Raw genomic sequence first — 95,097 nt, forward strand, 5'->3', positions numbered from 1 at the left:
TGGACGGTGGTTCGGGCAGACAAATATGTAAAAGTCCATTCCATTGGGAATATATGAAATGATAATCCTCAATCATATCACAAAATGTTTATTTATAGAACGGGATGACGGATAGAACACGGACTTTTTTACTTTACCTGTCATTGGGTTTGCAAGTACAAATTTAAATTTTAAGTCCGTGTTTGTCCGCCGACCGGATATAATAATGGGAATATTACATTCCCCAATCATATAACGACCTATTTACTTACAATTCAAAACTATCTTCCCTTGTTTTGATGTAATTTGAAAGATAAAACAAATATTTCGGTTTCTATTTGTTATTAGAATGAAAATAAATAAGAAAATAGAAACGATTATATCTTATAAAATATCAAAAAGATATATATTTGCACAGAATTAAAAGCAAAAGGAAACTACAATAAATAAGTATTAATCAAAATGGCAACAACTATCAAGTTTACCAAGATGCAAGGAACCGGCAATGATTATATCTATGTAAATACCTTGTCTTCTCCGCTGCAAGATCCGATAAAAGCCGCCAGAAAATGGAGCGCTTATCATACCGGTATCGGTGCAGACGGTCTGGTACTGATTGGAGCATCCGAGAAAGCGGATTTCAGTATGCGTATATTCAATGCAGACGGCTCCGAAGCCATGATGTGTGGAAACGCCTCGCGCTGCATAGGCAAATATGTATACGAGAAAGGATTGACGGATAAGGAGGTGATCACACTGGAAACCCTTTCGGGAATCAAAATCCTGAAACTTCATACAGGCAACGGGGTGGTGAAGGATGTAACCGTAGATATGGGTACACCCCTGCTATCAAACCCCGGACAGATAGCTATGAAAACCGGTGGAATGCTGGCAGAAACTATCCTGGCCGATGGAAAAGAATACAAAGGAACATTCGTCTGCATGGGAAATCCGCATGTTGTCATTTTCGTAGATGATATAAAAGAGGTGGATTTGCCGGCGGTTGGTCCGAAACTGGAAAATCATCCGCTTTTTCCTGAGCGGACCAATGTGGAATTTGTAGAAATATTGCCGGACCAATCCCTACGGATGAGAGTGTGGGAAAGAGGTTCGGGCATCACAATGGCTTGCGGAACAGGAGCCTGCGCCACCGCCGTGGCAGCCGTACTGAACCATAAAGCCGGACGAAAATCGTGGGTAAGGATGGACGGAGGCGATCTCCACATCCATTGGAACGAGAAAGACGGACATGTATACATGACCGGTCCGGCCGGAAAGGTTTTCGAAGGCGAAATAGAGATGTGATACTGATTTTGAAAAACTTAAAACAACGATAAAAACAATAACAACGATGGCACTAGTAAACGAACATTTTTTAAAACTACCAAACAATTACTTGTTTTCGGACATTGCCAAAAAGGTAAATGCATTCAAAGTCTCTCATCCCAAAACGGACCTTATCCGTCTGGGTATCGGAGATGTAACCCGCCCGCTGCCTCAAACTTCCATCGAAGCCATGCATAAGGCAGTAGACGAGCTGGCAAACAAAGAGACATTCCACGGTTACGGTCCCGAACAAGGTTATGATTTCCTGATAGATGCCGTCATCAGGAACGATTACGCTCCGCGCGGCGTCTATCTGGAACCCGGCGAAGTCTTTATCAGTGACGGCGCCAAGAGCGATACGGGAAATATCGGAGACATCCTTCGCCACGACAACAGCATCGGCGTGACAGACCCCATCTACCCTGTATACATTGACTCGAACGTAATGTGCGGCCGCGCCGGGATACTGGAAGACGGGCGATGGAGCAACGTGGTATACTTGCCTTGCCTGAGCGAGAATAATTTCGTACCCGAAATCCCCGACCGCAGGATAGATATCCTATACCTCTGCTATCCCAATAACCCTACGGGGACGGTCATTAGCAAGGCCGAACTGAAAAAATGGGTGAACTATGCATTGGAAAATGATACCCTCATCCTTTACGATGCTGCCTACGAGGCCTACATACAAGACCCGGACATTCCTCACTCCATTTATGAGATAAAAGGAGCGAAGAAAGTAGCGATAGAATTTCGCAGTTTCTCGAAGACGGCCGGATTCACCGGGGTGCGTTGCGGATACACCGTCGTACCGAAAGAACTCACAGCCGCCACGCTGGAAGGAGAGCGCATTCCGCTGAACCGGATGTGGAACCGCCGCCAGTGCACCAAGTTCAACGGGACATCCTATATCACCCAGCGTGGTGCCGAAGCGATCTATACCCCCGAGGGCAAAAAGCAAGTGAAAGCCATCATACAGTATTATATGGCTAACGCCCGCATAATGAAAGAAGCTTTGGAAAGTACAGGACTCAAAGTTTTCGGCGGAGAGAACGCCCCCTACCTGTGGGTGAAGGCGCCGGGAGAGGTAAGCTCGTGGAAATTCTTTGAACAGATGCTGTATGAAGCCAATGTAGTGGGCACGCCGGGAGTAGGCTTCGGCCCCAGTGGTGAAGGGTATATCCGCTTGACCGCTTTCGGAGAGCGGGCGGATTGCGAAGAAGCCATGAAAAGGATCAGAAAATGGTTGCTCTGAGCACAGTACATGACAACACCTTGAAGCACTTTGTGCTTGCATCGGACTTACATCAATCAAGCCAATAGTTATATAAAATATGACATACTCACTATTATTAATTAAAAGGTAAAAAGCTATGAAGATGAATTTTGAGGAAACGGTATTGCTATTAGGCATGTCCATGACAGTGCCGGCAACGAGCATCGCTCAAGACAAGGTGGAAGCCAGCGTAGGAGCTGACTTGGTAAGCGGCTATATTTGGCGCGGACAGGATTTGGGAGGCGTAAGCATACAGCCGTCATTGTCCGTAGCCTACAAAGGGTTTTCGCTCGGTGCATGGGGATCCGCAGGCATTGAGTTCGCTGATACGAAAGAACTGGACCTGACGCTGGGCTACTGCACCGGCGGTTTCAGCATTTCGGTGACAGACTACTGGTTCAATGGCGGTCCCGGTTATTTCCACTATGGCACGCACCATACCAGCCATGTATTCGAAGCGCAGATAGGCTACGATTTCGGTTCGCTGGCAGTGAACTGGTACACCAACTTTGCAGGTGCCGACGGGGTGAACAAGGACGGCGACCGGGCTTACTCCTCTTACATATCACTCGCCGCCCCCTTCAAACTGGCAGGCCTGGACTGGACGGCAGAAATAGGAGCCACGCCATGGGCCAATGACTTCTATAACGTCTCCGCAGATCCGGAATGCAGCGGTTCGGACGGATTCGCCGTATGCGACATCAGCCTTGGGGCATCCAAGGAAATCAAGATTACAGACTCATTCTCAGTCCCCGCCTTCGCCAAGGTGACGGTGAATCCGCGCACCGAAGGGGCCTATTTCGTATTCGGACTGAGTTTCTGACAGGAAGTGCAGAAAATGCAGATACAATAACAAATTCAGACATAACGACACAATAGAGAGAGGTATCAGTTTTTAAAAAGGTAAAAAGATTGGAACATATAAATTACAAGTACAACAATGAAGAAAATTGAGGCTATTATCCGTAAGACCAAGTTCGAGGACGTAAAGGACGCGTTGCTCGAAGCCGACATCGAATGGTTTTCCTACTACGATGTAAGAGGCATTGGCAAAGCACGCCAGGGACGTATCTACCGTGGCGTGGTGTATGATACCAGTTCGATTGAAAGAATTCTGGTTTCCATCGTGGTGCGCGAAAAGAATGTGGAGAAAACAGTGCAAGCCATCATCAAGGCGGCGCACACCGGCGAGATAGGCGACGGACGTATTTTCGTCATCCCCATTGAAGATGCCGTCCGCATACGCACGGGCGAGCGGGGTGACATAGCCCTGTATAATGCAGAACAGGAAAAATAAGCGCAAGCTACTTCCCTTTACCGGCAAAGGTAAAGTCGAGAATAAAACAATACTACAACGTAAACGAGAAAAATTATGGATACAACGAAAAGAAAAGGCATAGACAGACTATGCCCGAAGGGACTTCTTATACTCTTATTTATGCTCCCCGCCGGCCTTTGGGCGCAAGATGCAGGCGTGGCAGCCACCACCGCGGCGCCCGATGCAACCGCCGGGGCCTTGGGCGAACTTGCTACCGGACTCAACACCGTATGGATGCTACTTGCCGCCATGCTGGTATTCTTCATGCAACCGGGATTTGCCTTGGTAGAAGCCGGGTTCATCCGTACCAAGAACACGGCCAACGTGCTGATGAAAAATCTGGTAGACTTCATGTTCGGCTCCATCCTGTTCTGGTTCATCGGCTTCGGGCTGATGTTCGGCATAGGCGGTTTTGTGGGCGCCCCCCATTTTTTCAACTTGGAGGCGATGGACAAAATCATCGACAACGGATTGCCCATCGAAGGCTTCCTGATTTTCCAGACTGTATTCTGCGCCACGGCGGCCACCATCGTGTCCGGTGCCATGGCAGAACGTACCAAGTTCTCCATGTATCTGGTCTATACTGTCTTTATCAGCGTACTCATTTATCCGGTTTCCGGCCACTGGACCTGGGGCGGCGGATGGCTGATGAACGGAGACGAAAACTCCTTTATGATGAGGACGTTCGGCACTACTTTCCATGACTTTGCCGGCTCTACGGTGGTTCACTCCGTAGGCGGATGGATTGCCCTGGTGGGCGCCGCCATTCTGGGACCGCGTATTGGCAAATACGGGAAAGACGGTAAATCAAGGGCCATCCCCGGTCATAGTTTGACGCTTGCCTGCCTGGGCGTGTTTATCCTTTGGTTCGGCTGGTTCGGGTTCAACCCCGGTTCGCAGTTGGCAGCGGCAACAAGTGGAGACCAGACAGCCATTTCGCATGTGTTCCTCACCACCAACCTGGCAGCTTGTGCAGGAGGTTTCTTCGCACTGGTGGCGAGTTGGATGAAGTATGGCAAACCTTCCTTGTCGCTCACGCTGAACGGTGTGCTGGCAGGACTGGTGGGCATCACGGCGGGATGTGACCTGGTATCGCCTTTCGGGTCTGTACTTATCGGTGCCATTTGCGGCGTGGTAATGATATTTGCAGTCGACTTTATCGACCATGTGCTGAAAATTGACGACCCCGTAGGCGCATCGTCCGTACACGGTGTTTGCGGTTGCCTGGGAACGATCCTTACAGGACTCTTCGCCACAGAAGAGGGGCTGTTCTATGGCGGCGGCAGCAGCTTCCTGCTGGCACAGCTCTTCGGCGCGGCCGTGGTAGGAGCGTGGGCGGCAGGCATGGGCTTCATTGTCTTTAAAGTGCTGGACAAGATACATGGCTTGCGTGTTCCGAAACGCATTGAAGAGGAAGGACTCGATATCTACGAGCATGGCGAGTCGGCATACAATTAATCACAAAAGTTTTTTCCATTCATTCTACTAATCAACAACTAAACAAATTTAGGTATTATGTCAAAATTAAGATTCAGAGTAGTCGAAACGGCTTTCAAGAAGAAAGCAGCAACGGTGGAGACACCAGCCGAAAGGCCCAGTGAATATTTCGCCAAATACGTTTTCAACCGCGAGAAAATGTTCAAGTATCTGCCCGGCGCCGTCTATGCCAAACTGACGGACGCCATGGACAACGGCGCCCCCCTGGAGCGTGCCATAGCCGACGAAGTGGCGGCAGGCATGAAACGCTGGGCAACCGAGCTAGGTGTAACCCACTACACCCACTGGTTCCAACCCCTGACGGAAGGCACAGCCGAAAAGCACGACGCCTTTGTGGAACACGACGGCAAGGGTGGAATGATGGAAGAATTCTCCGGCAAGCTCCTCGTACAGCAGGAGCCCGATGCTTCCAGCTTCCCCAACGGCGGCATCCGAAACACCTTCGAGGCACGCGGCTACAGTGCATGGGACCCCTCATCGCCTGTCTTCGTGGTGGACGACACCCTGTGCATCCCTACCGTTTTCATTGCTTACACCGGCGAGTCGCTGGACTACAAAACGCCACTGCTGAAAGCCTTGAGTGCTGTGGGCAAAGCCGCCGTGGACGTGTGCCGTTACTTCAACCCGGAAGTGAAGAAAGTGGTGGCCTACTTGGGCTGGGAACAGGAATACTTCCTGGTAGACGAAGGACTGTATGCCGCCCGTCCCGACCTGCTGCTGACCGGGCGCACCCTGATGGGACACGAAGCCAGCAAGAACCAGCAATTGGAAGACCATTACTTCGGAGCCATCCCCACCCGTGTGGCTGCCTTTATGAAAGACCTTGAAATACAGGCGCTGGAACTGGGCATACCCGTCAAGACCCGCCATAACGAAGTGGCTCCCAACCAATTTGAGCTGGCTCCCATTTTCGAAGAATGCAACCTGGCGGTAGACCATAACATGCTTCTCATGTCGCTCATGCGCAAGGTGGCGCGGAGCCACGGCTTCCGCCTGTTGCTGCACGAAAAACCCTTCAAAGGCGTCAACGGCTCGGGGAAGCATAACAACTGGTCACTGGGTACAGACACCGGCGTCCTGCTGATGGCTCCGGGCAAGACCGCCGAAGACAATCTGCGCTTCATCACCTTCATAGTCAACACCCTGATGGCGGTATACCACCACAACGGTTTGCTGAAAGCCTCTATCATGAGTGCCACCAACGCCCATCGCCTGGGAGCCAACGAAGCGCCGCCCGCCATCATTTCTTCTTTCCTGGGCAAACAGCTCACGCAAGTGCTGGACCATATAGAAGAAAGCGGCAACGATGACCTTGTCTCACTGGCAGGCAAACAGGGAATGAAGCTGGACATCCCGCAAATTCCCGAACTGCTGATTGACAATACCGACCGCAACCGCACTTCGCCGTTCGCCTTCACCGGCAATCGCTTCGAATTCCGCGCCGTAGGCTCGGAGGCAAACTGTGCCAGTGCCATGATTGCGCTCAACGCGGCCGTTGCCGAACAACTTGCCCGGTTCAAGCAGGACGTGGACGCGCTCATCGAAAAGGGTGAACCGAAAATCTCCGCCATCATCGAAATTATCCGCCGCTACATCAAGGAGTGCAAGCCTGTCCGTTTTGACGGCAACGGCTACTCGGACGAATGGAAGGCGGAGGCCGCCCACCGGGGTCTGGACTGCGAAACGAGCTGCCCGCTCATTTTCGACAACTACTTGAAGCCCGCGAGCATCGCCATGTTCGAATCCACCGGCGTGATGACCCGCAAGGAGCTGGAGGCGCGCAATGAAGTGAAATGGGAAACTTACACAAAGAAAATCCAGATCGAGGCGCGCGTGCTGGGCGACCTGGCGATGAACCACATCATCCCCGTAGCCACCGAATACCAAAGCAAGCTGATAAACAATGTGTATAAAATGAAAGAGCTCTTCCCGGCGGAAAAAGCATCCCAACTGTCGGCCGAGAACATGAAACTTATCGAAGAGATTGCCCGGCGAACCATTTTCATCACCGAGCATGTAAATGCCATGGTGGAGGCGCGAAAAGTGGCGAACAAAATAGAGAGCGAGCGCGAAAAGGCCATTGCCTATCACGATACCATCGCCCCGATGCTGGAAGAGATACGTTATCATATTGACAAGCTGGAGCTGATCGTAGACAACCAGATGTGGACATTACCTAAATATCGTGAATTGCTTTTTATTAGATAATCACTGCATAAAGGTTATCTATTTCTTTTGTTGGTTGTTTTAAGTTTGCGGAGAGGGGCGTCGGGATGACGGTCCTCTTTACACATTACCCTTCTTGCTTGCTTACTGTCTTTCAAATCGTAACTAAAACCACAACAGACAATATCATACTGTAAGTTTTCATATTTATTAAAAAAACGAATAAAATATTTCTTTTCGATTTTTATTCTTACTTTTTTATCGCTTTCGTCAATTATTTATGGTTTTTTATTGCATTTATGTTAATTGATATTTGTATCTTTGCAGTCGAATCAGAACATATACTTAGTAGATTATGTGTGGAATAGTAGGCTATATTGGAAAACGAGATGCTTACCCTGTTCTCATAAAAGGCCTGAAGCGGTTGGAATACCGGGGCTATGATAGCGCAGGAGTCGCATTGATAGACAAAAAAAGGAGGTTGAACGTTTATAAAACGAAAGGAAAGGTTTCAGACCTAGAGGCTTTTGTTTCCCCAAAAGACGTTTCCGGTACAATTGGTATTGCCCACACCCGATGGGCCACCCACGGAGAGCCTTGTCAGGCTAACGCTCATCCTCATTTTTCTTCTTCAAAGAATCTAGCTCTTATCCACAATGGTATTATTGAAAACTACGCTACCCTGAAAGAAAAGCTACAAAAAAAAGGGTTCATCTTTAAAAGTAGTACAGATACCGAAGTTCTCGTACAGTTAATTGAATTTTTCCAACTTTCCAACCATTTAGATTTACTTACTGCCGTTCAGTTGGCTCTGCATGAGGTGATTGGCGCATACGCTATAGCGGTGCTCGACAAGAATAATCCCGATGAGATTATTGCAGCACGCAAAAGCAGTCCGCTGGTGGTAGGGATAGGGAAGGATGAATTCTTTCTGGCTTCGGATGCTACTCCGATTGTAGAGTATACGGATAAAGTGGTGTATCTGCAAGATGGGGAGATAGCGGTGATTCGCAGAGACAAGGCATTGGAAGTCGTCAATCTGGACAACGTGCTTCAAAATCCCGAAGTACGTACGGTGGAAATGAATCTGGGACAACTGGAGAAAGGGGGATACCCGCATTTCATGTTGAAGGAGATATTCGAACAACCCGATTGTATTAACGACTGTATGCGTGGACGCATCAATGCGGACGGTGATAAAGTAGTACTGTCGGCGGTTATTGATCATAAGGAACGTTTGCTCAAGGCTCGTCGCTTTGTAATTGTGGCTTGCGGAACTTCGTGGCATGCCGGATTGATAGGGAAACAACTGATAGAAAGTTTCTGCCGTATTCCGGTAGAAGTGGAATATGCCTCCGAGTTCCGCTATCGTGATCCGGTGATTCATGAAGACGATGTGGTAATAGCTATCTCGCAATCGGGTGAAACGGCCGATACATTGGCTGCCATAGAACTGGCGAAAGAGAAAGGAGCTTTTATCTATGGTATATGCAATGCGGTAGGTTCATCCATTCCGCGCATTACAGATACCGGTTCTTATATTCATGTAGGACCGGAAATAGGAGTGGCGTCCACCAAGGCATTTACCGGACAGGTAACCGTGCTTACCATGCTGGCGCTGACACTGGCAAAAGAGAAAGGGAGTATGGCAGATGAGAAATACCTGGAAGTGATCCGGGAATTGACTGTGATTCCGGCTAAAATAAAAAAGATATTGATCAGTAATCCTAAAATAGCGGAACTGTCGCGTATTTTCACCTATGCACATAATTTCCTCTATTTGGGGCGGGGGTACAGTTTCCCGGTAGCTTTGGAAGGCGCGTTAAAGTTGAAGGAGATATCTTATATTCACGCTGAAGGCTATCCCGCCGCTGAGATGAAACATGGACCTATCGCATTGATTGATGCCGAAATGCCTGTTGTGGTGGTAGCTACGCATAATGCGATGTATGAAAAGATAATGAGTAACATACAGGAAATCAAGGCGCGCAAGGGAAAAGTAATCGCTTTGGTCACAGAAGGAGATACGGTAATCAGTAAGTTGGCCGATGATTGCATTGAGTTGCCCGAAACATTAGAGTGCCTCGAACCGTTGATAGCTACGGTCCCCTTACAGTTATTGGCCTACCATGTAGCCATTTGCAAAGGGAAGAATGTGGATCAGCCACGAAATCTGGCGAAGTCGGTAACAGTAGAATAGAAGGCAATGCTGCCGGAGATTATGCAGGAAGTTTCCGGCATAATTCTTGAAAGATGTACCGTAAGTTTGGAAAAATGACAGAAGGTCTTGTCATACCTTTGGGATGTTTTTATAAGAATCTGAAAATGAACTATTAATTTAAGTAGTAAAGAGAGAGCATGGAACCGTTAAAGCATGAATGTGGAGTCGCTATGATACGACTGCTGAAACCGCTGGAATATTATCAGGAAAAGTATGGAACCTGGATGTATGGCTTGAACAAGCTGTATCTGCTGATGGAAAAACAACACAACCGCGGACAGGAAGGCGCCGGGTTGGCCTGTGTCAAACTGGAGGCCAATCCCGGTGAAGAATATATGTTCCGTGAAAGAGCTTTAGGTTCAGGGGCGATAACAGAGATATTCGGTACGGTGCAAAATCATTTCAAGGATTTGGCGCCTGAACAATTGCATGATGCCGGATACGCCAAGAAATGCCTTCCCTTTGCCGGAGAGGTATATATGGGGCATTTGCGTTATTCCACTACCGGAAAAAGCGGTATCTCCTACGTGCATCCGTTCTTGCGCCGTAACAACTGGCGTGCCAAGAATTTGGCGTTGTGCGGCAATTTCAACATGACCAATGTGGATGAGATTTTCGCACGTATCACTGCCGACGGCCAGCATCCGCGTAAATATGCCGACACATATATTATGCTGGAACAAGTGGGGCACCGTTTGGATCGCGAGGTGGAGCGCCTCTATGTGGAATGTGAGAAGGAAGGTCTGAAAGGCATGGATATCACTCACGCTATAGAAGACCGCATTGATCTGGGCAATGTCCTCAAAACTTCGAGCAAGGAGTGGGATGGAGGCTATGTGATCTGCGGTATGACCGGTAGCGGTGAGTCTTTTGCGGTGCGCGATCCGTGGGGCATTCGTCCGGCTTTCTGGTACATGGACGATGAAATCATGGTATTGGCATCCGAGCGCCCTGTCATTCAGACTGCCTTGAATGTATCTGCCGGAAGCATCAATGAATTGCAACCGGGACAGGCTATCCTTATAAGCAAGACTGGAAAGATGCGTCTGGCACAGATCAACCGGGCGAAAGAGAAGAAAGCCTGTTCCTTCGAACGTATCTATTTCAGCCGGGGAAGTGACATGGATATTTATAAAGAAAGAAAACAGCTGGGCGAAAAACTGGTGAATCCTATTTTGAAAGCGGTAGACTATGATGTGGAGCATACCGTATTCTCTTTTATACCCAATACGGCGGAAGTGGCTTTCTATGGACTGCTGGAAGGATTCGACAATTATCTGAATGAACTGAAAGTAAAGAAGATAGAGGCTTTGGGGCATCATCCCAATCACGAGGAACTGGAAAAAATCCTGTCCTGGCGTATCCGTAGCGAGAAAGTAGCCATCAAGGATATCAAGCTGCGTACCTTTATCGCCGAAGGCAACAGTCGGAATGATTTGGCTGCCCATGTGTATGATATCACTTATGGAAGCCTTGTGCCTCATGTGGATAATCTGGTGATTATTGATGACAGCATCGTCCGGGGAACTACGTTAAGACAGAGCATTATCGGCATCCTCGACCGCCTGCATCCGAAGAAAATCGTCATTGTTTCTTCTTCGCCACAGGTGCGTTATCCTGATTATTATGGTATTGATATGGCCAGTATGGATCAGTTTATCGCTTTCAAGGCTGCTATCGATTTATTGAAAGAACGGGATATGAAAGATGTGATAGCCCGTGCTTACAACAAATCGAAAGACCAGGTGGGGTTACCCAAAGAGCAGATGGTGAATTATGTGAAAGAAATTTATGCCCCTTTCACTAATGAGGAGATTGCGGCAAAAATGGTGGAACTTCTCACTCCGAAGGGTACGCAGGCGAAAGTGGAAATCGTTTATCAGACACTGGAAGGATTGCATGAAGCGTGTCCCAACCATACGGGCGACTGGTATTTCAGTGGGGATTATCCTACTCCGGGTGGAGTGAAGCTGGTGAACCAGGCGTTTATAGACTATATAGAAAAAGTTTATCAATTCTAAAGAACAACCATTCAAGATAGATTAGATGAGAAATGTAACATTGATCCTCGACGACGGGAGCCGTTTCCCGGGCAAGTCGTTCGGTTATGAGAAACCGGTAGCCGGCGAAGTGGTGTTTAATACCGCTATGACCGGTTATCCTGAGAGTTTGACAGACCCTTCATATGCGGGGCAGCTGATGACCTTAACTTATCCGTTGGTCGGTAACTACGGGGTACCTCCCTTTACTATCGAACCCAATGGCTTGGCTACTTTTATGGAAAGTGAACGTATCCATGCCGAAGCGATTATTGTAAGTGATTACAGTGAAGAATACAGTCACTGGAATGCGAAAGAAAGTCTGGCCGACTGGCTGAAGCGTGAGCAAGTGCCGGGCATTACAGGCATCGATACCCGTGAACTGACCAAAGTTCTTCGCGAACATGGGGTAATGATGGGGAAAATCGTATTTGATGATGAACCCGGCAATGTGCCCGAAGCAATGTATGCAGGTATCAATTATGTAGATAAAGTATCGTGTAAGGAAGTGATTCGTTACAATGAAGGTGCCGGTAAGAAAAAAGTGGTGTTGGTGGATTGTGGTGTAAAGACAAATATTATCCGTTGCTTACTGAAACGGGATGTGGAAGTGATCCGTGTCCCTTGGAACCATGACTTTACAGGGATGGAGTATGACGGATTGTTTATTTCGAACGGTCCGGGTGATCCGGATACTTGCGATGAGGCGGTACAGCATATCCGCAAGGCGATGAGCCTGAGCGACAAGCCTATCTTCGGCATTTGTATGGGGAATCAGTTGCTTTCCAAAGCAGGAGGTGCCACCATCTATAAATTGAAATACGGTCATCGCAGCCATAACCAACCGGTGCGCATGATAGGAACGGAACGTTGTTTCATTACCAGTCAGAACCACGGTTATGCGGTAGATAATAATACATTGGGAACCGATTGGGAACCGCTGTTCATCAATATGAATGACGGTTCCAACGAGGGTATCAGGCATAAAACCAAACCTTGGTTCTCGGCACAGTTCCATCCGGAAGCTGCATCGGGACCTACGGATACCGAGTTCCTGTTTGATGAGTTTGTGAAGTTGTTATAAACCGTGTATTAAAAAGAACAAGTATGAAAGACGAAATAAAGAAAGTATTGTTATTAGGTTCCGGTGCCTTGAAGATTGGCGAGGCCGGAGAATTTGACTATTCGGGTTCGCAAGCATTGAAAGCCTTGAAGGAGGAAGGGATTGAAACGGTTCTGATCAACCCGAACATCGCTACCGTGCAGACCAGCGAAGGGGTGGCAGACCAGATTTATTTCCTGCCCGTTACTCCTTATTTTGTAGAGAAGGTGATAGAAAAGGAACGTCCGGACGGCGTGCTCCTGTCTTTCGGCGGACAGACTGCCTTGAACTGTGGGGTGGCACTGTACAAAGCAGGTATCTTCGAAAAATACAATGTCCGTGTGTTGGGTACTCCTGTGCAGGCCATCATGGATACTGAAGACCGTGAATTGTTTGTAGAAAAACTGAATGAAATCAATGTCAAGACCATCAAGAGCGAAGCGGTGGAAAATCTGGAAGATGCCCGTCGCGCCGCTAAAGAATTAGGTTATCCGGTCATTATCCGTGCCGCCTATGCATTGGGTGGTTTGGGCTCAGGTTTCTGTGACAATGAAGAGGAACTGAATGTTCTGGCTGAAAAGGCCTTCTCTTTCTCGCCGCAGGTATTGGTGGAAAAGAGTTTGAAAGGCTGGAAGGAGGTGGAGTATGAAGTGGTCCGTGACCGTTATGATAACTGCATCACTGTATGTAACATGGAGAACTTCGACCCGCTGGGTATCCATACCGGCGAGTCTATCGTGATCGCCCCTTCGCAGACACTGACCAATGCCGAGTATCATAAACTTCGTGAACTGGCTATCCGTATCATCCGCCATATCGGCATTGTGGGCGAATGCAATGTACAGTATGCCTTCGATCCCGAATCGGAAGATTACCGTGTCATTGAGGTCAACGCCCGTCTTTCGCGTTCGTCTGCATTGGCTTCCAAGGCTACCGGCTATCCGTTGGCTTTCGTTGCCGCCAAATTAGGCTTGGGATATGGGTTGTTCGACTTGAAAAACTCGGTGACAAAGACCACCAGTGCCTTCTTCGAGCCTGCACTGGACTATGTGGTGTGCAAGATTCCCCGTTGGGACTTGGGCAAGTTCCACGGTGTGGACCGTGAACTGGGCTCGTCCATGAAATCGGTGGGCGAGGTGATGGCTATCGGACGTACTTTCGAAGAAGCCATTCAGAAAGGTTTGCGCATGATTGGTCAGGGAATGCATGGTTTCGTAGAGAATAAGGAATTGGTTATAGAAGACGTGGACAAAGCCCTTCGTGAGCCGACGGACAAACGTATTTTCGTGATCAGCAAAGCCATGCGTGCAGGTTACACGGTAGACCAGATTCATGAGCTGACCAAGATTGACAAATGGTTCTTGCAGAAATTGCAGCACATCATGGACACTTCTAAAGAGATGCACGAATGGGGCAATAACCACAAGCAGATTACCGATATGCCGGACGAATTGCTCCGCAAGGCGAAAGTGCAGGGATTCTCCGATTTCCAGATAGCCCGTGCCATTGGCTACGAAGGAGATATGGAAGACGGCATTCTGTATGTGCGTAATCATCGTAAGCAGGTGGGAATCCTTCCGGTGGTGAAACAAATCGATACTTTGGCGGCCGAGTACCCTGCACAGACCAACTATCTGTACTTGACGTATAGCGGTGTGGCCAATGATGTGAAGTACTTAGGCGACCATAAATCCATCGTGGTACTGGGTTCGGGTGCTTACCGCATCGGTTCGTCGGTGGAATTTGACTGGTGTGGCGTGCAGGCTTTGCAGACTATCCGTAAGGAGGGTTACCGCAGTGTCATGATTAATTATAATCCCGAAACGGTTTCTACCGACTATGATATGTGCGACCGTCTGTACTTTGACGAGCTGACTTTCGAGCGTGTGATGGATATTCTCGAACTGGAGAATCCTCACGGAGTCATTGTATCTACCGGTGGCCAGATTCCCAATAATCTGGCTCTCCGTCTGGATGCGCAAAATGTAAATATCCTCGGTACCAGTGCCAAGAGCATTGACAATGCCGAAGACCGGGATAAATTTTCGGCCATGCTGGACCGCATCGGAGTGGACCAGCCCGAATGGAGCGCATTGACTTCTATGGAAGACATCCATGCCTTTATTGACAAGGTAGGCTTCCCTGTTTTGGTACGTCCCTCGTATGTGCTGAGTGGTGCGGCCATGAATGTCTGCTCCAATCAAGAAGAGTTGGAACGCTTCCTGAAACTGGCTGCCAATGTATCGAAAAAGCATCCGGTAGTGGTGAGCCAGTTCATCGAGCACGCCAAGGAAGTGGAAATGGACGCTGTGGCTCAGAATGGTGAGATTGTGGCATATGCTATCAGTGAGCACATTGAGTATGCCGGAGTGCATTCGGGCGATGCCACTATCCAGTTCCCGCCGCAAAAGCTGTATGTGGAAACGGTGCGCCGCATCAAGCGCATCTCCCGTCAGATAGCCAAGGAATTGAATATCTCCGGTCCGTTCAATATCCAATATCTGGCAAAGGATAACGATATCAAGGTGATTGAATGTAACCTTCGTGCTTCACGCAGCTTCCCCTTTGTCAGCAAGGTGCTGAAAATTAATTTTATTGAACTGGCTACCAAAGTGATGCTCGGACTGCCGGTTGAGAAACCGAACAAGAATCTTTTCGAGTTGGATTATGTGGGTATTAAGGCCAGCCAGTTCTCTTTCAACCGTTTGCAGAAAGCCGATCCGGTATTGGGGGTAGACATGGCCTCTACCGGTGAAGTAGGCTGCATCGGTACGGATACTTCGTGTGCCGTATTGAAGGCGATGCTGTCTGTGGGGTATCGTATTCCGGAAAAGAGCGTGTTGCTTTCTACAGGTAATGCCAAGCAGAAAGCGGATACTTTGGAAGCGGCCCGTATGTTGCAGAAGAAAGGTTATAAACTTTATGCCACCGGAGGCTCATCCCACTTCCTGACCGAGAACGGGGTGGAAAATACCCGCGTGTATTGGCCCAGTGAGGAAGGGAAACCTCAGGCACTGGATATGTTGCATCGGAAAGAGATAGACATGGTAGTCAATATCCCGAAGAATCTGACAGCCGGGGAGTTGGACAATGGATATAAGATACGTCGTGCCGCTATCGACCTGAATGTGCCCTTGATAACCAATGCTCGTCTGGCAAGTGCGTTTATCAATGCTTTCTGTACCATGACGATAAACGATATCGCTATCAAGAGCTGGGCGGAATATAAATGATTTTAATGGCTGATGATATGTGGTTAATGGGGTGTGGCAACAGTGCACTCCATTAACTATTAATCAGTGACTTCTCTTTTATCGGAAAATAAATCACTATTCTTTCTGTGTTTACAAAAAGTTTTCTACTTTTGTCCAATTAGGAATCCTAAAGATATTCAAAACAAATGGATTGTGAACACAAGCTTAAAGTATTAGAGCAGGAAATTGAATCGTTGAAAGAGGAGAACAGGCTGCTGAAAGAAAAATTATCTTCTTCTGAAAAAAACTTTGATGGCGTTAGTTTCAAGGAGAAATATGCGGTAAGAATATTAGATTCCTTGCCGGATATGTTGACCGTTTTCAATCATGAGGAAATGGGGATAGAGGTGGTGTCTAATGAGGAAACAAATCATGTGGGTGTATCCAACAACGATTTTAAGGGGATGCGTATGCAGGATATGGTTCCTAAAGAGGCTTATCACAATATACATAATAATCTTCAGAAGGTTATTTCGACAGGTAGGGGTTCTACAGCCCATCATGAATTGGATGTGGACGGGACGCTTCATTATTATGAAAATCGTATTTTCCCCTTAGATGAAGAATATGTGTTGATAATGTGCCGTGATATTAGTGAAAGAGTTGCCACACAGCAGAATTTGGAAATATTTAAACGGATATTGGATAGGGTCAGTGATAGTATTCTGGCTGTATCGGCTGACGGAACCTTAGTCTACGCCAACCGGCAGTTTATTGAGGAATATGGAGTGAAAGGGGAATTAGGAACACAGAAAATCTATGATTTGCCTGTTTCCTTGAATACTAAAGAACAGTTTGATAAACGTGTTCAGGAGATTCGCGATAACGGAGGTAATTTTGCTTATCGTGCCAAATATACCCGTGTGGGAGAAACAAAACTTCGTGTTCATCAGGTTTCGGCCTTTATGATTCAAAATCAGGGCGAGGAAATGATTTGGTTCTTTACACAGGATATAACAGATGTTATCAAGAATCGTGATGAATTGCGTGAATTGAATTATCTGATGGATGCTATACTGAATAATATTCCTGTTTATTTGTTTGTGAAGGACCCTGAAGATGATTTCCGATATCTTTATTGGAATAAGGCGTTTGCCAGTCACTCTAAAATTCCTGCTTCCAAAGCGTTGGGGCGTACTGATTTTGAAGTATTTCCCGAATATGAGAATGCGGAGAAGTTTCATCGGGATGATTTGGAATTGATTCGTACCCGCGAACGTATGGAAATGCAGGAAACGTATGTGACGGCTACAGGAGAGCCCCGTATTGTGCAGACCTTGAAAACGTTGGTTCCTCTGGAAGGGAGGACACCGCTCATTATCGGTATTTCATGGGATATTACCAATATACAGAATATAGAGCAGGAATTGATATTCGCCCGTATCAAAGCCGAACAGTCCGACAGGTTGAAAACCGCTTTCCTTGCCAATATGAGCCATGAAATCCGTACTCCGCTGAATGCAATTGTGGGATTTTCGCATTTGATGACTATAGCGGATAACGCAGAGGATGAAAAACTTTATTCGGACATCATCAACCAGAATTCGGAAATATTGTTGCAATTAATCAATGACATACTTGATTTGGCAAAAATAGAGGCGGGTACATTGGAATACATCAGATATCCAATGGATTTGGGAGAATTGTGCCGTAATGTGTATGAGATGCATAAGGATCGGGTGCAGACTGGGGTTGTTTTGATATTAGACAATAAAGACACCAGCTTGATAATCAATGAAGATCAGAACCGAATTATGCAAGTTGTTACAAATTTGATAACCAATGCTATAAAATTTACTTTCAAAGGGGAAATCCGTTTTGGTTTTGAAGTGAGGGAGGAGTATATTGATTTTTATGTAAAAGATACGGGAATGGGTATCTCCGAGGAGAAGATTAAAATGATTTTTGAGCGTTTCGTGAAACTGAATACTTTTGTTCAGGGAACAGGTTTGGGGCTTGCGATTTGTAGGGTGATTGTAGAAAAACTAGGTGGAGAGATTACTGCGGAATCCAAACTGAATGAAGGTTCTACTTTTCGTTTTACGATTCCTTATAAGGCGGGTAAAAAAATTCCGGAATCCGGAAAGGCTATGAAGTGTCCGGAATCAGGGAGTACGGGACCGAGAAAAGTGTTGCAAAGAAGAACAGTACTGGTGGCGGAAGATGTAGACAGCAACTTTTTGCTGTTAAAGACATTGTTAGGGAAAAGATGTAATCTGCTATGGGCTAAGAATGGAGAGGATGCGGTGAATCAATTTAAAGAACATCAGCCCGACTTGATTTTGATGGATATCAAGATGCCCCATATGGATGGGCTGGAGGCTACGCGCCTGATTCGTTCTTATTCAAAAGAAGTGCCTATTGTCGCTTTGACTGCCTTTGCTTTTGAGTCCGACAAAGACAGGGCTATAGAAGCCGGATGCGATGATTTCCTGACTAAGCCGGTTTCACAAAATGCCTTGGAAAAAGTGTTGGATAAATATGTTAAGTAGACATTGGCGAGGTATAGTGCGTAAAGACAACAGGCAATATGGAACAGAACAGGGAAGGGAGGATGCAATGCGAAGATTATAGATCTTACCCCCGGAAGATTATAGATCTTACAGGTGAAAGATTTATATCTTTGGGTTGTAAGATTACGATGGACTCATAGGGAATAGAAACGGACTTTTATAAAAACAAAAGAGGAACTGCCTCTGCGGCAATCCCTCTTTTCTGAATTTGAGAGCATGTTATTTAACTTCGATAACCTTGGCTGCTTTTTCTTTGTCTTCCGGTGTACGTTTCGGCAGCTCGATAGTTAATACACCATCGTTTACTTTTGCATCAATTTTATCTTTATCTACATCATCAGGCAGAATCAATGTCTGTTGGAATTTAGAATAAGAGAATTCGCGACGCAAGTAACGGCTTTCTTTCTTGCCTTCTTTATCACCTTCGGTACTTTCTGTTTTCTTTTCCATAGAGATAACCAAGTCGTTGTCTTCGTTGATATGAATCTTGAAGTCTTCTTTGGTCATTCCCGGAGCGGCGACTTCTACTTTGTAGTCTTTGTCACTTTCAATAACATTGATGGCGGGAGCTGTTGCATTGGCTTTTACCATCCAGTCGTTATCAAAGAAATCATTAAAAATACTTGGTAACCATGTTTGGTTTGATCTTCTTACTGGCATCATAATCTTAATCTCCTATAGGTTTTGGTTAAACATTTTGTTTATTTCTGAATTCCTTCACCTTTCGGCTTTGTCATTCACTATCCATAATGCAAACCGCATACCATTAGTTCGATGATATGCGGTTTATATTGCACTCTTTTAAACCTATAAAGGTTTTCTTAAAGATTAAAACCTTTGCATTAAAAGTTGGTAAGCCTCTTTAAACATTTGATTGTCAAGGCTACTGCCAATTTGTAATTTTAGGGGGACAGATTGACAGTTGTTCTATATCAGCTTGAACCGCATACGGAAGATTCCGTCTTTATAGTCGTGGCTTATAATTTTAAATGTACCTATTTCGGACGTATTTTTCACGTGTTGACCTATACAGAGGCATTCGTCGTAATCGCCGACTTTTACAATCCGTACGGTTTCGGAAGCTTTTTCCGGTAAACGTTTCATGTCAAAGCGCCCTATAGCTTCCTCTTGAGAGATAAATTCCATTGTAACGGGCAAATTTCTTCGCAATACTTCGTTTACGGTGTTTTCTATTCTTATAATATCCGCTTCTTCCGGACAGGTTTGCAGCGCAAAATCCAGCTTGCTTTTTTTGCGTTCTATATGGGCGGATATTGCCCGTCCGCATCCGAAAAGATTGACCATTGTCCTGTTTATGACATGCTCTGTAGTATGCATGGGAGGGTATTCCTGTTTATTATGGTCGTTGAGTGATGGTTGTTCCATAGTTATTTTATTTTTGTTCTGATTTTGATGGGATATTAAAATCCGTTCAAAGATAAATTATTCTTTTGTAATAAGGAAGCAGAGAGGAAATGATTGCTTTTGTATTATTATAAAACAACGAATTTTAAAAGATACTCAATGCCGGAGGGGAGTACTTTTGCAGAAAAGTATGACGTTCACGAGGCTCTTAACCGATTTTAATGAGGCATGAACGTCATATTGATTTTTACTGTTTTACATCACAGGGGTTTGGAATAAGAATACAAATGAGTCGCTGTCTTTTAAATCTTTTACAGCATCTCCTGCATAAATCTTTCCGTTGGTGAGGGGCAGTTTCTTGATTCCGGCTTTGGGACTGAAGTCGATTTTCTTCAAATCCAACCAAAACAGATTAGGAGTCATGACCGATTCAAAATAATATATTTTATTCTTCTGATCGGATACAGAACGCCAGCGGGTGGAAGATATATGAGGTTTGTCCGGTGTGGTAATTCCGAAAGGGACAGATACATTACGCATCACACTGAGTACACTGGGTACAGCTATTTTAGCGTCCGGAGTCTGAGGGATTGCATGTATATAAAAAGAGGCACGCACAAAGCGGTCGCTGGAACGGTTCGTGCCCGGCAGCATTTGCAATCCTCCTACTTCTTTCCAGTAATCATTGATAGCCAACTGATAATCATATCGTGGAGAATTGGTCATCACTTGGAATTCTTTTCCTTCGTGTATGCTTAAATTCCCGTCCAGATATTCCAAAACCGCTGTATTTCCTGTTTCATCTGTAATAGCTAGGTGAAGAGTGGAAGCTGAACCGTTGGGCATGTGGGGAGCATCAATGCGGAATGATTCTTTTTTCAGCTCCTCGACAGCTTCATGTACGGTGGCAAAATTGTCCAGTACATATTGTGTCCATATGCTGACTCCCATGACAGGACGTGTATCTCCCGGACGGTCAAATACGGATTCTGGCAAAAATAACAGACTGGCAACCAATCCTTTTTCATTCATTCCGTCACACGTACCTATATCATATCCTGTTGCAATGACGCTGCCGTATTTTGAAGTCCATTTCACGGCATTTTCTTTATTATATCCTGCACGTTGTATTCCTCTGGGGAAAACATAGATATTACTCATAATATCTTCTTTCCAGTCCATTGTACGTCCGGTTACTACCATATGGTCCGGTCCGATATAGACGGCACGCGTGCATGCATCCGCTTTTTGTACGCTCATATAGAACATACCTGCCAATGTTAGTAATGCAATACTTCCTTTTTTTAATTTCATGATTCTATCATTTATAAAGATTGTCTTTGCCATTTAGAACAAACCGGATAAGGAACAGGTTTATGGAAATGCAGTGATTTGTGATACATTTGTTGATAAATGCTAATTCATCGGTTCGATTGGAACGTAAATCACATCCGCATTCCCTTCATAAATTTCTACCTGATTATCCTGTCGGAGGGATTCTGTTGAGAACGATTGAAGATAGGTTGAGGTTTCTGGATTAAAAGAAATACTTGTTTTATCGTAAAAGTAAGGGGGATAAAATAAAAAAGGAGCAACGCCTTGCTCCAACCTTTGTTAACCTTAAATCTAATACTATGAAAAACACATTGCAAAGGTACGGACTTTTTGGAAAATAGCAAATAATCAGACTTAAAAAGTATGCTATATAACATTGTTTAATATTTGCGTTTCTCGAAAACCTGTTTTTTAAGACTTCTTTTGCGTATCTTTGCAGCCGTTAAAAAATAGCAGACGATAGTAAAAAGAGAAAATATATGGCATTTGAAGCGACAAAGAGAGAGTGGGGCGAGCTTTACGCCTTTTTCCGCTTGTTAGCGGACGGATATGTGTATGCAGGTACGCCTGATGTGAAAAGGAATGAAGTGCAAAAGCTTCCTGTGGCGATGGTACAGCGTGAGGAACATGACGGGACACGCCGTTATATTCTGGAGGATGAGGCGACCGTACGTATTTGTGGGGAAAAGATAGATAAGCAGATACCTCGTGAGGATTTTGCGGCTGTGACAGAGTTGGTTTTTGCTGCTGTCAAAGAGAGCCGAGAGAATGATGTGATGTCTCCCGACGGTGTAGAAGAATTTTTAGATGAAGTCGCCATTTATGACTTGGAAGCAAAGACGGATGACCGTACTGATTTCTATGTTGCTTTTTACAGTATAGAGGCTCCGTTGGTAGGTTTTTGCGTTCGTTCCCGTTTGGGAACTATGTTCCCGTTGTTGGATGGAGGGCGTACCGCCAATTTGAAGTTCGAGCAGACAGGTGTTAAATTCGCTACTCCTACCGTAAACAAAATTAATGCTTTTGGTGAAGAAGATGATGTGGCAGGACGTATGTTGATGATAGAACGCTTGGGAGGAATCTTAAAATATAATGATGTGGCCGATAAGGTATTCCGTAGTAATCTTTGCATGATAGATCTTCATTTTCCCCGTATGTTGGGCGAGATGTTGCGTGTCATGCATTTGGATGGCATATCCAAAGTTAGTGACCTGACAGAAGCAATCAAACAAATCAATCCGTTGAAAATAAAGGATGAATTGATCCATAAGCATAGTTATTATGAATATAAGATGAAGCAGTTTCTTATGGCTTTGGCTTTAGGAATGCGTCCTGCCAAGATATTTAATGGGATAGATTCTGCCATATCCGGTTTTCTGTTTGTAAATGGTAATGGAGAGGTACTTTGTTATCAGAAGGCTGACCGTCAGGTATTTGCCGATTTCCTGTTTGTTAATTCCCGGTTTGAGAAAAGTTCTACTGAAAAAGATAAATACGGATATCTGGAACGTGAGAACGGAGTCTATTATTTTAAGCTGAACTTGAAAATCGGTCTGTTGAAGAGATAGGACAATGAAGGAATTTGTATTTTCCTAGAGTTAAAATGTTTTTTACCACAGATTACACAGATTGAAATACGATTTATTGCTTATTTCAATCTGTATCTGTGTTAATCTGAGTAATCTGTGGTGGGAAACTATAGCTTGAATTTCAGAATTTTTCCATTCATTCCATCTAGTAATACGGGAGTTGTTTTGTCCGGCATAAGAGTCAGCTTCTCTGTGTTTCCGGTCAGCAATTCGGTTGCCTCATATTCTCCATAACGATGGATGCCTAAATAATCAAACGCATGTTGCGGAATATTGACGGCTGAACGTGCCGGTATGGAGTCAAAGTTAACCATAATTAATATCAGTTCATCATCCTGTTTTCGTAAAAAGGCGTATTGCTTATGTTCGTTAAATACCCATCCGGCCAGATTGGCATAGGTTAAGTCAAAGAACACACCTTCCCGTATGGCTTTTTCACTGTTGCATATATTCAGCAGACGGGTATAGAATTGTTTCAATTGCTTTTCATCCTCATTCAGGAATTTATTGTCAAACTTGCCTCCATTGCGCCAGCGGCGTATGCTGTCCACACTCCAGTAATCAAAGATGGTAGTTCTTCCGTCACGCCCGCTGAAACCTTCCGTATCCATGCCATGTTCTCCCAATTCCTGCCCGAAGTAAATCATGACCGGATTGGTATTCATGCAAGCCGATACAATCATTGCGGGGATGGCTTTTGAGCCGTTTCCGGCAAAATAATCGGAAGCTATGCGCTGCTCGTCATGATTTTCCAGGAAATTGAGCATTCGTTTTTCAATACCTCCCAAGCTTTGCCAGCGTTGTGGAATAGCAGTTGCCGATTCCCATCCGCAGGTAATGGCACGTAGCGTATCATACAGACCTACTTTGTCATATAAATAGTCGAATTTGCCATTGAACAGATAATTTCTGTATTCTCCCGGATTATAGACCTCGGCGATAAAGATCAGTTTCGGATGTTCAGCTTTGATTTGCGGAATCACCCATCCCCAGAATTCTACAGGAACCATTTCTGCCATATCACAGCGGAATCCGTCAATGCCTTTGGCAGACCAGAACAGTAGGATGTCACGCATCTTCACCCATGTGTCCGGAATCGGTTCGAAGTGGCGGCTATGACCGTTCAAGTAGTCTATACCATAATTCAGTTTCACAGTTTCATACCAGTCATTGGAGTTGGGCCATGCGTCAAAACGGTCATTACCGGTTGCTTTTGCCGGAAACTCTATGTAAGGTTCCGCTGCGCCACGGTGCAGGTCAATATTGCCTTCCAGCTTTGTATCGGGAATATAATAGAAATTATTGTTGGGGCTGAAAGCTTTTGTCACATCATCTTTCTCACCCAAATCGGTTACTCCTTCAGGCTTGGCGTCTGAACCATATTGGCGGGCTACATGGTTGGGGACAAAATCAATAATGACCTTCAATCCGGCTTTGTGGCTTCGTGTTACCAGATTCTCGAACTCTTTCATACGGTCCGGGATACTGGTTGCCAAATCAGGGTCTACATCATAATAATCCTTGATGGCATACGGTGATCCGGCCTTTCCTTTTACTACTGCGGGATGATCGGGTTTGATGCCATAGCGGGTATAATTGGTTTGGGTAGCATGTTCAATGATACCTGTATACCAAATATGTGTGGCACCCAGTGTTCTGATCTCGTTTAAAGCCTTTGTCGTGAAATCGGCCATTTTTCCGCAACCGTTTTCCTCCAAAGAACCATTAGGCTTACAACGCAGGCTGTTGTTCCCGAATAAACGGGTGAATACCTGATAGATAATAATTTTTTCTTGTGTATCCATTTTATTCTTTTTTTGTTTATCTCCAAATTGTTCCATTCTCCAGGAGTAGTCTGTCCAGGAGTTCCGTTGCCGTATTGTATCCTTTTTCGAATATCTCTTCGGCTCTTTCCAGTTCTCTGTTGCTGTATTCTTCCAGTCCGTATGATTCGATCAGCAAATCTGCAATCCCTTTTTGAGGCAGTGTATTGGCTTGGAAAATAAAATGATAGGCTCTGAGTGCGATGCTTACCACATTCTTGCTATATTCATCTGCTACCAGCGGATCTACATTGAGTGCTATCACTTTCTCGCATTCTTTGCGAATGGGGCTGACCGGCAGGTTCATCAAGATTCCTCCATCTACATAATATGTATTGTTGATGCGTATGGGGGCAAACAAGATAGGCATACAGCAGGAAGCAGCCAGTCTTTCGGCTATTTTCCCTTTTTTAAAAGAAACGATGCGTCCGTGATCCAAATCGGTGGCGGTAATAATAGTGGGAATTTTTAGTTCTTCTATCGTTTTCGACTCCAAGTTGCTGTTTAAGAAATCGATAAAACTATCCAGTTTCAGCAGACCTTGTTTGTTGATAGAAAAAGTGGTCAGTTCTTTGAATGAATGGTGCTCAAAAAGTTCAACAATATGATAAGGTTCTTTGCCGTCGGCATAGAAGACAGCGGCAAGAGCACCTGCACTTACTCCGGAAAGTATTTCCGGCCTGATGCCATGTTCATGCAAAGCCTGCATAATCCCCAAATGGGCAAATCCTTTTATAAATCCTCCGCTCAGGGCATAACCAATGTTATATTTAAATTCATTCATAGTCTGATCTCGTTTAGATACCGACAAACTTACGAATATTTTTGTGAAATGCCATAAAAAAAATACGGATTACTCAGCATATTCCGGTAATCCGTATAAAATTTATAATAACTGAATTTTGTTTATCAAGCAATACCGTGTGCGTTGACCGATCCATCAATTTTCTTGATCAGTCCTTGCAGTACAGCACCCGGTCCGCATTCGGTAAAGTCATCGGCACCATCGGCAACCATATTCTTCACTGTCTGGGTCCAGCGTACGGAAGCGGTGAGCTGAGCTACCAGGTTTGCCTTGATTTCAGCGGGATCTGTGTGAGGCAAAGCGTCCACGTTCTGATATACAGGGCATTTCGGAGTATGAATTTCAGTAGCGTTGATAGCAGCTTCCAGTTCCACTTTGGCGGGGTTCATCAGCGGAGAGTGGAAGGCGCCTCCCACTTTCAGCGGCAGGGCACGTTTAGCACCGGCAGCTTTCATTTGCTCGCAAGCCTTGTTGATTCCTTCGATAGAACCTGAGATGACAATTTGTCCCGGGCAGTTATAATTGGCAGCCACTACCACTTCTCCTTCTTTAGAAATCGCTTCACAGATTTCCTCTACTTTTTCGTCAGGCAATGCAATGATGGCAGCCATCGTAGAGGGTTGTGCCTCACAAGCTTTCTGCATAGCCATAGCACGTGCATAAACCAGTTTCAGACCATCTTCGAAAGACAATGCTCCGGCTGCAACCAATGCGGAAAATTCGCCCAGCGAGTGTCCGGCAGTCATTTCAGGTTTGAAATCATCACCCATGCAAAGAGCGGAAATTACCGAGTGCAGAAAAACGGCAGGCTGAGTTACTTTAGTCTGGCGCAAGTCTTCGTCAGTACCTTCAAACATGATGTCTGTGATACGGTATCCTAAAATGTCGTTTGCTTTTTCAAAAAGTTCTTTGGCTAAAGCCGAGTTTTCGTACAGGTCTTTACCCATACCTACAAACTGTGCTCCCTGTCCGGGGAATACAAATGCTTTCATATTTTTCCTATTTTGGTTTAAAAACGTTGCAAAGTTAATTATTTCTTTCGGAACTACGGAATAATAATGAGGCAATTTGCTAATATGCTGCATTATGTACCGCATGGTAATTAGCACATTGACAAATTATTTCATTGTTTTCATTGGAACAGGTGCGTAAAAGTGATTCAGCGGACCGTGTCCTTCGCCTATGTGCACGTCTTTCCCGGCGTGGATTCCTTTGGTGACATATGCTTTTGCATGTTCTACGGCCTGCGGCATATCATATCCCAGTGCCAGAAAAGTAGCAATGGCGGAAGAAAGAGTACATCCTGTTCCGTGTGTGTTTTTGCTTTCTATCTTATCTGAGATAAAGAGATGAGGCTTGTCTTCTCCAGCTGTTTGTAATACATCGCACATCTTGTCGCCCTCCAAATGTCCTCCTTTCAGTAAAACGGATCCGCAACCGAATTTTAATAATTCCGATGCGGCAGCTTTCATTGTGTCCACATTGCTTATGCAGTGTTCCGTCAATACTTCCGCCTCACTCAGATTGGGCGTAATCAGACTGGCCAGAGGCATCAGTTCCCGGGTCAGTGCACTGATGGCGTCCTCTTCTATCAGCCGGTGTCCGCTAGTCGATACCATGACCGGATCGAACACAACGAAACGGGGTCGGTATGTACGAAGGCAGGAGGCTATGGCCTCGACTATTTCCACATCATTAATCATACCTATTTTAACAGCATCCGGACGGATATCTTCCATTACGGCTTCTATCTGCCCACGTACATATACCGGTGGTACGGGATGTATGGCACGTACTCCCAAAGTGTTCTGTACGGTGATTGCAGTAATGGCTGTCGCAGCATAACCACCCAAGGCGGAGATGGTCTTCAGGTCAGCCTGTATGCCGGCTCCTCCGCTGCAATCGGATCCTGCTATACTTAATACACAAGGATATTTCTTCATATAAATCTCATTTTGACAAAGTATTTGCAAAGATAACGAATAATCTTGTTTTAAATGTTTGCACAAGTGAAGGGAATCAATTATTTTTGCTAAACATAAAATAAAGTAAAAATAAGGGGAATGAAAAGAATCCTAGTAACGGGAGGCGCAGGATTTATAGGGTCACATCTATGCACTCGTCTGATAGAGGAAGGTAATATTGTTATATGTTTAGACAACTTTTTCACGGGGAGTAAAGAGAATATAAGTTACCTGATCGGGCATCCGCGCTTTGAACTGATAGAACACGATATAATTAATCCGTTTTGGACGGATGTGGACGAGATATACAATCTGGCATGTCCCGCTTCTCCTATACATTATCAGCATGATGCTATCAAAACGGCGAAGACGGCTGTCTTCGGCACGTTTAATATGTTGGGACTGGCGAAGCGTAACAAAGCAAAAATACTTCAGGCTTCTACCAGTGAGGTGTATGGTGATCCGTTGTCGCATCCCCAAAGGGAGGGAGATTGGGGAAATGTGAATCCCATAGGCTACCGGTCTTGTTATGATGAAGGAAAACGTTGTGCCGAGACTTTGTGCATGGATTATTACCGTCAACATGGCGTTTTGGTAAAAATAATCCGCATATTTAATACGTATGGTCCTAATATGCTGACCGATGACGGACGTGTAATTTCCAATTTTGTGGTACAGGCATTGCTAGATAAAGATATAACCATTTATGGAGACGGAAAACAGACACGTAGTTTTCAGTACATAGATGATCTGGTGGAAGGGATGATACGTATGATGGCTACGGAAGATCACTTCACAGGACCGGTGAATATCGGTAACCCTTGCGAATTTTCCATATTCGAACTGGCTCAGAAGATATTGGAACTGACCTGTTCTCATTCTAACATTATTTTCGAACCTTTACCTCATGATGACCCTCGTCAGCGCAGGCCGGATATTACTCTGGCAAAAGAAAAGCTGGATTGGGAGCCTCACATTCATCTGGAAGAGGGGCTGATGAAAGTGATTGATTATTTTAAAAGTGTTCTGGCTAAATAATATATACCTATGACACCGGATGTAAATGTTGTAATAAGTCATTCTGAGTACACTGTTTTGGTTGTGGATGATGTGGTTTCTAATGTCTTGTTGTTAAAAGTGTTGTTAACAAACGAGAAGTTTAAGGTGATAACTGCCGGTAATGGAAAGGAGGCATTATCCCAGGCGGTCAATGCCCGTCCCGATTTGATTTTGTTGGATGTCATGATGCCCGAGATGAATGGTTTTGAAGTTGCCGAACGATTGAAAGCCGATCCGGAAACACAACATATTCCTATTATATTTCTGACAGCCTTGAATACCACTGCCGATATAGTGAAGGGTTTCAAGGTAGGTGCGAATGATTTTATATCCAAACCTTTTAATAAGGAAGAGCTTGTGATCCGTGTTACCCATCAGATATCCCTGATTGCCGCCAAACGGATCATCATGAAGCAAACGGAAGAATTGCGTAAGATTATTATGGGGCGCGACAAGTTATATTCTGTTATCGCACATGACCTGCGTTCACCCATGGGATCCATTAAAATGGTGCTCAATATGTTGATACTCAGTCTTCCGTCCGAACAGATCGGTAAGGAAATGTTTGATATGCTGAGCATGGCCAATCAAAGTACGGAGGATGTTTTCTCTTTGCTGGATAATTTATTGAAATGGACTAAAAGCCAGATAGGCAAGCTGAATGTAGTTTATCAGGACTTTGATATTGTGGGGAATATTGCTTCGGTTATCGAAATTTTCAATCTGGTAGCCGGTATGAAGAATATAAAGGTGAACTTCCCGGTGCATGGAAAGATTGAGGTACATGCCGATATGGATATGATGAAAACCATCTTGCGTAATCTTCTCAGCAATGCAATTAAGTTCAGTTATAATGATTCCGAAATTCTGGTTAATGCCGAAATAGAGGGTGATAAAGTCATAGTCAGTGTAAAAGACACCGGAAAAGGCATGAGTGAGGAAGACCAAAAGAAATTGTTGAACACGGAAACTCATTTCAGCAAATACGGAACGAATAATGAGGAAGGTTCCGGATTAGGCTTGTTATTATGTCAGGATTTTGCTGTTAAGAATGGTGGGCATTTATGGTTTGAGTCTGAAGAGGGAAAAGGTTCCACTTTCTTCTTTTCGGTAGCTTTGAAGAAGTGATTTATCAAAGCCCCACCTCCAGATATACCGGGTTATGGTCACTCATATCATAAGGAATCACCTTATATTTTATACCTTCCAATAAGGTGGAATGGAACAAGTAGTCTATCCGTAGTAAATGGTGAAACCCCCGATAAGTGGCTCCGTACCCTTCTCCAGCGGTTTGAAATCCGTCTTTCAAGCCGTTTTTCAGAGTTTCATAAGTAAAAGTTCCCGGAGGGTCATTGAAGTCACCGCATACAATCAAGGGATATTCCGTGGCATTGATCAGCGAACTGATTTGTTCAGCCTGTCCGGCACGTCTGACAGTATTTTCCCGGAAGTTGTCAGAATAGCCCAGATAAATGCCTCTTTCCTGTTCCTCATCTTGTTCTCCCCGAGCCTGTGCTGCTTTGGAACGCATTCTGTCAAAGCTGGTAGTCTGCATGTGCACGTTGATGATGCGTATCGTCATACCTTTTACATCCAGGTCGGCCCAGATGGCTCCGTTGTTGGTATTCGGAAATTCTATTGTTTGTGACTGTCTGATGGGGTAGCGGCTGTAAATGGCCTGACTCAATCCTTCGGGGATAAACGAGTAAGGGAATATTTTAGCATACGTATTCTGTAAGTCTTGTTCCGTAAAGTCGCCATTGCCTCTATATTCCTGAAAACAAAGTACATCCGTTTCCTCCTTGTTCATCATCTCGGCAAACTCCTTGGCGGAGAATCCCGTAATTTCATTTCCAAATGAGTGGACATTGTAAGTCACTACTTTCAATCTGTTCTCGTTAGCATATTTGGTAGGGTTATAAATTTGGTACATGGAAGTGATGTATTCGTAATTTACTATCAGACCCGTCAATGGAATCCATAACCAATACCGTAGTCTGATGAGCCAGTAAATAAATAATATCGTATTGACAACCACCAGTATAGGTTTGCTTAAGGCAACGTATGCGGCAAACATATTCTCCACCGGATTTATTTTACCTGAGAAGTAAGCGAAGATGGAAAGTCCCAGAATGAAGATTGTGAACAGGATAGATAAAAAATAGGCAAATTTGTATACGGCTAATCTTCCCATAAATTACTTTTGTTTTAGATACTTGTTTATAGTCATTTTCAATAAGTCGGCAGATACCGGTTTGGTTAAAAACTCATTGCATCCGCTTTCTATGGCAGCTGTTTTGTCTTTTTCATATGCGTATGCGCTTACAGCGATGACAGGTACGCTGGCAGACATTTCCCGGATGGCTTTGGTGGCGTCCAGACCATTGATGTTAGGCATTTTTATATCCATCAAAATCAAGTCGGGTTTGTATTGTTCATAGAATATGATAGCCTCCATACCGTCATGAGCATGCACCAGTTTGTACATTTTTCCGAGCATAGCCTCTATCAAGTCATAATTGCTTTGATAGTCTTCCGCCACTAGGATGGTCATTTCCTGGTGGGAAGTTCTATTGTTGTCTTTAATGGAAGCCGGTGTAAGTTTTTCCTCCCATTTCATATCTCCGTTTGCCGAAATGTAAGGCAATGTAAAAGTGAATGTGGTTCCGGTTTCCATTTTGGATTGTACAGCTATTTTTCCTCCTAACTTTTCTACAATGATTTTGCTGATGGAAAGCCCCAGTCCTGTGCCTTGCACTTGGTTGTTGGCCATGATGAAACGATCGAATATCTTGTCTATCTTGTCATCGGAAATACCGCTTCCGGTATCGGCTACATGAAAAACAATCTCTTTTTCCTTCAATTTATACCCGAAGCTGATAGAACCTTTGGCGGTGAATTTCGTAGCATTACCTATCAGATTGGAGAAAACCTGAAACAAGCGGTTCCTGTCTGTCGAGATAACCAGTGACGGATCGGACTCTTCGAAAACAAGCTCCACTCCGGGTTGACACCGGAAACTATACGTGTTTTTTACATCCTCACATAAAATATAAAGGGATACAGGCGCATAGTTGAACTCCATCATGCCCGATTCAATCTTCGACAGGTCCAAAATCTCGTTGATAAGTTCCTGCAGGCGCATGTTGTTTTTTTCTACAATATCGTAATACTGCAATCTTTCCTCGGCGTTTTCCGTTTCGGCTATAATGCGTGAGAATCCCAGAATGGCATTCAACGGCGTACGGATTTCATGGCTCATATTGGCAAGGAAGGCAGATTTCAGCTGGTTGGAGCGTTCTGCTTTCCAAACAATTTCGGATGTGTTCTGTATATATCCTTCCAATACGGTCCTTTGCATATATACCTCTTTGTGGTATGTTTTTATTCTCATATTGACGGTCTTTCCGTCAATAAGGAGTCTATAGTTTACGGTATTGGAAGCATCTTTCTCCTTCAGGTTTTCTTCCAGCCATTGACTGAAACGGTCCTTGTCATCAAGGTGCATATAGTTCATGTATTCATCTATGGAAATCTGTTTCTGTTCCTCATCGTTACAGAATATCCGGGTGTATCCCGAGTAAGTGAAGAGCCGTGTGGACGAATCGTATGCCCATAATCCTATTCTTGCGGCTTTTTCTACTTCGCACAAATCTTTTTGCTTTTTTTCCAGTTTCAGCCTGACGACACTCCGGCCTGTGATGTCCCTGTATTGAAAAAGAAAATGCTCCTCATCATACTTGCTGATAATACATTTGTAGTATTTCACGTCATCTTCCAATATTAATTTGTAATTCCGTGCGGAAGGTTTGTCTCCTGCCCGTACTTTGATGAATTCCGCATACATCTCCCGTGCCGTTTCTACGGGGAAATAAGAGAATATATTTCTCCCTATAATATCTTGTTCTTTTATAAAGAAGTCCGTCGTATTAGCCTTGAAGTCTAAACAGGTACCGTCTTTATATACGAAAAACATAGTATCAGCCGTAATTTCCAGAATTTTGTCTGCATACTGCTTATCGTGCAATATATTACTCGGAATTTTCATATTAATAGTATGATTCTCAATATACTGTTTCTCTTAGCGAATTTAGATGCGTGATATTTGTTACTGACAGCAAATATACAAAAAAAATATTGTTTATATCATTTTATATCGTAATTTTGCAAGGTAATCAATGAAAAGAAGAAATGAAAAAGATTTTGGTAGCTGAAGATACGGAAAGTAATTATCTCTTATTATCTATAATTTTAAGAAAGGAGTATGAAGTTCACCGTGCCCATGATGGGCAGGAGGCTATTGAGAAATTTGAGAGTTGCCAGCCCGATATGATTTTGATGGATATAAAGATGCCTGTTATGGACGGTTTGGAAGCTACCAGAAGAATTCGTCTGAAGGGAGGGACACTTCCCATCATAGCTCTTACCGCCAATGCATACGACAGTGACCGTGACAAGGCTTTTGAAGCCGGATGTGACGATTATATGGCCAAGCCGATCATGGCTCCCGCTTTGCGTGAGATGATAAAAAAGTATTTTGGTGAGTAAATATTATGCCCTGCGGGACTTTTCCCATGTTCCGCCGGCATGTCTCTTCAAATAGAAGAAACCTTTTATCACATTGATGTTCATGAACAGGAAATAGTAGGGAATATAAAGGAATTTGTTCTTTACGGACTTGGCAGACAAGAGGCTGCCATAAACTCCCCCGAGGTAGAATGCGGATTGCAGCAGAAGAAAAAGAAAATAAACCGGGAGGCTTTCACTACAGACAACCAGCAGGATATTCAAGGGAAAGAGCAGAAACAAGGCGACCGGGGTTACCGACCATCTCAGTACGCGATGGGAAACATATTGAAAACTGAGGATTCCATAACGTAGCGGATTCAGCAGTTCTTTCAAACGATAGACAGACTGCAATCCTCCTGCCGCGATACGTACTTTTCTTTTTTCCTCTTCTTTCATATCGGCCGATCCGCTTTCCAAGGCATATGCCGTATCACAATATGCTATCGTATACTGCTTCATGGCGATACGCAGGGACAACATAAAATCATCCAGTAGGGTATCTTCAGGCATTTCCTCATATAACGGGGTGCGGATGGCGAATAATTCTCCGGCAGCACCTATGGCGGAATAGAGCTGATAATCCATTTTTTTCAGCCATGATTCATATTTCCAGTACAATCCTTCTCCTCCGGAAACCGCTCCTTCGGTACTGTACATGTCCACCCGTTTTTCTCCTGCCACACATCCCACCTGCGGATGGTTAAAACATTTTACTATCTCGCGAACGGCCTGCGGATTAATAAATGTATTGGCGTCTGTGAATATGACCAAAGGTGTGGTGACAAATCCCATGCCCCGGTTCATAGCGGCTGTTTTTCCTTTTCTTTCGGGGATGAACAATAGGGTGACATCGGGATACGCTTTTAATTTTTCATTGGTTCGGTCATTGCTGCCGTCCGTTACCCATACGGTATGCAGTTTCTCTTTGGGATAATCCAGTTCGTGGCAGTTTTTCATCTTTCTGTCTACTACCTGTTCCTCATTATAGGCGGTGATGAACAGGGTGATTTCGGGTAGGTCGGTGTTATTGCCGTTCCGGCAGGTTTCTTGCTCCGGTTCGTCCGTATCGTAGAAGGAAATAAAACTTTGTTTTATTTTTACCAATATCCACAACAGGATTCCGTATCCCACATAGGTGTAGAATACAATGAACAGGAGAACGAAGAAGAGGATTTCAAGAGTGTTCATGCTAGTATTTCTTTATATATATTCAATATTTCTCTGGCTGTGTTCTCCCATGAGAACCGACGGACTCTTTCTAGTCCATATGCAGTTTGTGACTGATAGAATTCTGCATTTTCTTCTAAATGAAGGAGGGCGGAAGCAATTTCCTCCGGTTCGAACGGATTGACCAGAATACCCTCCGGTCCTGCGATTTCGGGCATGGCGGAAGTGGTTGAGGTGATGACGGGAGTTCCACAGGCCATCGCCTCCAGAATGGGGATGCCGAAACTTTCGCGTAAAGACGTGTATATAAAGACGGATGCTCCACTATAAACAGCGGGTAGTTCTGTGTTTGGAATGTATCCGGGATGATACAGCATTTTTTTTATTTCTTGTAATCCTTCCCGGTTCAGATATTCGTCTATGATCTCTTCTTTCAGGTCGGCGATAAGCAAGGGAAGGGGCTGACTGGATTTTTTTAAATAAATGCCGTATGCCTGCAATACCCTTGCCGTATTCTTCTTGGGATCGGTATTTCCTAAAAAGAACAGGTAAGGATGGTTCTTTATGTATCGGGCAGTGATGGCTTGTGCGTTCCGTATGGGTATGAAATGTTGTGAATAGCCGTTGTATACGGCGACAAGCAGTTGTTTGTCAATGTGCAGGAAATGACTGATGCGGTTGCATTCAAAATGAGAAACGGTAATGATTCTTTTGCATTTGGTAAGGATTTGGGGAACAATGATTTTTCGGTAGAAACGTCCCAGTCTTTGGTACATGGACTGGTTCTTGCCTTGTTTTTTTTCTAGAAAGATAATGTCGTGCAGTGTAAGCATCAGTGGAATGTTTCCATACACAGGGGCAGTGTTGCTTGTGCAGTGCAGCAGGTCGGGTTTGATTTTTTTTAAAGCCAACGGTAGTCCTATCTGTTCCCAAAGTGGATAGGATGGCCAATTAACGGTCACGATATGCATGTTGGCGGATTCCTGCAAACAAACATCATCTCCCGGGCTGACCAGTATGAAGTATTCGTTCTGTTGGTCTATCTTTTGCAGTTCCCGGATGGTTTCCAGAGCTACATAGTCCATGCCATGTTTCTCTTTTCTGAAGATGCGCTGGGCTTCTATTGCTATTTTCATCTGTCGTTACTTTATCAAGTTAGAATCTTCGTCCTCGTAATTGTTTTTGCTATAGAAAAGAGTCGTGAAGCTTCTTAAACCTTTTATGGCTCGTTTTTTGAAACTGCTGAACAGGGATCCGTCGGCCGAAATAGTGCCATAGCCGGTAAGGACACGGGCTTTGCGGGCGGTGACGAATCTTAATTTTCCGTATTTTTTCAATGCCAGTGCCAGGGAGCCGTCTTCTCCGCGGAGTATGTCTGTCCGGAATCCTTCTTTCCGGGCTGTTTCCGTGTGGAAGGCAAAAGCCATTCCACGTACATTGAGCTCCGGTCTGTTCAGATTTTGTATTTTCAAATAGAGATCACGTAGTGTCTCATAGAAGAAAAGTCCTAAATGATGTTCATTAGGAAGAAAACTCCACAGGGCGTATGCACCTGCCACTTCTTTGTCCTGTAAGACCTTTATCATGGTACTGATGTACTGGGGCGGATAAAGTGTATCGGCGTCTATGCAGAGATGATACTTCCCCCGGGCATGGTTCAGTCCGCATTGCCGGGCAAAACCGGGACCTTTCTGGTATTCATTGAAGTAGGTGACTCCTAATTCTTTTAGTACCTCTTCGGTGTGGTCGGTAGAATGATTATTGATGACTAGTATTTCTACAGGATAGTTATGTTGGTTTTCACATAAAGACCACAGGCAGCTCAATATCCTCTTTTCTTCATTATGGGCGATGGCGACCACCGAAACCAGCGGAGCATGAGTTGCAAGCTGCCGGATCTTGTCTTTCACTTGGTTGATAACCGCTTGTGGGGCTTGGGTGAAAGGCTTGTCATAGATGGATAAATAGTCAGCGTACCACTTCATGCGTTTTTATATATTCGGACAGTGTGACCGGATTCCGGTGATTACTGAATCGTGATTTGAATTTGTTTTTGAGGATATAGAACAGGGCTTGAATCATCTTCTTCATTTCCGTCAGGGCGGAACGGCGGGGATATAGTTTCTCCACCATTTCCCGGTTCCATTTGTTGAGGAAGAAAGAGGAGTAGTATTCATCTTCGGGATTGACTAGTATCTCCACTTCATCTTTCCACTCATAACGGTTCAAGATTATATCTCCTTCCGTCAGCCACAGCAGTTTGTAGGGGAGGGATTGGAAAGGCAGATAATTCAGGAATAATTCTCCATAGTCGTTTTCATAGTTTCCCGGCATCTTGTTCTTTTCATAGAAGACCAGTTTGTTGTCTATATCCAATATAACCCATTTATGTGATTTTTTGGGAAACAAGTATTCGCCCAGCAGACTGGGAGTTTCTATGTATCCCCGTCGGGCTACCCTGCATAATTCCTTGACAAAAGCTTCGGGATGTTCCACGTGTTCCAATACCTGATTGCATATTACGTAGTCAAACTCCTTGTCTTTGAATGGCAGTTTTTCTCCATCGGCATGTACAAAGGTCTGATGCGGGTATATTTTCACGTCACCGCAGCGGTGGTAATTGGTGTCAATAAATTTTTCGACTATCACGTTGGAGCGATATGTCGGATTATGGCCCGGACCTATCTCCAGCACTTTGTCATTTTTATTTATATGGATGTCTCCTCTGTCGTAGGGGGAATCTGTTTTCATTGTTTTGTTCCGTTTAATAAGTTGTTGAATAGCTGAATCCACTGTTGCATTATTACATCTTCAGCAAAACGTTGTACATTGATGCGGGCTTTTTTCCCCATTTCTTTTCTTATTTGTTCGTTCTCAATCAGATAATTTATTTTTTCGGCCAGTTCTTCTGTTTTTCCATTTTCGACCAATAGTCCGTCTTCCCCGTCCCGGATGATGTCTTTAGGTCCGCACGGACAGGCGAATGACACGGCAGGTACTCCGCACGCCATTGCTTCCGCTATGACCATTCCGAATCCCTCAAATCTGGAACTTGATACAAAGATAGAACTTTCATGGTATTTACAGAGCATATCCGGGGTTGCATTTTCAAGAAAAAGGTTCTTTAATTTCCATTTTCCGGCCAGTACTTGATATGTAGTCTTGTCTCCTTTGCCATATATATGTAATTCCCAGTCCGGATGCCGGTTACAGACTTTGCTCCATGCTTCCAGTAACAAATCGAATCCTTTTTGATAAGTATATCTTCCGGCTGCGGTTATCCGTTTATTGTTCAAGTCGCTGAATGTTCCGGATTGAAAGGGTAGAGGGTTGCTGATAACTTTTACATTTTGCAGTTCGGGCCAGTTTGCTCTGTCTTCCTCACTCAGTACAACGAACTTGTCCAGCTTTTTTAAATGCCTCACCAGACTTTTCATCCATAATTTGGCAAAAAGTTCCTTGATGAAGTTGCTTTCGTTCTTTTCAAAGTTACGATAGTTTTTCCGGTTTACATGTAGCTCCCCTATCTTTTTGCTTCCATCTTTGAGGGAAGTGATAAAGTTTATTTCCCGTCGTAACAAAGAAACTGTGATGTCCGGTTTGAGGTGAGACAAGGCGGCAGAGAGCTTGCGTCGGTATATTCTTTGTTTTTTCAGATAAACCGGCACTTTTTTCCAAAGAGGGAGTTCCCATAATTCTTCAAAATCTATATCCAGTTGGATGATTTTTACTTTGGGCGATAAAGTATAGCAGGGAGGCTTGCCTTTTCCGTCAGTCAGCAAAATATATATGTCATAATTACCATTCTCCGCCAGATAATTGGCTTTGGTGGTCAGTACCCTTTCCACTCCTCCGGGGATATGGAGAGAGGGGGTACAATAGGCGATTCGGATCATAGGCGGGAGTATTACAGGTTGTTTATTACTTTCATCATCTGTTCTTTCCATGACAGGTTTTTAATGGAATCCCTTATTTTACGAGGAGACAGATCCAGTTCCATATAGAACCGGATAAGCCGGTGGATATCTATGGGGCTTTCGTCGGCCGGAACTTTCAGTATATAAGGCATCTTGTCAAAGTCTTCATCTGTTTCTGAATATGCAAAAGGTATTCCCCGTGCTGCATATTCTCTGTTTTTTAATGTTTTGATTTTGTCGATGCCGCTGCGGTGGCGTGCCAGACTGCCGATGGCAAAGTCTGCTTCGTTGAATAATTCGTCTAGTTCCTCGTTCATTTTTTGTCCGTGGAAGATGACATATTTTTCTATATGATATTTGTTGATAAGTTCATAAAATCCGGGAGCGTGTTGTGAATCATGCATTTCGGATTTCCATATACCTCCTGCGATGTGGAAAAATACGGTTGTGTTTGCCGGGTCTTGGTAATATTTGCCCAAACCCTCTATCAGACGGTCGTAACCGTGCCAATAATGTACTTCGGCCACTCCTAGTAGATGAATGACGGAGGTATTTTTAGAAACCGTCTTTTTCAGCGGAATGGAATCAAAGTCAACTCCATTGGATATCTGAATGGTACGTTGGCCGAATATACAGTGATAGTCTGAGAAAGTGACGATGGCGTTCACGTGTTTTGCCAATGTCTTTCGGAATACTTTATCCACTTGTATCCCCAGGCGTGTGACCAGTGGAAAACCGGCGTATTCGCTGTCGTAAGGATAGGTAGGTATTTCCATCGCTATTTTAATTCCGGCTTTCCTCAGTTTGCTGAACAGCCGGATAGTGAACGGATTTGCATTATGGAAAGAGCGTACATAGATTAATTCCACTTGATGTGTTACAGCATAGCGGTATATGCATTGGTAGGAAACTCTTCTTTTCGCCGCAGCCGGTTTGCCTGTTCCGTAGTCTTCTATTATTTCATTGTTTATCATCCTTACCCGGTGGCCGTTATCTGCTATGCTGTATGTGCATAAACTTACCCGGTGTCCACATGCTTCAAAGCCTTTAACCTGATGCAAGATCTTTTTACTAATGCCGCTGTAAGGGGATAGTCCGTGGAAAAGGAGGTAGATGATATTCATGGTCGGGCAGTTGTTAAGGTGTTGAATAGTTCATCCCACAGTTTCATCACTTCTTCGCGTGAATAACGTTGGATATTCTTTTGGGCCTGCTTTCCCATCCGTATGCGTTTGTCCGTATCCTCTATCAGCCGGCATATCGCGTCAGCCAGTTCGTCCGTGTTTCCGTTCTTCACCAGTATTCCGTCTTCTTCCGGAGTGATAATCTCGGCAGGTCCGTACGGGCAGTCGAATGAAATGCAGGGAACACCACATGCCATCGCTTCCAGAAGTGCCATCGGTAATCCTTCAAATCGTGAACTCATGACGTATATGGAACTTTCCAGATATTTTTCTTGAATGCTTTTTGTCGGAGGGCATAGTGAAAAACTGTTTTCTATATGATGCTTTTCAATAAGCTCTTGCAGGCTGTTCCTATCCTGTCCTTCTCCGTAAATGCGGATATGCCAGTCGGGATGCTTCCGATTGACTTTGATCCAGGCTTCAATCAGGCGGTCATACCCCTTCTGTTCGCTGTATCTTCCTATGCTGATGATTCTTTTCTCCAGGCAGGAACTCCCTTTTTCGGGTGAGAAAGGTAAGAAGTTCGGTATGACACAAGCCTTCTTCACTTCTTTCCAATTATCCGCATCATGTTGTGTCAGAACAACCAGCGCATCCAGTTTTTTTACAGCCTCCTCCTGTTTCTTTCTCCAATGCCGTGCGATTTGCTTGTATGGGAATCCCCGTTGTTCCATCAGATGCAGGTTACGAGTGTATGGTTTGGCTATATGGGATTCTCCTATTTTTACGCTTCCATCATCCAGTTGTGTCAGAAAATCCAATTCTCGGCCCAATGTGCTGATGACAATATCCGGTTTCAAGGTTTTCAGCCAATACTCCAGCTTCTTTCTGTACAGGTGCATCAGGGTAAAATAATAATATCCTCTTACTAACAGGTTGTGATGATATTGTCTGTCAAAATCAATTCCTATGTCAATGTGCCTGATTCTGGGAGATATCGGGAAAACGGGCGGGCGTTCTTTTTGTGAATCTGTGATAATAAATACATCCTGATGCATTTCGTCAGCCAGATAGTTCGCTTTTTGGATGATGCTCCGGTCTGCGCCTCCCACGGTGCATAGTGCTGTGTATAGATAAACGATGGTCATTTTTCAGTCAGTTTATGAAACAACATTTCCCATTGCGGCATGATGTTTCGGAGTGAGTAGCGTGTTATATTTTGTTTAGCTCTTTTGCCAAAAGCTTTTCTTTCTGCTTCATGTTCTATCAAGTGGCAAAGAGCGTTGGCAAATCCTTGTATATCTCCGTTTTTGACGAGGAGTCCGTCTTCCTGGTTTCTGATGATTTCCGATGGACCGAAAGGACAGTCGAAAGAAACACAAGGAACACCCAGACTCATGGCTTCGATCAAGACCAGTCCAAAACCTTCGTAATTGGAGCTTAGGGCCAGAATGGAACTGTTCAGGTATTCTTGCGTTATGTTTTGTGTAAAAGGATAAATTGTGATGGAGTATTCCAGCTTTCTGTCTTTAATCTGCCGGGTTAAGCTATCCTTATAAAATCCTTCACCAAATATATCCAGTATCCAGTCGGGGTGGTGTTTCTGCACGATATTCCATGCGTCAACCAGTCTGTCGAATCCTTTTTGCCAGGTCAGTCTGCCTGCCGCTATTACACGGGGAGCCTCACAGGAGCTGATTGTTTGTATATCAATAGAGGTGGTGTTCGGAATGATATGTATATTCGGATGTTGTCCCCACATGGCGGCATCTCCTTGTGTCAGTGTGACTATAGCATCGCTGTATCGTTTTACATCACGGAAACATTGGTAGCTGACGTATCTGTCTTTTATATCTTTAAAAAAACTCTTTTTGCGGTTTGCAGGTATCCGGGTGTATATTTTGGCGCAATGCGATTCAATGATTTTCTTTGCCTTGCAGTCTAATTTACAGATCAAATCCGCTTTGAAACTGGTATTTCCTGATATGATATCGGGATTGATGAGCTTGATCTCTTTTTTTAATTTTTGTTCGAATTTATGGTTCAAAGTCCATCCCACTCTCAATTGTTCGAGAAGCGGATGCTGGTATTGCAAATGAAACTTTGTATCCAGATCGATATGTTCCACTTTGTGGGATAACGGGAAAGAAAAAGGATGATTGCCTTGGGAAGAAGTGATAAGATAGACCTCGTGCCCATAAATTTCGACCAAGTAATTCATCTTATCCGTTAAAATCCGTTCCATGCCTCCTATACGGGCTATGGAGTCGTATACATATACTATTTTCATTCCCCTGGTTTGTTTTTCCGTAAAAATAGTGTATTCTTTTTATATATCCAATAAGAAGTTGTTGAAATTCCTGTCCATATCCGTTTTTTTATGGAATGTCGGCTGTATTCGGAGTAAAAAGTGGGTTTCAATGGATGAAGATGGGGCTATTTAGTAATTAAAGTCTTTGGAATGTTGTGAGTATCATTTGTTTTTGCGAATATTGCATTTTATAATGATTAGCAGATAATGATGAAAGAGATAACGGTGGTGATGCCGGTTTACAAGGTGGAAAAATACGTATCAGAATGTCTTGATTCCATAATCAACCAAACTTTTGATTGTTTTGAGTGTATCATCATTGATGATTGCTCTCCGGATAACAGTATGCGCCTGATAGAGGAAAAGCTGGCCGGATATAAAGGGAACATCAGTTTTAGGATCGTGAGAAATGAGAGGAATGAAGGAGTCTCTGCGGCAAGGAACAAGGGAATAGAACTATCCCGGGGTGGTTATCTTTTTTTTATAGATTCGGATGATATGCTTTATGAGAATTGTCTGGAGAAATTATGGGAGGAAACGAAAAGACATCCGGGGATTGACTTGGTGCAGGGGGATTCTTATTCAGAAGGGATGGAAAACAAAAACAGTGATTTGCAAAGATATACGGAAGGACGGATACGTATCAACAAGTTGTTTCTGGATTCGAAAATAATATCCACTCCGGTCAACAGATTGATTAGAAAGGAGGTGCTGACAGAGAATGCCATTTATTTCAGGTCGGGCATTTTGTTTGAGGACTTTTTGTGGTGCTATTTTCTGTATAAAAAGGTGGAAACGTTTGCTTCCGTCAATTCTTTTACTTATTTCTACAGGCGTTCAAATCCTTTCTCAACCATGAATAAGGCGAAAACGGACTTTGACAAGCCGGCAAAGGATTTTATTTTTATCTTGACTGTTTTTAATGAGCACATGGAACAGGAATTGTATGCTGAAAATATCTGTTTCATTTTGAACAAGTTGATGCCGGTGGTGTATAATGCTGCTGTAATAGGGGTTACAAGGGAAAGTAATGATGCGATAGATAAGTTTAAAAGAAATCTGATAAGGAAGCATTGCAGAGAGTTCCGGCCTATGGAGGTTTTGTACGAATTGAATTTGTTCTATCCTTTTTCTCTGCTTTTGAATTGGGGGATTTACAGACATCACATATTGTATAAATACGCTAATCTGATCAAATTGTATTATAAGATATGGGGAAGGTTGTACCGCTGAATCTTCTTGTGTAATGAATATTATTCCCTTAGGTTGGTAGTCTTTTTGTTACATTGGTTGTCGGTTTCTTTTGTGGCCGGCTCATTCATATGTGACAGGATAGCGGAAAAAGCATAATATAATTCTTTGAATGCTTGCAGGCGGAAGAAAAACAGGTATTCAAAAAAGTATTTGGCGGGGAGCCATTCTTTTATTTTTGCCGAAGGGATACACCACGGAAGTGGTGACAGGTAATAGTGGATTTTTTCTTGTCGCAACAGTCTGTTGCATTTCATGCTTGCGTTAAACCGTATGATTAAACTCTCGCGGTCTTGTTTGGACATAGCAAGGGACTGGCCGGATTCGGTACAATAATAAATGATTCTTCTGTCTGTGGTTGCTTTGGGGGCATATATACCGACAAGGCATGAAAAATACACATCGTTGGCTATTCTTGTTTCATCGAATTGAATGTGGAATGTTGACAGGAAGCTGCGCCTTATCATTTTGCCCCAAGGAACTTGAGATTGGTATCGCAGTTTGTTTTCCGGGTTTACATCATTGAAGAAGTTGGTATAGTAAGTTCCGCGTCGGCTTTCTTGGGACGGATTGTCGGACATGACAAAACGTACATTGAAATAGATGACTTCATGGGGGCTGTCCATGTATTCGTTTAAGATAGTAAAACAATCGGCTGTAAAGAAATCGTCTGCATCTGCAAAGATAATCCATTTGCCACGGGCGTGGGAGAGTCCTATGTTCCGTGCGTATCCTGCCCCTTTTCCCTCCTTAGTGAACAGGACTTCCGTATTTTTTCTGCCGTTTCCCGGAAAATGAGAAAAATCGACAGATTCGGAATTGCTGTTGTCATCAATGATAATGATTTGAATTTCATCCCAAGTGGGAATTGAGTACAGACAGCGTTCCAGAAGACGGGGGGTATTCTTGTGCGGAATAATGATGCTGTAATGGTAACTTGTGTTCTTTGTCATTCTTCTTCTTTTTGCAAAGATATTGATTTATATTCAGCATCATGCATTATCTTGATAATATCTCGATGAGTATGAGAAGCTTTCACTGGAAGTTCGGGGTGATAATGCCCTCATGCTCTCACTGTGTGCACAACTGGTTGTTTATGAACTATTTGTATAGTGATGGTAAAAATTGTAGCTCTCACTTATGCTCTCATGCCCTCACTGTTTTTTGGAGCAGAATTTCATATAATCTATTTGTTATCAGTAATATATCCTTTTTTATAAGTTGTTCCGATTTAATATGAAGTAGGATGTTCTCAGGCTTTTTCTTTGCAAAAAGTGTGTCTGAAGGGGGGATACCTCTATGGAATATGGCAAATTTCCGATGGCAGTAAAAAGATCAGGAGGTTTTTAAAAAAGCTCGCCATCTTTTTAAAAAAGAACAAGGTCTTTTTTTTATTTGACCTGTTGTTTTTGGGGGAGCAGGATTTCACATATGTACGTGCCGCTCTATACGTATGTACGTGCCGCAGATACCTGCTTTGTATTATATGATATTCTTTCTTCATTCCGCATTTATTTTCATTTCTTTATTGTATCTTTGCGAAGAAAGAGTGTAATCTAAATTCCATGAGAATATTATTTTATTGTGATACTGTCTTCAGTTTCGGTGGAGTACAGCGTGTGTTGGCTGAAATAGCCAAGGCCTTGTCTGGGAAACATGAAGTCACGATACTGACTACGGATACTTGTACGGACTTGTCGATGTACGGATATGCCGAAAGTACCGTGCTGTTTGATTATTTCTCTTATTCCGCTTCTTCTTTTATTGAACGTTTGTTATGTAAAGGCTATAGTTTCTTATATAAACATGGACTGCCTCATACCCGGCAGACTTCAGCATGGTATGCTGCCAGTTTTTTCCCTTCTTCTTATAAACGGACATTGGCAAGGAAAATAAATGCCCGGCAATGTGATGTAGTCATCGGGGTACATGCTTTTATGGCTCTGCACCTCTCTGCTGTAAAGAGCCGGATCCGGACAAAGACTGTTGGGTGGCTGCATAATTCTTATGAAGCATTCTTTGAGAAAGAAACTCCCTATTTGCCGGGATTGGATTGCTTTTTTCAAGTCCAGATGGGGAAATTGGACGAGAGGGTGGTTTTAAGTCATGCAGATGCCGGTTGTTTCTTTCGGAAAATGAACCTGTGCTGCGAGGTGATATACAATCCTCTGACTGTACTGCCTAAAGGTCGGGGAAAGAAGGAATATAGAAGGATTTTGGCGGTCGGTCGTTTTTCATTCGGACATAAAGGATTTGATATTTTAATAAAAGCTTTTTCTGTTTTTGTGAAAACTCATCCGGACTGGACACTGGAAATTGTGGGGGAGGGTCCTGAGGAAGCGCTTTACCGTTCATTGATCAATGAATATGAATTGGAAAAGAGCATCGCGCTGCATCCTTTCACGAAAGAGGTGCAGGAGTATTATGCACATTCCAGTATGTATGTGCTGAGTTCCCGTTGGGAGGGATTCGGCCTGGTGATGATAGAGGCTATGGCGCACGGGTTACCTGTTATTGCATCTGATTTACCGATAACGCGCGAGTTGTTGAAAGACAAAGATATGGCCGTTCTTTTTGAAACAGGGAATATAGCTCAGCTGGCCGGTTGTATGTCGTATATGGCTGATCGGACGGATTGGGAATGGATGGGAAATAAGGCGGTGGAGTATGCTGATACATTTCATATAGAGAAGGTATGTGACAGTTGGAATAATTTACTAAAAAAAGTAGTGTATGGTACAAGATGAACAGGAAAAATGGGATATTGTGATCAAGCCTCGGTCCGGTTTGTTCCGGTTGGATCTGGAAGAGGTATGGCTCTATAGGGATTTGCTGGTAATGTATATCAGACGGGATATCGTCACTTTTTATAAACAGACTGTTTTAGGACCGTTATGGTTTGTTATCCAGCCACTGCTTACTACCGTCATGTTCATGTTTGTTTTTGGCGGTATTGCCGGTATTCCTACCGACGGACTTCCCCAACCGCTGTTTTATATGGCGGGCTTACTTTGCTGGAATTATTTCTCGGAGTGTTTAAGCCGCTGTTCGGATACGTTCAACGCCAATCAGAATGTATTTGGAAAAGTATATTTCCCTCGTCTGGTGGTACCCTTGTCCATCGTTATATCTTGCATGATAAAGATGGGCATTCAGTTCGGATTGTTCGTTTTAATTTATATTTACTATTTGTGCAACGGATATTCGTTGATGGTCAACGGATATGCTTGGTTGGCTCCCTTGCTGCTGCTCATGTTGGCAGGACTTGGTTTGGGGTTCGGATTATTGATATCCTCCTTGACGACCAAGTACCGTGACTTGCGTTTCTTGATTACTTTCGGGGTACAGTTGTGGATGTATGCCACTCCGGTTATTTACCCTTTGTCCGTGATGAGGCAGAGTCATGAGCAGTATATGTGGATCATTGTGGCGAACCCGCTGACTTCCCTTATCGAAACATTTAAATTCGGATTCTTGGGGGTGGGGACTTTCAGTTGGTTCCACTTAGGCTACACGTTGGTGTTTACAGTGGTGATAATGCTTTGGGGGATGGTGACTTTTAATAGAGTGCAACGTAGTTTCATGGATGTGATTTAAAAGAAGGGACAGAATGGGAAAAATAGCGATAGAGTTTCAGAATATCAGCAAGCAATATGCATTGGGAAGCATCGGAACCGGCACGCTGAGCCGTGATTTGAATCGTTGGTGGGCGCGGATCCGTGGAAAGGAGGACCCGTATCTCAGAATCGGGGAAGAGAATGACCGTTCCAAGAAAGCGACGGGAGATTTTGTATGGGCGTTGAAAGATATTAATTTCCATGTGGAGGAAGGTGAAGTGCTGGGTATTATAGGTAAGAACGGTGCGGGAAAGTCCACTTTGTTGAAAATCCTTTCGCGGGTGACTTCTCCTACTGCCGGTTGTATCCGTGCACGGGGGCGTATTGCCTCTTTGCTGGAAGTGGGTACAGGCTTTCATCCCGAAATGACAGGACGGGAGAATATTTATATGAATGGTTCCATCATGGGGATGACCAAGGCGGAGATTACCCGCAAGTTGGATGAGATTGTGGCTTTCGCCGGTGTGGAGAAATATATCGATACTCCAGTGAAACGTTATTCTTCGGGTATGACCGTGCGGTTGGGATTTGCTATCGCCGCCCATCTGGAGCCGGAAATTCTGGTGGTGGACGAGGTGTTGGCAGTGGGAGATGCGGAATTCCAAAAGAAGGCTATTGGCAAGATGCAGGATGTGTCGAAAGGAGAGGGACGGACAGTCTTGTTTGTCAGTCATAACATGGCAGCGGTAAGAAGTTTGTGTACAAAAGGAATATGCTTGGAAAATGGTACCGCGGTTTATCAAGGGACGGTTCATTCTGCCATCGATTATTACTTGAAAGAGAAAGGGACGGTCCGGAAAAGTAAAATTATAGATTATGTGGGTTGGACGAAAAATACGCTTCATATAGATTGCATTGAGATAAACGGAACGGAATGTGCCTCTTCCACTATTCATGGAGGTCAGAATTTTCTGACTGTGAAAATACAGGGATATTCTGAAGAGGATATGATGTATGATGTAATGCTGGTTTTGAAGAGCAGGACGGAAGTGCCTTATGCTACTTATGCTCCGGGACATTATTACGGGAGTATCAGTCATTTACCTAAAGGGGATTTTTGCATCGAGAGGCGTATAGAGCTTCCGCCTGTGCTGAGTAAAGGTGTCCTGCAGGCAGATTTGTTTATACATCATCCTATGGTGGAATATTATTTGAAAGCAGTTCGTTGCTGTTTGCTGGAATGTGAGGGGTTTCAAAGTGGATTCGGGCATGCACTGACACAAACGTCCAACGGCTTTATCGGATTGGAGGATATAAAAGTTTGATCATTATGTTCTATTATGGAGATGGAGAAAAAAAGAATCGTATATAGTTTGACTGGAAGAGGGTTGTTCTCAGAGTTGTCTAACCTTGCTTTGGCATTGGTCTATGCGGACTATAATCAGGAAGAGCTGACTGTCAATACAAGGAACTGGAATGCAAGGGTAGAGAAAGGCTGGAGTGATTATTTCGAATCGGTCTTGCCAAACTGTAACGGGGTGATGTGTTCGCAATATATTGTTTATAAAAAGGGGAAACCTTGGTGGGGAAATATCTATTATAATCCGTCCGCTTTTTTCCGGTATTATATTTTCTATATAATGAATAGGATATATCTGTTATTTCATCCGGAAACGGAACTAGGGAATGAGGTCTTTCTAAAAATGAGATCGGAGGATTTTCTGGAGAAACTGGAAGATATCAGAAATGATTATGGTTCTGCCTTGCGGAAAATATTAAAATTTAATGAAAAGACAACCGGCTATATAGAAAAAAGGAAAAGCGAGATGAATTTGCCGGTAGATTACATAGCGGTACATATAAGGCGGGGAGATAAGATAGTTTCCCGTGAGATGAAGGAACTTGGTTTGTCTCTTTATATTGATGCTGTTAAAGGGAAGAAGCATATCAGCCGTAATGTGTTTATAGCTACGGATGATGGTTCTGTGACGGATAAGTTGAAATCCGTACTGGTTGCCGAAGGATTTAATGTTTACTGGAACACAGCTGTGACACAAACAGGATTTGACGAGTCTTTGTTTAATACAAAGGATAAAAAAAGTAGATATATAGATACGTTGAATATGCTGTTGGATATGGATATTCTGATCCATTCTTCATTTTTTATCGGTACTTATACTTCGAATGTCAGCCGGATTGTGCCTCTGTATGTCGGATTTGAGAAATCGCTCAGTCTGGATGACGAATGGAAACTTTAGATTGTAAAAAGCGGAAAATTATGTCACAAAGAAAATTTTCGATTATAACCATTAATTATAATAATAAAGAAGGGTTGAGGAAAACCATAGAAAGTGTGGTCGGCCAGTCTTTTAGGGATTTTGAGTATATTATTATTGACGGAGGGTCTACGGATGGAAGTATTGAAGTGATAAAAGAGTATGCCGGTAAAGTGGACTATTGGGTATCGGAGCCGGACAAGGGTATTTATCATGCCATGAATAAAGGAGTTTTACAGGCGCATGGAGAGTATTTGAACTTTATGAATTCCGGTGATGAATTTTATAACAATGGTGTGTTGCAGGAGGTGGCACCTTCATTGGACAGCGATATTGTTGTTGGAAAAATAGTGCATGGCACAGAGGTGTGGGGATTTCATAAGGAGGATATAACGCTGATGGATTTGATTCGGGGAACTGTATTGCATCAGGCTTCATTCTTCCGTAAAGAACTTTTTGATGAAAACAGGTATGACGAGAGTTATAAGATTGTATCCGATTGGAAATTTTATATTCAGACCTTGATATTCAACAATGCGACGTTCCGCAATATTCGTTCCATCGTTTGTAGGTTTGTACCCGGAGGGGTCAGTGAAACGGATACCGGAACAAGAGATATGGAAAGAAAGCGGGTGTATAAGGAACTGTTTCCGGATAGAATGATGAAGGATTATATAAGACTGGAAAAGGTGGAATCTCCTTTATTGGAACTGATTCCCGAACTGAATAAAACTGCGGGCCTTCATCAGATGGCATACAAATTGGTCTGTGCCTTGTTGTGGGTGCATGGAAAGATAAAACGGGTGCGTGTTAAGTAAGCAGTAAATTGGTCTTTTCACTTGAGCCATGCCCGCAGGATAAGTCTGATGCCATATAGCGCATACTTTATTTTTAGAGAAAGTGGAAGATGTATATAATTGTTTTTTCTGATTCTTAGCATTCTGTCCCATAATTCATTGAAGGGGATTTCCCGTGAGTGTTGGGTATAGAACAAGAACGAACTTTTTATGTAATCGGCCGACAAAGCACGTAGAATATAGGTGGGGAATGTGGCCGAAAGTGAAGTCATCAGGTCGAATGCATCCATGAAAGTGCACAGTTTGGGGGTGTAGTTTTTTTGCGACAGGTTCATGGCGCTTGATTTTCTTGTGACATAGTGATAATAGGGGGAAGTGGTGTATGCGGCTGATTGGCAGTGGCTCAGGTATTGAAAAATAAAGAGCCTGTCTTCATTATAATAAATATGTTCATTGAATTTTAGGTGATGTTTGTCAATGATTTCTTTATGATATAATTTATCCCATAAGTTTCCTTTGTATTTGTAATGCCTGTCGTTAAACAGGGAGTGAATGGCCTCCCACTGGGTTAATTTGCCGGATTTCACTTCGTTGATGTGGTAAATCGGACGACCATCTTCATTTTCAATGATATATCCGCAAGTAGCCAGACCGGCTTCGTTTGTCCGGATAAGTTGATAAAGAGTGGCTATCATATCCGTTTCTATCCAGTCGTCGCTATCCATGAAAGCTATATATTCTCCTTTTGCGGTTTCCAGTCCTTGGTTTCGTGCATGGCTGACTCCTTGGTTCAGAGTGTGTATTACCTGTATTCGTTGGTCCTTGCAGGCGTATTCGTCACATATTTTCCCGCTTCCGTCCGTACTTCCGTCATTAACCAGCAGTACTTCAATGTCTGTCAGTGTCTGGTTTAAGACGCTGTTGATACACAAAGGCAGGAATTTTTCTGTATTGTATATAGGGATGATGACAGAAACCAACGGCATAACTTATAATTCTGTGAGTTTATAAATAAGATCATTCTTTAGTCGGCGAAGCGTATAAAGCAGGTTGCTCGGATTCTGAAACGTTTCTTCCAAGGGCATGATGACGGGAACATACTTTATCTTTAACCGGTGCCTTATGCAATAGACATTGATCAATCTTTCTGATAAATAGCCGAACAGACGTGCCTGATCCGGATAGGCGGACAGTTTTACCCGTTTTTCTAATTCAAACAATACGCTGAATAGCCACTGGGAGTATTCGTCAAAATGTTTCCGTCCGGTGATGAACATATTATATCCGGAATAGGCATTGCAGTGATACATGAATGTATGAAAAGCTTCAGCATATTCGGGTGTGAGGTGTTGAATGACTTCTTTCAGCAAATTGAGGTCATTGACTAGATGGAATATGGCGTATTGTGTAGCGACGTTATAGGGATAATGACGCTTGGGAGAGAGGATGATGTCATAATCATTTAATAAGGTTTCTAAATCAGGAAATCGGTAAGTTTCTTTTAGAAATGAATCTATGTTGATGAAACTCCTGTCTGGTGAAAAAGCCGGAAACGGGCGATGAAAATCAAAGAAGCGCCTGTAATGATTGAGCCCTATAATGTCACACTTTAGATTTTTCCAAGCCCAATAATGGGCGGTTAGTTCACAAAAGTGAGGATTCCTATCGGATATATTATCTCCTGTGTTATCTAGTACAGGGAAGAATCGGGCACTGGTTAGGGAGGCCCCCACCTGTATGGGACAGAAGTACTCATGCTGTGGTAGCCGGCTGTCCTTATGGGCACATACTAATATTTTTATATTTTTTCCCATGTTTGTGATTGAGGGTTATAGCGTTTGATAATGCGTGCGGGATTTCCTACCGTGACACAAAAGTCGGGTATGTTTTGGGTAACCACACACCCGGCACCGATAAAACAATGTTTGCCGATGGTGATTCCGGGCAGTACAATCACGTTGGCTCCTATGATGGTATGTTCTCCGATGTGGATAGGAGAAGTGGTGATACCTTGTTCGATGATGCCTTGAGTGATATCCTGGTAATTGTGATCTAATCCTATCAGGACTACGTTTTGTGAAATATTGACCCCGTTGTCTATCCGGATGGGACCGATGACCGTATTGCCGAGTCCTATCCGGCAATAATCGCCGATTACGATGTCGCCTACGGCATTGTTCAAGCAGGAGAAATCTTCCACTACCGAATATTTTCCCATCTGGAACAGGTGGAACGGTGGAAGGTCTTTCCGTACACTGGAATAAATGACTGAGCCCCGGCCTTTTTTTATGTAGAAAGGCTGCCATACGCGTATCCACCAATAGGGGCGTGTCTTTACCGGATGCATGATGAAACCGTGTATCCGTTTTTTCCATTGCGGGTGTTGCTGTAAGTACTCTTTTATATTCATAATTCTATCCATGCTGTGTATGGTTGAACTTCTGTGCCATTCCTTTCAAGTGAAACAAGTTGAGAAGCATAATGATTACAAAATAAGGTGTCTGCCTGAGGATTCTGCTCATGTATTTATATCTCATATTGGACGGAATGGCCAGGTATAACGCACCGTTCAGCAAGATAAGCAAAATCCACCACTTTATGGAAGAAGCCGGAGAGAAAATGCAGAGAACACATGAAAAGAATCCGATGAGCGCCAACAGAATGCTGCGGGGGGCGATAAAGGCTTGGAGGGTTTTCAGCAGATAATCTCCGTTTCCGTTCAGTAAGGCTGTGGGGAGGTTACGTCCCATTTTTAATGCAAGGAAAAGCTGGGTGGCTATCCAGCGGCGGCGCTGGTTACGCAAGGCATCCGGTTGCCGGACTTTTTCGTCCAATGTTTCTAGGGTGTCTATATATTCAATGTGAATGCCTTGACGGAGCAGGAGTTCTTCCAGTTCTTTGTCTTCGCCCGTACTATGGGTATGGATGATGTTCCGGACAAACCATCGGAAATCGAAAGCCATTCCGGAGCCGGTAAGGGCAGATGAAAATCCCAGCCGGATGTGTCCCTTGCGGAAGATGGAATTGTTCATCTCTTCGATGGCGGCATCCAATAGGGCTATGTCTGTATTCATATTTTTGGCTTTGCGGTGTGTCTGTATGGCTTTTATACCCTGTGAAACTGCCTTATTCAGTTCTTGAAGATAACAGGGTGAGATCAGATTATCGGCATCCAGTATGAGGACATAATCGTATGGCTGGTCTGTGATGGTCTCTGCTGCAATGCGCAGGGCTTTTGCCTTGGAACTTTCCTTTTCATGCAGTTCTATCAAGCCGATGCGTTCTTTGCGCAGTGAGGCATTGGTTTCGGGACGCATGTGGTCGGATATGACTATCAGGTCGTAAAGCTCTGCCGGATAAGTTTGGCGCAGAACGGAAGTGACGCAGGCGTGAATGACCGCATCCTCTTTATAGGCGGGAACAAGGATGATAAAACGTTGCCGGACAGTAGTCGCGGGATATTTCTTTTGTTTGAAGAAATGAGAGGCGGCAGAAAACAGGACTATATACCCCACACTGACGGAAAGGTAGATATATAGCGTATATTCCATGATATGTATAATTTCCGATAGCATGGGGCTTTTATTTTTTCTTTCTTAAAAGCATATTGAATATCATGCCTGCCGCCAGAAAGGGGATAGCTTTCATGGCTTTGTTGAATTTGCTGTCCACCAAGTAGTTTGGAGTGGCTATTGCCATAGTCAATAAGAAAGTGAGTAATAATCCCCACCATTTTAGGCAGGCGCTCCAGTGGAAGTATACGGACAGGAAACTGAACAGGAGGAGGATACCTAGCAGGATGGTGCGAGGGAAAATGAACCATTGCAGAATACGGTCGGCATAATCAAATTTTCCACTTAAAATGGCGCTGGGCAGATTACCGATATTGGTGAACAGGGAATAATATTGGGTTTTAATCCAAGTGCTATGTTGGGTATAGAATTTTTTCTTTCCACTATTCTTCAAGGCATATACATGGGTATTATTTAAATATTCCACATATATCCGTTCGCGGAGCAGCAGGGATTCGATGACTTTTTCATCGTCATCGTCTTTTAAATGACGGATGTTTTCTTTGAACCAAGTGAAGTCTATTGCGGTTCCGGAGCCGTTCAGCGAAGCTGAAAGTCCCAAATTGACATGCCCCGCACGAAGAATGGAATTGTTTATCTCGTCGGTGATGGCATTCAATATGCTGACATTGCTGGGTCTTTCCTGATAGATGCGATGGGTTTGGATGGCATTGGAGCCGCTGGCATACGTATTGTTGACAACTTCAAGAAAGTTGGTGTCCACTACATTGTCCGCATTCATGATTAAAACGATATCGTATTGTCCTTCTTGTAATTGTGACATGGCAGCTTTGACAGATTTCATTTTTGAACTTTTCTTGAATCTGGCTTGCAACAGGGTGATGGGATATTGTGCCAGCTGTCTGTTTGTTTCCGGCTTCAGGTGGTCTGAAATGACGATAATGTCATAGCAGTCTATAGGATATTCTTGTTGCAGAAATGATTTGACGGTATAGGGTATGTAGTCATCGTCCTGATAGGCCGGTATCAGAATGGCGAAACGGTGTTTTACTCTTGATTCGGAATATTTGTCGGTGCGGTTGCCTGTTGCCGCTATGGCGTACACCAGCAGGTAAAAAACAGTAAAGGCACATATCGCGAAAAGTAGTAGTTCTATGTATGCTAGAAATATCATGGCTGTTTGTCTTTGTTTCTAAGTTTGAAAAATGCTTTTGTTCCCTCCCAATGTGCTTTGGCTATGGCTTTCTTTCCTTTTCCCAAGGCGGTCAGTATGTTTTTGGGACATACAATCATTGTCTGGTATAAGATGGAAACCGGAAGTTTCCAGTCAAAGAGATTGCGGTAGGCATATAGTAATCTGTTTCTGCTCAGGTAATAGTATTTCAACGGACTTTCTTTTCCGGTGGAGCTGCTGTCCTTGTGCCATATTTCGCAAGCGGGATCGTACCATAGTTCGTAGCCTTCCCTATTGATATAGGTGCACCAGTCCAGTTCCTCATAATATAGAAAATATTCTTCGGGCATCAGGCTAAGCTTGTCTATTATTGTTTTTTTCAGTAACATGGCGGCACCATGCAGATAAGGCGTTTTTTGGGCGGGGTAGTGGTCTTTATTTATTTTCCCTTTGCCTATGGCTCTGTTTCTTAAGGTAATGGGCGAAAGTTGGGTGTATCCTGCAAATTGTATGGCGTGCGGTTCTGCATAATCACGGATTAACGGGGAGACACCTGCTATCTTGTCGGAGGACAGAAGGCGTTTTATCAACAAGGGTATGGCATCTTTGACCATACAAACATCATTGTTCAGCAAGAACAGGTATTTTCCTTTTGCAAGGTTTATACCCAGATTGTTACCTCCGGCGAATCCTAAGTTCCGCTCACTGCGTACGGCTTGGATAAAAGGATATGTTTTTTGTAGCAAGGCGGCTTCATTGGCAGTGGAACCATTGTCAATGACTATCATTTCATAACTGACAGAGAATACAGTGGCTGCCCACGAGTCAATGAATTCGCAGGTGTCGTGAAAACCGTTATAGTTCACGGTGATGACGGATAGGTCAGGCTGTCGGTAGTCCATGTATTTCTGAGTATTGTTTATCTAAATAAGGTCCTAAAAAAACAAAGGTGAAACAAGAATAAATCAAGATTCCGTTAGGAAACTGGAAATAAACCATATTGGCGTAAGAAGCTACCAGTATGCCTGCACAACCGCATAACATACCTGTCAGCGGTCCCCGGATTTCCGGATTTCGGATTTTGAATAAAAGGATGTAGGAGCCCGATAGAAATAGAATGGCATGCATACCCAAAAACACACACAGTCCCACTATTCCCATCTGTTTCCATACATCTACCAGACTGGAGTCTGAAGGACAGATGGAAACGAAATAATATTTGTTATGGGGAGGAACTACCCCGTCTATGGCTCCCATGCCTATGCCGAAGGGCATTTCATCCATGTAGGCATTCAGTGCTTTCTGGTTCTCGAAACGAGCCATCATCGATTGATCCTCTGTGTCAAAGACAGTACGCATACGACGGATCAATTTATTGTTCTCTCCGATCTTGGTATATTTCAGCATTCCTATCCCTCCGGCAAGCAGGATAAAGGAGATGATGCCTATTTTCCAACTTTTAGACAGGAACAGAAAGAGCCCCAGCCCTGCAATGGGTACAGCTATGGCCGATCGGGTTCCCGATATTAACAGACCATAAAATCCTGCCATACCCACTATTAAATAGAAGAGTCTGAGAAATAGGTTCTTTGTATAGAAAAAAGTAAGCGTGAAAACAGTGCAGGATAATCCCATGCTGGCACCGAAAAGACCCGCGTCAGTGAAAAATGAGAAATAGCGGATGCCGGAATGGATAAAATGGGTACGTGCTCCGTAGGCCCACAACCAGCTTAGCTCGGTACTGTCAAAACCTTTGTTCTTTTGCCAATATCCTTTTGCGGCAGCCAGTAGGGTCATGATACCCCATAGTATTAAAAAGTAATGGATAAAAGTGTAGCGATTGCAGTGTATGGATAGAATAATACAGGTCAGAATAGGGTATAAGGCCCAGGGTCTTAAAATACGAAGCCATGCTTCCATGTAAAATTCACCGGTTATACCATTACCTATGTTGATGATACAATATAGCAGCCAGACCAATGTGATGCAGGTATAGACGTTTAGTATTTTCCTGAAATGATGATTGCTTTGCAACTGTTTCAGAAGAATAAGGGCCAACATGATGCCGTAGAGCAAATCAAAGATATTGGTAATGGCAATAGGGATGGAATGATATCTGTTAATTCCCATTATCAGGTAATTCAGCATAAAGGTGATGGCCAGCAGAATGACGGGTCTGTTTATGCATATGAAGATAAAAAGCGTGGCAAAAGGTATGAACCCTATTGCAACTCCTATGGAGGGCTTCATGTTGAGGGCTGTCCATAGGCATAAGCACAGTCCGATAATGAAGCTGGCCAGAATTTGACCTGTATGGGTTATATTTATTTCTTTTGCTATCATTATCTATTTTCCTTTGTATTCAATGGCGGTCAGTCCGAGTTGGAACAGCCTGTATTCCATATTCTTAAAGTTCGTGTAAGGAGGTAATTGTCCTGTAAAGTCTTCCACTGTATTTCTGTCTGCTTGTGTCAGATAGAAAAGGAGGGGTACTTCTTTTTGTTTAACTTGTAACAAATGCTCATACAGTGCCTGATCCGTATTTTTCCAAGTACGGTTGGCACGGACAACCAGCAGATTGATGGATGCTTCATTTAACAAAGCCGGAGGCAGAGGATTGCTTTTCAGGACCGGGTGTTCGATTAGAAGTATTTCATCCTTTTCCAGATCGGGACATAGTTCTTTCAAATTGTTTGCCTGTACATATTGGCTGTCTTCGCTTAGAAAATCTTCATCGTATGTAATGCGGCGGACGTTTAGGCCGATGCTGCTCCAATATTCCTCTATCAGGCGGGCGACATGGGTCTTTCCGTCTTTCTCTTCTGTACTTAACAGATTGATGACCCGCTGTTCCTGTGTATTTAGATGAGGCAGTAAAGCGGTGCTGAGTTGCCTGACGGCCATCTTGTTTATGGCTTTATTATAACGTCTGTATCTTAACTTGCTTTCTCTAGGATATGCGCCGATAACTGTTCCTCCGGTAATTCGTTCTGCACGTATTTTGTCTCTGAGGGTACGGTCCAGTATTTCTATAATCAGAAAATAGCCAATGATGAAAAGTAAAGTCCCCAGTATGGATGCAAGTATAATCATGCGTGCATTGGTGGGGGAGGAGGTCAGTGGAAACAGGGGCGGATTCATGATTTTTAATGAAGCCGAGGTCATTTCCAGGTTCTTTTGTCGCAAGATGGCTGCATTCAAGGCTCCCATGGTAGACATATAGTTGCTTTCCACAAAGCCGATATGCCTTTCTTTCCGGCCCAGGGTAGCGCCGATGGGGGAGAAATAAAGGAAATCTTTATTTAAATTCTCTCTCATTATATCTCGTGCTTCCATTTGGGCTTTAGTCTTTTCGGCAAGAACTACTTGGTCAAGCCATTGGCTGATGAGTGTCTCATAAGATACATTGTTTGTACTTGCGGCTTCGGCACTTAGTTTCAGGGCAAGATTGTTGATGTTTTGTTCGGCACTACTTAACATGTTTTTTTGTTCTTCCAGCTTTTTCCGGTTCTTTTCGTCCGGAGTGATTTCCATGGTCGAGATCTGGGTGTTCAATTGGGACATTTGATGAAGTTTGTCCATAAACTCATTGTTGGTACGGATCAATTTGGCTACATCACCTAATTTATATTCATAGAAATCGATCAACGCCTTACTGGTGGAATAATTGACAAGCAAATCATTGTCCATCATCCGGTAAGTAGCGTCCATGCTTGCCACCTGTTTGGTTTGTTCTCCGTAGTTGATGATGCGGTTTTCTATATTGTACTCGATTAAAGAATCCTCGGCGGCAGTCAGCATTTTGCCCAATCTGGCCAGTTCTTCTTGAAAGAACTTGATCACATTGTTTGTTTCTCCATAGCGTAGTTCATGGTATTGTTTGACAAACTCTTCATTCAGAATCTCAAGTGTGTTATAAGCTATTCCCGGATCGTTGGCACTATAAGCAATCTCGATCATATCACTGTTTCCCAACCTGGCTACTTTTATATGTTGTGAGAGTAGAGGTACGCTGAAATAAGGGTGGGTATAATTGAGTAGTTGGTAGATGAAATTATTGACGGACGGGCGTTCAAAAGCTACCAGATTATGATAGGTCTTCTCTTCGTTTTGCTTGTCTATCAATGCCTGTAACTCTCGTGGAATACCGGAAACCAGCTGCTGGTAATGTATGGCTGAAATATAACTGGTGTTTCTTTCGGCATCTCCATAGACCAGACAGCGGGCAAGCAGTTTCAGAGATACTATTTTCAGTGTGCGTTCCGTTGTAATGATATTCATTAAATTACTCATGTGCACGGTGGCGTTTCGGGTATCGGTGGCATCTACGTTGTATCCGGAGATGATTCCTGTAAAGATGGTGGTTTTCACATCATACGTTTTTTCCAGATTTCTGGTAAGAAACCATGCTATGATACCGGCTATACATGGAAATATAACCATCCACCAACGGATACGGTAGATAAACTTGACTATGTATTTAAATAATTCCATGCTTCTTATTCCTTTTTGTCTTTTTTCTTACTTTGCCTCTTGTTTTCTTCCTGTTCCTGTATCGTTGTTTCTTGAACGTCCTTTTCTCCTTGTATGGTCAGGATGGGGGTGTGGGAGATTATTTCAAGGGTCAGCAGCTGGTCGTTAATAGTAGAGCGTAGTAAGGCAAAGTCTTGATTAGCGGCAAATTCCTGTTCTTTAGTCTTGGCCACATCATGAATAGAGGTACGTCTGTTTCTATATTCCTGTTCTGCAACAGCCGATGCACCTTTATATAAAGCTATATTTTCAGCTGATCTTTGCAATGTTTCTATATTGGATAAAATCTGGACATATAAATGAGCTATTTGTATTTTAAGGGTTTCGTATGCTTCCTGTTTTCTTAACTCGGCAATATCCACCTGGATTCGCTGGCGCTTGATTCCTCCCCGGAGGTCGAACAGCTTTTCAAAAGGAATACTGATGCCGCCTCCCACATTCCACGAAGTCTGTTCTGTACCTACATACCTGTAAATAAGTGGGGTGTTGACATCCGTATTGCTGGCCACATTGTCTGCTATACCGTAAGAAGCACTTCCGCCGGCATGGATAAACCCCAGCCAGTTCCTTTTCTCTTTCGATAGTAACTTTTTCTGTAACTGTTTCTCCTTCTCTAAAATCTGTAAGCTTGGGGTGCTGCGTGCATTCTCATAAAGGACACTTAACGGAGGCAGCTTTATCTTTGCATAATCCACATTCATATTCCCCAATATATCATCCTGTGTCACAAGAGGTTGTTGTACCGGTTGTGTTTGCTGCTCTTCCTGTTGTGCGCTTAAATGGTGGATAGAACAATACATACAGATGACAAAAAGACATACTTTACCCATATAATAAATCCCCTTTTTATTCCTAAAACAAATTATTTAAACATCTCCTTTTTGGACAAAAGCTGTCAAAGTCTTGAACAGGATTTTCATATCCAGGAAAAAGGAGAATTCTCTACCGTATTTCAAATCTAATTCTTTGCGTTCTTTAGCGGATAATTTTCCGGCATCCCCCCGTTTTTCCACCTGCCACAAGCCGGTCAGCCCGGCAGGCGCCATGAAGCGTTCGATACTTTCATCGTTTGTCAGGCGTTCGGCTTCATAGAGTGGAAGAGGACGGTTCCCCACCACAGACATGTCGCCTTTCAAGATGTTGACCAGTTGAGGTAACTCATCCAGGCTGTATTTTCGTAAAACGCGTCCTACCTTGGTAACCCGCGGGTCTTTTTCTATTTTTATGAAAGGACTTTCATCCAGTGCGTTTTGTCTGGAAATAAACTCTTCTTCCGGAATGATGAAGTCATCGGAAACCAGCATTCCGCCATTATCTATAACACCGTCATCTCCAAACATCAGTCCTCCTAATTCTTCCATCGAGAAATCTTTGGCAATCTCCGGAGTGCCTTCCGGCTGGTACTGGTTCTGACCGGCAAGGTCTTTCAGCTTTTTATCGGCGTCCGTATACATGGAACGGAATTTCAGGAAATTAAAAATGGTATAATTCGTTCCTACCCGTTTGGATTTGTAAATAACAGGTCCTTTGCTTTCCATACGTATGGCTATGGCAATCAGCAGAAAGACTGGGGACAGGAAGATTAACGCTGCACCGGAGAAAAGAATATCGAAGCAGCGCTTCCATTGGGGAAGGATAAAATGCCTCACGTCTTTTTTCTTCCGGTTATGTGCATATAGCAGTTCCTGCCGTTTATTGATGATGTCTATTTTCTGCCTTAACCGGGCGGTGGTGATGTTCAAACTGACGGTATCGTTTATTCCGCTGTTCAGATAGACTTTGCTGGCTTCGGGAGTCAGCCTGTCCGTAATGAGTACGACATATGCCTGATAGAACTTTTTCCTGAAAGCACCGATCTGTTCAATATCTCCGTTCATCTCCCCTTGTTCGTGAAGGACAATGATGTTCTCACGTACTTTCAGTCTGATACAAATTGTAATGGCATCCTGGTAGTTTTGGGCATAAATCATCTGGACATTTTCGAGCTTGCTGAATTTGCGCAAAAAATCCTTGTTCTTTCCTATATAAAGCAGAAAGGTCATGCTGATTTACTCAATGATTTTCTTAATTCTTACTTTTAACTCCATGGGATTGAAAGGTTTGACAATATAGTCTTCCGCGCCTTCTTGTAACAGGCGGATGCGTTCTGTGGTACTGTCTTCGCTGCTTAGCATAACCACCGGAATGTGTTTGAATAACTGATTGGATTTTATCCATTCCAGAAACTCGTCTCCACGCATTTCGGGCATACGGATATCTGATATAATCAAATCTGGTATGTTACCTTCCTGAAGCCATTTTACCCCTTCGATGCCATTCGGTAACCAAATACAATCATAATCACTGGCCAGATAGATTGAAAGGACTTTTGCAATTGCTATTTTGTCGTCCAAGACCAAAATTTTCTTTCTCATAGAGTAATCTTTAGATTTTAATGGGCAAAAGTAAAGAAAATTATTGTGAATAAACAACTTTATTCTATTAATTTTTTGGCGTAAAGATTGCTTTTCCTTAACCAAGTGTCTGAAATAGGGGGTTGAATGGAATAAAAGCCCTTTGGAAAAAGGGAAAAAAGAAGACGGGACAACTCCTGTACATTATATATTGTAGTGTATATGATAAGATTAAGATGTGATATTGTATGATGGATGATATTTATTATATTGAAAAATAGTGTTTTGGAACATAATAAAAATAAATATATTGTTTTGTGTAATTCGAAAAATAGTATTTATCTTTGCTGCCGGAAATGATAAAAGCCATATTACTATGTCGGAAATAAACCAGACGATTAATTTACATGTATCTGTGGACTGTGTGCTGATTGGGTTTGATGGAGAGCAGTTCCGTGTCCTGTTGGTAAGGCAGGTGGGGAAACAGTCCGAGGACGGATATAATAACATGAAGTTGCCGGGCAGCCTTATCTATGACGATGAGGATCTGGATGAGGCGGCCAAGCGGGTGTTGAATGAGTTGACGGGCCTGAAGAATGTTAAGCTTACCCAGTTTAAGGCGTATGGATCGAAAGACCGTACCCGTAACCCTAAGGATGTGCTGTGGCTGGAACGTTTTCATCGTTTGGACGAGAAGAAAATAGACCGCATTGTGACTATCGCTTACCTGACACTGGTGAAGATTGACAGACGGTTCGAACAGCTGTCTGATAAATACGATGCTTGCTGGACACCTGTGACGGAGGTGAAAAGCCTGGCGTTCGACCATTTCCAGATTTTGCAGGATGCATTGGTGCATATACGCCATTATGTGGAATATGCTCCTTCCGCAATGTTCGACTTGCTTCCCCGGAAGTTTACGGCGGCCCAGTTGCGGACTGTCTATCAGTTGATTTATGATAAGGTGTTTGACGTAAGGAACTTCCATAAGAAGATAGCGTTGATGCCATATGTAGTACCTTTGGAAGAAAAACAGGTAGGTGTATGCCACAGGGCGGCACGCTTCTATAAGTTCGACCGTTCAATATATAATAAGTCGGGAACGAAGTGATAACAGACAGATAACTTTAGCCTTGTTGTGATTGCTGTGAGAATACTCCGCCTGGTCGTTTCGGGGAATCGGTATATGTTTTGGGATTCTTCACCGGCCTTTCCTTGGAAGGATAATGCTGATAAGCATCGGGACAGAGACTATTATTTTAAAATTCTTAATTTTCAATTAAATGTACCTATTAGGTTATGATATTGGCAGTTCGTCGGTAAAGGCGAGTTTGGTAAATGCAGAGACCGGAAAGTGTGTTTCTTCTGCATTCTTCCCTAAAACAGAGGCTGCTATTATGGCTGCCCGCCCCGGATGGGCTGAGCAGGATCCGCAAAATTGGTGGGAAAATCTGAAATTGTCAACTCAGGCTGTCATGGCCGGGAGTGGGATCGGTCCGGATGGAATTGCCGCTATCGGTATCTCTTATCAGATGCACGGACTGGTTTGTGTGGATAAAGGGCAAAATGTATTACGTCCGGCTATTATATGGTGTGACTCACGGGCGGTTCCATACGGGCAGAAAGCGTTTGAGGCATTGGGGGAAACGCAATGTCTTTCTCATCTGCTGAACTCTCCGGGGAATTTTACCGCTTCCAAACTGGCATGGATTAAAGAGAATGAGCCTGCTGTATACGAACGTATTTATAAAATAATGCTGCCCGGCGATTATATCGCTATGAAACTGACGGGGGATATTTGTACCACGGTGTCCGGTTTGTCCGAAGGGATGTTCTGGGATTTTCAGGCAAATGATGTCGCGGGCTTCCTGATGGATTATTATGGATTCGACCGTTCGCTGATAGCTGATATCAAACCGACTTTTGGCGAGCAGGGGCGTGTAAATGCATGGGCTGCCAAAGAATTGGGCCTGAAAGAGGGAATTCCTGTAACCTATCGCGCCGGAGACCAGCCTAATAATGCTTTGTCGCTCAATGTGTTCAATCCGGGAGAGATTGCTTCTACGGCAGGAACATCGGGAGTGGTATATGGCGTGAACGGTGAGGTGAATTATGATCCGAAATCCCGGGTGAATACTTTTGCCCATGTAAATCATACTGCCGAGCAGACCCGTCTGGGAGTGTTGTTGTGTATCAATGGTACCGGTATATTGAATTCGTGGGTGAAACGTAATGTGGCTCCCGAAGGTATTTCTTACAGTGATATGAACAGGCTGGCGGCACAGGCTCCTGTCGGCAGTGCCGGAGTAAGTATTCTTCCTTTTGGCAACGGGGCGGAGCGTATGCTGGAAAATAAAGAGACAGGATGCTCTATATGTGGAGTTAATTTTAACCTGCATGGAAAGCAGCATATTGTTCGTGCCGCACAGGAAGGGATCGTGTTCTCGTTTAAATACGGCATTGATATCATGGAGCAGATGGGTATCCCTGTACAGAAGATTCATGCCGGACATGCCAATATGTTTCTCAGTCCTATCTTCCGCGAAACGTTGGCGGGAGTGACAGGGGCTGTAATCGAACTGTATGACACGGATGGATCGGTGGGCGCCGCCAAGGGGGCCGGCATAGGCGCGGGTGTTTATAAAGATAACAACGAGGCATTTGCCACATTGGAAAAACTGGAGGTGATAGAGCCTGATGTGGCACAGCGTACTGCTTACGATGATGCGTATGCCCGCTGGAAATCCAATCTGGAGAGAGCGATGGCTGCCTTTTAAGGACCTTCGGATAAAGAAATGGCTATCCGCCTGCGTGTTGAAAAAAGATAGTAGATAAATTAGAACAAGTTATTAAAATAAGTAAAGAATTATGGCTACAAAAGAGTATTTTCCCGGTATAGGAAAGATTAAATTTGAAGGTAAGGAAAGTAAGAACCCGATGGCGTTCCGTTATTATGATGCTGAAAAGGTAATTAACGGAAAGAAGATGAAAGACTGGTTGAAGTTTGCTATGGCATGGTGGCATACGTTGTGTGCCGAGGGCGGTGACCAGTTTGGCGGCGGAACAAAGAAATTCCCTTGGAACGGTGATGCCGATAAGGTGCAGGCTGCCAAGAATAAGATGGATGCCGGCTTTGAATTCATGCAGAAAATGGGAATCGAATATTATTGTTTCCATGATGTGGACTTGTGTGAGGAAGCCGATACAATTGAGGAATATGAAGCGAATCTGAAAGAGATAGTTGCTTATGCCAAACAGAAACAGGCTGAAACCGGAATCAAATTGTTATGGGGTACGGCAAATGTTTTTGGTCACGCACGCTATATGAACGGGGCTGCTACAAACCCCGAATTTGATGTGGTTGCCCGCGCTGCTGTCCAGATAAAGAACGCTATTGACGCTACCATCGAACTGGGTGGCTCCAATTACGTGTTCTGGGGTGGACGTGAAGGGTATATGTCTTTATTGAATACAGATCAGAAGCGTGAGAAAGAACATCTGGCTCAGATGTTGACCATCGCCCGCGATTATGCCCGGAGCAAAGGGTTTACAGGTACTTTCCTGATTGAACCCAAACCGATGGAGCCGACTAAGCATCAATATGATGTGGATACCGAAACTGTGGTAGGGTTCTTGAAAACTCACGGACTGGACAAGGATTTCAAGGTGAACATTGAAGTGAATCATGCTACGTTGGCTGGTCATACATTTGAACATGAACTGGCTGTTGCGGTAGATAACGGAATGTTGGGATCTATTGACGCTAACCGTGGCGATTATCAGAACGGATGGGATACAGACCAGTTCCCTATCGACAATTACGAACTGACCCAGGCCATGATGCAGATTATCCGCAACGGCGGTTTGGGTAATGGCGGTACCAACTTTGATGCCAAGACACGTCGTAACTCTACTGATCTGGAAGATATCTTTATCGCCCATATTGCAGGTATGGACGCTATGGCGCGTGCATTGGAAAGTGCTGCTGCTTTGCTTAATGAATCTCCTTACTGCAAGATGTTGTCAGACCGCTATGCTTCATTCGACAGTGGCAAAGGCAAAGAATTTGAAGAAGGCAAGCTGACATTGGAAGACGTAGTGGCTTATGCTAAGCAGAATGGTGAGCCCAAGCAAGTAAGCGGTAAGCAAGAATTGTACGAAGCCATCGTAAATATGTATTGCTGATCCGGCCGGAATGGTATTGCACAAGTTTTACCCTTGCAGACCTTTTTTAAGAAGGAGGGCTGTGCAATGAAGTCTGAATGAATTCTGCTAACGGATTATTAAAGAATAAATGGCTGTACACCGTCAGGTGGCAGCCGTTTTTATATTTGTTAGAGGGATATTTATGAAATAATACTCGCCTATATCGAAAATAATATCTACCTTTGCGGCTGCTAAATTACTAAGTTTATTGAATTTATATGATAAAAAAACTATTATCCGTACTGGTCTTAGTTTTTGCCCTCTCAGGTTCTGTGCTTGCACAGCAATCTATGAGTGACCAACAGGTGTTGGAATATGTGAAGACGGGCATGCAACAAGGAAAAGACCAACGTCAGATTGCTACAGAGTTAGCCCGTAGAGGAGTGACACAAGAACAGGCTAAGCGTGTAAAGAAACTTTATGAACAGCAAAATGGGTCTGCTGATAAAGACGCAAATGCAACGATGCAAAATCGGAACCGTTTGCGTGAAAAGACAAAGACGCAGGAAGATATCTATGTAACAGAGAATTTTACTTTCGACCAACGTCCGGTTGCGGGCAGAGTGGTAGGGAAGAACTTGTCGGACAGTGTTTCTGCCAATCGCTATTACGAGGGGATGGGCATGGGCGATATGGAAGAAATGCAGAAGGATAAGGTGTACGGACGGGACATTTTTGAAACCAGAAACCTTACATTCGAGCCGAGTGTGAATCTGGCTACTCCTCCTAATTACCGTCTGGGGCCGGGTGATGAGGTAATCATTGATATCTGGGGTACAAACCAGGCCACCATCCGCGATAATGTATCTCCGGACGGATCTATCACGATCCCCGATTTGGGATTGATTTATCTGAACGGCATGACTATTGCCGAAGCCAACCAATATTTGCGTAAAGAACTGAATAAGATTTATGCAGGGCTTGATAATGAACAGAACCCGTCCTCACAAATCAAGGTTACTTTGGGAAACAGCCGGACGATCCAGGTGAACGTGATGGGGGAAGTGTTCCAACCGGGAACTTATGCATTGTCTTCTTTCTCTACCGTGTTTCATGCACTGTACCGTGCCGGTGGCGTGAGCGATATCGGTAGCTTGCGCAATATACAAGTAGTGCGCGGAGGACAGAAAATCGCTACCGTAGATGTGTACGATTTTATTATGAAAGGTAAAATCAATGATGATATCCGCTTGCAGGAAGGCGATGTGATCATCGTTCCTCCATACGAGGCGTTGGTTAGCATAGAGGGTAATGTGAAACGCCCCATGAAATACGAGATGAAAAACAACGAAAGTGTTGCCACGTTGTTGAAGTATGCCGGTGGATTTTCGGGGGATGCCTATACCCGTTCTCTCCGCATGATTCGTCAAAACGGAAAGGAGTATCAGATTTATACGATTGATGATATTGATTATTCCGTATTCCAGGTAAAAGATGGTGATGCGCTGACTGCTGAAGCTATTCTGGACCGTTTTGAGAACAAGCTTGAAATCAAGGGGGCTGTCTATCGTCCGGGCATTTATCAGTTCGGAGGAACCTTGAATACAGTCCGCCAACTGGTGGAAAAGGCTGAAGGCCTTATGGGTGATGCCTTTACAGGACGTGCGGTGTTGCATCGCGAGCGCGAGAATCTGAAGAAAGAGGTTATTCAAGTAGATATAAAAGGCATCATGGACGGTACTGCACCCGATGTACCTTTGCAGCGTAATGATGTGCTTTATATTCCCAGTATTCATGACTTGGAGGATGTGGGAAGCATCATGGTGTATGGTGAGGTTGCCCGTCCGGGTGAGTTCGCTTTTGCCGACAATACGACTTTGGAGGATATTATAATCCAGGCTGGCGGATTGATGGAATCGGCTTCTACCGTCCGTGTGGATGTTTCCCGCCGTATCAAGGATAGCAAAGGTACGGAAGCGGTTTCCACCATAGGACAAATGTACTCGTTTTCTCTGAAAGACGGTTTTGTGATAGACGGAGAACCGGGTTTTGTGTTGCAGCCATACGATCAGGTATATGTGCGTAAGAGCCCTGCTTATCAGGAACAGGTGAATGTGCAGGTGACCGGTGAGGTTTTGTATGAAGGTGATTATGCGCTGACAGAGAAGAGCGAACGTCTTTCCGATTTGATCAAGAAGGCAGGTGGAGTGACTCCGTTTGCTTATATCAAAGGGGCCCGTTTAAGCCGTCGTATCAATGCCGATGAACGCAAACGTATGGAAATGGTTCTGGATATGGCCAAGACTGGAAAGGACTCCATTGATGTCAACCGGCTGGATTTGGGAGATATCTATTATGTGGGTATCGATTTGGAAAAAGCGATGCTTAAACCCGGCTCCAGTGCGGATATCGTATTGCGTGAGGGGGATGTGATTGAAATTCCCGAATACAACAACACGGTACGTATCAGCGGGGCTGTGATGTATCCCAATACCGTTTCATTTGAAGATGGCAAGACGTTGAAATATTATATAGAGCAGGCCGGAGGTTATGGTTTCCGTGCGAAGAAGAGCAAGGCGTATATTGTATATATGAACGGTCAGGTGAAGAGAGCGAAGAAGGGTAGCCGTGAGCTGATCCAGCCGGGCTGTGAGGTGATTGTTCCGGTGAAGGAAAAGAGCAACTGGTCTTTGCAGAACACCTTGTCCATAGCAACCACCAGTGCGTCGTTGGCTACTATGATTGCATCTATTGCTAATATCTTAAAATAGAAACAGTATGGCGGAAGATAAGAATTATACGAATAATACGGAAAGACCACGGGAAGACGAGGAGTTGGAAATTGATTTGATGGAGTATGTCCGTAAGTTGTGGGCTGCCCGAAAGATGCTGCTGAAGGTTGCCGGAATAGGTGCTATTGTAGGGGTGATTATCGCTTTGAGTATTCCCAAGCAATATACGGTGGAAGTGACATTGTCTCCCGAATCCGGTAAAAGCGGAGGGGGGAGCCTGTCGGGAATGGCTGCCATGCTGGGGATCGGAGGCATGAGTCTGGGCAGTGAGGCGGATGCGTTGAACGTATCTCTTTTCCCGGATATAGTAGCGTCTACTCCTTTCATTCTGGAACTGTTTAATGCACATGTCACTACGTTGGACGGTGAGGTGGATACTACTTTTGTAGCTTATCTCGATGAGCAGAAAGCTCCGTGGTGGGGTGCTGTTATGGGATTGCCCGGGGCGGCTATAGGCGGGGTGAAATCTCTCTTCTCCGATAAGGAAGAGGAAGAAGGGAACAGGCTGGATCCTTTCCACCTGACAGAAGATCAGGCGAAGAAAGTGGAAGCCATGCGTAAGGCGATTACTGCTGATGTGGATAAGAAAACCGGCATCACCACAGTGACGGTGACTTTGCAGGACCCGATGGTTACGGCCGCCATTACAGACACGGTAGTGGTGAAGCTTCAGGAGTATATCACAGCGTACAGGGTCTCCAAAGCCCAGCAGGATTGTGCTTATCTGGAACAATTGTATAAGGAACGCCAGCAGGAGTATTATGTAGCCCAGCAGAATTATGCCAATTACATGGATGCCAACAAGGGGGTTGTCCTTCAAAGTGCTTTGACGGAGAGAGAACGGTTGCAGAATGATATGAATCTGGCATATCAGGTGTATAGCCAGGTGGCTACCCAATTGCAGGTGGCACGGGCCAAAGTACAGGAGGCCAAACCTGTATTTGCCGTTGTGGAACCTGCCAGTGTGCCGTTGCTGCCTTCGGGAACCAGCAAGAAGGTGATTCTTGTCGGATTTATTTTCCTGGCAGTGGCGGGCGCTTCCGCATGGATCTTGTTCGGACGTGAATTCTTTGAAAATCTGAAGGCAGGACTTAATGCTCCTCAGGAGGGGATGGAGAAGAAGTGATATAAAGATATTGACCTATAAAAACAGGGTGCATCTCTTTCGTAGGAGGTGCACCCTGTTTTTATAGGTCAATCTTCGGAAATGTTGCCCTGAACGTTACGATAGTCCGGTGTGCAGTTTTCGGCTTCTTTAATTTCACTGGCAAAACCGGACAAACGCAGAATCAAAACTGCCTTTAATATAAACTTTGATTAAAGTCGAAATCCGTTTGATAGTCTTTCAATCTCGGATGTTTCTTGTCCTTGTCGGACAAAATAACCTTGTCGGCCGGAAGTCGCCAGTCTATGCCTAGATCGGGGTCGTCCCATGCGATTCCTCCTTCGCTTTGCGGAGCATAATAATGGTCACACTTGTATTGGAACAACACCTCGTCACTTAGTACCGCAAAGCCGTGTGCGAATCCGCGGGGGATAAAAAACTGCCGGTGATTCTCTCCGGTCAATTCTACAGCCACATGCTTTCCGAAAGTAGGAGAACCTTTCCGGATATCTACAGCCACATCCAGTACCGCTCCCTTGATCACACGCACCAGCTTGCTTTGTGTGAAAGGAGGTTTCTGGAAATGCAGGCCGCGTAATACACCGTAAGTAGAGAAACTCTCATTATCCTGTACAAATGTAGTCCTGCATACTTTTTCTTCAAATTCACGTCCTGAGAAGCTTTCAAAGAAATACCCTCTTGCATCATTAAAAATACGGGGTTCCAAAATGAAAACCCCGTCTATTGCTGTTTTTATAACTTCCATTATTCTAATCCCAGTTCTTTTATAACTTTCAGTAAATATTGTCCGTATTGGTTTTTAAGCATCGGCTGGGCCAGTTCCTGCATCTTTTCCGGGGTAATCCAGCCTTTTCTCAAAGCTATGCCCTCAAGGCACGCCACTTTCAGCCCCTGGCGCTTTTCAATGACTTCGATGTAGGTACTTGCCTCGGCCAGCGAGTCGTGAGTACCGGTATCCAGCCATGCGAAACCTCTGCCCAATGTCTGTACTTTCAATTCCTTGTCCTGAAGAAATTGCTGGTTTACGGTGGTGATTTCCAGTTCTCCCCGTGCCGAAGGCTTGATATTCTTGGCTACTTCCACCACCTTGTTGGGATAGAAATAGAGTCCCACCACGGCATAGTTGGACTTAGGTTGGGCAGGTTTTTCTTCAATAGAGAGACAATTGCCATCCTTGTCAAATTCCGCTACGCCATATCTTTCGGGGTCACTGACCCAATAGCCGAATACCGTTGCTTTCTTGTCCTCTTCGGCAGCACGTACGGATTCTCTCAACATGGCGGACAGGCCGTTGCCGTGGAATATGTTATCACCCAGTACAAGGCAGACGGAATCATTTCCGATGAATTTCTCGCCGATGATGAAAGCCTGAGCCAGTCCGTCGGGCGAAGGCTGTTCCGCATATTCAAAGCGTACTCCGAAATCGCTTCCGTCTCCTAACAGTCTTTTGAAGCTCGGTAAGTCGTATGGGGTGGAGATAATGAGTATTTCCCGTATGCCGGCCAGCATAAGTACCGATATAGGATAATAAATCATGGGTTTGTCGAAGACAGGCAGCAGCTGTTTGGATACTCCTTTGGTAATAGGATAGAGGCGCGTGCCCGAACCTCCGGCTAGTACAATACCTTTCATATCTTTTTATTTTTTATATGTCCCTACGATTTGGATTAATAGGCGTTTTTCTCGCCCCGGAACATGTTGGTTACTGTTTTTATCATGATGCGGATGTCGAGCAGGAAAGTCCAGTTCTCAATATACCACAAGTCTCTTCTTACCCTGCCTTCCATTTGGGAAAGTTCTTTGGTTTCTCCCCGGTAGCCGGTGACTTGCGCCCATCCGGTAATTCCGGGTTTGACAAGGTGGCGCATCATGTATTTGTTAATCAGTTGGGAATATTCCTCTGTATGTTTCAGCATATGGGGTCTGGGACCTACAATGGACATCTCTCCTTTGAATACATTAATGAATTGCGGCAGTTCGTCCAGATTGCTTTTACGCAGGAAGTTGCCGAACTTGGTCTTGCGGGGATCATTCTTGGTAGCCTGCAATGAATCGGACAATGCGTTCACTTTCATGGAACGGAACTTATAGCATTTAAAGATTTTCCCGTTTTCCCCGTTTCTCTCCTGTTTGAAGAATATGGGACCAGGTGAGGTAATTTTAATAATAAGACCTACAATCAGGTATATAAATGGAAAAATTGTAAGTAAAAACAGAGAGGAAAATGTCAAATCAAATAACCGTTTTGCCAGTCTGTTTACCGGGTTCTGCAACGGCTCGGTACGGATGGACAATACAGGAACTTCACCCAATAATTCCAGTTGCAGCTGACGCTTTATGTAATTACGTACATGAGGTACGCTATAGAAGCGGATCAGATTGTTCTCGCAATAGTTCATGATGGCCAGAATATCATCCTTTCTGCTGGATGGCAGACCACAGTACAGTTCGTGCACGGTGTTATGGGATAACCATTCAAATAATTGGTTTACAGGACCTTTAAAGGGAATCCCTTCGGGGTAATTAGAGTCCTTCTCATCATAGAAAATGCCTAAAACCCTGTATCCGTAAGTCAAATCGTTCAACGTATGGTACAGCTCCACCATATTGTCCCCGTCGCCTATCAGTACAGTGGTGTGCAGGTTCCTGCCACTGCGGCGGAACATTTTCACAAAGAACCGCAATGTCAGTCGCCATCCTATAGCTAAAGGTATGAAAGACAGATAGAAAGCAAGCAGATAGATGCGTGAGAAGTTATCTACCTTAATAATGGCCAGCACCGTGAGGAAGATGACTACATGCAAGCTGATTGTTCCTAACAGGCGGCCTACAATCTGTTCCGGACGCACTATGCGGTTGTGCAGTATGACCCCAAAGATGGATATGCAGGGAATATAGCACAGGTTGGAAGTCAGCAGGTAGGTTTTCAATGAAATATGGGCTATGGCCTGTGAATCTATTCCTTTCAGAATAAAAAACACAAGTATCATAGAAAGGTTCAACAAGGCAAAATCACCTAATATCGCTACTAGTTTAATTATATCAGAGTTTTCAGTTGTCGGTTGTTTCATGACAAAAAAAATGTTAGTCGTATGCAAATATAGGACATATAAATTAAAACGCAATACTTTTTTTAAAAAATAATACTTATCTTTGCGGTCATACAACGTAAAAAATGAATCATATGAACATCAAGAATAATCACCTCGTTATAATGGCCGGAGGTGTTGGAAGCCGTTTCTGGCCGATGAGTACTCCTGATTATCCTAAGCAATTTATTGATGTACTGGGTTGCGGCCGTACATTGATCCAACTTACGGCTGACCGTTTTCAGGGGATCTGTCCTCCGGAAAATATTTGGGTGGTGACATCAGAGAAGTATGCGGATACTGTAAAGGAGCAGTTGCCCGATATTGCTGATGATCATATCCTGCGTGAGCCTTGCCGTCGCAATACGGCTCCTTGTATAGCATACGTCAGTTGGAAAATAAAGGCACGTAATCCTAAGGCCAATATGGTGGTGACCCCCAGCGACCACATTGTGATGAATATCGCGGAGTTTCAGCGGGTGATTAATTCGGCGATGAATTTTACGGCCGATTCGGACGCTATCCTTACCCTGGGCATGAAACCTACCCGTCCTGAGACGGGCTACGGTTACATTGAAGCTGATCTCAGTGTACCTTCTACCGCCAATAAGGAGGTATTCCGGGTGTATTCTTTTAAAGAGAAACCCGATCTGGAAACAGCCCGGCGCTATATTCAAAAAAATAATTTCTTCTGGAATGCCGGTATTTTTGTGTGGAATGTAAATACGGTGGTGAACGCCCTGCGCGTATATCAGCCTGCCATTTCGAAGGTGTTCGAGCGTTTGCTTCCTTATTATTATACGGACAAGGAGCAGGAAATGATTGACCGGAATTTCCCTTTGTGCGAGAACATTTCGGTGGATTATGCCATTATGGAGAAGGCGGATGAGATTTTTGTCCTTCCTGCCAGCTTTGGGTGGAGTGATCTGGGTACTTGGGGATCATTGCACGAGAATTTGCCGAAAGATGCCCATAATAATACGCAGATAGGTGAGAATATAAAGTTGTATGAAACCCGTAACTGTGTGATTCACACTACACAGGAAAAGAGGGTGGTGGTACAGGGACTGGACGGATATATCGTTGCTGAGAAGAATAACACATTGCTGATCTGCCGGTTGAGCGAGGAACAGCGCATCAAAGAATTTTCGGCGGAGTAAATATTCTTTCTTGTATATATTTTATTTCTGCATACATGGAGTGTATGCTGTCTGTCATCTGCCGTTCTGTTTGGTCATTCCGCCCTTTGCCATGCCGAAAGGCAGATAGCAGTAGATAGCTATGTGATATGAAATAACCAAGAGGGCTTGCATAAGGCCATTTACAATAAACGAAATGAAAAAAGTAGCTTTAATTTCAGGTATTACAGGTCAGGACGGTTCATTCCTGGCAGAGTTTTTGATTGAAAAGGGATATGAGGTTCACGGTATTCTGCGCCGTTCTTCTTCATTCAATACCGGTCGTATAGAACATCTTTATCTGGACGAGTGGGTTCGTGATATGCAAAAGACCCGTCTGGTGAATCTGCATTGGGGGGATATGACCGACAGTAGTTCGCTGATACGTATCATTCAGGCTGTACAGCCCGATGAAATCTATAATCTGGCTGCTCAGAGCCATGTGAAAGTAAGTTTCGATGTACCCGAGTACACTGCGGAAGCGGATGCGGTAGGCACGCTGCGTATGTTGGAAGCGGTCCGTATTCTGGGCCTGGAAAAGAAGACCAAGATTTATCAGGCATCGACTTCCGAATTGTTCGGACTGGTACAGGAAGTGCCTCAGAAGGAAACGACTCCCTTCTATCCCCGTTCTCCGTATGGGGTGGCCAAGCAGTATGGTTTCTGGATTACCAAGAACTATCGTGAAAGTTACGGTATGTTTGCCGTGAACGGCATCCTGTTCAACCATGAGAGTGAACGCCGTGGTGAAAATTTCGTAACACGCAAGATTACTTTGGCTGCCGCACGTATAGCCCAGGGATATCAGGACAAATTGTATCTGGGAAATCTGGATTCTTTGCGCGACTGGGGCTATGCCAAGGATTATGTGGAGTGTATGTGGATGATTCTTCAGCACGATACTCCCGAAGATTTTGTCATTGCGACCGGCGAATACCATACGGTGCGCGAGTTCTGTACCCTGGCCTTCAAGGAAGTGGGCATTGAATTGCGCTGGGAAGGCAAAGGGGTGGATGAAAGAGGTATCGATGTGGCGACAGGCAAGGAACTGGTTGCCGTCGATCCTAAGTATTTCCGTCCCGCCGAAGTGGAGCAGTTGTTGGGTGATCCCACTAAAGCCAAAACGTTGCTGGGCTGGAATCCCCGTAAGACTTCTTTCCCCGAACTGGTGAAAATCATGGTGAAGCATGATATGAAGTTCGTGAAGAAACTGTATTTAAAGGCTCAAATAGCAGAATAATGGAAAAAACAGCCAAGATATATGTAGCAGGCCACCACGGACTGGTGGGGTCTGCTATATGGAATAATTTGCAGCAAAAGGGATATACCAATCTGGTAGGCCGTTCTCACAAAGAACTGGATTTGCTGGACGGGCAGGCTGTGAAGAAGTTTTTTGATGAAGAGCAGCCCCAGTATGTCATTCTGGCAGCGGCACATGTGGGCGGCATCATGGCGAACAGTCTTTACCGTGCCGATTTTATTTATCAGAACTTGCAGATTCAGCAGAATGTGATAGGGGAGAGTTTCCGCCATGATGTAAAGAAACTCTTGTTTTTGGGAAGCACTTGCATTTATCCTCGTGATGCCGTACAACCCATGAAGGAAGATGTGTTACTGACTTCTCCCTTGGAATATACCAACGAACCGTATGCTATTGCGAAGATTGCCGGGTTGAAGATGTGCGAAAGCTTTAACTTGCAATATGGAACCAATTACATAGCCGTGATGCCTACGAACCTTTACGGTCCCAATGATAATTTCCATTTGGAGAACAGCCATGTGCTGCCTGCCATGATTCGTAAGATTCATTTGGGAAAATGCCTGAATGAAGGGGACTGGGACGCGGTGCGTAAAGATATGAATCTTCGTCCCGTAGAGGGGATAGACGGTTCGCATACGGATGAGGAGATTCTCTCCATTCTGAAAAAGTATGGTATAACCGGGCAGGAAGTAACTTTGTGGGGAACAGGCAAGCCGTTGCGTGAGTTCTTATGGAGTGAGGAGATGGCTGATGCCAGTGTCTATATCATGGAGCATGTGGATTTTAAGGATACCTATGCTGCCGGCTCCAAGGATATCCGCAACTGTCATATCAATATCGGTACGGGGAAAGAAATCACCATTGCCCAACTGGCGGACAAGATTGTCAAGGAGGTGGGTTATCAGGGCAAACTGACTTTTGACGCTACGAAACCGGACGGCACTATGCGTAAGATGACGGATGTAAGCAAATTGCACCGGCTGGGCTGGCAGCATAAGATTGATATAGAAGAAGGGGTACACAGAATGTACCAATGGTACTTGTCTAAAGGATGAAGATGTAAGATTATAGATCTTGCGGGCATAAGATTATAAATCTTTCACATGCAAGATTATAGATCTTTCAAGCATGACATATAAAAATTTCCGGCATAACTTTCAAGAAGCTATGCCGGAAACTACCCTAAAAACTATGTGGATAGATTGTAAAAATCTTCTGCCGTTTTCTTTATTCTTTCGGGAAGCATTTTTTATTTTACCGCTTTCAGTGCGGCCTCATAATTCGGTTCCTGGGTTATTTCGGGAACAAGTTCGGTATAAACCACTTTTCCTTCCGGGTCAATCACTACAACCGAGCGTGCCAATAATCCAGCCAAAGGACCATCAGTCATCAATACACCATATTTTTCAGCGAAATCGGAAGTATAGCGATAATCAGACAAAGGAATAACGTTGGTGATGCCTTCAGTAGTGCAGAAGCGTCCCTGGGCGAATGGCAGGTCTTTAGAGATTGCCAATACCACCGTATTGGGCTGGTTTGCAGCCAGCTGGTTGAACTTGCGTACGGAAGTAGCGCACACGCCGGTATCCATACTGGGGAAAATGTTCAGAATCAGATATTTGCCCTTCCCGTCTTTTAATGTATAATTGCTCAAATCTCCTTTTACCAATGTAAATTCCGGAGCTGAAGTTCCTGCTTTCACAAATTCTCCGGCTAGTGTTACCGGTGTGCCTTTAAATGCTGTTTTTGCCATAATTTTATTATATTTTAGTTCGATACTGTAATGATAACAAATTTAAATGGAAAAAAGTTCATTCTTTTTTATTTTCTTCCTTTATAAATCAGGAAACCTACTATTAAAACGCCGATAGCTATAAAGCAATATCCTAACTCGTGGCTGTATTCGGTGACGGTACTCAATAACTGCTCTTCGGGAACCACTGATTGCAGATAGTAACCGATGGCTGCCAGGATGGCATTCCAGATACCTGCTCCCAGCGTTGTGTACAGCAGGAAAGTGGATAATTTCATCTTGGCCAGACCGGCAGGAATGGAGATAAGCTGGCGGACGGCAGGAATAAGACGTCCGATAAAGGTGGAGAGTGCCCCATGCTTGTCAAAGTAGTGTTCCGCGTTCTGAACCTTGGCTTCATCAATCAGGCACATGTGTCCGAAGCGGCTGTTCGCAAATTTATAAACCAGCGGACGGCCTACGAAATAGGCTATATAATAATTGATGATGGCTCCTATATTGGCTCCGATGGTCGCAAATATAACTACCAGAAATACATTCAGGTCACTGTTTCCTCCGGCAGCCTTATAGGCGGCGGGCGGCACTACCACTTCCGAGGGGAAAGGGATAAAAGAGCTTTCGATGGCCATTAATAACGTTATTGTCCAATAATTCAAGTGGTCCAGACACCACTGGATAAATGCAACTGATTCCATAAAATTATTATAAATATTTGTTTAAGTTAATCTTGCCTGTGCTGACATCTTCTTTAATGGCACGCAGCGCTTCATTGAAGTAGGTGTCGGTCATCAGTATGGTATCGCCGGTTCCCATGGTGGCGTACATATCCGGAATTTCTTTTCTGATTTTAGCCAGATAGTGCATGAACGAAGCGGATTCCTGCTGGTGGTAATAACCGTAAGCCAGAAAAAAGTAAGTGGCATCGGCATCCTCCGGAAATTCTTTGTTTATTAGTTCGAAGTACTGGTTGGCATATTCAAAATTATGTTCGTCAAAATATAGAGAGCCGATTTTGAACAGCACATCAAACCGTTCCTCCTTCGGAGTAAACTCCAATGCACGTGTGAATTGATGTTCCGCATTGCGGAGGTTGTTTTCTTGTTCCTCTTCGCTGATATCGCTTTTTTGAGCTTCTATTGTAAAGAAGCGTCCGGCTGCGATACGTATTTCGGCATCATGTTCGTTCAGCTCCAATGCTTGGTTGATATATTTGTATCCGTTTTCGGTATGCCCCAGATAGGCATGACAGAGCGCCGTGTCAGAATATAACTCGGCCAATTCGTAGTCGGTCAGGCCCGATTTCCGGTTTATCAGCTTTTCTATATAGCTGATGGCCGAAGCATGATCCCGCATCTCCAGATAGATTTGTGCCAGTGCCAGATAGGCTTTCGTCTTGTTCTTGCTCACATTGGCCAGACGGAGATAGTAGTCGCAGGATTCCTTTAAATTGCCTGCCTGGTGGTAACCAAATGCTTTCAAAGTCAATGAATCTGTATTTTCATCATCAATGGCTAATGCGAAATCCAAGGCTTCGTTCGCCTCTTCGTATTGGCATTGTTGCAGATGGCATTTCCCCAGTTCGTTCCAATGCTCGATGGAATAGGGATACTCGTTCAGGGTCATGTTCAGGTAGGGGATGGCCAAGTCGGGCTTGTTGAACGTGCTGTAATAATCGCACAGCACATCGCGGAGGCGTTGGTTGGTTTTGGGCAGGGTTTGCATGTCGGAATGAGCAAACAGGCAGTCTACCCATTGTCCGGCATATTCTTCCTGATTGGCGTTGGTATAGTCCTGGATGATATCCAGCAGCGTATCCACTTCGTACTCCTCGTCCATGACCAGTTGTTTGAATATCTCCTCGGCCTCTTCTATGCGGTCCTCCTCCATCAGCATGTCAGCTTGCAGGAACCTGCATTCACGGTCGGTGCTGTTGGCGATGAGTTGCGCTACCACTTTGGCTTCTTCCTTTTTGTTTTGCAGCATCAGGGAGCGTATCCGGAAAACCAGGGCGTCTGTGTTTTCGGGATGTAATTGGAGAGTGAGGTCTATGGCCTTGTCTGCATCTTTATGTCTTCCTTTTAAAGTGTAGTATTCGGCGATATCGATCAGTTCATCAGCTTCAAAATAAGCGGGGGTATGGTTCTCCACCATACCCTCGTATTTTGCCAATGCTTCTTTAAATTCCGGGTCTTCAAAGTAAGAAGACATGTCGTAGTTCATAAGCTTGTTTTTATTTATTGATTTTGCTCCAGGTATCTTTTAAAGATACGGTGCGGTTGAACACCAGATGTTCCGGTGTAGAGTCTTTGTCTACATTGAAATAACCGATGCGTTGGAACTGCAAGTAATCCAGCGGTTTGGCATCGGCCAGATATTTCTCTACATAGCAGTTGGTTAATACATTCAACGAATCGGGGTTGATCATTTCTTTCATGGCTTCCAGTGCGTCGCAGTTCTTTGCTTCGCGGATGGCGGCCATCTCATCACGCGGGTTCTCCACTTTCCACAGGCGGTCGTACAGGCGTACTTCGGCAGGCAGACAGTGTGCGCAGCTTACCCAGTGGATGGTACCTTTGATTTTGCGGTTGCTGCCCGGCATACCTGTTTTGCTGTCGGGATCGTATTCGCAGTATACCTCCACCACGTTGCCGTTGTCGTCTTTCTTGCAGCCTGTGCATTTCACGATGTATCCGCTTTTCAGACGCACTTCCTGTCCCGGAGTCATACGGAAATATTTCTTCGGGGCGTCTTCCATGAAGTCGTCGCGTTCTATCCACAGTTCGCGGCTGAATTCGATGGTGTGTGTGCCTGCCGACGGATCTTCCGGGTTGTTGACAGCTTCCATTTCCTCCACCTGTCCTTCGGGATAGTTGGTAATGATCAGTTTCACCGGATTGATGACTGCCGATACACGGGTGGCACGGCTGTTCAAGTCTTCGCGGACAGCACTTTCCAGCAGGGCGAAGTCATTCAGGGCATCGTAAGTGGTATAACCTATCTTGTCTACAAATTTGCGGATGGACTCAGGCGAGTAGCCGCGACGGCGGAAACCGCAGAGAGTCGGCATACGGGGGTCGTCCCAACCGTTTACCAGATGTTCTTTTACCAGAATCAGCAGGTTACGCTTGCTCATCAAGGTGTAGTTCAGGTTCAGTTTGTTGAACTCATACTGATGAGGACGGTTGTCGTCCAGATCTTTACCCTCTTTTACCCAGTCCACGAACAGGTCGTACAACGGACGGTGGGGTACGAACTCCAGGGTACACAGCGAATGGGTCACTCCTTCAAAATAGTCGCTCTGTCCGTGTGCAAAGTCATACATGGGGTATGCTTTCCAGGTTTCGCCTGTACGGTGGTGCGGAGTCTTTACCACACGATAAATAATAGGGTCGCGGAAGTGCATGTTGGGGCTTGCCATGTCTATTTTGGCACGGAGCACCATTTTGCCTTCTTCTATTTCACCGCTGTTCATTTTGTTGAACAGTTCCAGGCTTTCCTCGATGGGACGGTTGCGGTAAGGACTCTCGGTTCCGGGTTGGGTGGGAGTGCCTTTTTGTGCCGCGATTTGTTCGGAGTTCTGTTCGTCTATATAAGCCTTTCCTTCCTTTATCAGATTGACGGCGAAATCCCATAATTGCTGGAAGTAGTCGGATGCATAATATTCGTTTCCCCACTGGAATCCGAGCCATTGGATGTCCTCCTTGATGGCTTCCACGTATTCCATATCTTCTTTGGTCGGGTTGGTGTCGTCAAAACGCAGGTTACATACGCCACCATAGCGTGCAGCTATCCCGAAATCCAGACAGATGGCTTTGGCATGACCGATGTGCAGGTAGCCGTTCGGCTCGGGCGGAAAGCGGGTTTGTACTTTCCCTCCGTTTTTACCTTCTCTCAGGTCGTTCTCAACTGCCTGTTCAATGAAGTTCAGACTTTTCTTCTCTGTAGCTTCTGTAGCGTTCATTTCAGTCATTGTGATATCAATTTTACACTTTTGCTGCAAAAGTACGCATTCTTTTTGGGATATCCTTTATTTCACAGGAATATATCCACCGTTTTTTATAATATTTTGCCCCTGGGGCGACAGGATATAGTCGATGAACGGGGTTACTTTTTCCTTATTGGCTACGTTGTAATAGTAGTAAAGAGGGCGTACTACGGGGTAAAGTTTCTTCTTTCCGTTTTCAAGGCTGGGCAGTACATAGTGCTTGCCGTCGTCGTAGGAAACGGCGATGGCTTTCACCCGGGGGGACAAGTAGGCCAGTCCCACATAGCCGATAGCGCCTTTGGTCTGGCTTACAGACTGGATCACGGCTCCGGTGGCGGGCATGGACAAGCTGCTGCTCATGTAGTTCTTGTTCTTCAGGGCGCTTTCTTTGAAAAATTCGTAAGTTCCCGAAGAGGTTTCGCGGGAATAGACAATAATTTTCATATCGGGTCCTCCCAGTTGCTTCCAATTGGTTATCTTGCCGCGGAATATGGCTTCCAGTTGCTGGCGTGTCAGTTGGCTGACAGGGTTGGACGGGTTTACAATGACGGCCAGGGCATCATACGCTATGATTACTTCCTCCACTTCCTGTTTGGCGGCTTTCAGTTTCATCTTTTCGCTGAATTTGATGGGACGGGAAGCCATAGCGATATCTGTCGTGTTGTCCATCAGGGCGGAAATTCCCACTCCGGTTCCTCCGCCGGTGACGGTTACCCGCCGGTCGGGATCATCTTTCATGAAAATCTCGGCTGTTTCCTGTGACACAGGCAACACCGTATCACTGCCTTTTATGCGTTGTGCGGTAATATTCAGACTACAAGCCAATAGAATAAAAAGAAATAGAGCTTTTAATTGATTCATAAGTTCTTATATTAATTCGTGTGCAAAAGAAACGTTTTCTTGTGTCATTTGTTTTACTGGTGTGTTACGATTCTGTTACGGGCAATATTCGCCGGCAAGGGTGGATTGAATCCGTCCTTGCGGGAAAATGGCAATAAGATCAGGATTGTCTTTGCTTGTAACAAGTTTGTAATATAATTGTAGCAAATACTTCAAGCTTCTTTCATATCACCTTAATATAAAGAGGCTTTTTTTGCATCGGTTATTAAAATAGAAGACTAAAACTGTATGAAACGAGTTTGGGAAAAGATTGTAGAAGGGATATTGACTTGCAGCGGTTTTGTAACGAGCATTACTATTTTGCTGATTGTCGTATTCTTGTTTGCGGAAGCTTTGGGACTTTTTAATAAAAAAGTCATAGAAGAGGGATATGTGCTGGCGGTGAATAAAGCCAATCCGGTGCAGGAACTGAGTGCGGCACAAATAAAAGACGTTTTTGACGAAGAGATTACCAACTGGAAAGAGTTGGGAGGACCGGACGCGGAGGTTAAAGTTTTCCGGTTGGAGGATATCACTTCCTATTTCTCGGAGGAAGAGCTGGGAGCCGAATACGAGAAAGCCCCCCGGTGCATCGGCGAGATCGTTGCCGGTAATCCAGGCATCATCGCCTTTGTTCCCTCCAAGTTTATAGAGAAGGATTTTCCGGGCCACCTGCTGAAAGACGAGTCTATTTCTTTTGACGAGGTTTTTGCTGGAAAGGAATGGTTCCCTACGGCTACTCCCGCCCCTCAGTTCGGATTTCTTCCTTTGATTACGGGTACGCTTTGGGTGAGTTTCTTTGCCATCCTGTTCGCTTTGCCTTTCGGCTTGTCGGTGGCGGTGTATATGTCCGAGGTGGCCGACCATCGGACCCGTAGTTTTCTGAAGCCGGTTATTGAATTGCTCAGTGGTATTCCGTCCGTGGTCTACGGTTTCTTTGGGTTGATAGTCATCGTACCGCTTATTCAGAAAGTCTTTAATCTGCCTGTGGGCGAGACCGGATTGGCCGGAAGTATTGTTTTGGCGATCATGGCACTCCCCACTATCATTACCGTAAGCGAGGATGCGATGCGGAATTGTCCCCGTGCCATGCGCGAAGCCAGTCTGGCATTGGGCGCTACCCGTTGGCAGACTATATATAAGGTGGTAATACCTTTCTCTGTTTCGGGAATCACTTCGGGCGTTGTCCTGGGCATCGGACGTGCCATAGGCGAGACGATGGCGGTGCTGATGGTTACAGGAAATGCGGCCGTGATACCCACCACTATTCTGGAACCGCTCCGTACCATTCCGGCGACTATTGCAGCGGAACTGGGAGAGGCTCCAGCCGGCGGCGCGCACTATGAAGCCCTGTTCCTGTTGGGAGTAGTGTTGTTTTTCATCACGATGCTTATCAACTTTAGTGTAGAATATATTTCATCAAGAACAAATAAATAATGTACTGATTTGCCGGTGTGCTAATGATCATGCGGCACACAGCGTAGCCAATGGGTATATGGATAGATTGACAAATGATTAATTAAGTATTTAAAATATGAAGCAAGATGTTTTCCCTGTCGGGCAAGGGGCGCGTAAAAGACGTTCGCAATGGCTGGCATTCGGCATTTTCAAACTGTTGAGTTATAGCATTGTCCTCATTCTGTTCGCCATTCTCGGTTTTATTATATATAAAGGTATAGGAGTAATCAGCTGGGAGTTTCTGACCACGGCGCCCAGTGACGGCATGACGGGTGGCGGTATATGGCCGGCCATTGTAGGTACTTTTTATCTGATGGCGGGCAGTGCGCTGTTCGCTTTTCCGGTGGGAGTGATGAGTGGCATTTATATGAACGAGTATGCGCCGAAAGGCAAGCTGGTCCGCTTTATCCGGATGATGACCAATAACCTGAGCGGTATTCCGTCCATTGTGTTCGGTTTGTTTGGTATGGCACTGTTTGTGAAATACATGGGGTTCGGCGACAGCATCCTGGCCGGTTCTTTGACGTTGGGATTGCTTTGTGTACCTTTGGTGATACGCACCACCGAAGAAGCCTTGAAGGCGATTCCCGACAGCTTCCGTGAAGGGAGTCTGGCTTTGGGCGCGACCAAGCTGCAAACCATCTGGCATGTGATTCTGCCTATGGGGATGCCCAACATCATTACCGGACTGATTCTGGCTTTGGGACGTGTATCGGGTGAAACGGCGCCCATCTTGTTTACGTGTGCCGCTTACTTCCTGCCGCAACTGCCGCATAGCATTCTGGACCAATGCATGGCATTGCCTTATCACCTTTATGTGATTTCTACCAGCGGAACGGATATGGAGTCACAGCTTCCTTTGGCATACGGTACGGCGTTGGTACTGATCCTTATTATTTTAATTATAAACCTGTTGGCAAATGCACTCCGCCGGTATTTTTCCAACAAAGTAAAAACGAATTAATAATTTGTCGGTGTGCCGATGGGTTGCGCTGTGTACCGCACGGACATTGGTACATTAGCACATAGACAAATCAGCAAATTATTAAAACATTAAGAATATGAATAAGATAGATGCAAAACATGTAAATTTTTTCTATGGTGATTTTCAGGCACTGAAAGATATAAGCATGACGATTGAAGAGAAATCGGTGGTGGCTTTCATAGGCCCGTCCGGTTGTGGCAAGTCCACCTTCCTCCGTCTGTTCAACCGCATGAACGACCTCATTCCCGGCTCTCGTCTGGAGGGGGAGATTTTGATTGACGGGAGAAATATATACGACAAGTCCGTGCAGGTGGACGAGTTGCGCAAGAGCGTAGGGATGGTCTTTCAGCGTCCCAACCCGTTTCCGAAAAGCATTTTCGAGAATGTGGCCTACGGGCTTCGGGTAAATGGGGTGAAAGACAATGAATTTATCCGCCACAGGGTGGAGGAAACCTTGAAAGGAGCCGCATTGTGGGATGAGGTGAAGAATAAGTTGAAAGAGTCTGCGTTTGCCCTGTCCGGTGGTCAGCAGCAGCGGTTGTGCATAGCCCGTGCCATGGCCGTATCTCCTTCGGTTCTGCTTATGGATGAACCGGCTTCGGCACTGGACCCTATCTCTACAGCCAAGGTAGAAGAGTTGATTCATGAGCTGAAGAAAGAATATACCATCGTTATTGTCACCCACAACATGCAGCAGGCCGCGCGTGTCAGTGACAAGACAGCCTTCTTCTATATGGGCAATATGGTGGAATATGATGATACGAAGAAAATATTTACGAATCCGGGCAAGGAAGCGACCCAGAATTATATTACAGGGCGTTTCGGGTAAAGCATTCATCACAGCGTTGCACAGATGGGAGATAAGATAAAGCTGGAACTGATGTGCCACAACCCGATGCGGGCTTGCTTGCTTTTCAGATCTAATGGTGCGGATTTGTCTTTTTATTCTTCTGTCCGGAAAATTAAAATCAGTGTGAATCTGCGCAATCTGCGGTGAAAGAAATAATGATAAACAAAACAAGAATTAAGAATATGGTGAAATTTATAGAATCAGAACTTGTATCACTGAAGAAGGAAGTGAACGAGATGTGGACATTGGTTTACAACCAGCTGGACAGGGCAGGAGAGGCTGTGCTGACCTTTAACCGTGACCAGGCACAGCAAGTCATTGTCCGTGAGAAAAGGGTGAATGCGTTCGAGTTGAAAATAGACAGTGATGTAGAGGACACTATCGCTCTATACAATCCGGTAGCCATTGACCTGCGTTTTGTGCTGGCCATGTTCAAGATAAACAGTGATTTGGAGCGTTTGGGAGATTTTGCCGAAGGCATAGCCCGTTTTGTGGTGAGAAGCGAGGAAACCGTGCTGGATAGTGAACTGCTCCACAGCCTGCGTATAGAAGAGATGCTGAAACAAGTGCTCGGTATGCTCGAAATGACCAAGAACGCGTTGAATGAAGAAAATCTGGAGTTAGCCCTCAATGTATTCAGTAAAGATAATTTGCTGGACGAAATCAATGCGGCTGCTCCTGCCGTCCTTACAAAATATCTGGAAACACACCCCGATAATTTCCTGACTTGCCTGGAACTCGGCACCGTTATCCGTAAGCTGGAACGTGCCGGAGACCATATAACCAATATCGCCGAAGAAATTGTTTTCTTCATCGATGCAAAGGTGCTGAAACATCGCGATAAGGTAGATGGACATTTCTTGGGAAAAGAAAAAACTCATTAAAATGCTGTTTTAGTCTATATTTTTGCTACCTTTGTATATACAATGAGGCCGATAAAGATCATTTTGAATAATAATCTGCCAAAAAAGACAGAAAAATCTAAAAACATGTTGTATGGCATAGTTTTTTATTTGGCTGGTTTAAAAAAAGGCTCGATATTTGCATCGTTATCCTGAAAACAATCTTTTTACCTTAAAAAAAAACTAATACCTATTGAAAACTTAAAAAGGGGGCTTTGTGAAAAGACCCCTTTTTTATTTGCTGCATAATGGTTCTTCCGGTGTTAAATTTCACCTATTTATTGGTCAATATGTAAGATTTCTGTATTTATTAGCTTATATTAGCAACTTTCTTTTAAGTTAATGCTTAACTTTGTTCCCTCATAAAAATAGCGGTGAAAAGAATGAAGACAAAATATATCAAGTCGTTTCTACTATTTTTGTTATTAGGATGCTGCATTTCGGTGTCAGCCCAAAATATACAAGGCGTTGTAACAGACTCATTGACGAATGAACCCATACCCTACTTGTCAGTCTTTTATGAAGGAAAAGGCGTAGGAAGTATTACCGATAATGATGGAAATTATAAGGTCGAAACCCGTAAAGGCTGGAATAAACTCACCTTTTCGGCGGTGGGATATGTAACAAAAGTGGTGAATATAATTCCCGGCGTCACCAAGAACCTGAATGTGAGGATGAGACCGGATGATATCATGCTGGACGAAGTGGTGGTGAAGCCCAAACGAGAGAAATACTCCCGTAAGAATAATCCGGCAGTGGAACTGATGAAGAAGGTGATCGCTCATAAAAAGAATAATAAGCTGAGCGAGAACGATTACTATCAGTACAATAAGTATCAGAAGATCACGATGTCACTGAATGATGTGACTCCCGAGATGCTGGAAAAAGGCATGTATAAAAAGATGCCTTTCCTGAAAGACCAGATCGAACTTTGTGAGGAAACCAATAAATTCATCCTTCCTATTTCGGTGGACGAGACCGCTTCGCAGAAAATTTACCGTAAACATCCCAAGAGTGAGAAGACCATTATCAAAGGAATGAGCTCTACGGGGGTGAACGAGCTGTTTGCAACGGGAGATATGCTGAGCACGGTGCTGAAGGATGTATTTACGGATGTGAATATTTACGACAATGATATCCGTCTGTTGCAGTATCCTTTCATCAGCCCTATTTCGTCCAGTGATGCCATCTCTTTTTATAAGTTTTACATTATGGACACCACATTCGTGGACAAGGACAAGTGCTTCCATCTCACCTTCGTTCCCAATAACTCGCAGGACTTCGGTTTTACGGGGCATCTTTACGTATTGGCCGATTCGTCTTATACGGTGAAGAAATGTACAATGAACCTGCCCAAGAAATCGGGGGTGAACTTTGTAGACAATATGGATATTATTCAGGAGTTCGAGCAATTGCCCAATGGGGAGTGGGTGTTGAAAACCGATGACATGATTGTGGAGATGACCTTGATGAAGATCATGCAAGGATTCCAGATACGAAGGACTACCCGTTACTCTGATTATGCCTTCGATGAGCTTCCGCAGCAACTTTTCAAGCGTAAGGGGGCCGAGATCAAAGAGGCGGACGCCATGATGCGCGGAGACGATTTCTGGAATCAATACCGGCCGGTTCCGCTTACGCAGACCGAGAGTTCTATGGATATGCTGGTAAAGCGTCTGGAGCAGATGCCGGGATTCAAATATGTGATTTTTGTATTGAAGGCGTTTATCGAGAACTTTGTGGAAACCGGGACCAAGGAGCATCCCAGCAAGGTAGATATCGGTCCGGTAAACACCATGATCTCCAATAACTATATCGACGGATTGCGTCTGCGTATGAGCGCGCAGACCACGGCCAACCTGAATCCGCATCTGTTCTTCAAGGGATATTACGCTTACGGATTCAAGGATCATCGTTCCAAGTATATGGGTGAGGTGGAATACTCTTTCAACAAGAAGGAATACCTGCCGCGCGAGTTCCCGAAGAACTCCATCACGTTCAGCTATCAGTATGATGTGATGTCTCCCACGGATAAGTTCCTGAAGACAGATAAAGACAACGTGTTCGTATCTTTCAAGACTTCTACGGTAGACCAGATGTCCTACGTGCGGAATATCGCCTTGAAGTATGAGAACGAGACACAGTTTGGCCTGAAGACCACGGTGGAAGTGAAACACAGCACAGACGAGCCTACCGGCGGTCTGGCCTATATAACCAATGATGACCAGAAAACGTTGGTTCCTGAGATTCAGACCATGGAAGCCTCCCTGGCCTTCCGTTACGCTCCGGGTGAGACATTTGTCAATACCAAGCAACGCCGTATTCCGGTTTCTTTTGACGCTCCGGTATTTACGCTGTCGCACACGGCCGGTTTCAAGGGCGTGCTGGGCGGAGAGTATAACTATAACTTGACAGAGATCGGGCTGTACAAGCGTTTCTGGTTCTCGTCATGGGGTAAGATCGACATGTTCGTGAAAGGCGGTGCGCAGTGGAACAAAGTTCCGTTCCCGTTGCTGATCATGCCGGCGGCCAACTTGTCCTATATCCTGCAGCGCGAGACTTTCAACTTGATTAATAATATGGAGTTCCTGAACGACCGTTACGCCTCTCTGGATGTATCGTGGGATTTGAACGGTAAGATTTTCAACCGTATTCCTTTGCTGAAAAAACTGAAGTGGCGTGAGGCTATCGGCTTCAAGATGCTGTATGGTCATTTAACCGACAAGAACAATCCGATGAAGCATCCGGGTGACAGCGAGCTCTTCCTGTTCCCGACCCGTGACGGACGTCCTACCAGCTTTGTGATGGACCCGAAGACCCCGTACATGGAATGCTCTGTGGGTATTCACAATATTTTCAAGATATTGCACATAGACTATGTCCGCCGTCTGAATTATCTGGATCATCCCGATGCGAACAAATGGGGCGTGCGGTTTATGGTGATGATGACGTTCTGATGCAAGGAGAGAACTCCGATGGAGTGTGAAATGAAGAAACCGAGGTAAGAACTTGTATCGTTCAAATAAAAGGTTTATCTTTGTTCCAGTACCTAAAGTTGGTGAAAAGTATGTTATGCTTAGATGAATGTAAGGCAAAGTTAGTTAGTTTCAAACAATGTTTTGGGCATGAGTTTGGAATTAAATCAATTGGTATCTTCGGTTCGGTTGCACGTCAAGAGAACAGGGAAGATAGTGATTTGGATATTGTTGTAGATATTGATAATCCTACTTTATCCACTATGTACACTTTGAAGACTGTTTTGACGGAAATGTTTCATTGTGAAATTGATTTAGTGCGTTTCCGTTCCTCACTGCCTCCATTTTTGAAACAGAATATTGAAAAAGAAGCCATTTATGTATAAAGGAGGACGACTAACCATTTGCGACAGGTTAACCCAGATAAAAGAATCCATTTACTATATACAGCAATGGAGTAAAGAAATAAATTGTGCTGATGATTTTTTAGCCTCCATGGATAAAGTGATGGTGTTCAATGCATGTGTTATGCGCCTTCAAGTAATAGGTGAACAGGTAGGAAAGTTGTTGTTTTTACAACCATCACCGCTTTCTGAATATAAGGAAATTCCTTGGTTGGCTATTTATGATATGCGCAATCTTATTTCGCATGAATATAGTAATGTAGACGAGCAGATAGTATTTACTACTATAAAGAATGACCTTATAGAATTGGATAAGGTTATTACAGTCCTATTGAATAAATATTTGTAAAACTTGAATCTTTTATTGTGATTACGAAATATACCCATCTCTTATTTTCTTATCAAAAGTAAGTTTTCCTATTTTTTAAGCGCTTTTATTGTGTAATACACAATTATAGTGTATCTTTGTGCCCTCAAAAAGTTTCTAAATTCCTTTTATATAAAGGGTAAAGAACCTTTTTTGAGGGTATAAACATGTCTATAAAAAGCAGACAGAAAAGACGTCTTCGGACGAAAGAAACAACAAATAAAAGATTTCAGAAATACAAAATGAAATCTGTGTAAAATACTATTTATCAGCCAGTTATAAACACTGTGCTGATATGGTCTTCCAGTATCGGTCAGCGTGGATTTCTGACGATAAACCTCATGAAAAAGCTATCCCATCAGTTTGATAAACCGAAGCGTTCTGTGGCATCTCCCGAAGCGTTGGAAGCTTTGCGGAATAACAATGCCGTGCGTTGGTATGTGTTGTCGCTTCCCGACTGTCATCGGGGAGGAGTGCGCGGTTTGCAACGGGAACAGGACCGGCGCATACAGGCAGGCGAGCCCTCATTCGGCTTTTTTGCTCCTTCCTATCAGGAAGTGAGGCGTATAGACGGCAAATTCGTCAATACCCAGCGTCCGTTACTCTTCAACTATGTATTTGTCCGTGCTTCCGAGCGTGATGTTTTCCAACTGATGCAACGTTTTCCTGTACTCAGTTTCCTGCCTCGGGTGAGGGAACGGAAGCGGGAGTATTTTCCCTACCTTTCCGATGCCGCAATGGAGAATTTGCAGTGGGTGGCCCGTTCTTATTCCAATACACTTCCTGTTTATATACCCCAGCCGGATGGTTTGCGCAAGGGCGACCGGATACGCATTACCGAGGGACGGTTTAAGGGGGTGGAGGCGACTGTTGTCATTCAGCCGGGAGCCGGGCGAAAGGATGTGATGGTATGTGTGGAGAACTGGATGTGGGTTCCGCTGCTGCGTGTGATGCCGGGTGAGTACGAGGTAATTGCCCTGAATGATGAGGACAAGCATGTATATACCCGTCTGGACAATGACTGTATGTTGAATGGTTTGCACAGTGCTCTTCAGCGTTATCACAGTGCGGAGGGGGTGAATGAGGAAGATCGTTCCCTGGCTGCCAGGGCGTTGAAAGAATATGGCAATCTCCGGATGGATACGGATGTGATGCGTTGCAAGCTTTATGCTATTTTGTTGCCGGCTTATACTATATTGGGTATGGAAGAAGAGGCGGCAAAGCTGGTTGGCGTTATGCAGACTATGCTTCCTCTCGTCAAGGCGGAGCAGTCGCGTGCACTTGCTGTGGTTACACTTTATGGTTGTACGGATAGCAGTATCTATTATCATTTGGCGCACGAGGCGGTTGATCCGTGGAAGAAAGAGGAAAAGCCGAAAAAGAGTAAGCAGCAGCTGATCAACCGGTTGGCTGATTATGATCGGTGGTTGAGGCATTGAATATTACTGAGCAGAACAAGGATCTTAGGTTGACAGGAGAGGTTATGAAGCTTGTCCTAGAAGATTTTATAGCTTAAAGACAAAGCTTGAGAGAAAGATGTCTAATTTAAAGCAGGTTTGCGAAAAGAACTGTTGAAAAAAGCAAATTATGCAAGTTTTTGGAACGTCAGTTAAAATCGATGCAGAAGAAATTAGAATATGCTAACTTGCAGCTCTTCGGGGATAGACGGTGGAAGTTAAAGCCGAAAATGACTGATGGTGGGCTTGAGAAAGTGGATTCTGATTGAAAAAAAGAGAAAGATGATTATGATGGTATCGATGATGCTTTTTGTACGGACTCAGTTAATAATCAATCTCAAGAAGTAAAAGAGCCTTCTAAGAAAGAACGTGATTTATCCGATTGTCCTGATGAGCATAAAACGATGGGTGTGGTTGGAGATCCGGTTGAACATCTTTCTGATTTAACAAAGGTTCTGATTCTGGAAAAAATATTTGCTTTTTGGGATGATGGAGAACTATCGATAGATAACAATCTTGCCGAGCAAACTATTTGAAAGCTTATTACTCAACGAAATAATTTCTTTCATTATGGTAGTGAAGTTAGAGTTGAAACGGCTGCCATATATTATAGTGTGATTGGTACGGTAAAGCTTCATGGTGGCTCTATCTGGAACTTCATCGGAACTTTTTTCAAAAATATCTTTAACGGATGTAGGGATGATGCTAATATGATTCCTGACAAAATCCTTCGGCTACAAGCCAATGTTGAATTCAAAACTAATAAATTAACAAAACTCGGATTGGGGCACTGAAAAGTGCCCTTTCAAAGGGGAATGCCATAAATTGAGTGCTTACAGAATTTAATAAATCTTGTAGAGAAAGATGAATTTAAGCGTTTTTCATATAAGATATATCAAAAGAGTATGTTGACGAAGATTAAATTAAAATTTCATCATATTGTATTTGACTTCTTTAGCTTTATAAAGAAAGGGAATGAAAGAAGTATAAAGGCTAAAAAGAATATATTAGCCATGCTTTTTCTAAAGGGAGGGAATATATTAGTAAATCTGATGTTAATTCCTATAACTATAAATTATGTGAATGCGGATAATTATGGGATATGGTTAACTGTAAGTTCAATTATCAGTTGGATGAGTTTTTTCGATATAGGGATAAATAATGGTTTAAAAAATAAGTTTGCTGAAGCGAAAGCAATGAATAATGAGGTACTTATTCAAAAATATGTCAGTACAACTTATTTTGTTTTGGCTCTAATTTTTGTTCCTTTAATGATTTTATTGTTGATAGCTAATACTTTTATCGATTGGTGTTCGTGGTTGAATGTTTCTTTTTTATTAAATGAACAGTTACAAATAATAATCGCTATTGTTGTAATATATTTTTGTATTAATTTTGTCTTATCAACCATTAATGTTATATTAATAGCAGATCAGCGTCCTGCTGAATCTTCTGCAAGAACATTGGTACAACAAATTCTTTCATTAATTGTAATATATGTATTAACTCAAGTAACCCAAAAGGATGAATTGTTATATTTATCCTTAGCATTTTGTGGTATCCCTTTATTGATAAGTCTTTATTATAATGTATTACTTTTTCAAACTCGTTATAAAGCCTATATCCCTCGTCTTTCTTGTATTGATAAATCATTATATAAAGAACTGTTATCTTTAGGATCTAAATTTTTTGTGATTCAAATAGCTGCTGTAATACAATATCAGACGATTAATTTTTTAATAATGCGTTATTATTCGGCCTCTGATGTTACGTGTTATAGCGTGGCATATAAATATTTCAGTATTTTATCTATGATTTTTACAATATTTATAGCTCCGATATGGGCTGCAACAACGGAAGCTTATGCGAAGAAAGACTTCAAATGGATTAGAAATATAGTGCATAAATATTTGCTTATATGGGTAGGATTGGCATGTGTCGGAGCATTGATGCTTTTGTTTTCAACATATATATATAAACTTTGGTTGGGTCAAGATATTGGCATTTCTTTTAAATTATCATTGGTCGTATATGTATATACTTTAGTATTTATGTTTGGGAGTATTTTTGTTAATATTTTGAATGGCATCAGTGCTTTGTATATTCAATTTTGGAGTTCTGTATTCTCTCCATTGTTATTTATAGGGTTATGCATCTTTTTTATCGAAAATCAGATTGGTTTTCCTGCATTGATATTAGCTGGTTGCTTAGCCAATTTTAATGGATTTATAATTGCTCCTATACAATACTACAAGATATTTTATAAAGATAGAAAGGGAATATGGATAAGATGAAAGAAATGCGAATAGTACATATAAATTTATCAGGTTCCAATGGAGGAGCAGCTATTGCTGCGTATAGACTTCATTGTGAAATGAGAAAGAATGGGTTGGATTCAAAGATGCTGGTTGCATTTCAAGGAATTCGTAGTCGTCAGGAGGGGGTCTATCAGTTTTCAATAAGGAAAAAACTGCATCATAAGGTCAATGTTATGATAAATCAATTACTTTATCCTGCAAGTAAAATAATAGGTACATATTCTTTTGCTTTTAATGGTTGTGATTTGTCTAAAGAAAATGATATAAGAGAGGCTGATTTTATTTATTTACATTGGATTAATATGGGAATGCTTTCTATTTATGATGTGGAGAGAATTTTAAAATTAGGTCGACCTGTTTTTTGGTTTATGCATGATATGTGGCCTTTAACTGGCGGGTGTCACCATGCTTTTGATTGTACAAAATATTTAGAAAAATGTATTGATTGTCCATTACTTCATAGAAAACGTGATATGTTATTTTGCAAATTCCAATTTGAGGAAAAATATAGAATTTTTAGTAAATACTCAAATTTGAAAATTATTGCTCCTTCTACTTGGCTATTTCATCTAGCCTCAACAAGTCTTTTGTTTAAAAATAAACAATTGATTCACATTCCGAATCTTTGTGATATAAATATATTTAAACCGATGGGAAAGGGTTGGGCCAAAAGATTATTTAATCTTTCAGAAAGTAAAAAGCTTATATTATTTGGGGCTGCTACAGGGGGGATGGGAAATATATATAAAGGGTGGGAATATTTGCAAAAAGCCATTTTGCATTTATCTACTTCTTCCTATGAGGCTGTTATATTTGGTGAGTATAATAAAACAGTAGAGAAACAGTTACCTATTAAATGTAATTTTATAGGGAAATTATATGATGAATATTCCCTTTCTGTTTTGTATAATGCTGCTGATGTTTTTGTGACGCCTTCCTTGGCAGATAACTTTCCTAATACAATTTTGGAGTCTTTGTCATGTGGTACACCAGTTGTTGCTTTTAATGTCGGGGGGATACCTGATTTAATAATGCATAAATCTAATGGCTATTTAGCACATTATAAAGATTGTGAGGACTTGAAAAAAGGAATAGAATGGTGTGTTTCACAATATTCTATTCAAGAGGTTTGTAGGTCTTCTATTATAAAAAAATATAGTCCTAGTTTGATTATAGAGAAACATAAAAAGCTGATGTATGGGAAGATTTAAATATATACCCTTATTTTGGACTTCTTTAGGAGTGTTTCTTTTTACATTTAAATTTTATTTTATAACTTCCTATATAGGAAGTTTATGGTCAAACTTTTTTTTTATATTTGGTATTTTATCTTTTATTTTTTCTTTTTATGTAAAGGGAAGTCAGGTTGTTCTCCCTTTTGCCGGTGTTTTAAGATATATATATGTTTTTTATTTGTTATGGTCTGTTTTAGTCATTGTACGTGCTTCTGTTGAAGGTGCACCAATAGAATGGAATATGCTTATTTACCAACCAGATTATTTTTGGCAATATTGGATACCTTTTATATTGCTATTTGGTATCCGGTATTTAAATTTTAAGGATGTGAAATGTATTCTTATTCTTTCTATGTTGGTTGGAATGTTTTATATTATATTAAACTGGGAAGAGATTTTTTTTACATCGCATCTAAATTTGTATAATTCATTTATTGCTGAAGAAGTAAGAAAAGGACAGGTTGCATCTTATTTTATTCTTCCAGCAGGTATTATTTTACTTTGTCAAAAATTCTATTCAAACAAATTGGTGGTTTTTACAATCCTTCTTTTCTTGTTAGGTTCTGTAAATGCTGCTTTGTATGCGAGGCGAAGTACATTATTTTTTTATTTTTTCTTTTTATTATCCAATACTTCGGTAAATTTTTACCGAAAAATTAAAAGTTAAACAATAAAACCGGCAAAAGTCGGTTCGGAAACACTAA

78 protein-coding genes are annotated in these 95,097 nt (G+C 43.8%); 41 read left to right on the forward strand and 37 right to left on the reverse strand.

Annotation, left to right across the window (positions count from 1 at the left end; genetic code table 11):
* Window positions 1–441 precede the first annotated feature (441 nt).
* The 11 genes from dapF to AB5062_RS11445 all read left to right on the forward strand — a co-directional run bounded on the left by dapF (window position 442) and on the right by AB5062_RS11445 (window position 18,670).
* Window positions 442–1,284, forward strand: coding sequence for a diaminopimelate epimerase (dapF, locus tag AB5062_RS11395; RefSeq protein ID WP_032953718.1), 843 nt, complete (start codon window positions 442–444; stop codon window positions 1,282–1,284).
* A 46-nt stretch (window positions 1,285–1,330) separates the two neighbouring features.
* Entirely contained in the window at window positions 1,331–2,560 is a 1,230-nt protein-coding gene (locus tag AB5062_RS11400; RefSeq protein ID WP_032953717.1) for an LL-diaminopimelate aminotransferase, read from the forward strand.
* Between the two features lie 118 nt (window positions 2,561–2,678).
* Complete coding sequence (locus AB5062_RS11405; RefSeq protein ID WP_032953716.1) at window positions 2,679–3,404, forward strand: hypothetical protein; 726 nt, start codon at window positions 2,679–2,681, stop codon at window positions 3,402–3,404.
* 117 nt (window positions 3,405–3,521) lie between these two features.
* Complete coding sequence (locus tag AB5062_RS11410) at window positions 3,522–3,878, forward strand: P-II family nitrogen regulator (protein ID WP_005839640.1); 357 nt, start codon at window positions 3,522–3,524, stop codon at window positions 3,876–3,878.
* 75 nt (window positions 3,879–3,953) lie between these two features.
* The gene (locus AB5062_RS11415) at window positions 3,954–5,357 is read left to right on the forward strand and encodes an ammonium transporter (protein ID WP_032953715.1); all 1,404 of its coding nucleotides are present in this window, start codon (window positions 3,954–3,956) and stop codon (window positions 5,355–5,357) included.
* Between the two features lie 57 nt (window positions 5,358–5,414).
* Window positions 5,415–7,604, forward strand: a complete 2,190-nt coding sequence (locus tag AB5062_RS11420; RefSeq protein ID WP_032945364.1) for a glutamine synthetase III — start codon at window positions 5,415–5,417, stop codon at window positions 7,602–7,604.
* 313 nt (window positions 7,605–7,917) lie between these two features.
* Window positions 7,918–9,762 carry a glutamine--fructose-6-phosphate transaminase (isomerizing) gene (gene glmS, locus AB5062_RS11425; protein WP_195508364.1) on the forward strand — a complete coding sequence of 615 codons (1,845 nt, stop codon included), beginning with the start codon at window positions 7,918–7,920 and terminating at the stop codon, window positions 9,760–9,762.
* A gap of 158 nt (window positions 9,763–9,920) precedes the next feature.
* Complete coding sequence (locus AB5062_RS11430) at window positions 9,921–11,804, forward strand: amidophosphoribosyltransferase (RefSeq protein WP_005839648.1); 1,884 nt, start codon at window positions 9,921–9,923, stop codon at window positions 11,802–11,804.
* Window positions 11,805–11,829: 25 nt separating this feature from the next.
* A complete protein-coding gene (gene carA / locus AB5062_RS11435; RefSeq protein ID WP_005839651.1) occupies window positions 11,830–12,906 on the forward strand; it encodes a glutamine-hydrolyzing carbamoyl-phosphate synthase small subunit in 1,077 nt (358 codons plus the stop codon).
* Window positions 12,907–12,929: 23 nt separating this feature from the next.
* The gene (gene carB, locus AB5062_RS11440) at window positions 12,930–16,157 is read left to right on the forward strand and encodes a carbamoyl-phosphate synthase (glutamine-hydrolyzing) large subunit (protein WP_005851444.1); all 3,228 of its coding nucleotides are present in this window, start codon (window positions 12,930–12,932) and stop codon (window positions 16,155–16,157) included.
* Window positions 16,158–16,324: 167 nt separating this feature from the next.
* Entirely contained in the window at window positions 16,325–18,670 is a 2,346-nt protein-coding gene (locus tag AB5062_RS11445) for a PAS domain-containing protein (RefSeq protein ID WP_005839654.1), read from the forward strand.
* A gap of 240 nt (window positions 18,671–18,910) precedes the next feature.
* On the opposite strand, the gene AB5062_RS11450 is transcribed toward AB5062_RS11445, so the two are convergent.
* The 3 genes from AB5062_RS11450 to AB5062_RS11460 all read right to left on the reverse strand — a co-directional run bounded on the left by AB5062_RS11450 (window position 18,911) and on the right by AB5062_RS11460 (window position 21,370).
* Window positions 18,911–19,354 (reverse strand): Hsp20/alpha crystallin family protein, encoded by a 444-nt coding sequence (locus tag AB5062_RS11450; protein ID WP_005839658.1) that lies wholly within the window; start codon window positions 19,352–19,354, stop codon window positions 18,911–18,913.
* Window positions 19,355–19,618: 264 nt separating this feature from the next.
* Complete coding sequence (locus AB5062_RS11455) at window positions 19,619–20,077, reverse strand: hypothetical protein (protein ID WP_005839660.1); 459 nt, start codon at window positions 20,075–20,077, stop codon at window positions 19,619–19,621.
* Window positions 20,078–20,311: 234 nt separating this feature from the next.
* Window positions 20,312–21,370, reverse strand: a complete 1,059-nt coding sequence (locus tag AB5062_RS11460) for a linear amide C-N hydrolase (protein ID WP_032953713.1) — start codon at window positions 21,368–21,370, stop codon at window positions 20,312–20,314.
* Between the two features lie 500 nt (window positions 21,371–21,870).
* Between AB5062_RS11460 and AB5062_RS11465 the strand changes: the two genes are divergently transcribed.
* Window positions 21,871–22,959, forward strand: a complete 1,089-nt coding sequence (locus AB5062_RS11465; protein ID WP_368326884.1) for an HpaII family restriction endonuclease — start codon at window positions 21,871–21,873, stop codon at window positions 22,957–22,959.
* A 128-nt stretch (window positions 22,960–23,087) separates the two neighbouring features.
* Here AB5062_RS11465 and AB5062_RS11470 read toward each other — a convergent pair whose 3' ends face one another.
* From AB5062_RS11470 to thiD, 4 genes are all read right to left on the reverse strand, one after another.
* Window positions 23,088–24,785: an alpha-amylase family protein gene (locus AB5062_RS11470; RefSeq protein ID WP_008671377.1), complete on the reverse strand. Its 1,698-nt coding sequence runs from the start codon at window positions 24,783–24,785 to the stop codon at window positions 23,088–23,090.
* Window positions 24,786–24,801: 16 nt separating this feature from the next.
* Window positions 24,802–25,587, reverse strand: a complete 786-nt coding sequence (locus tag AB5062_RS11475; RefSeq protein ID WP_005843112.1) for a patatin-like phospholipase family protein — start codon at window positions 25,585–25,587, stop codon at window positions 24,802–24,804.
* Between the two features lie 125 nt (window positions 25,588–25,712).
* Window positions 25,713–26,600: an ACP S-malonyltransferase gene (gene fabD / locus AB5062_RS11480; RefSeq protein WP_005843113.1), complete on the reverse strand. Its 888-nt coding sequence runs from the start codon at window positions 26,598–26,600 to the stop codon at window positions 25,713–25,715.
* A 126-nt stretch (window positions 26,601–26,726) separates the two neighbouring features.
* Entirely contained in the window at window positions 26,727–27,551 is an 825-nt protein-coding gene (thiD, locus tag AB5062_RS11485) for a bifunctional hydroxymethylpyrimidine kinase/phosphomethylpyrimidine kinase (protein ID WP_005843114.1), read from the reverse strand.
* 120 nt (window positions 27,552–27,671) lie between these two features.
* Here thiD and AB5062_RS11490 point away from each other — a divergent pair, with 120 nt between their 5' ends.
* Complete coding sequence (locus AB5062_RS11490) at window positions 27,672–28,610, forward strand: UDP-glucuronic acid decarboxylase family protein (protein ID WP_005843115.1); 939 nt, start codon at window positions 27,672–27,674, stop codon at window positions 28,608–28,610.
* A gap of 9 nt (window positions 28,611–28,619) precedes the next feature.
* Window positions 28,620–29,759 carry a response regulator gene (locus tag AB5062_RS11495; RefSeq protein WP_008671373.1) on the forward strand — a complete coding sequence of 380 codons (1,140 nt, stop codon included), beginning with the start codon at window positions 28,620–28,622 and terminating at the stop codon, window positions 29,757–29,759.
* Between the two features lie 4 nt (window positions 29,760–29,763).
* Here AB5062_RS11495 and AB5062_RS11500 read toward each other — a convergent pair whose 3' ends face one another.
* Window positions 29,764–30,825 (reverse strand): endonuclease/exonuclease/phosphatase family protein, encoded by a 1,062-nt coding sequence (locus AB5062_RS11500; protein ID WP_005843117.1) that lies wholly within the window; start codon window positions 30,823–30,825, stop codon window positions 29,764–29,766.
* A gap of 3 nt (window positions 30,826–30,828) precedes the next feature.
* On the reverse strand, window positions 30,829–32,679 hold the full coding sequence (locus AB5062_RS11505; RefSeq protein WP_016270666.1) for an ATP-binding protein: 1,851 nt from the start codon (window positions 32,677–32,679) through the stop codon (window positions 30,829–30,831).
* Window positions 32,680–32,822: 143 nt separating this feature from the next.
* Here AB5062_RS11505 and AB5062_RS11510 point away from each other — a divergent pair, with 143 nt between their 5' ends.
* Complete coding sequence (locus AB5062_RS11510; protein ID WP_074783274.1) at window positions 32,823–33,179, forward strand: response regulator; 357 nt, start codon at window positions 32,823–32,825, stop codon at window positions 33,177–33,179.
* Between the two features lie 3 nt (window positions 33,180–33,182).
* Here the strand turns inward: AB5062_RS11510 and AB5062_RS11515 are convergent, their stop codons facing one another.
* The 8 genes from AB5062_RS11515 to AB5062_RS11550 are packed head-to-tail and all read right to left on the reverse strand — an operon-like array spanning window position 33,183 to window position 41,698.
* A complete protein-coding gene (locus tag AB5062_RS11515) occupies window positions 33,183–34,388 on the reverse strand; it encodes a glycosyltransferase family 2 protein (protein WP_117696282.1) in 1,206 nt (401 codons plus the stop codon).
* The gene (locus tag AB5062_RS11520; protein WP_074783272.1) at window positions 34,385–35,503 is read right to left on the reverse strand and encodes a glycosyltransferase family 1 protein; all 1,119 of its coding nucleotides are present in this window, start codon (window positions 35,501–35,503) and stop codon (window positions 34,385–34,387) included. Before AB5062_RS11520 ends, AB5062_RS11515 begins: the two co-directional genes overlap by 4 nt.
* A 6-nt stretch (window positions 35,504–35,509) precedes the next feature.
* On the reverse strand, window positions 35,510–36,352 hold the full coding sequence (locus AB5062_RS11525; RefSeq protein WP_074783271.1) for a glycosyltransferase family 2 protein: 843 nt from the start codon (window positions 36,350–36,352) through the stop codon (window positions 35,510–35,512).
* The gene (locus AB5062_RS11530) at window positions 36,336–37,118 is read right to left on the reverse strand and encodes a class I SAM-dependent methyltransferase (protein WP_117829755.1); all 783 of its coding nucleotides are present in this window, start codon (window positions 37,116–37,118) and stop codon (window positions 36,336–36,338) included. The genes AB5062_RS11525 and AB5062_RS11530 overlap by 17 nt, the downstream gene beginning before the upstream one ends.
* Complete coding sequence (locus AB5062_RS11535; protein ID WP_008782216.1) at window positions 37,115–38,263, reverse strand: glycosyltransferase family 4 protein; 1,149 nt, start codon at window positions 38,261–38,263, stop codon at window positions 37,115–37,117. Before AB5062_RS11535 ends, AB5062_RS11530 begins: the two co-directional genes overlap by 4 nt.
* Window positions 38,264–38,274: 11 nt before the next feature.
* The gene (locus tag AB5062_RS11540) at window positions 38,275–39,408 is read right to left on the reverse strand and encodes a glycosyltransferase family 1 protein (RefSeq protein ID WP_005851467.1); all 1,134 of its coding nucleotides are present in this window, start codon (window positions 39,406–39,408) and stop codon (window positions 38,275–38,277) included.
* Window positions 39,405–40,556, reverse strand: coding sequence for a glycosyltransferase family 4 protein (locus AB5062_RS11545; RefSeq protein ID WP_005843126.1), 1,152 nt, complete (start codon window positions 40,554–40,556; stop codon window positions 39,405–39,407). The genes AB5062_RS11540 and AB5062_RS11545 overlap by 4 nt, the downstream gene beginning before the upstream one ends.
* Window positions 40,553–41,698 (reverse strand): glycosyltransferase family 4 protein, encoded by a 1,146-nt coding sequence (locus tag AB5062_RS11550; RefSeq protein ID WP_117829756.1) that lies wholly within the window; start codon window positions 41,696–41,698, stop codon window positions 40,553–40,555. The genes AB5062_RS11545 and AB5062_RS11550 overlap by 4 nt, the downstream gene beginning before the upstream one ends.
* A 228-nt stretch (window positions 41,699–41,926) precedes the next feature.
* Here AB5062_RS11550 and AB5062_RS11555 point away from each other — a divergent pair, with 228 nt between their 5' ends.
* The gene (locus AB5062_RS11555; RefSeq protein ID WP_032938770.1) at window positions 41,927–42,952 is read left to right on the forward strand and encodes a glycosyltransferase family 2 protein; all 1,026 of its coding nucleotides are present in this window, start codon (window positions 41,927–41,929) and stop codon (window positions 42,950–42,952) included.
* 20 nt (window positions 42,953–42,972) lie between these two features.
* On the opposite strand, the gene AB5062_RS11560 is transcribed toward AB5062_RS11555, so the two are convergent.
* Window positions 42,973–43,923 (reverse strand): glycosyltransferase, encoded by a 951-nt coding sequence (locus tag AB5062_RS11560; protein ID WP_008671359.1) that lies wholly within the window; start codon window positions 43,921–43,923, stop codon window positions 42,973–42,975.
* A gap of 612 nt (window positions 43,924–44,535) precedes the next feature.
* Here AB5062_RS11560 and AB5062_RS11565 point away from each other — a divergent pair.
* Genes AB5062_RS11565 through AB5062_RS11585 form a run of 5 tightly spaced genes read left to right on the forward strand, consistent with a single transcriptional unit; the run spans window position 44,536 to window position 49,621 of the window.
* Complete coding sequence (locus AB5062_RS11565) at window positions 44,536–45,717, forward strand: glycosyltransferase (protein ID WP_115649151.1); 1,182 nt, start codon at window positions 44,536–44,538, stop codon at window positions 45,715–45,717.
* Window positions 45,704–46,567, forward strand: a complete 864-nt coding sequence (locus AB5062_RS11570) for an ABC transporter permease (RefSeq protein WP_005843132.1) — start codon at window positions 45,704–45,706, stop codon at window positions 46,565–46,567. The genes AB5062_RS11565 and AB5062_RS11570 overlap by 14 nt, the downstream gene beginning before the upstream one ends.
* 13 nt (window positions 46,568–46,580) lie before the next feature.
* Window positions 46,581–47,852, forward strand: a complete 1,272-nt coding sequence (locus AB5062_RS11575; RefSeq protein WP_005843133.1) for an ABC transporter ATP-binding protein — start codon at window positions 46,581–46,583, stop codon at window positions 47,850–47,852.
* A 15-nt stretch (window positions 47,853–47,867) separates the two neighbouring features.
* Complete coding sequence (locus tag AB5062_RS11580; RefSeq protein ID WP_032952454.1) at window positions 47,868–48,785, forward strand: O-fucosyltransferase family protein; 918 nt, start codon at window positions 47,868–47,870, stop codon at window positions 48,783–48,785.
* A 20-nt stretch (window positions 48,786–48,805) separates the two neighbouring features.
* Window positions 48,806–49,621: a glycosyltransferase family 2 protein gene (locus AB5062_RS11585; RefSeq protein ID WP_032952453.1), complete on the forward strand. Its 816-nt coding sequence runs from the start codon at window positions 48,806–48,808 to the stop codon at window positions 49,619–49,621.
* 17 nt (window positions 49,622–49,638) lie between these two features.
* Here the strand turns inward: AB5062_RS11585 and AB5062_RS11590 are convergent, their stop codons facing one another.
* Genes AB5062_RS11590 through AB5062_RS11640 form a run of 11 tightly spaced genes read right to left on the reverse strand, consistent with a single transcriptional unit; the run spans window position 49,639 to window position 61,254 of the window.
* On the reverse strand, window positions 49,639–50,586 hold the full coding sequence (locus tag AB5062_RS11590; RefSeq protein WP_005843136.1) for a glycosyltransferase: 948 nt from the start codon (window positions 50,584–50,586) through the stop codon (window positions 49,639–49,641).
* Between the two features lie 3 nt (window positions 50,587–50,589).
* Window positions 50,590–51,414, reverse strand: a complete 825-nt coding sequence (locus AB5062_RS11595; protein WP_005843137.1) for a DUF4422 domain-containing protein — start codon at window positions 51,412–51,414, stop codon at window positions 50,590–50,592.
* A complete protein-coding gene (locus tag AB5062_RS11600) occupies window positions 51,399–52,010 on the reverse strand; it encodes a DapH/DapD/GlmU-related protein (protein WP_032952463.1) in 612 nt (203 codons plus the stop codon). Before AB5062_RS11600 ends, AB5062_RS11595 begins: the two co-directional genes overlap by 16 nt.
* 4 nt (window positions 52,011–52,014) lie before the next feature.
* A complete protein-coding gene (locus AB5062_RS11605) occupies window positions 52,015–53,175 on the reverse strand; it encodes a glycosyltransferase (protein ID WP_005843139.1) in 1,161 nt (386 codons plus the stop codon).
* A gap of 7 nt (window positions 53,176–53,182) precedes the next feature.
* Window positions 53,183–54,307: a glycosyltransferase family 2 protein gene (locus tag AB5062_RS11610; RefSeq protein ID WP_032952452.1), complete on the reverse strand. Its 1,125-nt coding sequence runs from the start codon at window positions 54,305–54,307 to the stop codon at window positions 53,183–53,185.
* Window positions 54,304–55,209, reverse strand: coding sequence for a glycosyltransferase family 2 protein (locus tag AB5062_RS11615; protein ID WP_008671344.1), 906 nt, complete (start codon window positions 55,207–55,209; stop codon window positions 54,304–54,306). The genes AB5062_RS11610 and AB5062_RS11615 overlap by 4 nt, the downstream gene beginning before the upstream one ends.
* Window positions 55,190–56,650, reverse strand: coding sequence for an O-antigen ligase (locus AB5062_RS11620; RefSeq protein WP_005843143.1), 1,461 nt, complete (start codon window positions 56,648–56,650; stop codon window positions 55,190–55,192). Before AB5062_RS11620 ends, AB5062_RS11615 begins: the two co-directional genes overlap by 20 nt.
* Window positions 56,651–56,653: 3 nt before the next feature.
* Window positions 56,654–58,801, reverse strand: coding sequence for a hypothetical protein (locus AB5062_RS11625; protein WP_005851481.1), 2,148 nt, complete (start codon window positions 58,799–58,801; stop codon window positions 56,654–56,656).
* Window positions 58,802–58,806: 5 nt separating this feature from the next.
* On the reverse strand, window positions 58,807–59,670 hold the full coding sequence (locus AB5062_RS11630; RefSeq protein WP_005843145.1) for a TolC family protein: 864 nt from the start codon (window positions 59,668–59,670) through the stop codon (window positions 58,807–58,809).
* 36 nt (window positions 59,671–59,706) lie between these two features.
* Window positions 59,707–60,882 carry a sugar transferase gene (locus AB5062_RS11635; RefSeq protein ID WP_217315758.1) on the reverse strand — a complete coding sequence of 392 codons (1,176 nt, stop codon included), beginning with the start codon at window positions 60,880–60,882 and terminating at the stop codon, window positions 59,707–59,709.
* A 6-nt stretch (window positions 60,883–60,888) separates the two neighbouring features.
* A complete protein-coding gene (locus tag AB5062_RS11640) occupies window positions 60,889–61,254 on the reverse strand; it encodes a response regulator transcription factor (protein ID WP_005843147.1) in 366 nt (121 codons plus the stop codon).
* A 355-nt stretch (window positions 61,255–61,609) separates the two neighbouring features.
* Between AB5062_RS11640 and AB5062_RS11645 the strand changes: the two genes are divergently transcribed.
* From AB5062_RS11645 to AB5062_RS11665, 5 genes are all read left to right on the forward strand, one after another.
* Complete coding sequence (locus AB5062_RS11645; protein ID WP_005843148.1) at window positions 61,610–62,344, forward strand: NUDIX domain-containing protein; 735 nt, start codon at window positions 61,610–61,612, stop codon at window positions 62,342–62,344.
* Window positions 62,345–62,516: 172 nt separating this feature from the next.
* Window positions 62,517–64,010, forward strand: coding sequence for a xylulokinase (locus AB5062_RS11650; protein WP_005851484.1), 1,494 nt, complete (start codon window positions 62,517–62,519; stop codon window positions 64,008–64,010).
* A 91-nt stretch (window positions 64,011–64,101) separates the two neighbouring features.
* Complete coding sequence (gene xylA, locus AB5062_RS11655; protein ID WP_005851486.1) at window positions 64,102–65,418, forward strand: xylose isomerase; 1,317 nt, start codon at window positions 64,102–64,104, stop codon at window positions 65,416–65,418.
* Window positions 65,419–65,657: 239 nt separating this feature from the next.
* Entirely contained in the window at window positions 65,658–68,150 is a 2,493-nt protein-coding gene (locus tag AB5062_RS11660) for an SLBB domain-containing protein (protein ID WP_032952449.1), read from the forward strand.
* 7 nt (window positions 68,151–68,157) lie between these two features.
* On the forward strand, window positions 68,158–69,297 hold the full coding sequence (locus AB5062_RS11665; RefSeq protein ID WP_005843152.1) for a Wzz/FepE/Etk N-terminal domain-containing protein: 1,140 nt from the start codon (window positions 68,158–68,160) through the stop codon (window positions 69,295–69,297).
* A 175-nt stretch (window positions 69,298–69,472) separates the two neighbouring features.
* On the opposite strand, the gene rfbC is transcribed toward AB5062_RS11665, so the two are convergent.
* Genes rfbC through AB5062_RS11680 form a run of 3 tightly spaced genes read right to left on the reverse strand, consistent with a single transcriptional unit; the run spans window position 69,473 to window position 72,368 of the window.
* The gene (gene rfbC, locus AB5062_RS11670; RefSeq protein WP_005843153.1) at window positions 69,473–70,042 is read right to left on the reverse strand and encodes a dTDP-4-dehydrorhamnose 3,5-epimerase; all 570 of its coding nucleotides are present in this window, start codon (window positions 70,040–70,042) and stop codon (window positions 69,473–69,475) included.
* On the reverse strand, window positions 70,042–70,929 hold the full coding sequence (gene rfbA / locus AB5062_RS11675; protein ID WP_005843154.1) for a glucose-1-phosphate thymidylyltransferase RfbA: 888 nt from the start codon (window positions 70,927–70,929) through the stop codon (window positions 70,042–70,044). The genes rfbC and rfbA overlap by 1 nt, the downstream gene beginning before the upstream one ends.
* A gap of 35 nt (window positions 70,930–70,964) precedes the next feature.
* Window positions 70,965–72,368, reverse strand: a complete 1,404-nt coding sequence (locus AB5062_RS11680; RefSeq protein ID WP_005843155.1) for an undecaprenyl-phosphate glucose phosphotransferase — start codon at window positions 72,366–72,368, stop codon at window positions 70,965–70,967.
* 113 nt (window positions 72,369–72,481) lie between these two features.
* On the opposite strand from AB5062_RS11680, the gene AB5062_RS11685 reads away from it, so the two are divergent.
* The 3 genes from AB5062_RS11685 to AB5062_RS11695 all read left to right on the forward strand — a co-directional run bounded on the left by AB5062_RS11685 (window position 72,482) and on the right by AB5062_RS11695 (window position 75,880).
* Window positions 72,482–73,546 carry a mannose-1-phosphate guanylyltransferase gene (locus tag AB5062_RS11685; RefSeq protein ID WP_005851496.1) on the forward strand — a complete coding sequence of 355 codons (1,065 nt, stop codon included), beginning with the start codon at window positions 72,482–72,484 and terminating at the stop codon, window positions 73,544–73,546.
* A 175-nt stretch (window positions 73,547–73,721) separates the two neighbouring features.
* A complete protein-coding gene (gene gmd / locus AB5062_RS11690; protein ID WP_005851498.1) occupies window positions 73,722–74,804 on the forward strand; it encodes a GDP-mannose 4,6-dehydratase in 1,083 nt (360 codons plus the stop codon).
* Window positions 74,804–75,880 (forward strand): GDP-L-fucose synthase, encoded by a 1,077-nt coding sequence (locus tag AB5062_RS11695; protein ID WP_012055960.1) that lies wholly within the window; start codon window positions 74,804–74,806, stop codon window positions 75,878–75,880. Before gmd ends, AB5062_RS11695 begins: the two co-directional genes overlap by 1 nt.
* Window positions 75,881–76,074: 194 nt before the next feature.
* On the opposite strand, the gene tpx is transcribed toward AB5062_RS11695, so the two are convergent.
* The 5 genes from tpx to AB5062_RS11720 all read right to left on the reverse strand — a co-directional run bounded on the left by tpx (window position 76,075) and on the right by AB5062_RS11720 (window position 81,424).
* Window positions 76,075–76,578: a thiol peroxidase gene (gene tpx, locus AB5062_RS11700; RefSeq protein ID WP_005851502.1), complete on the reverse strand. Its 504-nt coding sequence runs from the start codon at window positions 76,576–76,578 to the stop codon at window positions 76,075–76,077.
* 68 nt (window positions 76,579–76,646) lie between these two features.
* Window positions 76,647–77,273, reverse strand: a complete 627-nt coding sequence (locus tag AB5062_RS11705; RefSeq protein WP_005843160.1) for a DedA family protein — start codon at window positions 77,271–77,273, stop codon at window positions 76,647–76,649.
* 7 nt (window positions 77,274–77,280) lie between these two features.
* Complete coding sequence (locus tag AB5062_RS11710; protein WP_012055959.1) at window positions 77,281–78,798, reverse strand: lipopolysaccharide assembly protein LapB; 1,518 nt, start codon at window positions 78,796–78,798, stop codon at window positions 77,281–77,283.
* 10 nt (window positions 78,799–78,808) lie between these two features.
* Complete coding sequence (locus AB5062_RS11715) at window positions 78,809–80,548, reverse strand: glutamine--tRNA ligase/YqeY domain fusion protein (RefSeq protein ID WP_005843162.1); 1,740 nt, start codon at window positions 80,546–80,548, stop codon at window positions 78,809–78,811.
* A gap of 57 nt (window positions 80,549–80,605) precedes the next feature.
* Window positions 80,606–81,424 carry a PstS family phosphate ABC transporter substrate-binding protein gene (locus AB5062_RS11720; protein WP_008671314.1) on the reverse strand — a complete coding sequence of 273 codons (819 nt, stop codon included), beginning with the start codon at window positions 81,422–81,424 and terminating at the stop codon, window positions 80,606–80,608.
* Between the two features lie 267 nt (window positions 81,425–81,691).
* Between AB5062_RS11720 and pstC the strand changes: the two genes are divergently transcribed.
* The 12 genes from pstC (at window position 81,692) to AB5062_RS11780 (ending at window position 95,060) form a co-directional block, all read left to right on the forward strand.
* Entirely contained in the window at window positions 81,692–82,879 is a 1,188-nt protein-coding gene (gene pstC / locus AB5062_RS11725; protein WP_005843165.1) for a phosphate ABC transporter permease subunit PstC, read from the forward strand.
* Window positions 82,880–82,976: 97 nt separating this feature from the next.
* A complete protein-coding gene (gene pstA, locus AB5062_RS11730; protein ID WP_005843166.1) occupies window positions 82,977–83,864 on the forward strand; it encodes a phosphate ABC transporter permease PstA in 888 nt (295 codons plus the stop codon).
* A gap of 97 nt (window positions 83,865–83,961) precedes the next feature.
* A complete protein-coding gene (gene pstB, locus AB5062_RS11735; RefSeq protein ID WP_005843167.1) occupies window positions 83,962–84,714 on the forward strand; it encodes a phosphate ABC transporter ATP-binding protein PstB in 753 nt (250 codons plus the stop codon).
* Window positions 84,715–84,917: 203 nt separating this feature from the next.
* Window positions 84,918–85,619, forward strand: a complete 702-nt coding sequence (gene phoU / locus AB5062_RS11740; RefSeq protein ID WP_008671309.1) for a phosphate signaling complex protein PhoU — start codon at window positions 84,918–84,920, stop codon at window positions 85,617–85,619.
* A 401-nt stretch (window positions 85,620–86,020) separates the two neighbouring features.
* Window positions 86,021–88,594, forward strand: coding sequence for a DUF5686 and carboxypeptidase-like regulatory domain-containing protein (locus tag AB5062_RS11745; RefSeq protein WP_005851517.1), 2,574 nt, complete (start codon window positions 86,021–86,023; stop codon window positions 88,592–88,594).
* A 110-nt stretch (window positions 88,595–88,704) separates the two neighbouring features.
* Window positions 88,705–88,998, forward strand: a complete 294-nt coding sequence (locus tag AB5062_RS11750) for a nucleotidyltransferase family protein (RefSeq protein WP_032938776.1) — start codon at window positions 88,705–88,707, stop codon at window positions 88,996–88,998.
* On the forward strand, window positions 88,991–89,365 hold the full coding sequence (locus tag AB5062_RS11755) for a DUF86 domain-containing protein (protein WP_005843171.1): 375 nt from the start codon (window positions 88,991–88,993) through the stop codon (window positions 89,363–89,365). The genes AB5062_RS11750 and AB5062_RS11755 overlap by 8 nt, the downstream gene beginning before the upstream one ends.
* A gap of 359 nt (window positions 89,366–89,724) precedes the next feature.
* The gene (locus tag AB5062_RS11760; protein ID WP_012055956.1) at window positions 89,725–90,822 is read left to right on the forward strand and encodes a transcription termination/antitermination protein NusG; all 1,098 of its coding nucleotides are present in this window, start codon (window positions 89,725–89,727) and stop codon (window positions 90,820–90,822) included.
* A 422-nt stretch (window positions 90,823–91,244) separates the two neighbouring features.
* A complete protein-coding gene (locus AB5062_RS11765) occupies window positions 91,245–91,376 on the forward strand; it encodes a hypothetical protein (protein WP_258984297.1) in 132 nt (43 codons plus the stop codon).
* A gap of 369 nt (window positions 91,377–91,745) precedes the next feature.
* Complete coding sequence (locus AB5062_RS11770) at window positions 91,746–93,134, forward strand: LPS biosynthesis flippase (protein ID WP_012055955.1); 1,389 nt, start codon at window positions 91,746–91,748, stop codon at window positions 93,132–93,134.
* On the forward strand, window positions 93,122–94,369 hold the full coding sequence (locus AB5062_RS11775; RefSeq protein WP_012055954.1) for a glycosyltransferase: 1,248 nt from the start codon (window positions 93,122–93,124) through the stop codon (window positions 94,367–94,369). Before AB5062_RS11770 ends, AB5062_RS11775 begins: the two co-directional genes overlap by 13 nt.
* Complete coding sequence (locus AB5062_RS11780; protein ID WP_368326885.1) at window positions 94,356–95,060, forward strand: hypothetical protein; 705 nt, start codon at window positions 94,356–94,358, stop codon at window positions 95,058–95,060. Before AB5062_RS11775 ends, AB5062_RS11780 begins: the two co-directional genes overlap by 14 nt.
* Window positions 95,061–95,097 lie beyond the last annotated feature (37 nt).

The organism is Phocaeicola sp. RTP21359st1_B8_RTP21360_211022, from assembly GCF_040911965.1.
Lineage (GTDB): Bacteria > Bacteroidota > Bacteroidia > Bacteroidales > Bacteroidaceae > Phocaeicola > Phocaeicola vulgatus.

Bases quoted from the DNA above. Each gene is read 5' to 3' on its own strand.
- dapF (WP_032953718.1), top strand. From the start codon at position 442: ATGGCAACAACTATCAAGTTTACCAAGATGCAAGGAACCGGCAATGAT.
- AB5062_RS11400 (WP_032953717.1), top strand. From the start codon at position 1,331: ATGGCACTAGTAAACGAACATTTTTTAAAACTACCAAACAATTACTTG.
- AB5062_RS11405 (WP_032953716.1), top strand. From the start codon at position 2,679: ATGAAGATGAATTTTGAGGAAACGGTATTGCTATTAGGCATGTCCATG.
- AB5062_RS11410 (WP_005839640.1), top strand. From the start codon at position 3,522: ATGAAGAAAATTGAGGCTATTATCCGTAAGACCAAGTTCGAGGACGTA.
- AB5062_RS11415 (WP_032953715.1), top strand. From the start codon at position 3,954: ATGGATACAACGAAAAGAAAAGGCATAGACAGACTATGCCCGAAGGGA.
- AB5062_RS11420 (WP_032945364.1), top strand. From the start codon at position 5,415: ATGTCAAAATTAAGATTCAGAGTAGTCGAAACGGCTTTCAAGAAGAAA.
- glmS (WP_195508364.1), top strand. From the start codon at position 7,918: ATGTGTGGAATAGTAGGCTATATTGGAAAACGAGATGCTTACCCTGTT.
- AB5062_RS11430 (WP_005839648.1), top strand. From the start codon at position 9,921: ATGGAACCGTTAAAGCATGAATGTGGAGTCGCTATGATACGACTGCTG.
- carA (WP_005839651.1), top strand. From the start codon at position 11,830: ATGAGAAATGTAACATTGATCCTCGACGACGGGAGCCGTTTCCCGGGC.
- carB (WP_005851444.1), top strand. From the start codon at position 12,930: ATGAAAGACGAAATAAAGAAAGTATTGTTATTAGGTTCCGGTGCCTTG.
- AB5062_RS11445 (WP_005839654.1), top strand. From the start codon at position 16,325: ATGGATTGTGAACACAAGCTTAAAGTATTAGAGCAGGAAATTGAATCG.
- AB5062_RS11450 (WP_005839658.1), bottom strand. From the start codon at position 19,354: ATGATGCCAGTAAGAAGATCAAACCAAACATGGTTACCAAGTATTTTT.
- AB5062_RS11455 (WP_005839660.1), bottom strand. From the start codon at position 20,077: ATGGAACAACCATCACTCAACGACCATAATAAACAGGAATACCCTCCC.
- AB5062_RS11460 (WP_032953713.1), bottom strand. From the start codon at position 21,370: ATGAAATTAAAAAAAGGAAGTATTGCATTACTAACATTGGCAGGTATG.
- AB5062_RS11465 (WP_368326884.1), top strand. From the start codon at position 21,871: ATGGCATTTGAAGCGACAAAGAGAGAGTGGGGCGAGCTTTACGCCTTT.
- AB5062_RS11470 (WP_008671377.1), bottom strand. From the start codon at position 24,785: ATGGATACACAAGAAAAAATTATTATCTATCAGGTATTCACCCGTTTA.
- AB5062_RS11475 (WP_005843112.1), bottom strand. From the start codon at position 25,587: ATGAATGAATTTAAATATAACATTGGTTATGCCCTGAGCGGAGGATTT.
- fabD (WP_005843113.1), bottom strand. From the start codon at position 26,600: ATGAAAGCATTTGTATTCCCCGGACAGGGAGCACAGTTTGTAGGTATG.
- thiD (WP_005843114.1), bottom strand. From the start codon at position 27,551: ATGAAGAAATATCCTTGTGTATTAAGTATAGCAGGATCCGATTGCAGC.
- AB5062_RS11490 (WP_005843115.1), top strand. From the start codon at position 27,672: ATGAAAAGAATCCTAGTAACGGGAGGCGCAGGATTTATAGGGTCACAT.
- AB5062_RS11495 (WP_008671373.1), top strand. From the start codon at position 28,620: ATGACACCGGATGTAAATGTTGTAATAAGTCATTCTGAGTACACTGTT.
- AB5062_RS11500 (WP_005843117.1), bottom strand. From the start codon at position 30,825: ATGGGAAGATTAGCCGTATACAAATTTGCCTATTTTTTATCTATCCTG.
- AB5062_RS11505 (WP_016270666.1), bottom strand. From the start codon at position 32,679: ATGAAAATTCCGAGTAATATATTGCACGATAAGCAGTATGCAGACAAA.
- AB5062_RS11510 (WP_074783274.1), top strand. From the start codon at position 32,823: ATGAAAAAGATTTTGGTAGCTGAAGATACGGAAAGTAATTATCTCTTA.
- AB5062_RS11515 (WP_117696282.1), bottom strand. From the start codon at position 34,388: ATGAACACTCTTGAAATCCTCTTCTTCGTTCTCCTGTTCATTGTATTC.
- AB5062_RS11520 (WP_074783272.1), bottom strand. From the start codon at position 35,503: ATGAAAATAGCAATAGAAGCCCAGCGCATCTTCAGAAAAGAGAAACAT.
- AB5062_RS11525 (WP_074783271.1), bottom strand. From the start codon at position 36,352: ATGAAGTGGTACGCTGACTATTTATCCATCTATGACAAGCCTTTCACC.
- AB5062_RS11530 (WP_117829755.1), bottom strand. From the start codon at position 37,118: ATGAAAACAGATTCCCCCTACGACAGAGGAGACATCCATATAAATAAA.
- AB5062_RS11535 (WP_008782216.1), bottom strand. From the start codon at position 38,263: ATGATCCGAATCGCCTATTGTACCCCCTCTCTCCATATCCCCGGAGGA.
- AB5062_RS11540 (WP_005851467.1), bottom strand. From the start codon at position 39,408: ATGAATATCATCTACCTCCTTTTCCACGGACTATCCCCTTACAGCGGC.
- AB5062_RS11545 (WP_005843126.1), bottom strand. From the start codon at position 40,556: ATGACCATCGTTTATCTATACACAGCACTATGCACCGTGGGAGGCGCA.
- AB5062_RS11550 (WP_117829756.1), bottom strand. From the start codon at position 41,698: ATGAAAATAGTATATGTATACGACTCCATAGCCCGTATAGGAGGCATG.
- AB5062_RS11555 (WP_032938770.1), top strand. From the start codon at position 41,927: ATGATGAAAGAGATAACGGTGGTGATGCCGGTTTACAAGGTGGAAAAA.
- AB5062_RS11560 (WP_008671359.1), bottom strand. From the start codon at position 43,923: ATGACAAAGAACACAAGTTACCATTACAGCATCATTATTCCGCACAAG.
- AB5062_RS11565 (WP_115649151.1), top strand. From the start codon at position 44,536: ATGAGAATATTATTTTATTGTGATACTGTCTTCAGTTTCGGTGGAGTA.
- AB5062_RS11570 (WP_005843132.1), top strand. From the start codon at position 45,704: ATGGTACAAGATGAACAGGAAAAATGGGATATTGTGATCAAGCCTCGG.
- AB5062_RS11575 (WP_005843133.1), top strand. From the start codon at position 46,581: ATGGGAAAAATAGCGATAGAGTTTCAGAATATCAGCAAGCAATATGCA.
- AB5062_RS11580 (WP_032952454.1), top strand. From the start codon at position 47,868: ATGGAGATGGAGAAAAAAAGAATCGTATATAGTTTGACTGGAAGAGGG.
- AB5062_RS11585 (WP_032952453.1), top strand. From the start codon at position 48,806: ATGTCACAAAGAAAATTTTCGATTATAACCATTAATTATAATAATAAA.
- AB5062_RS11590 (WP_005843136.1), bottom strand. From the start codon at position 50,586: ATGCCGTTGGTTTCTGTCATCATCCCTATATACAATACAGAAAAATTC.
- AB5062_RS11595 (WP_005843137.1), bottom strand. From the start codon at position 51,414: ATGGGAAAAAATATAAAAATATTAGTATGTGCCCATAAGGACAGCCGG.
- AB5062_RS11600 (WP_032952463.1), bottom strand. From the start codon at position 52,010: ATGAATATAAAAGAGTACTTACAGCAACACCCGCAATGGAAAAAACGG.
- AB5062_RS11605 (WP_005843139.1), bottom strand. From the start codon at position 53,175: ATGCTATCGGAAATTATACATATCATGGAATATACGCTATATATCTAC.
- AB5062_RS11610 (WP_032952452.1), bottom strand. From the start codon at position 54,307: ATGATATTTCTAGCATACATAGAACTACTACTTTTCGCGATATGTGCC.
- AB5062_RS11615 (WP_008671344.1), bottom strand. From the start codon at position 55,209: ATGGACTACCGACAGCCTGACCTATCCGTCATCACCGTGAACTATAAC.
- AB5062_RS11620 (WP_005843143.1), bottom strand. From the start codon at position 56,650: ATGATAGCAAAAGAAATAAATATAACCCATACAGGTCAAATTCTGGCC.
- AB5062_RS11625 (WP_005851481.1), bottom strand. From the start codon at position 58,801: ATGGAATTATTTAAATACATAGTCAAGTTTATCTACCGTATCCGTTGG.
- AB5062_RS11630 (WP_005843145.1), bottom strand. From the start codon at position 59,670: ATGGGTAAAGTATGTCTTTTTGTCATCTGTATGTATTGTTCTATCCAC.
- AB5062_RS11635 (WP_217315758.1), bottom strand. From the start codon at position 60,882: ATGACCTTTCTGCTTTATATAGGAAAGAACAAGGATTTTTTGCGCAAA.
- AB5062_RS11640 (WP_005843147.1), bottom strand. From the start codon at position 61,254: ATGAGAAAGAAAATTTTGGTCTTGGACGACAAAATAGCAATTGCAAAA.
- AB5062_RS11645 (WP_005843148.1), top strand. From the start codon at position 61,610: ATGTCGGAAATAAACCAGACGATTAATTTACATGTATCTGTGGACTGT.
- AB5062_RS11650 (WP_005851484.1), top strand. From the start codon at position 62,517: ATGTACCTATTAGGTTATGATATTGGCAGTTCGTCGGTAAAGGCGAGT.
- xylA (WP_005851486.1), top strand. From the start codon at position 64,102: ATGGCTACAAAAGAGTATTTTCCCGGTATAGGAAAGATTAAATTTGAA.
- AB5062_RS11660 (WP_032952449.1), top strand. From the start codon at position 65,658: ATGATAAAAAAACTATTATCCGTACTGGTCTTAGTTTTTGCCCTCTCA.
- AB5062_RS11665 (WP_005843152.1), top strand. From the start codon at position 68,158: ATGGCGGAAGATAAGAATTATACGAATAATACGGAAAGACCACGGGAA.
- rfbC (WP_005843153.1), bottom strand. From the start codon at position 70,042: ATGGAAGTTATAAAAACAGCAATAGACGGGGTTTTCATTTTGGAACCC.
- rfbA (WP_005843154.1), bottom strand. From the start codon at position 70,929: ATGAAAGGTATTGTACTAGCCGGAGGTTCGGGCACGCGCCTCTATCCT.
- AB5062_RS11680 (WP_005843155.1), bottom strand. From the start codon at position 72,368: ATGAAACAACCGACAACTGAAAACTCTGATATAATTAAACTAGTAGCG.
- AB5062_RS11685 (WP_005851496.1), top strand. From the start codon at position 72,482: ATGAACATCAAGAATAATCACCTCGTTATAATGGCCGGAGGTGTTGGA.
- gmd (WP_005851498.1), top strand. From the start codon at position 73,722: ATGAAAAAAGTAGCTTTAATTTCAGGTATTACAGGTCAGGACGGTTCA.
- AB5062_RS11695 (WP_012055960.1), top strand. From the start codon at position 74,804: ATGGAAAAAACAGCCAAGATATATGTAGCAGGCCACCACGGACTGGTG.
- tpx (WP_005851502.1), bottom strand. From the start codon at position 76,578: ATGGCAAAAACAGCATTTAAAGGCACACCGGTAACACTAGCCGGAGAA.
- AB5062_RS11705 (WP_005843160.1), bottom strand. From the start codon at position 77,273: ATGGAATCAGTTGCATTTATCCAGTGGTGTCTGGACCACTTGAATTAT.
- AB5062_RS11710 (WP_012055959.1), bottom strand. From the start codon at position 78,798: ATGAACTACGACATGTCTTCTTACTTTGAAGACCCGGAATTTAAAGAA.
- AB5062_RS11715 (WP_005843162.1), bottom strand. From the start codon at position 80,548: ATGACTGAAATGAACGCTACAGAAGCTACAGAGAAGAAAAGTCTGAAC.
- AB5062_RS11720 (WP_008671314.1), bottom strand. From the start codon at position 81,424: ATGAATCAATTAAAAGCTCTATTTCTTTTTATTCTATTGGCTTGTAGT.
- pstC (WP_005843165.1), top strand. From the start codon at position 81,692: ATGAAACGAGTTTGGGAAAAGATTGTAGAAGGGATATTGACTTGCAGC.
- pstA (WP_005843166.1), top strand. From the start codon at position 82,977: ATGAAGCAAGATGTTTTCCCTGTCGGGCAAGGGGCGCGTAAAAGACGT.
- pstB (WP_005843167.1), top strand. From the start codon at position 83,962: ATGAATAAGATAGATGCAAAACATGTAAATTTTTTCTATGGTGATTTT.
- phoU (WP_008671309.1), top strand. From the start codon at position 84,918: ATGGTGAAATTTATAGAATCAGAACTTGTATCACTGAAGAAGGAAGTG.
- AB5062_RS11745 (WP_005851517.1), top strand. From the start codon at position 86,021: ATGAAGACAAAATATATCAAGTCGTTTCTACTATTTTTGTTATTAGGA.
- AB5062_RS11750 (WP_032938776.1), top strand. From the start codon at position 88,705: ATGTTATGCTTAGATGAATGTAAGGCAAAGTTAGTTAGTTTCAAACAA.
- AB5062_RS11755 (WP_005843171.1), top strand. From the start codon at position 88,991: ATGTATAAAGGAGGACGACTAACCATTTGCGACAGGTTAACCCAGATA.
- AB5062_RS11760 (WP_012055956.1), top strand. From the start codon at position 89,725: ATGAAAAAGCTATCCCATCAGTTTGATAAACCGAAGCGTTCTGTGGCA.
- AB5062_RS11765 (WP_258984297.1), top strand. From the start codon at position 91,245: ATGGGTGTGGTTGGAGATCCGGTTGAACATCTTTCTGATTTAACAAAG.
- AB5062_RS11770 (WP_012055955.1), top strand. From the start codon at position 91,746: ATGTTGACGAAGATTAAATTAAAATTTCATCATATTGTATTTGACTTC.
- AB5062_RS11775 (WP_012055954.1), top strand. From the start codon at position 93,122: ATGGATAAGATGAAAGAAATGCGAATAGTACATATAAATTTATCAGGT.
- AB5062_RS11780 (WP_368326885.1), top strand. From the start codon at position 94,356: ATGGGAAGATTTAAATATATACCCTTATTTTGGACTTCTTTAGGAGTG.